Origin of the sequence: Vibrio tetraodonis, from assembly GCF_003350295.1 — a bacterium.
Lineage (GTDB): Bacteria > Pseudomonadota > Gammaproteobacteria > Enterobacterales > Vibrionaceae > Vibrio > Vibrio tetraodonis.
The window spans coordinates 57,672-173,014 of sequence record NZ_QLYY01000015.1 but is presented as its reverse complement, the minus strand read 5'-3'; the positions used below and the strand labels follow the sequence as shown (position 1 = coordinate 173,014).

The window sequence follows — 115,343 nt, the reverse complement described above, 5'->3', positions numbered from 1 at the left end:
GCGGCGCGAGTACGAACAGTTACTGCATCCGCAACAATAAATGCGGAATAAAAACCAACACCAAACTGGCCAATCAGTTGTGAGTCTTTAGATTGGTCTTCTGACAACTTCGAGAAAAACTCTGCTGTACCTGATTTCGCAATAGTACCTAGGTGTTCGATAACGTCATCGCGGCTCATGCCTATACCATTGTCAGAAATAGTCAGTGTATTGGAGTTTTCATCAAAAGAGAGTTTGACACCAAGATCTGCATCTCCTTGATATAAATCAGGATTAGACAAAGCTTGGAAACGTAGTTTATCCGAAGCATCCGAAGCATTAGAGATAAGCTCACGTAAAAAAATCTCTTTATTCGAATAAAGAGAATGAATCATCAAGTGAAGTAGCTGTTTTACTTCAGACTGAAAGCCACGAGTTTCTTTATTTTGTGTTGCCGTTTCGCTCATGTTCGCTCCATAACATCTATAATTATCAGGCCTTACATTTATAAATGAGGCCGACGCTGACATAATCTGCAAACTAACATGAGGGTGCCAAATGTAAATTCAAGGTCAAAATTCATAAAAACATTGTTTTTTTGATTTTATTTTGTCTATCCTTGCACCTCAAAAAATCAAAAACAATATTTACCGTCTCTCGAAACACGTTTTTTGGCGCATCTGATAAAACATAACTAACAAGATGGTTATACCGAATGAGTAACATAGGCACTAAGTTCAATCTTTCAAATAGATTTACTTTTGACCCCAATACAAACTCTCTGGTGGACAACTCAAACGATAATAACGAAGTTATACGTTTGGGAAGCAATGAAAGCAGAATTTTGCTTTTGCTATCAGAAAAGCCCAATGAAATTGTATCTCGAAACGAACTGCATGATTTTGTTTGGAGAGAACAAGGTTTTGAAGTTGATGACTCGAGCTTAACTCAAGCTATTTCAACACTTAGAAAACAGCTTCAAGACTCAACAAAATCACCACAATTTATCAAAACAGTACCAAAACGTGGTTACCAATTGATTTGTAGTGTTGAACGCACAACGCCTTTGATGAGTGGCACTCCGTCTTTAGAAGAGGAAGCATCAGAAGCCACCCAACTAGATAGTGAAACCACTACCAATATAGGCATAGACGACACAAAATACTCACCCATAGCTGAAACAAAGCCTCAAGCAGACCAAATAGCATCACCCTCGGTGGAATCACCACGATGGGGAATACGAGTCATGTTATTACTCGCCTTACTTATCCCTTTGAGTGTTATTTTATTTACTAACCCTGCTGAATCTACCTTTCGTCAAATTGCGATGTATGACGGTACGCCGGTGAAAACACCGATTAACCATCCAGATTTAACTCCTTGGTATCCATCAATCGAGCAGTGTGTGAAGCGATATAACACTGTCCATGCTTCTGTAGCACCAGTAGAAGTCATTGCTACTGGCGGTCAAAATAACCAGCTAGTACTCAACTACATACACTCGGTTGCTAGTTCAGGTGAAAACATCACTGTTCGTATATTTGCCGACCAAAAAGATCTCAACAAAGTTTGCCAATAGGAAAAGTAAAATGAACCATAAAATTGCAGCCAGTTTACTTGTTTTGTCAGCTTTGTTTAGTAGTTGGCTTTATTGGGGAAGTGATCTAAAAGTTGAGCAAGTGCTGATATCTAAAGAGTGGCAGTCCAGAATGGTAACACTTATAACGGACAGTTTAAGAGAAGAGTCGGTAGGATCTCTTCGCCGTGTCACCGTAGATTCAAATGTGAAATATTTGCCAAATGGTCAGTACAACCGCTTTGCTACCGTAAAACTATATGGCAATGATACAAAAAATGAGAGTGTTATTAACATTTCTGAAGAAGGTGAATGGGATATCAGTGATAACTACCTTCTAGTATCACCGGTCACATTTAAAGATGTATCATCAGCTCAAAGTAAAGATTTCACCGAAGAGCAGCTTAAACTCATTACTCAAATCTTTAAAATGGATGCTCAGCAAAGCCGACGAATAGATATCGTTAATGAAAATACATTGTTACTTACCAGTCTGAACCACGGTTCTACCGTTCTGTTTTCTAACTAACTCACAGTTTCAATTTTCTGCTTGAGGGATGAATATCTATTCATCCCTCGCCATGCCAATGAGAACAATATTGTTGTAGCTGACCATACCAAGGATTTGACCGTTTTCGATCACGGGTGCACGGCTGATACCAAAACGTTCAAATAACCTAGCGCAATATTTTACCTGCATATCAGGGCCTACTGCCAACGCAGGTTTGGTCATAATTTCATATATGTTTACCCGATCAGGCGAGCGATTCATTGCCAGTACTTTTTTGGCGATATCATTCATCAGTACCAGGCCATATTCATCGTCATCATTACGCTTATTAACCACTAAAGCTTTAACTTGATGCTTTCTCGCCAGCAGAATCCCTTCCCTAACCGTCGTTAGACCATCTATCATAACGTAGTTATCGGCCATAACATCACGGACACATACTTTTTGATCACCACTCATAACTCGTTCCCTACCACTTCCGACAACTTTGCGACTTGGTGAGCTACACCAACCGCATCTTCAACATCAATTTGCACAGCAATTCCCTGACCAGACTCTTGATCAAACTCACCCACCTCGCTGATTTTTTCCAGAATATGTCTCGAAAGATGCTCTTCAACAACAAACAGAAGTACATCTTTTTGTACTTCTAGGGTAAGGCCGAAAAAGGTGGACTTCTTATTTAGCCCTTCCCCTCTTGCGTGATTTATAACAGTCGCTCCTGTCGCTCCTGCCTCTCTCGCTGCATCAAGCACAGAATCGGTTCTGCTATCTTCAACAAATGCGAGTATCAATTTAAAGCGCATTATCTTTATCCTCCTGTGATGAGCTTTTGCCAAGCCAATGAGTTATTTGTGCATACCCCATAACAGAGATGATGGGAAACAAGCTCGCAAATGCGATAAGCCCGAAACCATCAATCATTGGGTTTCGTCCAGGTACTGTAGAGGCTAAGCCCAACCCCAAAGCCGCCACCAAAGGTACGGTTACGGTAGAAGTTGTTACACCTCCAGAGTCGTATGCGAGCGGTACTATAAGTTTCGGGGCATAAAATGTCTGAGCGACCACAACAATGTAACCTGTAATGATGTAGTAATGGATAGGATCCCCTACAACAATTCTGTAACTACCCAATGAAATACCAAAAGCAACCCCAAGTGCGACTGCGACACGAAGTCCATTGACACTGATTGCCCCAGCAGACACTTGGTTAGCCTTTATCGCCACCGCAATTAAAGAGGGTTCAGCAATTGTGGTGCTAAAACCAATACAAAATGCAAACAAATACACCCAATAATAATCCTGCCAGCCTATAGTTCCCTCTGAAGCCGTACCAAACTCTTGTAAAAAGGAAGGTTGGGTCAACTGCATCGCCATAGTTTCACCAAGAGGAAACAATGCAAGTTCAAGTCCGACTAGAAACAGAGAAAGGCCAAGAATGACATACCCAAAACCAACGATAACCTTAGGCCAATTCGTCACGGGATGGCGCAAAACCGCAAACTGAAAGCCAAAAATAATTGATGCTATCGGCAATACATCTGTGATTGTATTGCTAAACGTCCCTATAAATTCAGACCAAGCAATCACGCGACCACCATTCCGTAAACCATAACAAACATCATGGGCAACAAAGAAGCAAAAGCAATTAGACCAAATCCATCCAACATGGGGTTACGCCCCTTAATTGCTGATGCTAGCCCGACTCCTAATGCGGTAACGAGAGGCACTGTAATCGTCGATGTCGTAACCCCTCCAGAGTCGTAGGCAACCCCAATAATGCTTTCGGGTGCAAACATCGTCAATACCACAACACCTATGTAGCCTCCGATAATCATGCACTGAATCGACCAGCCTCGAAGGATACGCAATACGCCGAGCATAATGGCTACCCCTACTGATAGAGCAACGGTATACCTCAGACCATTTGCGTAGCTATCCATTGACGCCTCGTTAGCCGCGATCATCCCCCCTTCTGCCGCAACTTGAGCTGCCTCTGCGGAAACCGCAGTGAGAGCTGGCTCCGCCACTGTCGTTCCAAAACCTAAACAAAACGCAAATAGCATTAGCCAAGCAACGCTTCCTTTCCGAGCAAAAGCCTGGGCCATCGACTCTCCGATTGGAAAAAGCCCCATTTCTAGTCCGAAGATAAAAAAGGTTAGGCCCATAACGACCAAAACGAGACCAAACAATATTGATAACATGTTGGGTAAAGGCTCTTGTAATACAATAAGTTGAAAAAAAGCAATGACAGCCACTATTGGCAACAAATCTCTCAAACTTCCTAAAAATGCTTTTAGAAGTGCGGCCACAGCCTGCATATCAACCTCATGTCCAATTATTTGCCATTAGTTATGGCGAGAAAACGCTGATGTAAGTTTGACCCAAATAGAGCAATAGACAACCAAAAATAGAAAATATGCATTTTTGCTGTCTCTTGCTTTAATTTTCCGTTTATGATGATCCCAAATATAGCTAACTCGCTATAATTACTAGAATTGCTGTTTTAATCTATTCATTAAAACAGTATCTAGGAGGCGGATAGGAGATCTGGATGAAAGTACTGCTAACGGGTGGCACAGGCTTTATTGGTAGAGAGTTGTTAAAACATTTTACCACCTATGAGGTTGTGCTTCTTACACGTTCACCCAGTGACGCAAAAATCAAAGTTAGCCATGCTGATATGGGCAATATCACCTACATCTCCAAGCTCGATTGTTTAAATGATCTCAACGACTTTGACGCCGTGGTCAATCTAGCTGGCGAGCCTATTGCCGATAAACGTTGGAGTGAAAAACAGAAAAGCACAATATGCAACAGTCGTTGGCACATCACCGAAAAAATTGTTGACCTTATTCATGCAAGTACATCACCGCCTAGTGTTTTTATTAGCGGTTCAGCAGTAGGCTACTATGGAGATCAACAAGAACATCCATTCGACGAGGGCTTACACGTTCATAACCAAAGTTTTCCTCATCTTGTGTGTACTAAATGGGAAGAAATTGCTAATCGTGCTCGGTCTGAATCTACACGCGTTTGTATTTTACGCACCGGTGTTGTTCTTGGGCTTGGTGGCGGAGCATTAGGCAAAATGATTTTACCCTATAAACTTGGCTTGGGTGGTCCTATTGGCAAAGGTAACCAGTTTATTCCCTGGATACACCTCCTTGATATGGTCCGTGGCATCATCTATTTAATAGAAACAGAGCACGCTCATGGCGAGTTTAATCTGTGCGCGCCTCACCCGGTTACTAACAAACAATTCAGCCAAACTTTGGCAAAATCACTCAAAAGACCGCATCTATTGTTCACACCGAAATGGGTATTAAACATAGTCATGGGAGAGAGTGCCGTACTCTTATTCGACAGTCTAAGAGCCAAGCCTAAAAAGCTCACCGAACTGGGCTTTCGCTTTAGCTATTCTCGTATTGAACCAGCCATGAAAAACTTGTTACAACACCAAGATTAATATTGTATGCTATTGGTTTAAAAAACCAACAATACAAATACTTAATGGCTAAATCTATTCTCATTACCGGATGTTCCACTGGCATTGGATACACCTGCGCTCACGCGCTGCAAAAAGCAGGTTACCAAGTCATCGCATCATGCCGAAATGCCGATGACGTTAAACAGCTACAAAGTGAGGGACTCACTTGCATTCAGTTAGATCTAAATAGCAGCGACAGCATTGAAAGTGCTGTGAAAAAAGCGTTGGAACTAACTGGGGGAACACTTGATGCTCTGTTTAATAATGGGGCTTACGGGCAAGCAGGTGCCTTGGAAGACCTTCCCACACAAGCTTTAAGAGAGCAGTTTGAAACCAACTTCTTTGGCTGGCATCACCTAGTTAAACAAGTACTGCCAATTATGCGCATGCAGGGCTATGGTCGCATCGTTCAAAACAGCTCAGTACTTGGCTTTGCAGCTATGTCCTATCGTGGGGCTTACAATGCATCTAAATTTGCCATAGAAGGCTGGACCGATACGCTGCGCTTAGAACTCGCGAATACAAACATTAAAATCAGTTTAATAGAACCTGGACCCATTGAAACTCAGTTTAGAAAAAATGCCCATAAAGCCTTGATGAAATGGATCGATTTTGACCAAAGTGTTCATCATGAAGAATATGAAAAGCGCTTGAAAGCACTGGAGAACCAGACATCAACGAATGCATTTGTACTGCCACCAGAATCCTGCGTTGCGCCACTACTTCATGCATTAGAGGCCAAAAAACCCAGAATTCGCTATCGTATTACAACACCAACTAAGATATTTGCAGTATTAAAGCGCTTACTATCAAGTCGTACGTTAGATTGGGTGTTAAGGCGCGCCTCTTAAAAACAGGATGTCATCATACCGTAATAATAAAACGATATTGTGGCAGATGAAGCGACAAACTTCATTACTTTCAAGAGCGTTACATTCGGATAAAAACATGACATTAAACCAATTAAACTGGCTAAGTGTGGGTGTTGCGCTAACTTTGTTTATCGTCTTATAAACACCTCCGCTTGTATTTGACAACAGCAATACCGCCAGTATGGCGGCGATATTGCTGTGTTCACTTGTCTGAGAAAACTCACGGCTTGATATTTACCCTATACGCCCATATGTCTGGAGTATACTAATCGTCTCAAGGAATCTTCTAATGCAGTCTCCCTTTATAGTCGAACTCAATGAGCAAAACTTTCGTCAGGTACTTGAAGGCTCAATGCAAACCCCTGTCCTTATCCATTTTTGGGCACCAATGAGTCAGGAAAGTACGCAGGTTATCCCACAACTACAGGAACTCGCTCAGCAATACAATGGAGCCTTTACTTTAGCGCTTTTAAACTGCGAACAAGAACAGATGATCGCCAGTCAGTTTGGAGTGCAAGCACTGCCTACCGTCGCTTTATTTGTAAATGGTCAGCCCGTCGATGGGCTAGGTGGGCCACAAGAGTTACAAGCTATTCAGAGTATGTTGGCCAATCATTTGCCCAGCCAAGATGAACTCGATATAAAACAAGCATTGGAGTTGATTCAAACAAATCAACATGGGCAAGCTCTCTCATTACTTCAAGTGTTACCAGATGATTTAAAACAAAAAGGCGATGTAAAGTTAGCAATAGCAGAATGTCTGTTAGAAACACAAGACTTTGAGCAAGCGAAAGTCTTGCTAGGTAACATTCCTTTAGAATATCAAGATAACTACTACAAAGGATTAGTGGCTAAGCTTGAACTGCATGAGCAATCGGCAAACAGTCCTGAAATTCAATCGCTTGAGAAACAGTTTCAAGCTGAATCAAGTAACGTAAAGCTCGCCGCCGAGCTGGCGTTAAGCTACCACCAAGTTAATCGTGACCAAGAAGCGCTAGAGATTTTATGGCAGTTCCTAAGTCGTGATTTAAACGCTCTTGATGGAGAGATAAAAAAGCATTTTATGGATATTCTCGCTGCATTGGGTCAAACCAACCCGTTAGCATCCCAGTATAGACGCAAGCTGTATTCACTACTTTACTAAATGTTACATAAGAAAAAGCTGTTAGGTCTCAGCTTTTTCTTCACTAAATGCCTCTTTCGTCACTTTTGCAGTGTAAAAACATCATCTGTTCGCAAGTAATAGATAAATAAGAAAAACACTGAAATAAATTGATAAGTTATTCTTATTTATAAGTTTAATATCTTAAAGGTTACTTCGCCAATACGTCACTGCCACCATATCTATTCCACATCTTTACTCTTTTATTTGGCTATCCTAGTTTTGTCTCAGTACTGACAGAGTATGAAATATGTAATTATCTTGCATTTATATCATTGTATTCAACACCGATCTAAGCAACAATCAGCATAAAGAATAAAATGGGGGTTATCCATGACAATTGATTCTCTTATTACCATCGGCGTTCTACTCGTAGTTGTGATTGCATTCATAGTTGCTGGTGTAAAAACTGTCCCTCAAGGAAACCATTGGACCGTTGAGCGGTTTGGCCGCTATACACATACTCTCAAACCAGGCTTAAACATCATTATTCCTTTTATTGATGGCATCGGACAGAGGGTAAATATGATGGAGCGTGTTCTCGATATTCCCGCTCAAGAAGTTATTTCAAAGGACAACGCTAACGTAACGATCGATGCTGTTTGCTTTGTACAAGTGGTCGATGCCGCTCAAGCAGCATACGAAGTAAATGATCTAGAGCATGCCATTCGTAACCTAACTCTCACCAATATCAGGACAGTCCTGGGCTCAATGGAATTAGACGAGATGCTAAGCCAGAGAGATATGATCAACAGCAAGTTACTTGCCATTGTTGATGAGGCAACTAACCCTTGGGGAGTAAAAGTCACTCGTATTGAAATCAAAGATGTTCAACCACCAGCCGATCTGACTGCTGCCATGAATGCCCAAATGAAAGCTGAAAGAAATAAACGTGCTGAGATATTAGAAGCCGAAGGTGTACGCCAAGCAGAAATTCTCAGAGCTGAAGGTCATAAACAATCAGAAATACTTAAAGCCGAAGGTGAAAAGCAAGCTGCAATATTGCAAGCAGAAGCGCGTGAGCGTGCAGCTGAAGCAGAAGCACGCGCTACCACCATGGTATCAGAAGCTATAGCGAAAGGTGATATGCAGGCAGTCAATTACTTTATCGCTCAAGGCTATACAGATGCGCTGCGCAGTATTGGTCAGGCCGAAAATGGCAAAATCATTATGTTGCCACTTGAAGCATCTGGACTTATGGGCTCGGTTGCAGGTATTGCAGAAATGTTCAAACAACCTGAACAAAATAAATAGAGGTTCACTTGCTCGAATTACTTGATTCAATTAATCATTGGCATTGGCTAGCCTTTGGGCTAGCTTTGCTAGCCATGGAGCTTTTTGGTACGGCTGGATATTTCCTGTGGCTAGGGATTTCAGCCCTACTCATAGGTGGACTCTTATCATTATTGCCGATGAGTTGGCAATTTCAGTGGATAGCCTTTGCCGTATTTTCATTAGCCACATCTTGGCTTTGGTGGAGAAAGCAATTTAACCAAGATGTGTGCGATGATGAACACAGAGAGCTGAATCAAAAGCAGAAACAAATGATAGGGCAAACAGTGGTTCTTGAAGAGGATATCGCTCCAGGACGACACAGAATCAAAATTGGTGACAGCACCTGGTCTGCACAAACTGATCATCCTATAGCGGCAGGCACTTTAGTCGAAGTGACCCAAGTAAATGGGATTGTTTTGACGATTGAAGAGAAAAAGCTCAACTAAATCGGCTAAACCATTACTTGTCACAATAATTTCATTTTAGAACCAAAAAACAACCACAGAGAAGGCATTACAATGCCTGCTCTGCGGCTGAACCTCAGCGTAAATTGATAATTTTCTATCTAAAATCACCCTTTAGCTTGATATTAATCCTTTCACTTTCATACTTATCACTACATAACCCATGTAACACTCATTATCTAAGCTCTATATTTACATGGTTATCAAAATCAGCCGTTACGTTAAAACCTAATTCACCCGACACTCGACTATGGAGCGAGGAAAAGAATGAAAGCGAAGCTAACACTGTTATTGCCTGTTTTAACTATCATCTCATTTAACCTGCACGCCAGTGGAAACCAAGGAGGCAGAACACTATCTCCTGAGGTAAAATGTGAGCTTAAAAAAGGTCAAATCCAATCCTTGCCTCCCTTGTATTGCAAAATATTCAACGGCAAACCACTCTAATAAGATCGTACTAGAGGAGCTTGCTAGCTCCTCATTGATTACATAAAGCTATAAGGAATAAGTACTTGGAAACGCAAGTCAGTTTCATCTGCATCATTCGCTCCTGAATACTCATCACGCTCAAGTACAGTACCATGTAATCGAATCGTCGCACCTTTTAAAGCTCCACTCTGAAGCGAATAAGCAATCGTTGCGTTTACTGCATATTCGCTTTCATAATCCCAATCACCCGATGCACCACTAGCAGATGAATCAGATCCTGTGCCATAGCCAAGACCTAAGTAATAGCTCCAACCATTGCCTTGCTCGTAAGATACTCGGTTATACCAAGCTATTTCACCAGCTTTGTTCCAATCAGAGAGCGCATCCCAATACTGAGACCAGGTTCCATTGGTCATTCCATAAGTATGGATAGTACGTGGCACAAAATCGGCTCGATTATCTGTGTCTGTGTAGCGCAGCTCAGACATCCAGGAAAATTGCCCAAAGGATTGCTGTAAAGAGAGACCTGCGTGATAGCCTAAACCATCATATTTAACATCATCATTTACACCATAAAAATCAGCGGCAAGGATTGTATTCTCGCTATGTTGGTACTTTAGATAAGTTTTGTAGGATGTGTTGTCATTCTCTTCTGAAGGATTACTGGAATAAGTAACCCCAGTTGCTTGGCCTATACCTAACTGAAAATACAAAGCTTCCGTTATTTGTCTATTCACGCCAAGTGAATGAATATAACTCCAAGACGTATCAGACCAAGAAGGAGGAGCATAATCGTCCTCACTAAGTAGCCATGGTGCGGTAAATTGATCTGCACCAAAATAGCTGAGGTTAAACTCACCCACTTTACCGTTGAGTTCAAAACCTCGATAAGTCCCTGGCACAAAACTCCACACGTTACCAATAGTCCCATTACCTCCAGATTGCAACATACCAAATCGAGCGTTAAAATCTTCATCAGATTTAAATTTCAGTGCCGCTTTGTAAATCTTGAGTTGCTCACCTTCACCAGCCCCCCAATCAAGGTTGGAACACGTCGATATTTCATTACAGAGGTAGCCGTCATCCCCTTGCAAACTTTCATTATAAAGGTCACCGGAGTAATACCCGGCCAAATCGGCACCAAGCCATCCCTCATGATAGCCAGAAGAAAAATCCAATATCGCATTGTAGGCTGAATAATTTAATCGGCTCCAACGATCACCATTTGACCCTCCGGGCTTACCCGTTGTGCGCGTCCTCGAACGTGTATCGATAACAAATAATGCATTAAGCGCTGAGTCTTGCATAAATTCATCAACGGCTTCAACATACTGATCACCAGCAGAGCTTTCTGTTGATGCCAAGGCAGGGCTGGCACTAGCAAATATTGCTAATGCAATGGATGATAATTTGAACAATCTGTCCATGGATAACTCCTAAAAATGGATATAGCTGTTTTGTGCCCCCACCTTAAGTTGGCCGCCGAAGGGAGGACTATTTCATTATGTTTTAAAAGCAAAAAATAACTCATTTTTGACTTATCACTGATATATAAATTCAGTGTATCCACGATCAAGACTAACTTCGCAACGAAAAATATCAATTAGAAGTTGGCCTTTAAATAAAGAAATATGACCAGCTCCAAATTTTCATCCACAGAGTGACTTTACTCAAATATTTTATATAAAAATATCAGGTTTAATTTATAGACCTTAACAAACAAACACTTATAACCAAAAGTTAATTTAACGATTGGGATTAAGATCTCATAAGAACCATTATTATACCGACTTTATTAGTAATTAGATTTAGATCACTGCATTATTTTTCTTTTTAATAAAAATAAAAGCATCAATAATTTTCACCAAAAAAAAACCATCTCCTGTGAGATGGCTGTAAATAGAACTTGAGTATTATCTGAGATACCAATCCCAAATACTTAATATATTGGTATATAGATGAGGCATAGAACTCACGTATACAATGCCGACAAAGTACCGAGAAGGATACACAAACTCTATTTATATTAAATCAACAAGATCTTGCTCTGTTTTTATCTCAACGCCCAATTCCTGTGCTTTCACCAGCTTTGAGCCAGCGTTTTCTCCAGCAAAAAGAATGTCCGTTTTCTTACTCACACTTCCTGTCACTTTAGCACCCAGACTTTGTAAGGCCGACTTGGCATCATTTCGTGATAGCTGAGACAAGGATCCTGTTAACACAACCGTCTTGCCCATAAGGGGCTGAGGGGTATCATGTTTAGGCTCTTCAACATCAGGCCAAGTCACGCCTTGAGCGCACAAGTCATCTATTACCTGTTGATTCTTCTCTTGAGCAAAGAAAGCAATGATATGATTGGCAACAATGCCTCCAATGTCAGGCACCTCAATCAATTGCTCATAGGTTGCCGCTTTTATGTTATCGAGAGTTTTAAAGTGCTGCGCGAGGTTTGCTGCTGTTGCTTCCCCCACCTCACGAATTCCAAGAGAATATAGGAAACGAGCCAGCGTGGTTGATTTAGCTTTATTCAAAGCATCAACCACATTTTGTGCCGACTTGGGCCCCATTCTGTCTAAAACGGTGATCACACCAGCAGACAATTTAAATAGATCCGCAGGCGTCTCCACCATTTCTCGGTCGACAAGCTGCTCTATCACTTTTTCTCCCAACCCATCGACATCCAGAGCCTTACGTGACACAAAATGCTTTAGCGCTTCTTTTCTTTGTGCTTGACAGAACAAACCACCGGAACATCTTGCCACGGCTTCACCTTCAAGGCGCTCAATTTGAGAGTGACAAACGGGGCATTGACTAGGGAAGACGATTTCTTCTGCATTTGCTGGGCGGCGGTCTTGGATATAGGACACAATTTGCGGGATCACATCCCCCGCACGTCGCACAATAACGCTATCTCCAATTTTAACCTTTAGACGGGCAATTTCATCGGCGTTGTGTAAAGTTGCGTTACTAACGGTAACACCACCAACAAACACAGGTTCTAACTTAGCCACTGGGGTAATTGCGCCAGTTCGACCTACCTGAAACTCAACATCATTAAGAACCGTCACTTCTTCTTGAGCAGGGAATTTATAAGCAATAGCCCAGCGAGGTGCTCTGGCAACAAAGCCTAACTGCTCTTGCAAAGCAATATTATCAACCTTGATAACAACACCATCTATTTCATAGGCCAATTCATCTCTGCGCATCAGAATATCTTGATAATAATCTTTAACTTCTGAAAGAGTCGATACTCGACGAGTTTCTGGGCACATGGGCAGCCCCCAGCCTTTTAGTTGTACAAAACGTTGATAGTGGCTTTGTGATAATACACCACCTTCTACTACACCCACGCTGTATGCATAGAAGCTCAAAGGTCGTGTTGCTGTTATGCGGGAATCAAGCTGGCGCAAGCTGCCAGCAGCAGCATTGCGAGGATTAACAAATACTTTTTCCCCTTTTTTAAGGGCGTTTTGATTAAGTCGCTCAAAGCCAAGCTTTGGCATAAACACTTCGCCTCGAACTTCGATGCGAGGTGGCCAGCCGTCACCATTTAGTTTAAGTGGGATAGATTTTATGGTGCGGACATTCTCTGTAATATTTTCTCCGGTTGTGCCATCACCACGAGTCGCAGCTTGGACCAACACACCATTTTCGTACAAGAGACTCACGGCTAACCCGTCCAGTTTAGGTTCGCAACAGAACTGTGCCAACTCCGTGACAGAAAGACGATCTAGCATACGCTTATAAAAAGCATCAAGCTCATCATCGTCAAACGCATTGTCGAGAGACAGCATGGCTATCTCATGTCTTACAGATTCAAAACCATCAAGTGGCTTTCCTCCAACTCGTTGGCTGGGGGAATCAAGACTCATCAAATGAGGGTGCTTAGCCTCAAGCTCTAATAACTCACGCATCAGGCGATCATATTCTGAGTCTGGGATTTCAGGACTGTCTTCAACGTAGTATTTCACACCATGGTAGTGTAAGGTTTCACGCAATTGATTGAGCTGTTCTTGAATATCTAGAGGCATAATTCACTCTGTTTAAAAATTGATAGCTAGGCCATTCATGCCTGACGGATTAAAAATGGACTGAGTTTAGGCTGTTTTTAGGATCAAATTATTTAAAAACTCACCAAAACACGAAAAAGAAAGGCTCCGACATTCGGAGCCTTTGATGAAATATTCTATTCTTCAGGCAGTTTGTAAAGTCTTAAATTCCTGAATCTGAGCTCGATACGCATCCAAACGATTTGGCGTCATTAAATTACGACCATCATCGAGTACATTCGCTCCAAGATCATCGGCAATTTGCTGCGCAGTTTTAAGCATTAGCTTAAAGTTTTGCTCTGGATCGCCATAACAAGGTAAGGTCATAAAAAATGAAATGCCCTTAGTATTAAACTCAGCTGGGTCCGAGTGGGCAAGCGTACCCGGTTGCATCATGTTAGCAACACTAAACAACACTTTTCCTGTACCAGAAAGGTCAGAGTGACGATGGAAGATATCCATCTCACCATAAAGTAGACCGTTTTGCTGCATGCTATCAAATAACTTAGTGCCAACCAGCGGCTCAGACCCAGCGCAGTGAACATTGAGCACTATCACTTCCATATCCTGCTGTGTTGTTGGCCCCTCTACCTCTGAACTTACAACACTCTCAGCGTCGTTAATGCCAGCATTATTCTGAGAATTAGCATGAAAAGGCTCACTGCCCTGCAGCGAAGTGCCAGACATCAAAGGATCATCAACGTCAGACTCATTATCTTGAACATCAGAAACAAAAGACTGCTCAGAATTTGGCTCAGGATAACCGTCAATCAATGGATCGGCGATGATATTATCCGACACAAAGCCCGGCTCTTTTCGTACCTTGCGAATAATTTCAAAATCATCTTCCGGCGCAACGGCTTGTCCCGGTTCTGTACTTGGCTCAATCGCTTTGTTTTTATCTACATCTAACTTACGAAGTGGCTTGCTACCAAATTTAGCTTTAACTTCTTTTTTGCTTGTCCATAAGCCGTGAAACAACAGCGCGGCAATCGCTATCGCTCCGACGATTATGAGTACAAATCGCAATTCCTGCATGTTCCACTCTCAAATTAATCGATACGTTGAGTCCGTAAACAAACTTATCGAACCATGTTAAACCTTCTCTTACTACAACTTTACCAAAACTCTCACCTGTTTTAGAACAGCTTAATGTGAGAAGTTCATACAATGTTGTGATTTTGACCACGCTTTTTTCTTTGTTAAGATAAAAAGCGTTCAATTTTACCTCATTACTTAGTTAAGGCTTATGAATCCAACAACACGACATCGTTCCGGCTTCGGTTACTTTTTCTATGGCTTAAAGCTCGCCGTTACTCCGGGGATCCGCCAATTTGTCATTCTTCCCTTACTCGCAAATGTTCTACTGGTAGGGGGAGCCCTGTTTTACCTCTTCTCACATTTAGATACTTGGATAGAACACTTTATAGGACAACTACCAAGCTTTCTTTCTTGGCTAACCTATATACTGTGGCCACTATTAGTCTTGACCATTCTCGCCACTTTTTCTTATTTTTTTAGCACATTAGCTAATTTTGTTGCCGCTCCTTTTAACGGGTTACTGGCAGAAAAAGTAGAAGAACATCTGACAGGAAAGAGAGTCAATGACGACAACATACTTGCCGTAATCAAGGATACGCCAAGAATTTTGGCTAGGGAGTGGCGCAAGCTTATCTATGTATTGCCCAAAGCGATTGGTCTTTTCATTTTGTTACTTATTCCTGGTTTAGGACAGACAATTGGTCCTATTGTTTGGTTTGCCTTTTCCGCTTGGATGCTCGCGATTCAGTATTGCGATTACCCATTTGATAACCATAAAATCGGCTTTAACGATATGCGTAATGATTTGAAACAAAAGCAGGCCAAAGCATATAGCTTTGGAGGAATCATTTCCATCTTCACCACTATCCCAATTTTAAACCTCATTGTTATGCCTGTTGCCGTATGTGGTGCAACGGCTATCTGGGTCTCAGAGTTCAAACGATAAATTGATGAGTTACCTGCGTTTAATCTGCAGACAGATCGACGCAAGGTCATCTAAAACAAATGCGAAAGCCGTTAGTTGACCTTGCCTATCATACTTAGTTCTGGAGACCATCAACTCAATTTTAATAACATGCTCTTGTTCTCATTCTAATAACTTATAACTTTTTAATCCTTCTCTAGGTTTTATCACTGGCCTACTCTTCTACCCATGCAGGGTTTCTCAAGGCCCATACCTGTCGTCCACGGTCTCTACTCCAGACAGACCATAGGCGCTCAACAACCCAAGGATCATGATATGAGCAAAATCTACGAAGATAACTCTCTTACCATCGGGAACACACCTTTGGTCAGACTCAATAAGGTGAGTCAAGGTAAGGTTCTAGCAAAAATAGAAGCTCGAAACCCAAGCTTTAGCGTTAAATGCCGCATCGGCGCCAACATGATTTGGGAAGCTGAAAAAGAAGGTAAGCTAAAACCCGGTATAGAACTTGTCGAACCCACCAGTGGCAATACCGGCATCGCATTGGCATTCGTTGCTGCGGCTCGAGGGTACAAACTAACACTGACCATGCCAGAGTCCATGAGTCTTGAACGTCGTAAGTTGCTCAAAGCTTTAGGTGCTAACCTTGAGCTAACCGAGGCAGCTAAAGGCATGAAAGGTGCCATCGCAAAGGCAGAAGAAATTGTTGCTGCTAATCCAGAAAAGTATTTGCTACTCCAACAATTCAGTAACCCTGCTAACCCCGAAATACATGAAAAGACGACAGGACCAGAAATCTGGGACGCAACTGATGGCGAAATCGATGTCTTTATTGCAGGTGTTGGCACTGGCGGTACAATCACAGGAACTAGCCGATATATCAAAGGTGAGAAAGGTAAGAAGATTGTCTCAGTAGCAGTAGAGCCAGCCGAATCTCCGGTCATCGCTCAAGCACTTGCTGGTGAAGAAATTCAGCCAGCCCCACACAAAATTCAAGGTATCGGCGCTGGGTTTATTCCTGGCAACCTGGATTTAGAGCTTATTGACCGAGTCGAACCTGTTACATCCGACGATGCGATCGATATGGCTAGGCGTCTGATGGAAGAAGAAGGTATTTTGGCTGGTATTTCTTCAGGTGCCGCAGTCGTAGCAGCTAACAGAATAGCAGAGCTGCCTGAATTCAAAGGAAAAACCATTGTAACTGTGCTACCAAGCTCAGGTGAGCGCTACTTGAGCACTGCACTGTTCGCTGGTCTCTTCACGGAGAAAGAGAATCATCAATAATATGTGATGAAATCAATTTTTCTTCGAAAAAAGCCCCTCAAAGGGGCTTTTTTGTTGATCCCTGACTCACCTTTGGTAATATCGGGGCAGTTTTATTTTAAGCTTCAAAATAAAAAAGAAGCCAGAATTAGCATCGGTTATGAAATCCGGCCTAGATCGGAATCATATCTGAAAAATTTGCAATTAGGTTAATATATGCCACTAAATGGGTATCGTGTATTTGTCACAACATTCATTTAGAGGTTAAGCTGGACCTAATTAAGAATCTATCAAAATATAAATCAATTTGGGGTATATAACATGTACGAGAAGCAAGTAGAAATCACTGCAGAGAACGGCCTTCACACTCGCCCAGCTGCACAATTCGTTAAAGAAGCAAAAGGCTTTGATGCGGATATTACAGTGACTTCTAACGGTAAAAGTGCAAGTGCCAAGAGCCTATTTAAACTACAAACACTAGGTCTAGTTAAAGGAACTCAAGTAACTATCTCAGCAGAAGGCCCTCAAGCTCAAGAAGCGGTTGATCACCTTGTTGCTCTTATGGACCAACTGCACTAATCCGGTCTCGCATTTCTAAAGCCATTTTGTGAAAACGAAATGGCTTTGTTGGAAATAAACCCAAACATAAGCTAAAAATTATCGTTAGCACACCCGTTTTCTCCCGTTTTTAAGTTGACCAATTTAAGGTAAGGCTATGATTTCAGGCATCCTAGCATCTCCCGGTATTGCTATTGGTAAAGCATTACTCCTCCAAGAAGATGAAATTGTCCTAAACACCAACTCTATCACTGATGCGCAAGTCGACACTGAGGTCGCACGTTTCTTTGAAGCGCGTGACAAATCAACGGCTCAGCTTGAGACTGTTAAGCAGAAGGCGCTGGAAACATTTGGTGAAGAAAAAGAAGCGATCTTTGAAGGTCATATAATGCTTCTTGAAGATGAAGAGCTAGAAGAGGAAATCCTTACTCTCATCAAAAAAGATAAAATGCACGCCGATAACGCTATTCATACTGTGATCGAAGAACAAGCCACTGCACTTGAATCGCTCGATGATGAGTATCTAAAAGAGCGTGCAACCGACATTCGCGATATTGGCTCCCGTTTTGTAAAAAATGCACTAGGTATTAACATCGTATCTTTAAGCGATATAGACCAAGAAGTTATTTTGGTTGCTTACGATCTTACTCCTTCAGAAACGGCACAAATAAACTTAGATTATGTCCTGGGCTTCGCTTGTGATATTGGCGGGCGAACTTCACACACGTCTATCATGGCCCGTTCTCTTGAGTTACCGGCAATCGTTGGTACTAACGATATCACTAAGAAAGTTCAAAACGGCGATACTTTGATCCTTGATGCGATGAATAATAAAATCATTATCAATCCATCAGATAAAGAGCTTGAAGAAGCAAAAGCAGTAAAAGACGCTTTCATCGCTGAAAAAGAAGAGCTAGCAAAGCTTAAAGATCTGCATGCAGAAACCTTAGATGGTCACCGCGTTGAGGTTTGCGGCAACATAGGCACAGTCAAAGACTGTGACGGTGTTTTGCGTAACGGCGGAGAAGGGGTAGGCCTTTACCGTACTGAGTTCTTATTTATGGACCGTGATGCACTTCCAACCGAAGAAGAGCAATACCAAGCGTACAAAGAAGTTGCTGAAGCTATGAATGGTGAAGCGGTTATTATTCGTACGATGGACATAGGTGGTGATAAAGACCTCCCTTATATGGATCTGCCGCAGGAAATGAACCCATTCCTTGGCTGGCGAGCAGTGCGTATCAGCTTAGATCGCCGTGAAATTCTGCGTGATCAATTACGTGGTATTTTGCGTGCTTCCGCACACGGTAAACTGCGCATCATGTTCCCTATGATCATCTCCGTTGAGGAAATACGTGAACTTAAAAAGGCGATCGAAGAATACAAGGCTGAGCTTCGCACTGAAGGGCATGCTTTCGACGAAAACATTGAAATCGGCGTAATGGTTGAAACGCCAGCTGCCGCCGCTATTGCTCATCACTTAGCAAAAGAAGTGTCTTTCTTCTCTATCGGCACCAACGACTTAACCCAATACACACTGGCAGTCGATCGAGGTAACGAAATGATTTCTCACTTGTACAATCCATTATCCCCTGCAGTGTTAAACGTGATCAAACAAGTTATTGATGCGTCGCATGCAGAAGGAAAATGGACAGGTATGTGTGGTGAACTAGCTGGTGATGAACGCGCCACCTTATTACTTCTAGGTATGGGACTGGATGAATTTTCTATGAGTGGTATCTCTATCCCTAAAGTGAAGAAAGTAATACGCAACTCAAACTTTAGCGAAGTAAAAGAGATGGCTGAAAAAGCGCTTGCTCTACCAACTGCTGCCGAAATTGAAGCTGCTGTAGAAAAATTTATTGCAGATAAGTCGTAATAATTAACTGATACCAATACGATAGTCGACTAAAAATAGTCGTCTATCTTCCTAGATTGGTATACTATAATTCGACAGAATTGAACAAAAAACCTTAGGAGCATGACACAATGGGTCTGTTTGACAAACTTAAGAAGCTAGTATCTGACGACAGCGCTGACGCAGATGCAATTGAAATCATTGCGCCTCTATCTGGTGAAATTGTAAACATTGAAGACGTACCAGATGTTGTTTTCGCTGAAAAAATCGTCGGAGATGGTATTGCTATCAAACCTGCTGGCACGGAAATGGTAGCTCCTGTTAACGGTACTATAGGTAAAATTTTCGAAACTAATCACGCTTTCTCAATTGAATCAGACGAAGGTGTTGAGCTTTTCGTTCACTTCGGTATCGATACCGTTGAACTAAAAGGTGAAGGATTTAAACGCATCGCTGAAGAAGGCCAAACCGTTAAAGCTGGCGATACCATCATTGAGTTTGATTTGGCTCTTCTTGAAGAAAAAGCCAAATCAACATTAACGCCTGTAGTTATCTCCAACATGGATGAGATCAAAGAACTTAACAAACTGTCTGGTACAGTTTCAGTAGGTGAAACACCTGTTCTACGTGTTACTAAATAACTAAGCGTCTTCCATTATCTAAACGCAGCAAACTTGCTGCGTTTTTTTATGGTTAACTGGGTTTAATTTAGCCCTAAGGCATAGCGCAGAACTTGTTTTTTTATCGGCCCTGCATTGTCGGCTATTTTCAATGCCGCATTTCTCGCTAGTTTCACTAACCCTAAGTCATTACTAAATGTCTTGTAGAAAATATCCATACCTGACTGCATAACTAGGTTATCTGGGCGTCGTTTTCGCTCATAACGCTTTAAAGCCTGATGAGAGTATAAGTCCTGCCCAAAAGTGACCTCCAGCAAAGCGTCAACATCTTTAAAACCGATATTAACACCCTGCCCAGCTAACGGATTGATCGTGTGTGCGGAGTCGCCAACTAACACGCATCCAGACGCTGAATATGTCTGAGCGTGGTTCCTAGTTAGCGGAAACGAACCAAATTGTAATACTTTAATATCGCCTAACTCTGTTGGGAAATAAGCTAACACCTCTTGCCGTAACTGCTCATTGGTCATGGAACACAACTGCTTAATACGCTTGGGAGAGTCATACCATACCAAAGAGCCTTGGTTCCCACACAAAGGCAGGAAAGAGCGAGGGCCTGACGGAGTAAACTGCTGCCAAGTAATATCTTGTTGAGGCTTTTGGGTTTCAACATTGATAAGCATACAATGTTGACGATAGTCCCATGCTGTAACGCCAATGCCAACTAACGAACGTACCTGTGAATTGGCCCCATCAGCACCAACCACTAGATCAGCACTCAAGGTTTCTCCAGATTCTAAAGTGAGGGCACAAGGCTGACTGAAATCGATCTCAACTAGCTTATCAGGGCAATGGACTGTGATATTGGAATAATGCGAAAACTGCTCCCAAAGAGAGAGTTGAATAACTCGATTTTCAACAATATAGCCAAGCTGGTCGATTCCAAGTAAGTCTGAATGAAATCGGGTGCGGCATTGAGGGTTTTCCCAAGTTTCTAAACGGCGATAAGGGCAGACTCGTTTGTCTGCAATGCTTCTCCACGCACCAAGTTTATCAAGAATAGAGACTGAGTGCTGCGAGATAGCCGAAACCCTAATATCCATTGGCTGGTCTGATGTAAAGGGGTTGGGAACATACCCTTCGATGACCACTACATTTCTGCCTTGCTTGGCAAAACCAACAGCGACAGCAGCACCTACCATTCCACCACCAACAACGGCAACATCAAACTTGGTCATAATTTACACTTCTGTTGTTCGAGTCTTTCATTGTACTTTTTCATCATCCAAATGTAACCAAAAACCTTAACTCGGATATGGTCAAACCCCTTATAAAACATGACCATTAAACGATTTTATTCGTGCCTCTAGTCAGTAGGTTTCTAAACCAGTACAATACGCGGCTTAACGCCATAGCATAGGCTAAAATATAGCCAATTAAATACAATGGCGATACTGTTCAACACTGGGCGATTTGCTCCCTTAATTTAAACTAACGATCGAGCGAACAACATGAGTAAAAAACTGCTAATTAAAACCTGGGGCTGCCAGATGAATGAGTACGATTCATCAAAGATGGCCGATCTACTGAATGCAACCAATGGTTATGAGTTGACAGAAGAACCAGAAGAAGCAGATGTATTACTCCTCAATACCTGCTCTATCCGTGAAAAAGCGCAAGAAAAAGTTTTCCACCAATTGGGTCGCTGGAAAACACTCAAAGATAAAAAGCAAGGTGTTGTGATTGGTGTTGGCGGATGTGTCGCCACTCAGGAAGGTGATCATATTCGTGAGCGCGCCCCATTTGTGGATGTGATTTTCGGCCCTCAAACCTTGCATCGCCTACCTGAAATGATCAAACAGTCTCAAAATGATGATGCTCCTGTTATGGATATCTCATTCCCTGAAATTGAAAAGTTTGATCGCTTGCCAGAGCCTCGTGCTGAAGGAGCTACCGCATTCGTTTCCATTATGGAAGGGTGCTCTAAGTACTGTACATACTGTGTTGTTCCTTACACTCGGGGAGAGGAAGTCAGTCGTCCACTCGATGATGTGCTATTTGAAATTGCACAACTAGCCGACCAGGGTGTAAGAGAAGTTAACCTACTCGGCCAAAATGTGAACGCCTACCGTGGTTTAACACATGAAGGTGATGTGTGCTCTTTCGCAGAACTCCTTCGTCTTGTCGCATCGATTGATGGTATTGACCGTATTCGCTTTACTACAAGCCACCCTCTCGAGTTTACAGACGATATTATCGCTGTTTACGAAGATACACCTGAACTGGTTAGCTTCTTACACCTTCCGGTGCAAAGCGGCAGTGATCGCATCTTGACTATGATGAAGCGTCCACACACAGGTATTGAATACAAGTCCATTATACGTAAATTACGCAAAGCTCGACCTGATATTCAGATAAGTTCTGACTTTATTGTTGGTTTCCCTGGTGAGTCTGATATGGACCACCAAGCAACAATGAAGCTGATTAAAGATGTCGACTTTGACATGAGTTTTAGTTTCATATTCTCTCCTCGCCCGGGGACGCCTGCGGCTGATTATCCATGTGATCTATCAGAACAAACGAAAAAAGATCGCCTGTATGAGTTGCAGCAAACAATCAATGCCCAAGCAATGCGTTATTCTCGCTTAATGCTTGGCACAGAGCAGCGAGTTCTCGTTGAAGGGCCATCTAAAAAGAATCTAATGGAGCTTCGCGCACGTACAGAGAATAATCGTGTGGTGAATTTTGAGGGTAACGCAGAGCTTATAGGCCAATTTGTGGACGTTAAGATCACTGATGTGTTCGCTAACTCACTGCGTGGCGAAATTATTCGTACAGAGAAAGACATGGACCTAAGAACCGTCATTTCTCCCACCCAAATGATGGCGAGAACAAAGCGCGAAGATGAACTCGGAGTAACAACCTTTACTCCGTAACCTTGAAAATAGTCATCTGAGTGACCATCTTAGATAGAGGAATATAGCGCCATGAGAGTCCGGTCGAAATCGGACTCTGCTAATGGCAAACATTGAGAGGCAACTTTGAGCAATAAAATTGTAACTCTAGAAATCAATCTGGAACCTTCTGATAATCGCCGTCTTGCTAGCCTTTGCGGCCCCTTCGATGACAATATCAAACACTTAGAGCGCCGTTTAGGCATAGAGATCAGCTACCGAGGCAACTTTTTTACCATAGTGGGTAAGCCCCATACCTCTGCTGCAGCTCTAAACATCATAAAAACGCTCTACGTAGGCACAGCGCCAGTAAAAGGCAATATCCCAGACATAGAACCTGAACAAATCCACCTCGCCATCAAAGAAACCGGGGTTCTTGAACAAGACACTCAGTCCGATATCGAATATGGCAAGGAAGTCTTCATCAAAACCAAAAAAGGTGTCATAAAACCACGCACTCCAAATCAGGCACAATATCTAGTCAATATGGTGACTCATGACATTTCCTTTGGTATTGGGCCAGCGGGAACTGGGAAAACTTACCTAGCGGTTGCAGCTGCCGTGGATGCTTTGGAACGCCAAGAAATTAGACGTATTTTGCTAACCCGCCCTGCAGTCGAAGCGGGAGAAAAGCTTGGCTTTTTGCCTGGGGATTTAAGTCAAAAAGTGGACCCATACTTGCGCCCTCTTTATGACGCTCTATTTGAAATGCTTGGTTTTGAGAAGGTTGAAAAGCTCATCGAGCGTAACGTGATTGAAGTTGCTCCTCTGGCTTATATGCGAGGTCGCACACTCAATGATGCCTTCATCATTCTTGATGAAAGCCAAAACACCACAGTTGAACAGATGAAGATGTTCCTCACTCGTATTGGCTTTAATTCGCGAGCTGTCATCACAGGTGATGTAACACAAATCGACCTGCCCCGAGGAGCAAAATCAGGGCTACGTCATGCTATTGAGGTTCTCAATGAAGTCGACGAAATCAGCTTTAACTTCTTTCTATCAGATGACGTTGTTCGCCACCCAGTCGTTGCTCGTATTGTTAACGCCTATGAGAAGTGGGAAGCACAAGACCAAAAAGAACGCAAAGAGTACGAGAAACGACGTAGAGAAGAGCGCGAGGCTAAATTTCAGGAAGCTGGATCATCTCAGCAAACACCATCATCAGAGATAAAACCCTCATGAGCATAGAACTTGATCTTCAAATTGCAGTCAAAGAAGAAACAGGTTTACCCAGCTTTGAAGATATTCTCTTATGGTTAACATCCGCTGTCGACAAATTCCAATCGCAGGCGGAAGTAACGGTGAGAATTGTGGATGACAGTGAAAGCCATCAACTCAACCTTGAGTATCGTGGAAAAGACAAACCAACCAATGTTTTGTCTTTTCCCTTTGAAGCTCCAATGGGAATAGAAATGGATCTTCTTGGCGATCTTGTCATCTGTAAACAGGTGGTGGAACAAGAAGCTAAGGAACAGTCCAAGCCATTAATGGCTCACTGGGCTCATATGGTTGTACATGGCAGCCTGCATCTGCTAGGTTATGATCATATCGAGGATGAAGAAGCTGAAGAAATGGAATCCCTCGAGACAGAGATAATGCAATCTATGGGCTTTGATGACCCATATCTTGCAGAAAAAGAGTAGCAGCTAGATTGGTGTAACAAACATTCCGTTGGTTACATTTTAATATCAAGCTCTACTAATGTGTGCTATCACACATCTGATAGCGTGACTTAAATGAGAAAAAATGAACGAAGACAATTCGCCCTCTTCTCCAGAGGGTAAGAAAGAGAAATCTGAAGGTCCGAGTAGAAAGTCCTTCTTTGGACGCCTTGGCCAACTATTTCAAGGAGATCCGAAAGACCGCCAAGAACTGGTAGAAGTCTTTCGAGACTCAGAAGAAAATGATCTGATAGACCATGACACTAGAGACATGCTCGAAGGCGTTATGGAAATTGCCGAGATGCGCGTGCGCGACATCATGATCCCTCGCTCACAAATGGTAACCGTTGATCGCAGTGACGACCTTGACGCACTCGTTCACTTAATTACCGATGCTCAGCACTCCCGCTACCCTGTCATTAGTGAAGACAAAGATCATGTTGAAGGTATCCTCCTAGCGAAGGACTTACTTAAGTATTTAGGCTCAGGCTGCGCTCCTTTTGATATCGAACAAGTCATTCGCCCTGCAGTAGTGGTTCCAGAAAGTAAACGCGTTGATCGCCTACTGAAAGAGTTCCGAGAGGAACGATACCACATGTCAATTGTGGTAGATGAATTCGGTGGTGTTTCTGGCCTTGTAACCATTGAAGATATTCTGGAAGAAATTGTCGGCGATATTGAAGATGAATTTGACGATGAAGAAGAGTTAGATATTCGCAAGCTGAGCAAACACACCTATGCTGTCAAAGCATTAACTACTATTGAGGAATTCAATGAGACCTTCAATACCTCATTTAGTGATGAGGAAGTCGATACGGTCGGTGGCTTAGTGATGACGGCGTTCGGTCATCTACCTTCACGCGGTGAGGTGGTCGAAATTGAGAAATACAGCTTCAAAGTAACCTCAGCAGACAACCGACGCGTTTTACAGCTGCAGGTAACCATACCCGATGAAGAGCCTCTTCCTGAGCCAGCAGAAGAGTAACCCAAACTCGATTAGATAGTATAACGATGTTAAAAAGACTTTTTCATCGCCTCAAACGGCCGCTCGCGGCCGTTTTTGTTGGCGCTCTTACCACACTCGCTTTTGCTCCTTACCAACTATGGCCAATTGCGATTATCAGCCCTGCACTTTTACTGATGTTAATCCACAACCAATCCAGCCGCGCTGCACTTTGGACTGGATATGCATGGGGAATCGGCCAGTTTGCCACTGGAATAAGCTGGGTACATATTAGCATTGATAAGTTTGGCGGCATGCCTAAAATTGCCAGCGTATTTCTTATGTCTCTGCTCATAGGCTATCTTGCAGCCTATTCCGGTCTCTTCACTTGGGCATTAAACCGCTATTTCGGCCGTCATAACCGAATTCGTTTTCTTCTCGCTGCTCCTGCTATATGGTTATGCTGCGATTGGCTAAGAGGATGGGTGATGACTGGCTTTCCGTGGCTATGGCTAGGTTATAGCCAAATCGATAGCCCGTTGGGTAATTTCGCCCCCATCGGCGGCGTAGAACTTATTACTCTATTACTTATCATCTCTGCTGGTTCAATAGCCTACGCAATGGTCAGTAAAAAATGGATGAACATACTCATTCCAGCCACTATATTGTTTACTGGTTTCGGCCTAAATTCCGCTCACTGGGTAACACCTAACCCAGAAAGTTCCACTAAACTGGCTCTAATTCAAGGTAATGTAGATCAAGCGAAAAAATGGCTGCCCAAGCAGCGCTGGCCAACAATAATGAAGTACACTGACCTTACCAGAGAGAATTGGGATGCCGATGTTGTTATTTGGCCTGAGGCCGCGATTCCTGCTTTTGAGTTAGAGATACCGTCCTATTTAAGCAACCTAGATTCAGCTGGTAAGTTAAATAGTAGCGCCATAGTGACTGGTGTCCTTAACCAAGATGAAAATGGCAAATACTTCAATAGTATCCTGACATTAGGTCAAACCAATTATGGTGACTATAGCCTCAATATGCACCAGAGGTATCACAAACATCACCTATTGCCATTTGGCGAGTTTGTCCCCTTTGAGGATATCTTAAGGCCACTCGCTCCGCTATTTAACTTACCCATGTCATCCTTTAGTCGTGGCGATTTTATCCAACCCAACATAGTAGCAAATGGTCGCCATATGGCTCCTGCTCTTTGTTACGAAATCATATTTAATGAACAAGTCCGTCGAAACGTAACCGAGGACACGGATTTCATTCTGACGCTATCTAATGATGCATGGTTTGGCAAGTCGATTGGACCACTACAGCATATGGAGATTGCACGTATGCGCGCACTCGAGCTAGCTAAGCCAGTGATTCGCTCCACAAATAACGGCGTGACCGCAGTGACTGACTATCGAGGAAAAGTAATCGCTCAGATCCCTCAGTTTGAAACTCATGTCCTGCGAACCGAGGTCACATCCACAGAGGGTCAGACTCCTTTCCATAAATTTGGCACATGGCCACTCTATATTTGGGTATTACTCAGTCTAGTTGTAGGCTGGCGACTCAAAGACTAGAACAAACCCAAGGGCTAAGTAATCACTTAGCCCTTGGCAATAATTATAGAACTATGGTTTTAATGCCTGGCGGCTAAAGCCCGTACAGCCGCATTTTATACAGGGAATAACAACTGTTGGGTGATTATATTGAGTTTTATGCCCACACTCATCGCAGACTAGCACACCTAAACCTATCACTTCACCTACTTGGTATAAGCCTTGGTGCTCCAAATCATCGAACAATTCAACCCATTCAACTTTCGTTCTATCAGTAATATCCAGTAACCCTTGCCATATTGAATCTGCAATCATCAAATAAAATGGCCCAGCTTTTGATTCTTCAAAGCTTTCTGCAAATTCCTTTAAATCTGATTTCACATAGGCAGATACCAGAGCAAGCTCATCTTTGGTCATGTCGTTAGCTGCTTCAACAAGCTTTTCTGAGGTTTCTAATACCCGATTAATCTCATCAGGACTATGCTTGAGCACCTCGACCACATCCTCAAACATTTCCTCATAACCCGATTTGCTTTTAGACATAGTGGCCTCCTTCTAACAATTGAACAGAGTAAGCTATTGTTGTGCTCCTCTCCTTTAGGTATTCTATGACGATCTATTTATGTCTGTTCTAACTGAACTCACAATTTCCAAGATAACCGGATATCATCGATGCAAGAGCAATACAATCCACAAGACATTGAACAAAAAGTTCAAAAGCACTGGGATGACAACAAAACCTTTGTTGTAAGCGAAAACCCAAACAAAGAAAAATTCTACTGTCTCTCTATGTTCCCGTACCCAAGCGGTCGACTGCATATGGGCCACGTACGGAACTACACTATCGGTGATGTGGTCTCTCGCTTCCAACGCTTGCAAGGCAAAAACGTCATGCAGCCTGTAGGTTGGGATGCATTCGGTCTTCCTGCAGAAAATGCAGCAGTTAAAAATAATACTGCACCTGCACCTTGGACATATGAAAATATCGAGTACATGAAGAACCAGTTGAAATTGCTGGGCTTCGGCTATGACTGGAGTCGCGAGTTTGCTACTTGCACACCTGAGTACTATCGTTGGGAGCAAGAGTTTTTCACTAAGCTTTACGAAAAAGGTCTAGTTTATAAGAAAATGTCAACGGTTAACTGGGATCCAGTAGACCAGACGGTTCTTGCAAACGAACAAGTTGTGGACGGACGCGGCTGGCGTTCGGGCGCAGTCGTTGAGCAAAAAGAGATCCCTCAATGGTTCATCAAGATCACTGAGTACGCACAGGAACTGATCGATGATCTAGATAAGTTAGATGGCTGGCCAGAAATGGTTAAAACCATGCAGCGTAACTGGATTGGTCGTTCAGAAGGTGTAGAGCTTAAGTTTGAAGTTAAAGGTCAAGCAGATCTAGAAGTCTACACCACTCGCCCAGATACACTGATGGGTGTGACTTATGTCGGTATTGCTGCAGGCCATCCTCTGGCTGCAGAAGCCGCCAAAACAAACCCTGAGCTAGCCGATTTCATCGATGAGTGTAAGAACAACAAAGTAGCAGAAGCTGAAATGGCAACAATGGAGAAGAAAGGTATGGCGACTGGCCTTACTGCTATCCATCCATTGAACGGCCGAGAAGTTCCAGTTTACGTCGCTAACTTTGTACTAATGGACTATGGGACAGGCGCTGTAATGGCAGTTCCTGCACACGATCAACGTGACTATGAGTTCGCAACTAAATATGGCTTAGATATTATTCCTGTCATCAAACCTTCTGACGGAAGCGAACTAAATATCTCAGAAGAAGCATACATTGAGAAAGGCGTGCTGTTCGATTCAGATGAGTTCGATGGTCTTGAATTCAAAGCGGCATTTAATGCCATCGCCGCTAAACTAGAATCGGAAGGAAAAGGAACAAAGACAGTTAATTTCCGTCTACGTGACTGGGGCGTATCGCGTCAACGTTACTGGGGTGCACCGATTCCAATGGTCACCACAGAAAATGGTGAAGTCCATCCTGTACCAGCAGAGCAATTACCAGTTATTCTGCCTGAAGATGTGGTTATGGATGGTGTAACAAGCCCAATCAAAGCAGATAAAGAGTGGGCCAAAACCACTTTCAATGGTCAACCAGCGCTGAGAGAAACCGATACTTTCGATACCTTCATGGAGTCTTCTTGGTACTATGCACGATACTGCTCACCACAAGCGGATGATATTCTAGACCCAGACAAAGCAAACTACTGGTTGCCGGTCGACCAGTACATAGGTGGTATCGAGCACGCTTGTATGCACCTACTTTACTCTCGCTTCTTCCACAAACTGCTGCGTGATGCAGGCTACGTAACGTCTGACGAACCATTCAAACGACTGCTATGTCAGGGAATGGTGTTAGCTGATGCGTTCTCTTATGAGAACGAGAAAGGCGGCACTGAATGGGTTGCTCCAACAGATGTAAAAGTTGAGCGTGACGGTAAAGGCCGCATTATCTCTGCAAAAGACAACGAGGGTCGTGAGGTTGAACACTCAGGCATGATCAAAATGTCTAAGTCAAAGAACAACGGTATAGACCCACAAGAAATGGTCGATAAATACGGTGCAGATACAGTGCGCTTGTTTATGATGTTCGCATCTCCAGCAGATATGACATTAGAATGGCAAGAGTCTGGAGTAGAAGGTGCAAATCGCTTCTTAAAACGTATCTGGAAGCTGGTCAATGAGCATGCATCACAGGGACACTCTCAACCTCTTGATACTCAGGCTCTATCTGGTGACCAAAAATCTCTACGCCGTGATGTACATAAAACGATTGCTAAAGTCACAGATGATATCGCTCGCCGTCAAACCTTCAATACGGCAATTGCAGCCATCATGGAGTTAATGAATAAACTAGCGAAAGCACCTCAGGAATCTGAGCAAGATCGCGCCATTCTTGACGAGGCTCTTAAAGCGGTTGTTGTAATGCTTTACCCTATCACTCCACATATCTCATTCGAACTGTGGACCGCGTTAGGTGAATCTGACATCGATAACGCGGTCTGGCCAAAACATGATGATAAGGCATTAGTTGAAGACGAAAAACTTATTATTGTTCAGGTCAATGGTAAGCTACGCGCGAAACTCACGGTACCCGCAGACATAGCGAAAGATGATATCGAGAAGCTTGCTCTAGGCGATGAAAACGTTACCAAGTTCACACAAGGCAATACCATACGTAAAGTGATTTATGTTCCAGGTAAGCTATTGAACATAGTAGCAAACTAATCTTAAATCTAACTTTAAGCAGAGTAAATACCTTACTCTGCTTTACTTATCTTAATGTATTCACTGAGTAGATTAAGATAAGTATTCCACTAACTGAGAAAGTTTCACCAATGCGCCTAGCTCCAGTATCTTTTATAAAAATTGTCAGCGTTATCCTTAGCGCAAGTTTATTGTCGGCCTGTGGCTTTCACCTTAGGGGAGATTATTCAATCCCAGAGGAGCTCGGGACACTCTCACTCACCAGTTACGATCAGTACAGCACTTTCACTCGCATGATGAAATCACAATTACGCGTTAATGAAGTAAATGTCGTTCCGCCATCAGAAGGTGTTCCCAACCTGCATATCGTCGGTGAAGGCTTGGGAGAAAGGAACTTATCCCTTTACCAAAATACCACCGCGGCAGAAAAAGAGCTTACTTTTACTGCCACATACAGAGTAACTATCCCTGATTTAGGTGATAAAACCTTCTCGACTAGCGTAAGCCGCAGTTACTTAGAAAACCCATTAACCGCTTTGGCAAAATCGGTTGAAAGAGACATGATCGAAGACGAAATGCGTCAATTTGCTACTGGCCAGATTATTCGTCAAATGGCTCGTTTACGTACTGATATCAAAGCAGGACACATACTGACACAAGAAGAGCTTGACTCATTTGATGAGCAAGTTAATGACACCGCTCAAGAGACAGAAAGTACAGAGTAATCACATTATGCGTCTTTTCGCTGAGAGGCTTCCAGAACAACTGAGCAAACAACTTCAATCCGTTTATCTACTGTTTGGCAATGAGCCTCTGCTGTTACAAGAGTCACGTCAATCTATCCAAGAAGCGGCCTATCATCAAGGTTTTGAAGAGCGCCACCGGTTTGCTATTGATACAAATTTCGATTGGGAGTTACTCTATCAGTGCTGTCAAAGCATGAGCTTGTTCTCATCACGCCAATTAATTGAGTTAGAGTTACCTGAAAGTGGCGTAAATACAGGTATTTCTAATGGGTTATTAAACCTGATTGATATTCTACATAATGATATCGTTTTGGTCCTCATCGGCAGCAAGCTAACCAAGGCACAAGAAAATGCCAAATGGTTTAAAGCATTGTTAACTAAAGGGTGCTGGGTCAACTGCCTTTCTCCTGATATCAGCAGACTGCCGCAATTTGTGCAGGCACGCTGCAGAAAAATGAAACTGCAGCCTGACGCCGAAGCTATTCAGCTGCTAGCTCAGTGGCATGAAGGTAATCTGTTTGCATTAGTGCAGAGCTTAGAAAAGCTGGCTCTTATCTACCCTGATGGACAACTAAACTTAGTCAGATTAGAAGAGTCTCTTAGCCGAAGTAACCATTATAATGCTTTCCAATGGGCCGATGCTCTACTCATGGGCAAGGCGAAACGTAGCCAGCGGATACTTCTCCAATTACAAGCGGAAGATATTGAGCCAACGATACTTCTAAGAACCATTCAAAAAGAGATGACGTTGCTCTTGACTATGCAAGGTAAAATGTCACTTCAACCTATAGGTGCAATATTCGAATCTCATAAAATTTGGCAATCAAAACGACCTTTATATTCCAGCGCCTTAAATCGGCTATCAAAAAATAAAATAATGCGATTAATGCAGTTAATTGCCAAAGCAGAAATAATCTCTAAAACTCAATATGAGACATCCTGTTGGCCATTATTACACCAATTAAGTGCTGAGATATGCCTACCACAGGTTGAGCTATAAAAAGCGTGATATACTTCCCGCTTTGATTAAACAATACAAAGAGGACAACAACTTGCAACTTGAAAAACTGAATAATTTTCTAGTCGATAAAGCTGATGATATGAAAGCGCAACACATACAGACCTTAAATGTCAGAGGGAAGTCATCGATTACCGACTACATGATTATTTGTACTGGAACTTCAAAACGTCATGTAAACTCAATAGCGGAACACGTAGCGAAAGAATCAAAGAGTGCAGGTATTGAACCACTTGGCGTTAATGGCGATGTCGAAGGAGAATGGGTGGTGCTCGATATGGGCAGTACAATAGTGCATGTCATGCAAGAGGAAAAGCGTGAGCTTTATCAACTTGAGAAGCTTTGGGGCTAAAAATGAAGCTACAACTGATTGCAGTTGGCACTAAAATGCCCAAATGGGTTGAAGATGGCTTTTTAGAGTATAAACGTCGTTTTCCTCATGATATTCCGTTGGAGCTAGTTGAAATTCCTGCAGGAAAACGGGGAAAGAATGCTGATATTGCAAGAATTTTGCAAAAAGAGGGTGAAGCTATGCTAGCTTCAGTACCGAAAGGCAATCGCATTATTACGCTAGATATTCCCGGTAAAAAGTGGGACACATCACAATTAGCCCAACAACTTGAGAGTTGGAAACTCGATGGCCGAGACGTTTCTATCCTTATTGGCGGGCCTGAAGGGCTAGCTCCTGCCTGCAAAGCTGCCGCCGACCAAAGTTGGTCGCTGTCTGCACTAACTCTGCCACATCCGTTAGTAAGAATAATTATGGCAGAAAGCCTATACAGAGCCTGGAGCATAACCGCCAATCACCCATATCACCGAGAATAAGTAGCCAATGTTACGAAAGCGCACCCGGTTTAGAGACTACCAAGCAGAAGCAAAACTATTCAAAAGTCGTGCTATCATCGCTTTCATTGGAATCATCACTATGGTTGGTCTCTTAGTTGCCAACCTCTACAACATTCAAATTAATCAATATCAAGATTACAAAACTCGCTCCAACGACAATCGGATTAAAATTGTACCTATCGCCCCTAATCGGGGATTAATTTACGATCGTAATGGTAAATTACTAGCGGAAAATCGCCCTGTTTTCAGCTTGGAAATTATCCCAGAAAAAATTAAAGATATGTCTGGGACAATTGAAGGACTAAGAAAATATCTCGACATTACTCCCGAGCAAGTTGAAAGCTTTGAACGAGAGCGACGTCATGCGCGTCGGTTTAAGTCTGTGCCGATTCTGACACAATTGACCCAAGACCAAGTTGCCAAGTTTTCTGTCAATCAGCACAAATTTCCTGGGGTTACAGTAAATGCAAACCTCAAAAGGCATTACCCCTACGGTGAAGTACTCACCCATGTCATTGGTTATGTGTCTCGGATCAACGACAAAGACATGAATAAACTGACTAGGGAAGGTAAAGAGGGTAATTACCAAGCCACACGAGATATAGGCAAACTCGGAGTCGAGCGTTACTATGAAGACTTATTACATGGCACCGCTGGGTACCAAGAAGTAGAAGTCAACAGTCGTGGCCGTATTATTCGCACACTTAAATACATTCCGCCAGCACCAGGGAAAGATGTTGTACTCAATTTAGATATTGACCTTCAGCTTTATATCCACCAGTTACTCTCTGAACGCAGAGGTAGTGTGGTAGTACTTGACCCCAATGATAACGGCGTTTTAGCCATGGTTTCCAGCCCTAGTTATGACCCAAATGCCTTTGTACATGGAATCTCTACCAAAGCCTATAGCGCTTTACTTAACGACAAAAATCGTCCCTTAGTGAATAGAGCCACTTTAGGCATTTATCCGCCTGCATCCACTATCAAGCCTTTAATGGCCGTTGCAGCACTTGAAGAAGGCGTGATCACTCCTTATACCACACGTAACGATCCGGGCTATTGGAAAATCCCCAATTCTAAAACCAAACCTTTTAGAGACTGGTTACGCTGGGGGCATGGAAAAGTCAACATAGTCAAATCAATTGAAGAATCCGTCGACACTTTTTTTTATCAAATCGCCTACGATATGGGCATTGACCGCATCTCGAACTGGATGATGATGTTTGGCTTTGGAGATAAAACGGGTATTGATATCTATGAAGAAAGTAAAGCTAACATGCCAACCAAGGAGTGGAAATTAGCGCGACATCGCGTACCTTGGTACCAAGGAGACACCATACCTGTTGGCATAGGGCAAGGATATTGGACTGCGACGCCAATGCAAATCGCAAAAGCAACCTCAGTATTGATTAATCGAGGCAAGGTCATGCCTCCTCATTTGCTAAGAGGCACCGTTGATAACGGTCAACCATTCGAAGATCAAGTATTAACAGAAGTAGAAACCTACCCACCTATTACAGGAGTTAAAAACCGTTTTTGGGATTTAGCGATTGAAGGTATGCGTCTAGTTAATCACGGGAAAAAAGGCACTGCTCGTCGAGCATTTTATAACACAGCTTATGTCAGTGCTGGAAAGTCAGGGACTGCTCAAGTCTTTGGCCTTGGTGAAGATGAAGAATACAATGCTGACGAAATTGCTGAACACTTACGTGACCATGCTCTATTTACTGGTTTTGCACCGCTCAACTCACCAAAATTGGTTGTCACTGTTGTACTAGAAAATGCTGGAGGAGGCTCATCACAAGGTGGCCCTCTAGTACGAAAAGTCTTTGATAAAGTGTTAGTCAAAGAAAAAGAAGAGGCAAAATAATCATGGATTTTGATCCATCCACAGGCCAGAATCGAGCTCTATTTGAGCGCTTCCATCTCGATCTCCCCCTTTTACTCGGAATTTTAGTCCTCATGGGCTTCGGTCTTGTCGTCATGTACAGTGCAAGTGGTCAAAACCTTGGCATGATGGACCGTCAAGCTATGCGTATGGCTCTATCACTAGGCATTATGGTTTTGCTTGCTCAAATACCACCTCGTACCTATGAGACTCTGGCCCCACTCATGTTTACAGTCGGTGTTCTATTGCTACTTGGTGTACTGTTCTTTGGCGAAGCCTCTAAAGGTGCTCAGCGCTGGCTAAACCTTGGTTTCGTGCGATTCCAGCCCTCAGAGCTTTTAAAACTCGCCGTTCCTCTCATGGTGGCACGATTTATTGGTAAACGCTCGCTTCCACCAAGCTTTCAAACCTTAGTACTGTCGCTAGTAATGGTCTGTGTTCCGACCATTCTTATTGCTAAACAGCCAGATTTGGGGACTTCGATACTGATCGCTGCTTCTGGTATATTCGTTATCTTCCTAGCTGGCATCAGTTGGAAAATTATCTTCGCTGCGGTTTGTAGCCTTGGGGCCTTTTTGCCTGTCCTGTGGTTTTTTCTGATGAGGGAATATCAAAAAGTCAGGGTCCGAACACTCTTTAACCCTGAATCAGATCCTCTGGGAGCTGGATACCATATTATTCAGAGTAAGATCGCAATAGGCTCAGGAGGTATATCAGGCAAGGGTTGGCTACAAGGTACCCAATCTCAATTAGAATTTCTACCAGAAAGGCATACTGACTTTATTTTTGCTGTTATTGCAGAAGAATGGGGATTAATCGGGATTTTGACCTTGCTCAGCTTATATTTGTTTATCATTGGCCGAGGTCTGGTTTTAGCCAGTAAAGCGCAAACAGCTTTTGGCCGAATGATGGCTGGTAGTATAGTTTTAAGCTTTTTTGTTTATGTTTTTGTCAATATAGGAATGGTTAGTGGTATCCTACCTGTAGTCGGAGTACCCTTACCACTCATTAGCTACGGTGGAACCTCCATGGTTACCCTGATGGCAGGCTTTGGCATATTAATGTCTATACACACTCATAGGAAAGCTTTCTCTAAGGCAACATAAATGATTTTTCAAAATGTCCTGATCGGTATACTTTGCGCTATTACCGTTTTTTTGGCTGGCTGCTCTTCTTCTCCGTCACAGCGTTATTCAATAGAAGATGATCTAGCGCCAAACGCCCCCATTTCGGTTGATCATATTGAAGACGCACACCCTCAATACGAGCCATATAGTGTAGGCGGAAATCGTGACTATACCCTAAGAGGTCAACACTACTCCATCATTAAGGAGCCTCAAGGCTTTGCTCAAGAGGGTATTGCTTCATGGTATGGCAAAAAGTTTCACGGTCATCTTACGTCTAATGGCGAAGTCTATGACATGTACTCGATGTCAGCCGCTCATAAGACTTTACCCATTCCAAGTTATGTCAAAGTGACCAACAAAGACAATGGGAAGACAGCCATTGTTAGAGTCAACGATAGAGGGCCTTTCCACCCAGGGCGCGTTATCGACCTTAGCTATGCAGCTGCAACTAAGCTTGAAGTCATTCGCACAGGGACCGCTAATATAAAACTAGAAGTTATTTCAGTAGAAAAACCCACGGCTCAACACAAGCAAAAATCGATACCTAAATTTGTCGTGCAAGTCGCTTCATCAAAACACCAAGACAGAGTGCGAACTTTAGCTAAAGATTTGAGTCAAAACCTTTCAGTAAAGAGTTACGTCAATTCAGACAATAATATCCATCGTGTCTTTTTGGGTCCATTTGATGACTATATGCTGACGCAAAAAACGTTAGAACAAGTTAAACTCATGGGCTATTCAAGTGCCTTTATAAAATCCTTGTAGTCCTCAAACCAGTGTGAGGCATGTCTTACACTGGCTTGAGAGATTGTTTCTGTTAAGATATGGACAGTTAATTAAAACCTGTAGTCAATATGAAAAAAACAACGCTAATCAAATCCGTTTTTGCTTCTTCTATTGCGCTTTCTGCAACCTTCGCATCATCTTCTTTCGCCGCACCTATCGTCGTACCTGATGCGCCTCAAATTGCAGCTAAAGGCTATGTTCTGATGGATTACCATTCAGGTAAAATACTCGCAGAGCATGAGATGAATACCAAATTATCACCTGCAAGCTTAACCAAAATGATGACGAGTTATGTCATTGGTCAAGAATTAGAACGTGGAAACATCTCACCCGATGACGATGTCACTATAAGCAAAAATGCGTGGGCAAAAAACTTCCCTGATTCATCGAAAATGTTCATTGAAGTCGGCACCACAGTCAAAGTGAAAGACTTAAATCGCGGCATTATTGTTCAATCTGGAAATGATGCCTGCGTCGCCATGGCCGAGCACATTGCGGGATCAGAAGATGCGTTTGTTGATTTGATGAATGCGTGGGCAGACAGCCTAGGAATGAAGGATACCCATTTTGCTAACGTACATGGATTAGATAACCCGAATCTATACTCAACGCCTTACGATATGGCACTATTGGGCCAAGCTCTAATTAGAGATGTTCCGGATGAATACCGTATTTATTCGGAGAAAAAGTACACCTATAACGGCATTACCCAATATAACCGCAACGGTTTATTGTGGGATAAAAGCATGAATGTAGACGGTATTAAAACTGGCCATACAAGTAATGCCGGATACAGTTTGGTGAGCTCAGCAACCGAAGGACAAATGCGTTTGGTCGCTGTGGTCATGGGGACTAAAAATGCCAATGCACGTAAATCTGAGAGTAAAAAGCTACTAAGCTATGGTTTCCGCTTCTTTGAGACGGTTGCACCACACAAATCTGGTGAAACTTTTGTCGAAGAAAAAGTCTGGATGGGTGATAAAGACACTGTAGCGCTTGGCCTTGATCAAGACACCTATGTAACCCTTCCTCGAGGCCAGGCTAAAAATCTTCAGGCCAGTTTCGTTTTGGAAAAAGAGCTCGAAGCACCAATTAAGAAAGGCGATGTTGTCGGTAAGCTATACTATCAACTAGAAGGCGAAGATGTCGCTGAATACCCACTCCTTGCTCTCGAAGACGTAGAACAAGGAAGCTTATTCAGTCGTCTTTGGGATTATATCGTCATGTTATTCAAGAGCATGTTTTAATCTTCCCAGCTTCCATAACTTGAAAGCCGCACAAAGCGGCTTTCTTTGTTTTATGGCCTGTTGAGATTTAAGTTGAATAGCAGTACTATTTCGCGCTGGCTAAATGACATCCAATTTGGAGTTTCAAAATGTTGACTATTAACTCAGATGCAAAACTAAAAGATCTGCTTGAGTTCCCATGTTCCTTTACTTATAAAGTCATGGGCTATGCTAAGCCTGAGTTACCAGAGAAAGTACTTGAAGTCATACAACGACATGCTCCAGGTGACTATAGTCCGAGTGTCAAACCAAGCGCTAAAGGGAACTACCACTCTGTTTCTATTACAATTACAGCAACATCTATTGAACAAGTGGAAACTCTCTACAAAGAGCTCGGTGAGATTGATATCGTTCGTATGGTTTTGTAAATTTATTTGATTTAATCAAATAAATTTAAAAGCAGCCACAAGGCTGCTTTATTTATATATATCAGATAGATATAAATCTTCTACTTTTCAGAGGGTTAAAAATATCTTACTTACATATAGTTACATGAACCGAACCAGTTTATACTCCGTAAACCTGATTAACTGACGATAGGATTAGGAATGCACAACCAGCTTGTTGTTAAGCACTTGGGCCAACAGGACTATGAACCGATTTGGCGAGCCATGCATGAGTTTACAGATTCTCGAACAGAGGAAACCTGTGACGAAGTTTGGCTTGTTGAACACAACCCTGTTTTTACTCAAGGTCAAGCCGGCAAAGCAGAGCACTTAATCAATACTGGTGAAATCCCCGTCGTACAAAGCGATAGAGGTGGGCAAGTTACCTACCATGGGCCAGGTCAACTAGTGGCTTACTTCCTGATTAACCTTCGTCGTAAAAAACTCGGTGTACGAGATCTTGTCACGACAATTGAGACACTCGTGATAAAAACACTAAAATATTACAATATAGAGTCGGCAGCACGACCAGATGCACCAGGTGTCTATGTTGATGGTAAAAAGATCTGCTCTTTGGGCCTTAGAATTCGCAAAGGCTGTTCATTTCACGGTTTAGCTCTCAACGTGAATATGGATCTGTCACCCTTTTTGCGTATTAATCCATGCGGCTATGCGGGTATGGAAATGGTTCAAATGAGCCAACTTGGTGGACCAACAGATCTTGCCCAAGTTGAGACGACACTAGTCGAAGAACTTGTCACTTTGCTTGATTATGAGCAAGTTGAATTCAGCACAGAAGCCTCTCCTACGCGTTGAGAAGCAAAGAGAAGTAATAAAGCATGAGTAAACCAATCCAAATGGAAAAAGGCGTTAAGTATCGCGACGCTGATAAGATGGCTCTAATTCCAGTCAAGAATATGCCTACTGAGCAAAAAGAAATTCTGCGAAAGCCTGACTGGATGAAAATCAAGCTACCGGCTGACAGTCAACGCATTCAAGAGATCAAATCAGCAATGCGTAAGAACAATCTTCACTCTGTGTGTGAAGAAGCGTCTTGCCCTAACTTAGCTGAGTGCTTTAACCATGGAACCGCTACTTTCATGATCCTTGGTGCTATTTGTACTCGTCGCTGCCCATTCTGTGATGTCGCACATGGCCGCCCTGTTGCCCCTGAAGCTGATGAGCCTCAAAAACTGGCCCAGACCATATCAGACATGAAACTCAAATACGTAGTTATTACCTCTGTCGACCGCGATGATCTTCGTGATGGCGGTGCCAAACATTTCGCTGACTGTAACCGTGAGATCCGTTCAAAGAATCCAAATATCAAAATTGAAACTCTACTGCCTGACTTTAGAGGTCGAATGGATGTTGCTCTCGAATTGATGAAAGACAATCCACCAGATGTCTTCAACCATAACCTAGAGACGGCTCCTCGCCTGTACCGTAAAGCTCGCCCAGGAGCTAACTACAAATGGTCTCTACAGCTGCTACAGAAATTTAAACAGCAGCACCCTGATGTTCCGACTAAATCAGGACTTATGATGGGGCTTGGCGAAACAAAAGAAGAAATTATCGAAGTCTTGAAAGATCTTCGAGCTCACGGTGTAACTATGTTGACTCTAGGTCAGTATCTAGCGCCAAGCCGTCACCACCTTCCTGTTGAGCGATATGTACCGCCATCCGAGTTCGATGAGTTAAAAGAAATTGCACTGGACCTTGGATTCACCCACGCAGCTTGTGGGCCTTTTGTCCGCTCCTCTTACCATGCAGACCTACAAGCTCAAGGGATAGAAGTAGGTTAACTCACTGCGTTAAGCTACAACAATAAAAGCATCACTATAAAAGGGTTAATTGAATCAATTAGCCCTTTTTATTGTTCACTTCTTGAATGAGACAACACTCTTCTATAGGCTTAGCTCTAATAATACTAAAACTGTTTTTATTCCAAGGGATGATTATGAAAAGACTAGGTTTTATTGCTCTAGCGATCACTGCAGTGACAGCAGGTTGTGCATCAAATACTCAACAAGATAACTTTCGTGAAGCTTCTTTTGAATTATGTAATACTGAAGTTGAACTATATTCTGTAAGCGATGATGGCCGCGTTCGTATTGTTTGTGCAGATGGCTCTAAGTTTGCTCTGACCAGTGAAGACACTCTGGAAACCATGCGTGATATTAATATCGATTATTGCCACGGTGAAGGTCTGGGCAAGTTCAGCGAGAGTCGAAAGTACTACTCGTTCAAGTGCAAGTCTGGCACTCTGCTTAGTATTTCAAAATAAGTAAGTTAACCAGTCTGCCCAGCAACGGCGTTATTTGAATGCTCTAACTGATAATATCTTACCGTTGCTGCCTCCCATACTGGTCGTCGCTACTTCTAGCGAATTCATAGAAACAATACCGTCCTGCGAGCAAATGACAAAAACGTACGCACAAGAGTACCTATCTTCAAAAGGCATGGGAATTCTATTCCAGTAAAACTCACTTGCTTCATTATGTAAACGAAACTTTCGATAGTCTCCAGGCGCTGTAGAGCCGCTTTGTTTAGCTATGTGGGCTGCGAACACTTTACCTAGTGCATTGTCAACTCCCACCGCCATTTCACAGCCACTAAACGGCCCTGATGCAATCCAACCAACACCGCCTCCTCGATAACGTCCAACAACAGCCTTAGTTTCAGCATATGGTACCCAAGTTCCAGCATCAACGGATGAGTCGTCACGCGCCAAAACCACATTTCCGTCGGACAGAGTTAAAGTCACCCCAAACTGTTTTTCTAGATATCCGGAGTCGCTATGCTCAGGTTGACATGTCAAACGTATATCCATGTCAATATCCTTGCCAATCAAAGAATCTAAATTCGATTTCGTTGGTCGCATTCACTCCCCCTTATACTCGAACATCAAAATATCAATATGAACAAAGATGAGTATAGTTGCAAACTTCTAGGGTTGATTAACTTTACTAAGCACAAACAGAGAACAATAAGCCACTAACGGGATTGCTTGGACGAATTTCAATGCAAAAAGAAAGCCTCCATTAGGAGGCCATGTCTTAAAAAAACAGAGTAATAACTAGGTTACGCGTATACAGGTAAGCGCTGACAGATTTCAAGAACCTTTGCTTTGGTCGCTGAGATAACATCCTGATTATCAATATTATCTAGTACGTCACACATCCAGTTAGCCAGTTCTTTCGCATCTTCCTCTGTAAACCCACGACGTGTGATCGCTGGCGAGCCAACACGGATCCCCGATGTAACAAATGGGCTGCGAGGATCATTAGGTACCGAGTTCTTGTTCACCGTAATATTAGCTGAACCTAAAGCAGCATCCGCTTCTTTTCCGGTAATATCTTTATCAATCAAATCAACTAAGAAGAGATGGTTTTCAGTGCCATTTGAGACAATTTTATAACCACGTTCTTGGAACTGGGCAACCATAGCTTTAGCATTTTTAACCACACGCTCTTGGTATGCTTTAAACTCAGGCTCCATCGCCTCTTTAAACGCGACAGCCTTACCAGCAATAACATGCATCAATGGGCCGCCTTGCCCACCCGGAAATACTGCCGAATTCAGCTTCTTGTACATTTCTTCGCCGGCGTTAGAAAGAATTAAGCCACCGCGCGGTCCGGCAAGCGTTTTGTGGGTTGTCGTTGTAACCACATGTGCATGCGGAACTGGTGTTGGATAAACGCCAGCAGCGATTAGGCCTGCTACATGTGCCATATCAACAAATAAGTAGGCACCAACCTTATCAGCAATTTCACGCATGCGCGCCCAATCAACAATTTGTGAGTAGGCTGAGAAACCACCAATGATCATTTTCGGTTTATGCTCTAAAGCTAGCGACTCCATTTCGTCATAATTAATTTGACCGGCTTCATCAATACCATAAGGAATGATGTTGTAATGCTTACCAGAAAAGTTAACCGGTGAACCGTGAGTCAAGTGACCGCCGTGCGCCAAGCTCATTCCAAGCACAGTATCACCTGGGTTTAACAACGCCATATAAACAGCACTATTTGCTTGTGAACCAGAATGAGGCTGAACATTTGCATAAGCACAACCAAACAACTCACACGCACGATCAATAGCCAAAGCTTCCGCTTTATCCACATATTCGCAGCCGCCATAATAGCGTTTGCCAGGGTAACCTTCTGCATACTTGTTGGTAAGTTGAGAACCTTGAGCTTCCATCACTCGTGGGCTGGTATAATTCTCTGACGCTATAAGTTCAATGTGCTCTTCTTGGCGACGAGTTTCTTCTTGGATCGCTGCGAACAGTTCCGCATCATAATCTGCGATATTCATATCACGCTTTAGCATCTGTATCTCCTGACTCAGATTTAAACTGAAAAACTAAGAATGACCCTAATAATCTGCGCAACCGACTCGCGCAAACGTTTGCATCACGTTAATAGCGCGCATTCTACATAATTTGATCATAGCCATAAAGAGAAAGTTATACTTTTTCTTATGAAGACTTTTCATGCAGAACAACAAAGTGTCACCCGATGTTGCCAAAAAAACTGATGAATAACAAAAGTGTCAATTTTTCTCTATACAGCCCGTAAAACAATATCTACATAGGTTTACCTGAAATTTACTACCCAAGCTACCGAAATAGTATCTTTTTCACTATCATGCCGCCCTTAATTATTATTTTGTTTTTATATCATGGATAAACATTCACCAAAAGAAGACTGGATAGCAATCCTCACTGGAACATTTCTTGTCGCCCAGGGTATTTTTTTCCTCCAGTCAGGAGAGTTGTTGACTGGTGGTACCACGGGTTTAGCCCTTTTGCTCAATCAATTCATCCCGCTATCTTTTGGCACACTTTACTTTATGACTAACTGTCCTTTCTATTTGCTGGCATTGAGGCGGTTTGGCCCTAGATTTGCTATGAGTAGTATCATTTCTGGTGTCTTAGTATCGGTATTATCTGATCACTTGTATCTAGTGATCAGTCTTGAAACCATCAATGACGTATACTGCGCAGTTGCTGGAGGGCTGTTAATGGGATTAGGTATGCTCATTTTATTTCGCCACCGTTCAAGCCTGGGTGGATTCAATGTGCTGTGTTTATTTATTCAAGACAAATACGGTATTTCAGTAGGTAAGTGTCAACTTGCTATCGACTTCTGTATTCTTATCACTTCATGCTTTTTCGTTTCACCGACAACCATAGGTTTATCCGTTGTTGGAGCAGTTTTACTTAATATAGTGTTGGCGATGAACCACAAGCCTACTCGCTATTCGGTCAACTATAGCTAATCAAGTGCGAAAGCCCCTTTCGGTTAATAAAAGGGGCTAAGCTAGATTTAATGAGAGCTCCGCGTTTTTACATCATGACTGAGCTCCTTGTTTAGCTCCGCTTCAACATAACCTGGTGCTCGAGTCGATACCGAGATAAGTCGATACATAGCCGGGATCACAAACAAAGTCACCAAAGTGGCAAACCCCATACCAAAGAAGATAACGGTACCGACCGCTACTCGACTCTCATAACCAGCGCCATTAGAAAGGATAAGTGGCACCGCACCAGCCAAGGTGGTAAAGGCAGTCATCATAATAGGGCGTAAACGACGGGCAGAAGCATCAATAATGGCCTTCTCAAAGGCATAACCTCTATCGCGAAGTTGGTTAGCAAACTCAACGATGAGAATGCCATTCTTAGTCACCATACCAATCAGCATGATCATTCCTATTTGACTATAAATGTTGAGTCCTTGGCTCATCACAAGTAAACCCATAAAGCCACCAAACACCCCCATAGGTACGGTAAACATTACAACGAAGGGATTGATAAAACTTTCAAACTGAGCAGCCAAAACAAGATAAGCAACCAGTAAAGCCAAACCAAACACCAAAAGCACACTGGATTGATTTTCCTTGTAGTCTTTAGACTCTCCCGCATAACTTACCGAAATATCACCTGGCAACATCGTGATTGCTTGCTGGTCCAAATAATCCAGCGCATCACCCAGGGTATAGCCCTCAGATAAATTGGCCGTTATCGTAATAGATTTTTGTTTGTTGTAGTGGGATAAACGAATCGATGACGCAACTTCTTCAATCTGAGTCACTGCCTCTAAGGTCACTAATTCGCCGGAGCTGGTTCTTAAATAGATTTGGCTAAGATCGGTGGCATTATTGAAGCTGTTTTCATCACCTCGCAAATAGACATCATATTCTTCACCTCGCTCGACAAAGGTCGTCTCACTTTTACCTCCAAGCATGATTTCAAGCGTGTCAGAAACATCCGCAACACTAATGCCTAACTCGGCAGCGCGCTGTTTATCAACATTCACGACCAATTCTGGCGTTCTTTCCGAGTAATCAATGTCTGCGCCCTCCATCATGGGAGAAGCTTCAGCGATCTGTTCGAGCTTTTCAGCCCAAGTTTTAAGTTCTGCATAATCGGCGCCCCCCAAAACAAACTGGACTGGCTCACTCGAGCCACCACGAAAACCGGGCATAAAGGGGAAGATCCTCACATCAGCAATACCTGTAAGCGCTTTTTTCACCTCAGCCAAAGCCTGTGAGGCCGTGACATCCCGCTCGTTCCAATCATCAAGGATCATGATCACAAACCCAGTCTGATCACCAGCGTTTCCACCAAAAGCAGGCGACTGAATACTAAATGACTTAAGAAAACCCTCTCCCAATAAGGGCAGCAAGCGCTCTTCGACGCCTTCCATATTTGCGGCCATCCTGTTGTAACTGGTTGCGTCAGCTCCTCGTACAAAAGCAAACACCACACCACGGTCTTCAGATGGTGTCAACTGTGAAGGTATTTGCTGCATCAGCCCCCAGCTTCCTGCAACACAGCCAATAATGATAACGGGCGCAACCCATGTCCATTTCAAAGCTTTCAAAAGGGCTTTTCGATAACCCGTTTCAAAGCGCGAGAAAAGACATTCAACGTACAAGTTAAATCGGCTTGGTTTTACATTGGCTTTCAGCAGATGGCTACTGAGCACTGGCGTTAAAGTTAAAGCAATCAAAGATGAAAACACGACAGCCATTGCAAGTAACACCGAGAATTCAGTAAAAAGCAAACCTACCATACCATCCATAAAGGAGATAGGCAGAAAAACCATAACCAAAACCAAGGTAGTGGCGACAACAGCAAATCCAACCTCTCGAGTGCCCTTGTAGGCTGCCAGAAGCGGTTTTTCTCCTCGCTCAATATGATGAAAAATATTCTCCACCACCACAATAGCATCATCAACGACCAGGCCGATGGATAAAATCAAAGCCATCAAGGTGATGAGATTCACTGAGAAGCCAAAATAATACGCAGCAATAAAGGATGAAATGAGCGCAACTGGCACGGTAACAGCAGGGATAAAGGTTGCCCTGACTTGACCGATGAATATGTACAGAACCAGAATGACTAGACCACCAGTAATAAATAAGGTGTTGTAAACTTCTGTGATAGAGCGTTCAATAAAAACAGTCGAGTCATAGTCGATGGCAAGGTGCGTCCCTTTGGGTAAAAATTTCTGAACTTTCTCGACTTGTTCATGGACGCGATCTGCTACTTCAAGTGGATTAGCATCAGATTGAGGCACAATTCCCATGCTGACATTAACCACACCATCACTTTTAAACGTTGAGCTCTCATTTTCTGCGCCAATAAACACATCAGCGACATCCTTGAGATAAATGGGCGTATTGTCACTGGCTCGTTTAACCACCAAATATTCAAAGTCTTCTGCTTGGCTATAACTGCGAGCTGTTCGCACAGACATAACTATTTGGTTATTTCGCACTTCTCCACCAGGACTCTCAATATTTTCATTATTGAGCGCAGTGGTAATATCCGTTGTCGTTACTCCGCGCCCCGCCATCTCGGCAGGTTTGAGCCTGACATACATCACCTTATATAACCCGCCCGATACCTCAACCGAGCTGACACCGGATATCAAGCTAAACCTATCAAGCAGTACACGATCAACATAATCGGTCAACTGGGTACGATCCATCTCAGAGGAACTTAAATTGATATATAAAGAGGACTCTCCGGAGCCATTGTTCTTAAAAACGATAGGATCATCGGCTTCATCAGGTAACGAGCGCTGCGCCCTAGAGACCGCATCGCGAACATCACTGACACCAGTCGTCAGATCATAACCCAGCTCAAAAGTAATCATAATTCTCGACATACTATTTCGCGTAGTCGACTCTATTTGATCAATACCACTAATGCCAGATAACTGATCCTCAAGCACTGAAGTGATTTGGCTTTCAATGATGGTGGCAGATGCTCCTTCATATCGAGTGCTAATTGAAACAACCGGGCTTTCAATATCGGGCATTTCACGCACAGCGAGCTTGTTAAAAGAGACAATACCGAACACACATAAAAGCAAACTTAACACCACTGCAGCAACAGGACGTTTAACAGCAACATCGGATAACCACATTAGAGATCCCCTTTCTGTGTGGGTTTCTCTTTGGAGGCCACCTCTGCGAGCTCGCTAACCGTCACACCATCGCGCATATTGACAATGCCTTGAACAACGATTTTATCGCCAATCGATACCCCTTGTTCAATCACTACCTGATTACCAATTCGAGCCCCTAAAAAGACTTCGGTGCGATTGGCATTGCCCTTCTCATCGACTATGTAAACAAAACGCTTAGTGCCTGAGTATTCAAGAGACTGCACTGGGATAATTGGCGCTTTAATAGATGGGAACGCCATAGTGGCCGTTACTAACATTCCTGGCTTAAGTTGCCCATTGGTATTATCAAAGTGAACTCGTACCCTTAGATTGAGCGTCTCCTGATTAATTCTTGAATCAACGCCGACAACCTGGCCTTTAAACTCTTGTTTGCCCCACGCAGAGCTAGTCGCTAATACACTCATGCCTTTTGAAATCTGTGATAAATAGCGCTCAGGGACTTGCAGATCAAGTTGCATTACCGATAAGTCATCCAGTGATACTAATTCATCTCCTGCGGTGACAAACTTTCCAACACTAAAATCAATAAAGCCTACCGTTCCAGAAAAAGGCGCTCTGATGTGTAAATCACTCAAATCAGCCTTAGCAGCATCTAAACGAGCCTTTGCAATTGTCACACTTGCTTTTTGAGCATCTATCTCGGTTTGGGTAATCGCATTACTTTTAACCAGACGCTCAAATTCTTTAAGTTTACGTAATTCATCATCAAGATAAGCGCTAGCTTCGGCGATGCTGGCTTTGGCCTTATCATCGTCTAGTTCAATAAGCATCTGGCCTACTTCAACCTGCTGATTCGCTTTTATAGCAATTTTATTGACTCGACCAGTTACCTCAGGTGAGATGACGACTGATTGTTTCGCATCAACTTTCCCCACCAAGGTTAATGACTGAGATACCTCATGCGTTTGGACCTGCTCTGTAACAACAGTAATAGCCTGCATTTGGCCATTTCGAGCAAGCGCTGTTGACACAGTGCTAGAGAGAGATAGAAAAACGAGACTTAAAGTAATTATTTTTTTCATGATTAAGTTCTAATTCAAAAGGCTGCATATAGTCTAATCGCTAAACCACTATAAAAACGTCAAGCAATGTAAAGAAAGGGAAATAAACTGTAAGTTTCGTTTTTAACTTAATCAGTCTACTTTCCTTGATATCTAGACTAAAAAAACGACTATTTAACCAGTTTGGGCCGTTTTTTACCCTTCAATATCGTCAAAGTATGTTCAATTCGGGTGGTTGTGGTTACTCTTAGTCATGACCAAAGCCTAGATATAAGAATAAAAAAACCACTAAGAGAATGAAATTTAAGAGAAAATAAACGCATCTTTACTAGATTAATACTCATTCCTTGCCTCTTTGTCCAAAAAGCCAGCATTCAATTCAAAATTACCAGAAAAGGCTTTACAGAGTTAACGAGTTTGCTATGATTCGGTCCTCGCTTGTTTGATGTGTTGGGAAAACATCAAACAAGGATAAAAATACCCTGGAGGGGTTCCCGAGTGGCCAAAGGGATCAGACTGTAAATCTGCTGGCACTGCCTTCGATGGTTCGAATCCGTCCCCCTCCACCATATTCAATGCTTGATTGCTGTGCTGGGAATACATCAGTTAAGGATAAAAATACCCTGGAGGGGTTCCCGAGTGGCCAAAGGGATCAGACTGTAAATCTGCTGGCACTGCCTTCGATGGTTCGAATCCGTCCCCCTCCACCATATAACGCTTGATTGTTGTGTTGGGAAAACATCAGTTAAGGATAAAAATGCTCTGGAGGGGTTCCCGAGTGGCCAAAGGGATCAGACTGTAAATCTGCTGGCACTGCCTTCGATGGTTCGAATCCGTCCCCCTCCACCATATTAAGATAACCAGCTCATTGAGCTGGTTTTTTTGTATCTAGTAATCTTGAACGAAAAGAAAAGAGCCCTGAAAACAGGGCTAAAAAGACAACACAAAAATGGGGGTGAAGGCTATTGCCTTTATTTTTCTAGTAGGATGATTCGTGTTTCGTATGGACGCAAAACCTGCTCCATTGATACTTCCTCTGCTAAATCTGTGTAGTTACCTAACAAATATTTCGCTTTAGTGGCATCAAACGTCTCAGGAAGACTACAACTGGCCTCGACCGCATAAAAGTTATTCAAACAAATTAAACTTTGCTTTTCACTCTGGCGCTGATAACCAAAAATCTGTTCATGCTGGGGATAAAGATCTCGGTAATTACCACTAGTAATCACTTCTATTTGCTTACGTAAAGCAATCAGCTGTTGATAGAAATAAAACACTGAGCTGGGATCATCAACCGCCTGCGCCGCATTAATCTCAAGATAATTTTCCACTACTTCTAGCCAAGGTTTAGCCTTGGAAAAACCAGCGTATTTCCCATCATTCCATTGCATTGGAGTTCTTGAATTATCACGAGATTTTTGCGCCAAAATAGCCATCATATCGTCACTTTTCATGCCATTATGATTAACCATGATGTCATACATATTGGTACTCTCTACATCACGATATTGAGATATTGAACCATAGCCAGGGTTGATCATGCCAATCTCTTCACCTTGATATATGTAAGGAGTTCCCTGCATCATATGAATCGATGTGCCCAGCATCTTAGCTGATTCGACACGATATTTTTTATCATCACCGAAACGACTGACAACTCGTGGTTGGTCATGGTTACACCAAAACAGTGCCCCCCAACCTTGGCCATTAAGTCCTGTTTGCCAATGATTAAAAATCTCTTTGAGCTGAATGAAGTCAAACGGCGCTTTGGTCCACTTTTCTCCATTCGGATAATCCACTTTTAGATGGTGAAAATTAAACACCATAGAAAGCTCTTTGTTATCAAGCGAGGAGTACCGCTGGCAGTGCTCTAATGAGGTGGAAGACATCTCTCCTACCGTTACGCTACCATATTTACGAAATACCGCTTGACTGATTTCCCGCAAATATTCGTGTACACGAGGGCCATCGGTGTAGAAACGACGACCATCACCAAGATCGTCACTAGGAAAGTCTTGCTGCTTAGAAATAAGATTAATCACATCCAGACGGAACCCATCCACTCCTTTTTCTGCCCAAAAGCTAATTACCTCTTTAACCGCTTGTCGCACCTCTGGATTTTCCCAGTTGAGATCCGCTTGCTCTTTGGCAAAAAGGTGTAAATAGTATTGACCTGTTTCACTATCGAGTTCCCAAGCACTGCCGCCAAACTTAGACTGCCAGTTATTAGGAACTTCATCGTCAACAGGATCTTTCCAAATATAGTAATCACGGTAAGGACTATTTTTATCCCCTAAAGCAGATTGAAACCAAGCGTGCTTGGTTGAGGTATGGTTAACAACAATATCCATGATGATGCGAATATCACGTTGACGAGCTTCAGCCACTAACTGCTCAAAGTCTTGCATAGTCCCAAAATCAGGATTGATGGCGTAATAGTCAGAAATATCGTAACCATTATCGACCATAGGCGACTGGTACACGGGGGTAAGCCAAATAGCGTCAATACCGAGCAACTTGAGATAATCTAGCTTAGAGATAATTCCTTGGATATCTCCTGTACCTTTATCGCCGCTGTCACAAAAACTCTTAGGATAAATCTGATAGATGGATGCGGTTTTCCACCAATTAGGATCCGTGCTGAATGTCATCGTCTAATTCACTTACCAAAAATAAAAATTATAAAAAGGCCGAGTGATTGAAAATACTGACTCGGCCGAAACTATCATTACGCGTTCGCTGGCTCTAACTCGCCTTTCATTTGAGCACGCTTATAGAAAAATAACGTCAATGCAGTAGGCACAACGATAGCGACTAACATTGCTAATGCGTAAATACCCCAAAACTGTGGCTGAATGGAGAGAATGCCGGGCAAGCCGCCGACACCAATACCGTTTGCCATAACACCAGCACTGCCACAAATCGCCGCAGCAATCGCACTACCTATCATGGCGCTAAGCATAGGAAATTTATACTTGAGGTTAATGCCGTACATGGCAGGTTCTGTTACCCCAAGATAAGCAGATATGGCAGCAGGAACAGAGATATCACGTTCACCATGTTTTTTGCTGATGATGATAATGCCTACAACTGCTGACGCCTGAGCAATATTTGACAAAGCAATCAAAGGCCAGATTGGTGTCCCACCCAAGTCTTGCATTAACTGTAGGTCGACCGCATTGGTGGTATGGTGAATACCAGTAATAACCAAGGGCGCATATAAAAAGCCAAAGACAGTAGAACCAATAATTGCAAAATCACCTGTCATCGCAGCTTTAGCAGCAAAAGCCACACCATCACCTAAGGTGCGTCCAAATGGACCAATTAAAGAGTGCGCAAGTACGACAGAAACAATTATCGAAACAAAAGGCACCACAACTAAATAAAGGTATGAAGGTACGATACGCTTTAAGTTAGTCTCAATAAAGGCAAGAGCGACACCTGCTAGCATCGCAGGGATCACCTGAGCCTGATAGCCAACTTTTTCAATCGCAAACCATCCAAAATCCCATACTTCAGGCATTTGCTTGCCGATGAGATAGGCGTTCATCAGTTGTGGAGATACTAAGGTAACACCAAGAGTGATGCCCAAAATGGGTGTCCCGCCAAGCTTCTTAACCGTTGACCAACACACGCCAACAGGCAGAAAGAAGAAAATAGCTTCACCAATTAACCATAAAAAGCTGTGCACCGTTGCCCAGAACTGGCTAATTTGGGTCAAAGATTGACCATCAAACATCTTGATGTCGCCAATCACATTACGGAAACCTAAGATCAAACCACCGGTAATGATTGCTGGCAAAAGAGGAACAAAGATTTCAGCAAGATGTGAGATACCGCGTTCTAATAGATTCATGTTCTGACGAGCCGCTTGCTTAGCTTCATCTTTGGACGCTCCTGATTGACCAGAAAGCTTTATCAAAATCTTATACACTTCATCAACATCAGTGCCAACAACAACTTGAAACTGACCAGCGTTGGTGAAGCACCCCTTAACTAAAGACAGTGCTTCCAGTGCTTTAATATCTGCTTGGCTGGTATCATTTAAAACAAAACGAAGACGCGTCAAACAGTGACTTACACTCGCGATATTATCTCGCCCACCCACATTCTCTATTAGATCCTCGACCTCTTGCCGTGAAATCTTGCTCATAGTTTTATCCACCCTGAATTGGACTTTCACTTTACACGGAGTAGGTGACTCCGAGCCATGAATATAATTATTGGGAACATTCCCAAAGCGGGATTTATATTGTCAAATCTATCGGTAATTATAAATGGGAACGGTCCCATTAATTGAATAAGATCACAGTATAATTTAAAAGCATATAACAATAAGTAAGTTAGCTGAGAATTGGGCTTTGAGTGAGATGAACTAGGTCAGTCTCTCCATTAATATGACAAATCAAAAGATTAGCGGCTTTTTCCCCTGCTTTGGCGTAGCCAGGATCAATACTGAATACATTAGGAAAAAGGAAAGATAATAATTCACTGCCGCCAACTCCAGTGACCATGACATCCTCTCGACCAAGCTCCTGAAGACGTTTAATCACGCCAAGTGCTAGAGTATCACTTGCACAGCTTATAGCTTGAGTCTCTTGAGTAAGAACTTGATCAACCAAGTTATACGCACTTTCAAGGTTGAGTTGTCCCGTTTGATAGTGAGCAATGCGCCCGTTTTGCTGACACCAGCTAAGATACGACTCGAGACGTAGATAACCAGTGGTTTGGTCGCAAGGATCAACACCAATAAAGGCAATATCTCTGACGCCTTGACGAGCAAGATGTTCTAGGGCTAAACGGATTACACCATCATTGTCATAATTAATCGACGAGATCGCTTTCGTATCCATAGCGATAACGACAGATCTTCCCTGCCAATTGGCTAAGCGTTCTACATCAAAGTCACTGAAACCGAAAACAATAATGCCATCAACATTGCGTTTTCCAAGTACATCAAGGTGTTCATTGGCTAAACGGCGGTTAAGCTGGCTCTCCATAATAACAGCATCGTAGCCACTGCGATAAAGAACCTGAAGCATACTGCCAACCGCACGGTTTTCAGAAGGAGAATCCAAGCGGGAAATAATAACACCAACGACTTTTTGGCTGCCCCCTCTCATAGCCTGAGCGGATTTAGAAGGAACATAACCAGATTCTTCAATTACACGCTCTACTTTTGCCCGCGTTTCGGGCTTTACCCTGGGGTCATTGGTCAGAACACGAGATACAGTAGATTTTCCTACACCAGAAAGTTTGGCGATATCAAGGATAGTCAGTTTTTTACTCATAATGGCTTGTGAACAATTCCTTACGGAACATCAAATAGTTAAGGCAACTATATTCTACATCCCTTATAAACTTCAGATCCAACTTCCAAGTGTGCATGTTCACCTTTCGTGTGCAATACAAGAGGATTAACCTTGTTTTTTTCCTCACTAGTTGGAACATACTTTACCCCTGATCCGGCTGGAACTTGCATCAAAGTGTATTCTTGATTATCAACTCTTATAACAGCCGACTCATGATTTTTCGTATAAGCCACATCAAACTCTTTATCTGCTTGACAATGGTAAGTCACATACGAGGTACTACATGCTTGTAACATCACAACCAGACAAAGGCTGCCAAGTACTTTTACATTCATTATTTTTCAGCCCAATGAAAAGGCCATTACATATGGCCATTAATTCGTTGCGTTATTTATCTAAATAATTAGGAACATCTCTAAGGTTATCAAGCACAGTAGACGCCAAAGCTTGTCCCTTTTCGTTAATGGGTTTACCGGTGCGAACCAATATACGAGTGCCCACTCCAGCAGATTGCGCAGCCATCATATCTTCGGCTTTATCACCGACCATCACTGACTTTTCCATATCAATATCTAGATAATCGCGCGCCGAAATAAACATACCTGGTTTGGGTTTTCGACAATCACAATCCTGCTGGTACTTGCCTTGACCATGTTCTGCGTGATGAGGGCAATAATAGAAACCATCGAATTCGACGCCGTTGTCAACGAAATTCCAATCCATCCACTGAGTCAGCGATAAAAAACGATCTTCGCTAAACTTACCACGAGCGATGCCAGATTGATTAGTGACTAGCACTAACAAATAACCCATTTCTTTGAGTCTTTTGGTTGCTTCAAACACACCTTCAATAAACTCAAAATCATGTTCATCATGCACATACCCGTGATCAACATTAATCACACCATCACGATCTAGAAAGACAGCAGGTTTTGCCAAAATTAACTTCTCTTTTTTACTATTACTCACTTGTCTTTCACGCATACATTTTGCTTGAAAGGCCAACACATGCCTGAATTATTACACGCTTTATTTCATTCAGCACTATCTAATTCCGCTTGGTTTTGATGAAAAAGGGCATTTAGACGTCTAGACGTAAAAATATCTATTGACACATTTAGTATGAAACCATAGCATCTGTGATCTGTATGGCGTAGTACCAAACTATCTACTTTTGATTGGGGTTTGCTACCTTTCGAACATAAGCTATGTTCAAACGTCAGTTGACCTTAACCTGAGCGCGGATTTCTCGATGATTGAAATAAATCAAGTGAACAAAGTATTTCTGCAAGGAAACAAAGAAATACATGCCTTAAGGGATATTAATCTTAATATTCCTCAAGGCACCATATTTGGTGTAATTGGCTCATCAGGAGCAGGGAAAAGCACGCTGATTCGCTGCGTTAATATGTTGGAAGCACCCACTTCTGGTTCCATCGTTGTCGATGGCGTCGATTTAACACAATTATCTAAATCACAACTGAGTGAAACACGCCGCAATATCGGTATGATTTTCCAACATTTTAATCTGCTTTCATCAAGAACAGTTTTTGACAATGTTGCCTTACCACTTGAGCTGGCTGGCAAAGAAAAAGCACATATAAAGAACAAAGTCACTGAACTGCTTAAACTGGTAGGCTTAGCCGACAAGCATGAGAGTTACCCTGCAAATTTAAGTGGCGGTCAAAAACAACGTGTCGCCATTGCTCGAGCGCTGGCAAGCGATCCAAAGGTGTTGCTGTGTGATGAAGCCACCAGCGCACTTGATCCCGCCACCACTCAATCAATTTTAGGGCTGCTAAAAGAAATCAATCGCAAGCTCAATATTACCATGCTGCTGATTACCCATGAAATGGATGTAGTCAAAAGTATCTGCCATGAAGTTGCGATTATCGGAGGCGGAGAGCTGGTCGAAAGTGGTTCTGTAGGAGAGATCTTCGCTCACCCTAAAACCGAGCTTGCCCATGAATTTATCCGCTCTACACTTGATCTTTCAATACCGGAAGATTACCAAGCACGTCTTCAGTCAACTCGCGTTGCAGGCAGCTATCCACTGGTTCGCCTTGAGTTTACCGGTGCAACTGTTGATGCACCAGTGATGAGTCAAATCGCGCGTAAATTCAATATTGATGTCAGTATTCTTAGCTCTGATCTTGATTACGCTGGCGGGGTTAAATTTGGCATGATGGTCGCAGAACTGTTTGGCAATGAAAACGATGATAACGCTGCGATTGAATTTCTTCGCGCGCACAATGTAAAAGTCGAGGTGCTAGGTTATGTCCTTTGAAACTCTGTCACAGTGGCTAAACCTAAATAGCCAGCTTTTAATCAATGCAACGGGAGAGACTTTATACATGGTTGCCGTTGCTGGTATTGTCGGTTTTGCGCTCGGCATTCCGCTCGGCGTTATCCTGCATACCACCAAAAAAGGTGGATTACTGGAAAATACCAAACTGAACCGTCTACTGGGCGCTATCGTAAACATAGGTCGCTCAGTGCCCTTTCTTGTACTTATGGTTGCCATTATTCCAGTTACAAAAATTCTGGTTGGCACCTTTATCGGCACAACCGCTGCCATTGTCCCACTTACCATAGGGGCTATCCCATTTGTTGCTCGCCTGATTGAAAGTGCATTACTGGAAGTGCCAACAGGTTTGGTCGAAGCGGCTCAATCTATGGGGGCAACTCCCCTACAGATCATTGGCAAAGTACTGCTACCAGAAGCTCTTCCCACTATAGTTAACTCAGTCACGATAACCTTGGTCACTTTAGTGAGTTATTCAGCAATGGCCGGAACCGTCGGTGGCGGTGGGCTTGGTGATGTAGCAATTCGCTATGGATTTCATCGCTATGATGTGGTGATCATGGCGGTAACTGTCGTTATGTTGATTGTTTTAGTACAGATTATTCAATCGATCGGTGATGCGCTTGTACGCCGTGTCGATCATAGATAACCATATTTGAATTGAAGTTAAGGAGTAAAGTCATGAAATTTGGAATTAGAGGCCTACTAACAACAGCTGTCGCCGCCTCAGCGCTGGTATTGGCAGGATGTGGTGACAAGCAAGACAACGCAAATAAAATAAAAGTAGGTGTCATGGCTGGTGCCGAAGCTCAGGTTGCAGAAGTCGCGGCAAAAGTCGCGAAAGAAAAATATGGCCTTGAGGTGGAGCTGGTCACTTTTAGTGATTATGTTACTCCTAACGCTGCGCTGGACGATGGCTCAATTGATGTTAACGCGTTTCAGCACAAACCTTACTTAGATCAGCAAATCAAAGATCGCGGTTACAAACTATCAATTGCTGGCAATACCTTTGTTTACCCTATCGCTGGCTACTCTAAGAAAGTGAAATCGGTTGATGAAATTATTAAAGGCGATCGTATCGCAGTCCCTAACGATCCAACCAATCTAGGCCGCTCACTACTATTGCTTGAGCAACAAGGTATTATTAAGTTACGTGAAGGTGTTGGACTACTTGCAACCGTTCGCGATATTACCGAAAATCCAAAAAATGTGACTCTTGTTGAACTAGATGCAGCGCAGCTTCCGCGCTCTTTAGATGATGTGGCTTTGTCTGTGATCAATACAACGTATGCCAGCTCTATCAAGCTAACACCGCAAAAAGACGGCATATTTGTTGAAGATAAAGAATCGCCATACGTGAACCTAGTGGTAGCACGCGAAGACAATGTCAACGCTGAGAATGTGCAAAACTTCATCAAGTCTTACCAAACTGAAGAAGTCTACAGCGCAGCCTATAAGATTTTCCAAGGCGGCGTAGTCAAAGGCTGGTAATAGCGTAAATAGATTACAGTAACGATGTAAAAAGGGAGCCATGGCTCCCTTTTTGTTTAACTTATTTACATTTATTTAGTGCCGAAAATCTTATCGCCAGCATCACCTAAGCCTGGCACGATATAACCTTTATCGTTAAGTTTTTCATCGATAGCGGCAGTGTAAAGTTCAACATCTGGGTGAGCTTTTTCAAGTGCTTCAATACCTTCAGGTGCTGCAACCAATACTAATACTTTAATCTGGTTACATCCCTTCTCTTTGAGTAAATCAATAGTCGCTATCATAGAACCACCAGTGGCCAGCATAGGGTCTACTACCAAAGCGATTCGCTCATCAATATTAGAAGCCAGTTTGTTAAAGTAAGGTACTGGTTCAAGCGTTTCTTCATCACGGTAAATACCCACCACACTGATGCGCGCGCTTGGTACATGTTCAAGCACACCATCCATCATGCCCAAACCCGCGCGCAAAATAGGCACTACAGTGACTTTTTTACCCTTAATTTGGTCAACTTCTACCGGACCATCCCACCCCTCGATGGTGACTTTTTCCATTGCAAAGTCTGAAGTTGCTTCATAAGTCAGCAAACTGCCCACTTCCGTTGCAAGCTCACGAAAACGCTTTGTACTGATATCACCTTCTCTCATCAGGCCGATTTTATGCTTAACCAGAGGGTGTGTTACTTCAACAACTTTCATTTCCATCTCCGAGTAATTAGATAAAATTTAAACAAACCTGCGGATTATAAATGATTTCGCTGGGTAATTCTTGAGTTAGAACAAAAGAAAAACCCACGCAAACGTTTGCCATATAGTGTTGTCCACTGTTAGAATAGCGCCGATTTCATATCCAATATTAAAACTGAGGACTTGCTTGTGAGTGCTGATAACACTTCTCTTAGCTATAAAGACGCTGGCGTAGATATCGACGCGGGTAACGCTCTAGTTGACCGCATCAAAGGGGCGGTTAAACGTACTCGTCGCCCTGAAGTCATGGGAGGCATTGGCGGTTTTGGTGCGCTGTGTGAATTACCAACTAAATACAAGCAACCTGTACTTGTTTCCGGCACAGATGGCGTAGGAACCAAACTGCGTCTTGCATTGGATATGAACAAACATGACACCATTGGCGTCGATCTTGTCGCGATGTGCGTTAATGATCTGATTGTACAAGGCGCTGAGCCATTATTTTTCCTTGATTACTACGCAACAGGAAAATTGGATGTCGATACCGCGGCAGACGTTGTCTCTGGTATTGCTGAAGGCTGTGTCCAAGCAGGATGTTCTCTGATCGGTGGTGAAACCGCTGAAATGCCCGGCATGTATGAAGGCGAAGATTACGATGTGGCTGGATTCTGTGTTGGTGTGGTTGAAAAAGCCAACATTATCGATGGCACTATAGTGGCCGCTGGTGATGCCCTCATAGCGGTCGGTTCAAGTGGTCCACATTCAAACGGTTACTCTCTAATACGTAAGATCATTGAAGTGTCTGGTGCTGACACCAATCAAGAGCTAGAAGGCAAAACAATAGGTGAGCACCTTCTCGAACCTACGAAAATATACATTAAGTCTGCGCTTAAAATGATCGAAAAGCATGATATTCACGCAATTTCTCATATTACCGGTGGCGGTTTTTGGGAAAACATCCCACGCGTTTTACCAGAGGGCACCAAAGCAGTCATCGATGGTAACAGCTGGCAGTGGCCAAGTATTTTTGGCTGGCTACAAGAAAAAGGCAATGTTACGACTCATGAGATGTATCGTACTTTCAACTGTGGTGTTGGTCTAATCGTGGCTCTGCCAAAAGACCAAGCGCAAGCGGCGGTTGAACTTCTTCAAGCCGAGGGTGAAAATGCTTGGGTCATTGGCGAAATCGCGGATGCACAAGCCAACCAAGAACAAGTAGAGATCAGATAAGCGATGAAAAGTATTGTTGTTTTAGTTTCAGGAAACGGTTCGAACTTACAGGCGATCATTGATGCTTGTGAAGATAAGATCACAACCGGCCGAGTAAGTGCTGTTTTTTCTAATAAAGCAACAGCTTATGGCTTAGAACGTGCCAAAAATGCAGGCGCGGCAGCGCACTCTTTAGATCCAAACTCATTCGACACGCGTGATGCGTTTGACCGCGAACTAATGAAGCAGATCGATGAATACAAGCCAGATGTGATTGTTCTTGCTGGCTACATGCGTATTCTAAGCGGCGAATTTGTGCGCCACTATATGGGACGAATGATCAATATTCACCCTTCACTACTGCCTAAATACCCAGGACTTAACACTTATCAACGTGCGATTCACGCCGGTGATGAAGAGCATGGTACCAGCGTGCACTTTGTGACCGAGCAGCTCGATGGCGGGCCTGTCATACTTCAAGCTAAAGTGCCTATCTTTGAAGATGATACAGTGGAAACGCTCACCAAACGTGTCCAAGTTCAAGAGCACAACATCTATCCTTTGGTTGTCCAATGGCTGGTTGAAGAGCGCTTAATCATGAAAGATGGCAAAGAAGCCTACTTAGATGGCAAGCTCCTTGGTATTCATGGTCACGCACAAGACTGATTTTCAATAAAAAGTAAAACGGGCTTCAGCCCGTTTTTTTTGCTCCTAGATTTATATTAATCTTGTATTCATATACGTTAAGCTAGACTGCTTAAAACCTAGGAGGCATGAATGGATTTAAAAAGTTTACTTAACCAAGCAATAAACTCAGATCTCGCTCGTCAAGGCCAGCAAAAAGTTCAGCAGGCCTCAAGCTCTGGTTCATTAAAAACACTCGGCGCAGGCGCTGTAGGCGGTGGCCTGGTCGGCCTTTTAATGGGTTCAAAAAAGACCAAAAAACTTGGCAAAAAAGTGGGTAAAAATGCACTCAAGATAGGCGGAGCGGCTGCCCTTGGCGCTCTTGCTTACTCGGCATACAATACTTGGCAGTCTAAACAGTCTGATGCTGGAAACAGTGAAAGCTTTGACGGTGAGGATGCGATACACCAACAACTGATTTTAAAAGCCATGATTGCCGCCGCCAAAGCCGATGGTCATGTGGATGGTGATGAGATGCAACGCATTGAATCAACGCTTAAAGAAGCAGGTGCGGATAGTCAGCTGCAATCTCTGATGCACACTGAGCTTAACAAGCCACTCGACCCGAGTGAGATTGCAAAACTTGCGCAGTCACCGCAGCAAGCCAGTGAAATCTATCTTGCTTCATTGATTGTCATCGACGAGCAAAACTTTATGGAAAAGGCTTACCTTCAAGAGCTTGCTAAGCAGCTAAAGCTGGCGCCAGAGTTAACCGCTCAACTGGAACTGCAATTGCAAAGCTAACACTAATTTGGCCTAGCCAGATCCAAAAATGGGACCCACTTGGTCCCATTTTTTGTTTGACTAAGCCTTATTTACTCAGCCATACAAAAGCAGCCCTGTGCTGTGGCAGGACAACGTAATACCTCTCCCTCAGGGCAAGGATGTGCCGATTCGGATGCACTGACCATAGCCGATAGACAAAGCGTTAAAACCAGTAATATTTTTTTCATTTTTATTCTCCTTATTATGAATCTGGCACTATATGTTATTTATTTGTAAATTCACGCTTTTTACTAATATAAAGCCTGTTTTTGAGACCATCTGCCCAAATGGACACGACTTCGCCATACCACCTGTCTATTTGCGCAAGATCAAAACCAATCTGACGCTAAATCGTCACTATAGTTACCTTGAAAAATAACCATCTTGAAAAAGATCTGAGCCTAAAGAGTAATTAAGCCATGAAAGTGTATGAATGCTGTGATTTAGTAAAAGAGTTTTACGCCCAAATAGGCAGCGGCGACCAAGCTTACATCCCAAAAACGATTGGCTGCACCTTACGCGCACTCAATGATATTGCCTCCCAAGCAGACTTACCTCAAGAGGTGCGTGAAAAAGCCGCTTTTGCCGCCGCAAACCTGCTGATTTCAGACTTTGAAGATGCGTGACGAGCTTTATCACAAGGCTTTCTAATGGTATTTTTGTTCTTAGATTGAGCCAGTATCTTGATAAGGACTAAAACTTGAGCCAATTACCAAGAAAGTACGCCATAACGGGTAATGAAGAAGAGTTAGACATCATCATAAAAATGCTGGAGAAAAACCGCACCAACGAAATGAGTCAAATCCGAGCCAAAACTCACTCTCTAACAAGCCTCAAACAAATCCTCGGCCCTAAACTCACTGGCATAGTGCTGGTTAACTCTTCGTCCTATGATGGCAGCCAGCTTGGTCCGTTTCATGGAGTGCACTTAACCTCTAAAGATGCTCAAGATTACGCGCTCATCCAAGATATCAAAAAAGCAGGGGCACGTTATATTGCGGCCTCATGCCACAATCAAGCTGAACTAGAGATTGCCAACCGCATAAAATGTGACTTTGTCACCCTCTCTCCGGTTCATATTGCCAGTTGCCACCCAGAAGCAGCCACCATTGGTTGGCAAGGTTTCTCCAAGCTTGCCAAGTTTGCAACCATGCCTATCTTTGCTCTAGGCGGAGTAGGCGCTGATGATCTCACCGCGGCGAAGCAACACGGCGCTTATGGGGTATCTGGAGTGAGTGATTTTTGGCAATGATTTGATTTATATAAATAACGCCCCCAAAAAAATCAGTAAGTACTCACATTTCTAATCAGCCAATTGCGCCAATATTCTCGCGCACGCGTTACCATCACCATAAGGATTATGAGCAAGACTCATAGCTTGGTAAGCATCTTGATCGCAAAGCAATGTATTAAGCTGCTCCACAATGCTTTGCACTTTAGTACCAACCAATTTTACTGTGCCTGCTGCTACCGCTTCTGGGCGCTCAGTGGTTTCTCTCATCACTAGTACGGGTTTACCCAAGGCTGGCGCTTCTTCTTGAATACCTCCTGAATCGGTCAAAATAATATCGGCTTTATCCATTAAATAGACAAAAGGCAGATAGTCTAAAGGTTCAATCAACAAGATGTTATCAATACCCGCTAAAAGGCGATTGACCGGCTCTTGCACATTAGGGTTTAAGTGCACGGGATAAACAATTTGTGTTTTGGGGTGAGCCTTTGCCACAACCACTAGCGCTTGGCAGATATTTTCAAAACCGGCGCCAAAGCTTTCTCTTCTGTGACCTGTGACCAAAACAAGATTGTTATCTGGATTTATAAAATGGAACTGGCGTTTAAGGTTGGTGCTGAGCATAGCATCTGAAGTGATTTTATCTTTGATAAGATACAAAGCATCAATCACCGTATTACCCGTGACACAAATTCGCTTTTGTGGGACATTTTCTGCCACTAAGTTGGCTTTTGAGGTCTCGGTTGGCGCAAAATGATAATGCGCAAATACACCAGTGAGTCGCCTGTTGGCTTCTTCTGGCCACGGCGAATAGAGATCGCCCGTTCTAAGCCCTGCCTCAATATGACCAATAGCAATTTTTTCATAAAAAGCGGCCAAACTAGCAGCAAAGGTAGTGGCCGTATCACCATGGACCAAAACTACATCAGGCTTAAAGGCTTTTAATATCGGCTTTAATTCAACCACAATACGCGCCGTTACCTGATTAAGGTTTTGCCCCTGCTGCATAACATTTAAGTCGTAATCGGGCGTAATTGAGAACACCTCAAGTACTTGATCAAGCATTTCTCTGTGCTGCGCGGTCACGCAGCATTTTGCTTCAAAACGTTGATCTTTGGCTAACGCATCAACCAAAGGCGCCATTTTGATCGCCTCTGGCCGAGTACCAAAAACGGTAAGTATTTTTTTCTTTGCCATCACCTATTCACCATAACTCTAAAATACTGCGGAGTTTTCCCTCACAACCGTTAAGTTTGAGAGGAAAATTGATGACTTAGGCTATAACAAGTCCACTAGGCGCAGCTTGGACGTTTTTACTCACTTGAGAAGTTTTAATAAGCGGTTGGTCATAGGTGTGGGGAATTAGACTGTAGTTTCAAAAGGAGGCAAATCTTGCCTCCTAATTTAATTTTAACTTTTAACTATACCAATATAAGTTGGACCAGGAGCTGAGTCATAGTGAGGTAAAGTTTCACAAGTATACGATTTATAGTAAGTATTGATTGTTTTCCCTGTCGACTGGGCGGTTAATAAAGTACTGAGCATTCCTTTACAGGCCTGTGGACTCACCCCTTTCCAATCATTTTTTAGATTACATACATAGGTGTAAGCATTTCTATATGTCGCATGCAGATTGACAGAGCCATCTGCATAAACAAGAACATGGTTGACGGTACCCGTGCAATCGTAAGCTGCCGATACCGATGAGCTGGCGAATAATAACCCTAATGCGATTATTTTTTTCATTTTTATCTCTTTTCTTTCTATTAACTATTGGTTGTTGGGATTTTATTTTGGCCCTTGGAAAATATAATTTAACTGAAAGTGCACAGGATCAGTACAGTTACCCTTAGCGTAAATAGTTCGGTTTTGTGCCTGAGAGGAAAGCACAAGGCTTAACATGGCCTCCGAAGCAGGAACCTCATGCTTTCTAATAAAAATATATTTAGCATTAGGGCAACCTGGGGCACCCCAACCTTCATCCGAGCTAAAGTAATACGTCCCGTGCGCATCCATTTGTATGTTATCTACAATGCGTTTTTGAGTTATTTCATCTGCAAAAGAATAAGCACTAAATAAAAGCGTAAAGATTAAAGCTATTTTTTTCATAATTAACCTATTTAATTTTTAATATTGACGTTAACGCTCCCTTAGTATCAAGAGAGCTTGGTTTGATTTTTTAACTCGCGTTTCGAGCGCAAAGTTATAAAGCTACTTTTTGTTCACTGGCTCTATAAACAAAGTAAAGTCTTACTTATCTAGCTATATGGGCTGTGGTGCATGTTATCAGGATCTCAGATAATATAATGCACCAGAAAATTCAACCCTTAATGGTCCTAGTTGTTTTTCTTCCCTAAAAAAATTAACCAAATATCTAAGTTGCCTTACCTTCAATGGAAGTAGAGAGGAAAGTAAGGCCTGATTTTTTCACCACCTCTCTCTTTCGGCTTTTTTATCATTTAAGTAATTTGCTATAACATATGACAAGACCATTATTATAAAAAATAGCATACTAATACTTTCATTGGTCTCCCTACTTCCAGAAATTAATAAAATTTTAAATTCGCGACCGTATTCAAACACACCCCAATGGATAAAAATAAATAGTGGATAAATAATAAATCTAAACATGACATCATAAATAAAACTCCCTTTAAAAAATCTGGACGTAATATGGGGAGAAATTATAGAAAGCAAACTAACAATCACATAACACCCAGTACTTATTTCTAACATTTACTCATTCTCCATAGTGTATGTTTGATATGCTGTATTAAAATCATTAGGAACACCTAATGCAATACCCGATTTAGAATAAGTTCTGACTTTATCAGGGTAAAACAATGAAAACTTAGTTGGATCAGCTACCATCTTACTATATCCCGAAACAGATAAAGCTACATCCATAGCTGCATAAGCATATTGTCCATTAGTTGGACCGAGAACACCAACATATGCTCGCTTGACAGGGCCCATGTAGCCATTACCTTCTATGGCTTCAATAACATTGTTTACACCATGCGCTGCTAGTAAAGAACCAAGAGTCATTAAACCCGCTCCAGCAATACATCCGGCTCCTGAGGCGCAGCCAACAGCTCCAAAAGCTACCATAGCAGAACCTGCATATGTTTGGACTGCTCCAGATACACCTTGCAACACACGTATACCTACCTCAAGGTGATTTTTTGCCACTGTCATTAGTTCTTTTTGAAATGCTTTAGATTGGACTATATCCAACGCTGCAATATTGTATACCTTCCCTGCGCTTACAGAATTAGCCAAATTATTCCACGTTTTATTACTGAAGCTTACATCTGGATCGTCAAGTGCAGCCGAGATAGCTCTGAACTCTTTAGGACCACATCCCCTTCTGCATTTTGCTTTTGCGGTTAAAGCTCTCATTTTTTTCTGATCAGGTGGCGTATTTCCTTCTCCTCCAATGAGTGAACCGATAGCACGACCAATATAACCTAACGTGAAACCAATACCGTCACCTTTTAGGTCCTCTTGAGGTGCAGGATTAGAACCATTATTATCATTTTTATCACGATCAGGTTTTGTTTCACTGCCATCTGTATTACATGTTCCCGTAGCACCATTTCCGTTAGAGTCGCTCCACCAATAGCCTTTTGGATCAATATACTTAAGCGGGTTATTCATTACATAAGAATAACGGTTAAAGCTATTGGTGATATAAGGAGATTGCACCAATGGGTCGGCGCTAATAAAACGTCCTAGCTCTTGGTCATAGACTCGACCATTCATATGTACTAGACCCACTTCGGCGATCTCTTCATGGCCCGTATAACCGCGGTTGGTGATCACCGATTGCACCACATCTTGAGGGCCCTCTTCGCGCCAAGTCACTTTACGTTGCTTGCCCCAAGTATCATAGCTGCGGCGCTCAACCACATTACCGTAACCATCGGTGATCATATCCACCGAGTTAAGTGCATCGTGATGTAAGTAACGGATTTGCTTATCTTTTAGCTGGTTATTGGCATCCATGCTTTGGGTATTAAGCGCAATTAACTTGCCATCGGCGTAAACAAAGTGTTTGTGCTGAGTTACCCCTGTATTGCTATCAGTAATACGCTCGTAACTCTTACCAAAGTAGAAGGTTTCGATGCCATCGCTGTTTTTCTTCAGATAGCGGTTATGGTTAGCATCGTAGAAAAACTCCACCGTTTTACCGTTACGCACTATCTTGCTTGGCTTGTTAAAGGCCGTCCATTCCAGCTCACGCTCATTTTGCGCGCTGCCATCAATTCTGGCCCTTAGCATATTACCGTTAGCATCGTATTGGTAATGTAGGCCATTAGCCTTAGTCACCGCATGGGGCCCAGCATTGCGGCCACTGTAGTCGTAACGGCCAATATCGCTCTTGTATTTGATATTACCGAGTTTGTCGTATTGATACTCAAACGGCCCAGCAAAATCTGGGTTATTCACCCCATGTCTGTCTTTGCTCACCAGTGAAACTTTGTTGTGCACCACGCGGTCAAGCCCATCGTATTGCCAAGTATCGGTAATACCTAGGCTTTCATCGTAGCGGTAGGTGACATTATTATGATTGTCATAACGATACTGAATAAAGCGTACATTGCGCCCTTTAGCCGTGCTTTGGCGAATGCTTGGATCAAACAAGACGCTGGCTTTATGGGTAGTAATATAGTTAGGTCGACCCGTATTGGCATCATGGCTATAGGTATTAACTAAACCATTACCCAAAGTTTCAGCAAGGGTATGATCGTAGGCATCGGTTTCTCGCCTTTGCCAGTAATACACATAGGCTTTATTTTTGGTTGAATCGGCCAACTGAGACTGAGTCAAAATCAAGTTAAGGTGATCGGCCTGACTTGATTGTTGGCTGTTTTGGCAACTAGCGCGCTTAGCACTATCAATTTGATTGCCACCCAGCTGGTTAGCATACTGACAGTATTGACCGCTTAACCTCGCCACTTGCTCAGAAAGCTCAATCAACTCACGGGCCAAATCGGTGTAGAATTTATAACGCGAGCTCGCCACAACCGCCGCTTTTTCTAAATCATCAGCGCTAAACAGCAGCTCTTCACGGGTACTGGCATCAGCATCGGCAATATAGATATCTTGATTACTCATCAAGTCTTTGACGCCATTACCGTCGTAATCTGTTAGCAAATAATCGTGTGCAGAGCTTAGGTTTTGCCCATTAAACTCACTTTCTGGCACAGGGTGAACCGTGGCATTGTAGTAACGAATACCATTGCCAGTGCGATTAGCCAGCGCGGTGTTTAAACGATAGATGGCCCCTTCCAAGGTAACATCAATTGGAATGGTGACATCATCGTGTAGCATCACCCAAGTGCCTGGCCTTAAGTAACACTCACCTTGCTCATTACACCACTGCTTATAGCGATAACCGTCTTTAAGTAGCGCTAGCGAGCTGGCATCTAAAGTATGGATATTGACGGTTTTGGCGCTATGATTGCGCCGCTTTGTCGCTGAAAAACGAGGTTTGCTGAGAGTAGCGCTCCGCTTTAGCTAAATATTGCGCTGCTTGCTGCTTAGCTGCATCAAGTAGTTTGGCAATATCATCACGGAACTTACTGCTGGTAAAGACTTCATCGGCGTAGGTTTTCGGGCTGCGCACCGCAGATTGGTAACCATAAGGGTTATACACATACTCAACGGCTAATCTGTCTTTTTTATTGGCCGAACTAAGCTGTTTTGCCGCATCAGCCAAGGTGGTCGCCGCGCCATTCGGGCGCACTTCGCGCGTCACACGTTCAAAATCATCGTAGTAATAGAAGGTACTAAAGACTTCGCCTTTTACTTTAACCGAAACTTCTTCACTTAAACCCGACGCATTGTAGTAGTAATCAGTCTCACTGCCGTTACCAGCAAATCCTGACAAAGTACCCAGCGCGCCGCGCTCATCATAGCGCCAAGTCGACACTTTACCCGCTTCAACCTGTTTGGTTTTACGGCCTAAATTATCGTAGTCGGTTGTGGTAACTGTCCCTTTGGCATCACGCTTATAAATCAGCTCACCAGCGGCGTTATATACGTAATGCCACTTGCCCATATCTGGGTCATCAAGATAGCGACGATGGCCTACGTTGTCGTAGCGAATATGGGTTGTATTGCCAGCCGAATCCGTGCTGGATTTTAGCTTGCCATCTGGATAGTACAAATAGGTTTGATAAGCGCTATCTGGCTCTTCTTTGCGCAGAATATGGCCCATTACGTTGGTGATGGTGCTGTGTGTGTAACCGCGCGCGTCTTTGACGCTGGTTTTATAACCTTGATAACGCGTCGTAAAGCTAGCAATGCCGCCACCTGCAGCTGGCTCTTGCTTGCTAATTTCACGATTCAACGCATCGTAGCCAAAGGTGACTTTGGGCGCTGGCGTGTTTAAATGAGCATATTGCGGGCGAGTGACACTGAGTTTGCGCCCGTTTCGATCCCACTTGGTATCGACCACCACCAACTGGCCGCTAAAGCCAGTATGCAGCTTGCGAACCTCGCGGCCTGCGTAGTCAAATAGGGTAATCACCTTACCACCTGCGCCTAGCGTGGTGGTGACGCAGCTGACGGTTTGCGCTGTAGCGTATTGACCACATGCGCCGCCAATTTGATACTCACTCCGGTTAACATTGCCTTTGCCTGGTAAGGTCTCAGTTTTTAAGCGGCCAAACGCATCGTAGCTAAATTCGCTGGTGCGATTTTTAAGTGCGCTAATGGTTCGAACGGGAAAGCCCTGCGCATCATACTTAACTCGGCTGCGATGACCTTCGGCGTTCGTATCGGCAATGGCAAACAGCCCTTGGCTATCAAATGTTGTGCTTTGCTCACGGCGTTTTAAATCCGTGCCTTCAATGCTTTCACTGGTGACATTGCCCCAATTATCATAGCCATAACGCTGAGTAACAAATTTAGCCGACTGGGCAACTTCACCATTAGAATCATAGTCAGAGCTGGTCATACGATCAGAGGTCATAAAGCCTGAGGCATTGTACGCATAGTCATTGGCAACCGTTCGCTTTAGCCCAGTGCTATTATCAACAATGGTCGATATAGCTCGCTTTATTGCGCCAATTTTCCAGAAGTTCTCGCCTGTTTCACCGACAGACTCGACTCGGGTCCGGTTTGCAGTGGTAAACTCCATATTACCGTCGCCATCGTAGTCCTTGTATGAATAACTGCCACAAGCCTTAACATTAGCGGATTCAAGCTCACCGGCACTACTATTGACGAGTTGGCCTTGATAAATGCTTAGACCATCAAGATCGACGCTATAGGAAGTGGTTTGGTATTTGAAATAGTGGTTGTAGCGCTCTAATACTATGGGGATATCAACCTCACCGTGGATCAGCACAAAATGATCGTTGGGTGAGAAAAATACTTCGCCATTAGTGCCACAATAACGCGTCATACCCGCTTTAAAGTTTTTAAGGGTCTGATCAAGATTGTCGATATTACTGACACTGGTAATATCATAAATATAATGGTTTTGGTTCAGTCCTGTTGACACATATTCAAGCTGAGAATGACTGGTAAACTGACCAGCACCTTCCAACTCGCTGGACGTGACTGTGGTTTCTTCAAGTAAGTTACCAAAACGATCTCGGGTTCTGGTAATGGTTTCTTGTCTTTCAACGCTTTTATTGCCTAAACCATAACTCTTCTTCACCACCTGATCAGCATACACTTGATAATATTTGGCGTTATAACCTTGGCGTGTATGCTGCTTATAGCGATAGGATGTGTCAGAAACTAACTTTCCGCCCTTGGTCACTTGTTGCGCCAGTTTCCTACCCACTTGTGGCAAACTTGTTTGCTCATACGTGGTAGTAATGCGGGTAACAATTTCCGCCGTTTCAGTTTCTGTAATGGTGTGAAAACCTAAAAAACCGCCGCCTTGCAAATGACTTTTCGCTCCAGAATACTGGTAGTCATAAGTGGTTGCTGCATAACCTTTCGGTTTTTTGATGGTTTTTGCGACCAAGTAACGACTTGGGGTAACAATTTTATAAGGGTAAGCACTAGTGCCTGAAAGGGTATACACACTTTTATCTATTGCTGGTTTGTAGACCACATCGTAATCAACGCCAAGCTCAGAGATATGAGTAATTTTATCTTGCACAGCTGCCGATGAATAATAAATCGAAGCTTTATCAGCCCCGCCTTTACCGCGAGTGAGAATGTCTACCCAACCATCGCCATTAACATCTTGCGTCGCATAGATGTTTGCTGCCAACGTTAACGCTGGGCTTGTAGAAAAGCCATTGTTTTTATTATTGAGATAAAAATGTTTACCAAAGCCAATATCTGGATAGCCATCATTATTGATATCGGCAAAGTGAATACTATCGTCAAACGTTGGTTTTAAGTTTATTGAAATGGGCGAGTTAAATGACACGCCATTAAACAGATACACAGACAGGTTTTCACTTTTCGATGAGGAGCCCATGACCGCATCCAAATAACCGTCATTGTTGATATCGGTAAAGGTTTTTAAAACTCGCTCACCAGCCGAAGGTAATGCTTGCCAACCCGCGCCTGTAATCTTGTAACGATAACCACCCTTTGGCACATCAAATTTGTGCAAGTCGTCAATGCCATCACCATTAATATCAATCGTCAAATAGCCTTGTTGAGAAGTCTCTATGCCATTACCGTTAAAATCACCATAGTTAACCCCCTTTGACCCATATTTACATTGACTGCCCCTGCAGGAAGAAAACTGACAATAACTGGCAAGTTGACCATTGGCTGCGCGATAAGGATTAGCCGCATTCACTGAGCACTGGTTATAGCTAAGGCGTGGCGAGATAACGCTGCCAGTTAAACTGAACGATTTTACACCAGAACGTTGAGCACCTTTGAGGTCTTTTACTGTCGCGTTGCCGCGCGAATCATTACTGACTTCACCATATATCTCAGCAACGCCATCGCCATTGGTATCAAAATACCTTGGACTGCGAAAGCCAGTATTGGTCGCGCCGCCTAAGGCCACTTTATTTTTGCCTGTCCAAGCAAACTCTATGGCAGAGGAACATTTACCATCGGCGCAATAATCAAGCTTGGTTAACTGGCTTCGCGATGTATTAGGAGAAAGGGTATAGCCCAAGTTATAACGACCAATGGCCGCGTCTTGACTATCAAAAGTTTCGACCGCGCTTAAACGCTCATGCCTTCGCAGCAAGCCGCCATTTAGATATTGATAGGTGGTGTCTGGGCGAGCTTGGTAAACAAATTTTACCTTACCGCCTACATAATTAATTTCTGATAGCTTATGTTTACCCGCAGCATTGTCTTCACTGTAAACAAAATTAATATGATTTTGCTTGCTGCTGTCGGTAATTTTATTCAGCGCCCATTTGTATGCGTTCGCCTGACCAGGTAGCTCAACACGGGCATCTTGAGTCACACCGTATTCGTATACAGAGCCATCTTTGTACCAGATTTTAAAGCTGGCAGGGCCATTACCCGCACGGCCAAAAGAAATAATTTTCGAATAGCCATTATTTTCCAGTCGATACTCGGTTAAATCTTCTCCATCACGACCAGAAACGGCAACTAAGCGCTTGCCATCAAGACAATATCTATCATCGCCGTTAAAACGCACCCCGCCCCAACGGCCATCTTTATTAAGGTTTTGGCCACAGCGAGAAATGGCAGATACACCGCCAATGCTCCAGCCCATCCCTAACATGCCATTGGGCGAGTCACTGCGATATTCAAGGCTTAAAGAAGGCTGATGCCCAGCTCGACCGGGCGAGACTGACAAGGGAAGGGAATAAGTTGCCTCACCACCAGAGGCGGCAAACTCACCAGATAATTCGATGCTTTTTCCCGCACCGGAGGTCAGCGCGAATGCTGAGGAAGCCATGCCTCCCAGGCATAAGCCGGTAAGAGACAAACGCAAAGCGCGCGTCAAACGGATTGATTTCATAGATGCCACTGCTAATTATTCTAAATAGGTTGTAGCTAAGTCTTTGCTCAGCCTTGGTTTAATCGTTACTTGGTGTAATGGTTATGGCTTCGAAGATGGCAGCTTGTTTAGCCGCTGCTTTAAGTCTTCTAACTCTTGGGGTGAGGCATAATCCTCAGTGATGTTAGTTTGTGAAAATTGGTTTAACTCGCCACTGAGTAACGGCAGCTTAGTCTTTTCCACCTCCACCATGCCATGAGCAAGGGTTTGCTGAAGCGCAATAACCGGAGAAGGGAAATTGGCTTCACTGCTCAATGTTATCGCAGGCAAAGCAGATAAGATGCCCTTTGCCAATGCTTCTTGTTCAAGACGTTCTGACTCTGGGTTAGGTGCAAAAATAAAAAATACCACCGCACCAGAAAGCACCAGTGCAACCATTGCGAGAAGGTAGATCTTTTTCGCCATTTTCTGCTCCATCGAAGATGGCCTCTACAGCCGTGAACTAGCAGTTCGCCAATAGATAAATTGACACAATAATTACCAAGCCGCGATTGTAATTTACATTTATATACATTCAATAAATCAATTTTATGATTAGAGATTGCTCACAATAAATTTATTGCTTTTATTTATTGCTTCAAGCGCTTACATTGTAGAGATCTTAAATAAAAGAATTTTTTAGCAACCACTTCACCCTTAGTAGCCAAAAATCACAATTTTCTCCCCACTCCATTTTGGCCGAATAGGTAAACTTGTTGTCTTAATATCGAAATCTTGCCAGTGATGGTTTCGGTAACCTGTATCCCATCCATAACGATGAGGAGAAAAACGATGGACAACCAAACAATCGCTTTAAATGCGCTGCAAGTGCTACTGACCAACCCAGAATTTGATCAAGCTGAAATTGAGCAATACTTTGCTCCTAACTACCGACAAACCGTTAATGGTTTAGAATTAGGCTACGCTGAGTTTGTCGCGCATGTGGCCAAGCTGAAAGAAGATACGAAAAATAGGCGCGTGGCTATACTTGCCTGCGCAGCACAGGGAGAGCATGTATTTACTCACCACCTAGTGTCGGCCGATAAGGCGAATGGGGACAGTGTGAAGTTTGAGATAATTGCCAATTTCACTCTCGCAGAGGGAAGAATTGTGCGCTGTCAGGAACTCACCCGAATGATACAAGGGCAAGCGCAAGATGAAGATTTGGGCAGCCGTCACTAAGGGGCGGCCAAAAGCTTAACGAAACTGCTTGGCTTCGGCTAAATATTCGAAGCCAGCTTTCGCGAGTTTTTCCACCAGCTTGGCTTTATCAATATCATAGAATGTAACCAAGCTATCTAAGTCGCCAAATTCATCGCGAAGTTTCATGTTCACCATACTTAGTAGGATAAAGGTATCCATGCTCTCAAAATTTTCTAGGCTCATTGGTTTTCCTTAGCGCATTAACTCGCTTACTATATCAAAAACAAGTTGTTTTCCGAATAGCCAAGATTTCCAGAGACCAAAAAAAGCGCAGGCCAATGACCTGCGCTTAGTGTTCTAGTGCTTAAACCTTAATTAGTTAACCAAGGTTTTTACGCGCATTTTGGAACATACGCATCCAAGCACCGTTTTCACCCCAATTTTGCGGCGCCCATGAGTTCGCCACAGTGCGGAATACACGCTCTGGGTGAGGCATCATAATGGTGACACGGCCATCTTGAGTGGTTAAGCCTGTAATGGCATTTGGCGAGCCATTCGGGTTATTCGGATATTGCTGCGTCGGTTTACCCAAGTTGTCCACGTAACGAATCGCTACTGTGCCTGACTGCTCTATCGCCGCAAGGTGATCGCTTCCTGCTACTTCGACTAGCCCTTCACCGTGTGAAACCGCAATTGGCATCCGAGAACCTGCCATGCCGTCAAAGAAGACAGAGTCAGACTTTTGCACTTCAACTAAGCTAAAGCGCGCTTCAAAACGCTCCGATTCATTGCGGACAAACCTTGGCCACAGCTCTGCGCCCGGGATCAAACTCTTAAGGTTCGACAACATCTGACAGCCGTTACATACACCAAGTGAGAAGGTATTTTCACGGGTAAAGAAGGCTTCAAATTGCTCGCGAGCCGCATCGTTAAACAAGATAGACTTCGCCCAGCCTTCACCTGCGCCTAATACGTCACCGTATGAGAAGCCACCACACGCCACAAGGCCGTGGTATTCATCCAGCGCAGCTTGACCTGTCAAGATGTCGCTCATATGAATATCGGTAGCGTCAAAGCCAGCTCTATCAAAGGCTGCGGCCATTTCAACATGAGAGTTCACCCCTTGCTCGCGCAAGATGGCCATTTTAGGCCGAGCGCCTGTGGCAATGTAAGGAGCGGCGACGTCTTGGTTAACATCAAAGCTTAAAGACACATTCAAGCCAGGATCATTGTCATCTTGCTTGGCTGCAAACTCTTGGTCAGCACACGTTGGGTTATCACGCAGCGCTTGCATCTTGTGCGTTGTTTCCGCCCAAATAGTCCGAAGTTCAGTGCGAGATCGATCAAGTACTACCTCATCACCTGATGTAATCACGAACTTATCTGATACCTCTACGCTACCAATAACATGAGTGCAGTTTTCAAGGCCGTGAGCGGCTAAAGTAGACAGTACCGAGTCAAGCTCATCGCTGCTTACTTGCAATACGGCGCCAAGTTCTTCGTTAAACAAGGTCGCCAAGACGTCTTGCTCTGATGTGTTGGCAATATTGGCAAGATCAACCCGCACGCCGCAATGACCAGCAAAGGCCATTTCAGCCAGAGTGACAACAAGTCCACCATCGCCTTTGTCATGGTAAGCCAGCAGTTTGTCTTTGCGAACCAAAGTCTGCATGGCATCAAAGAAACCTTTAAGCTGCTCAGCATTATCCACATCCGCAGGCTTATCACCCAATTGCTTATAAACTTGCGCAAGTGCGGTCGCGCCAAGGCGGTTTTGGCCGTTACCCAAATCGATAAGCACGAGGGATGTGTCACCTAGCCCTTCTGAGGTCGCTGGTGTAAGCAGCTGCGGCGTCACGGTTTTACGTACATCTTCTACTCGGCCAAAGGCGGTAATCACCAAGGATAGCGGAGAGGTCACTTGCTTATCTTCACCCTTATCCTGCCACTGGGTTTTCATCGACATAGAGTCTTTACCAACAGGAATGGTCAAACCAAGCGCAGGACAAAGCTCTTCACCCACGGCTTTTACCGCTTCATATAAGCCGGCATCTTCACCTGGGTGGCCTGCTGGCGACATCCAGTTAGCAGAGAGTTTAATATGCTTAATATCGCCAATATCAGTGGCAGCGATATTGGTCAGTGACTCTCCCACGGCTAAGCGAGCAGAAGCAGCAAAATCAAGTAGAGCGACGGGGGTGCGCTCGCCCATTGACATCGCTTCGCCGTGGTAAGTGTCATAACTTGCCGCAGTCACAGCGCAGTTTGCTACAGGCACCTGCCAAGGACCTACCATTTGGTCACGAGCAACTAGGCCTGTGACCGTGCGGTCACCTATAGTAATGAGGAAGGTTTTCTCAGCAACCGCAGGAAGACGTAATACGCGATCAACGGCTTGGCTAAGATCGATACCTTCTCGCTCAATAGCAGGGCTATCGACTTTAAGCGTGGTCGCATCACGATGCATCTTAGGTGGCTTGCCAAGTAAGATGTCCATTGGCATGTCGATAGGCGTATTATCAAAGTGAGCATCTTCTAGAGTAAGGTGGCGCTCTTGTGTCGCCTCACCAACCACAGCGTATGGCGCACGCTCTCGCTGACAAATGGCTTCAAAAACAGGCATGTCTTCTTTGGCCACTGCCAATACGTAACGCTCTTGAGATTCATTACACCAGATTTCAAGCGGGCTCATTCCCGGCTCATCATTTGGCACATCACGCAGTTGGAACTTACCGCCGCGCTCACCATCATCAACAAGCTCGGGCAAAGCATTAGAAATACCGCCAGCACCGACATCGTGAATAAAAGCAATAGGGTTTTTATCACCTAGCTGCCAACAGCGGTCAATAACTTCCTGACAGCGACGTTCCATTTCTGGGTTTTCACGTTGCACTGAAGCAAAGTCTAAATCTTCTGCTGACTGACCAGATGCCATTGACGATGCCGCGCCGCCTCCAAGACCAATATTCATGGCTGGGCCGCCGAGTACAATCAGACTCGCACCAACTGGGATGTCTTTTTTCTGTACGTGCTCATCACGGATATTGCCCATACCGCCAGCGATCATGATAGGCTTGTGGTAACCACGCACCTCTTCACCAGCGTGTGAGGTCACTTTCTCCTCATAGGTACGGAAGTAGCCTAGAAGGTTAGGACGGCCGAACTCATTGTTAAACGCAGCGCCGCCAAGTGGGCCTTCAAGCATAATATCTAGCGCGTTAACAATGCGGTCAGGCTTACCGAAATCGGTTTCCCAAGGCTGCTCAAAACCTGGAATACGTAAGTTAGAAGTAGTGAAACCCACCAAACCTGCTTTGGGTTTGCCACCAATTCCAGTCGCGCCTTCATCACGAATTTCACCGCCAGAACCTGTCGATGCACCTGGCCATGGCGAAATAGCGGTTGGGTGGTTGTGAGTTTCAACCTTCATCAAGATGTGCGCATCTTCATGATGATAAGTATATTGACGCGAGTTTGGATCAGGGAAGAAGCGGCCAACTTTTGAGCCTGTCATTACCGCTGCGTTATCTTTATAGGCGGATAGTACGTGCTCTGGTGTTGTCTCATAGGTGTTTTTAATCATCTTAAACAGAGATTTAGGCTGCTCAACACCGTCAATCGTCCAATCTGCATTAAAGATTTTGTGACGGCAGTGCTCTGAGTTTGCCTGAGCAAACATCATAAGCTCGATATCATTTGGGTTGCGGCCAAGCTTGGTAAAGTTTTCAACCAAATAATCAATTTCATCTTCTGCTAGTGCCAAACCAAGCGACACGTTGGCTTTTTCAAGCGCCGCGCGTCCGCCCGAGAGAATATCCACATCCGCAACAGGTGCAGGCTCTGCAACTGTAAATAGTGCCGAAGCTAATTCAAGTTCATTAAACACGACTTCCATCATTCGATCATGAATAATGGCTTTGACTTGGATTAGCTGAGCTTCAGATAGCTGGCTCGACGTTTCCAAATAGTAAGCCGTACCACGCTCTAGACGTTTGATTTTTTCTAGGCCACAGTTATTAGCAATATCGGTTGATTTGGAAGACCAAGGTGAGATGGTGCCGGGGCGCGGAGTCACCAAAAGTAACAGACCTTGAGGCGCATGTTCTTCTATCGTTGGCCCATAAGTCAAAAGCTTTTCAAGTTTCTCAAGCTCAGACGAGTTTAGGTCTTCAGTTAGATCAGCAAAATGCATAAACTCAGCGTAAACTCCTATAACAGGCAAGTCTTGTTCACGGCAAAGTTCGAGTAGTTTGTTAACACGAAACTCAGAAAGAGCTGGGGAGCCACGCAAAATTCTCATGTGCTTAGGTCTCTTATATTAAGGTAATATGGGAATAAATTCAGAAGGTTATGTTAATATCTTGCAAACTTATGCCGATGCTACCTCTGTCCGACGAGCGCATTATAAAGGATTTATTTTTGTGATGTAACACTAAAAGCAACCGTTTGCGTCATTTTTTCAGCAAATTTGAATTACCGCAACAATCGTAATTTCAAATCTTTCGTCGCAACAGGGCCTGATTGGCTTGCCTTGTCACGACACTTTGATATAAATGCTCATAATGGAAGTATGAGAATGTGGTCAATGAAGAAGCATTACTTAAACCCTATGACATATCTGGGCGCACTACTGTTTGCTACCTTAATACTGTCTGGCTGCCAAATCGAATCTGAGCCTAAAAGCGATTTAGACCAGATCCGTGAACGCGGCGTCTTGCGCGTCGGAACATTAAACAACCAGATTTCTTACTATATTGGTCCAGATGGCCCTGCTGGTTTGGATTACGAATTAGCGCGAGAGTTCGCCAATGAACTCGGCGTTCAACTTGAGATGAAACCCGCGTATCGCATTTCATCACTCTATCCTGCCCTTGAGAAAAGAGAGATTGACATCATAGCAGCAGGGTTGATTTCATCCCCTGAGCGCACGGAACGTTTTCGGCCGGGTCCTGCCTATTACTATGTCAGTCAGCAAGTTGTTTATAAAAAAGGCAACTGGCGACCAAGAACGCTGGAGCAATTGGTCAGCAGACATGATGCTGATGGTGAACAAGAAGCTAAGCTTAAAATTGTCAGTGACTCACACGTTAAGAAAACACTCAATGCACTAAGAGAAAAGGATCACCCAGATTTTGTGTTCGAGATTGATCCCGAAGCTGAAGTCAGTGATTTACTCAAACAAGTCGCCCAAGGTGAGTTGATGTTTACCGTCGCCGATTCGGTAGAATTATCACTGTCACAACGTGTTTATCCAGAGATTGCCGTGGCGTTCGAGCTCACTGAAGATCAACCCATTTCATGGTTTGTGCGTCGCTCGGAAGACGAAAGCCTTTACGCTCTGCTGATTGAGTATTTTGGCTACACCAAACAATCTGGCCACCTTGCGTCTCTTGAAGAAAAATACATTGGCCACATAGGTAGCTTTGATTACGTTGATACCCGCGCATTTATCCGCGCTCTAAACTCTAAATTGCCGCAATGGGCACCGCTATTTAAGCAATATTCGGATGAATTTGACTGGCGATTAGTGGCAGCATTGGCTTATCAAGAATCTCACTGGAACCCGAAAGCAAAATCGCCGACCGGAGTGCGAGGTATGATGATGCTGACCTTGCCTACAGCCAAAAGTGTCGGCGTCACTAACCGCCTCGATCCACAGCAGTCAGTGCGCGGCGGCGTTGAATATCTGCGCCGCATGGTGTCTCGCATACCCGACTCAATTGCGACACATGAAAAAATCTGGTTTGCTCTTGCAGCCTACAACGTAGGCTACGGGCATATGATGGATGCAAGAAGACTGACCAAAAAACAAGGCGCCAATCCAGACTCTTGGGTAGATGTAAAGGACAGATTGCTTTTGCTGCGACAAAAGAAATATTTCAGTCAGACCAAATACGGTTACGCAAGAGGTGATGAAGCGCGAAATTATGTCGAAAATATTCGCCGTTATTACCAAAGCATCATAGGCCACATTGATCAAAAGCCTATCGACAATAGTGATAATAACGTTGACGATATTGCAGTGATTGAAATTCCAGACGCAGAACTCTCTGATGCGCATGAAACCTTACCACAGCCTTTGACAGAGCAAACACAAGAGTAATTAAAGTTTCATAATTCAAGTGCTCCTTAGCACTTGAATTATTGCTCTGCGCCCATACATAGTAACTTGTGTTTATTTCAACCCAAATAGGAGGGTGTTTTCATGCGTAGACGCAAAGTTCAGTCAAGACGCCTAAGTAAAACTGTTGCAGCTAATCGTCGTAAAAGAATGCTAAGCAACAATAAGAAAAAAGTTATCGCACGCCACAGAGCCTTTATGCAGTTAATCTGCGCCTAGTACCAATAAATCAGTACCCCTAGCTAGAGTCTGTTGCATGTAAACGCTATCTAGTAGCAATAAAAGAAACAGACTCTCATACCCACAGTGTTTATTCTTTGGCTTGTTTAAGTGCTTTTTTCTCTTTGCGGCGGCGCTTGAAAAAAGCTTGCAGTTGCAACCGACACTCCTGCTCTAATAGCCCTTGCTCGACCTCGGCATAATGATAGGCTGCTTGATGCTCAAATAGGTTTAGCACTGTACCCGCTGCGCCTGATTTTAGATCTGGTGCACCAAAAACTATCCGCTTCACTCTGCTGTGCAGCAAAGCTCCTGCGCACATAGGGCAAGGCTCAAGTGTGACATAGAGTGTGGTATCAAGCAGTCGATAATTTTTGATTACCTGCCCTGCTTTGCGCAGTACTTGCATTTCTGCATGAGCCGTAGCGTCATGATGAGAAATAGATTGATTCCAACCTTCGGCAATGATCTCGCCTTCTCTGACCAATACTGCGCCAACAGGGACTTCTCCCTCTTGCTCAGCCTGTGCTGCCAGCTCGATAGCTCTGCGCATAAAACGATGGTCTTGTTCACTAAATTGAGGCTGTGACAAAAGCGCTCCTAACTATTTCTCTAACGACTGAGTAATTTTACAATTAACACAAGATAAGTAAAAGCTCGCCGATTGATACAAACTATCCTTAAAACCAAGTTATTTAAGGCTGCGGAGCAAACAAGGTATCGAGTTTTACCGATTGTATGCGTCTCGTTCGCTCTTGCCAGCAAACTTCAACTTGAACTTTTTTAACTTGCGTGCCTTCAAGGATGACAGGCTCTGCTGTGCAATGAATCTGAAAATAACCATCTTCAGGCGCTACACATTTAGATGCTAGGTGGCAATCTCTGGGCCAAATTCTATTGGCTGCAAACCTTTCTAGGTGAGACTCTGCCAAATTGAGCGCCATGAGTTTTTGGTTAGCGGTTTCGCTTTTAACTTCAACATCAACTTGGAGCTTAACCAATCCAATCGCACCGACTGACACGATTGAAAGCGCTATCAAAACCTCAATAAGGCTCATTCCTGTTTGATTAAAGATCATACCAACTACCCTGCACCCAAGTGAGCGAGTGAAAGTGTCGGGCCACTGGTTCGGTCACACGCTGACTGTATTTTGTACTCAGCCCACCGTTAACCACAGCATAGTGATTCGGTGCATCAAGGACCAAACCTCCAAGCGGATAAAAGCGGCCATGCTGAAAATAACTGATTTGCTGTTTGCTAAGCTGAGCTGCCGGTAATTGCGCTATGGTTTGGCTTAAACGTGAAGGTGGCTTATCGTTTGCTGTTTTGGACCAATCACTAAATTGTATATTTTCTGAGGTTACCAAGTGGTAGATAAGCCCATTGAGAGGCTGCAGCGAAGAGATAGAGACAATACCGTTATGTAACACCAGCAGTAAACCCGAATCTAAATACCGTTCAATGGCAAGGTTAATAGAAGCGATATCCTGCTCCAAAATCTCACACCCGCCATACACCCAAATCAAATCATGAAACGATCTGATCAAAGTGAGTATTTGACTGACGCATGTATGGTTAAACCTAGGTTTTGGAAGAAGATCAGCTCTAGTTGGCAGCGCATTGGTCAGGGTTACTGGAACGTGAGCAATTCTCGATGTATCAGACATTATCCTAAACCACTGACTCCGGTCAAGATTAAACACTTCTTTGAAAGGGTCTACTTCTGGCTCAAAACGAAAGTCTTTTTGCGTATCTTCAGAGCGCCACGCCAAGCGAGTAAAGTGTGAATCTGCACATTGAGGGCGAACCTGTGTATAGATACGAGAAGTATTTTGCTCACTCACTTGCTGCGACGTGGGGTATTTAGTTGCAAAGCTTAGTGCATACAGCTCTCCAGCATAGCGAATCGAATAACATTCCCATTCGGCGCTATTTATTCTATCTCCCACATGAGGACTGACTTTTAAATTGCCATTCACCAACAAAGTTGAACGAGTGGTGATTGGGCTTTTTATTTGTAGCCTCGGCAAATAAAAAGCTTTCGATAAAGTCACATAACCACTGCGTGAATAAATCAGGTTTGGGCGACCTTGCTCAACGCTTAACTCATCTAAATCAAGTAATTCGATACAGCTTCCAAAGTTATGTGTGAGCTTTCGACTGGCTAGCATCTTGGCGTATGCACATTCAAGTCCTCCTTCTGCTCGCCAGTAGGAGCGACGGCTATCTATTTGATTATTGCTGTCCTTAAGTTGATAAAATATCCCCTTAGCACCTGTCATCACAAAAACAAGGATGAGGCTCATCATTAAGCTAGTCATAATAATGCTTGTTGCGCCAGACTGAGTCTTCATCTCATGAGTTTCTCGGCTTAAGGACAAATGAGACAGATAAACTTTGCTCTGGCGAATCGGTAAGAGCGGTTGTTATTGATACCGTGAGCAAAGTAGATGAAGGTAAGCTAGATGGAATGGTTTCGCTCTTTAATTCAAACGCTGTCACCATTATTTGCTTGCTGTCAAACAAGGTATTACACCGATTACCAAAGTAGGCATTAAAGTTGGCAGCTTCCGTGACAGATATCACCCTAGGCAACTTTGCTTCGCAAACTCTAAGCTGATTTGGGTAGTGATTGTTACGTTGATAAACCACATTCACGTAAGCTTCCTTTGAGCCTAGTTCACCAGAGAGGTATGCATAACCGACTAGGGAAGTCGCCGAGTTTTGCAGCCAATAATAAACATTGTCGGCGCCTGAGATTTTAATCACTTGGCCTAGTTCACCGCCATAACCCGCGCGATATAAATCATGCTTTATGATTTGGCTAACACTGTGAGTGCTCTGTTGCAGCAGCCTTTGCTTAATACCCGCATTTGTTATCTGAGCATTATGCAGCAGCAAACTCACTAGTGTCGCCATCAATACCAGACTAATTGCCACTGACACAAGGCATTCAACAAGGCTCATTCCCTGATAATACTTTTTGGGCTTTAACATTCGTCATAGCCTAAATGAGGGGTGTTCGGCGCACATACACGAACCATTGCTGAACGAAAATGGGTTCTCAATTCAAGACTAAGCTCAGGGTTAAGTGAAGGGTAAAAAAACAATCTCCCGCTTTTTGGCCTACCGTGGCTAGCATCAAAACTGATTCGATTAGCACTGTGATTTGAGAAAAGAGAAATGCCTTTAAATGACAAGCCAGAGAGCTTTGTGATTAGCATTCCTTGTGTTCTATCCTGATCATCTGTAAGTCTTAACTCCCAATTTTTGCCTGACTCAACAATATGAATCCATAAAGGCTGCCCTCGTAATCTCGCTTGCGATTTAGCCTGGACTATAAATCCATATAATTCACTGGCAAGGCGAGTCATGTTGGCCGTTTCTGACACTGAGCGAAAACTGGGGATTGCCCATAAAAGAGTCATGCTTATCAATCCGATGACAATCGCCAGCTCAAATAAGGTAAATCCACGAGTCATTTCTCAACTTCTCCTGCAAGCAGTCAGGAGCTCAAAACCATACTTGGTTTGATGCTAACACTGCTCAACAATAACTCGTGTTGGCTAATAGATAGGATTCGAGACAATGCTGGTAAATTACTGCAAATTGAGTAAGAAAAGTGTAAAGGCAATGACGTTAATCGAACTCTTGTTTGTTGTCGCCATGGTGAGTCTACTTGCACTGTTTGCTTACCCCAATTATCAGCAACAAATAAGGACAGCGCACAGAACGGCAGCCATTAGCGATCTGACTAAGCTACAACTAGAAATAGAGCATAATTATGACGAGGGTTACCATTGGGAAAGTTTAATCTCTAACGGAAAATGTCTCATTTGTCGCTCTGAGCCAGAACGCTTCATATTTGAAATACAGGCAAGCACTGATTCGCCCTATGTCATAAAAGCGATTGCTCAAGAACAGAGCCAGCAAACTCTTGATGACTGCCTTGCCAGTAATAACACTGACCATCTTAGTCTTGACGCAAATAACAGGACGTTTCCCCAAGATTGCTGGCAATAAAAAAGCCTGCAATCTATGCAGGCTTTATAATCAAGCTAATGCTTAGCTAGTCAGATCATCAAAAAACTTTTTGACGCCATTGAAAAAGCCCTCTGATTTAGGCTTGTGCTTCGTTGCTGCTTCACCGCCACAAGACTCTTCAAACTCTTTCAGCAAATCCTTTTGGCGATTGCTTAGATTCACTGGCGTTTCGACTACCAACTTCACAATCAAGTCGCCTACCCCTCCGCCACGAACGCCTTTAACACCTTTACCGCGCATACGGAACATACGGCCAGTTTGAGTTTCAGTTGGTACTTTAAGGTTGACACGACCATCAAGAGTCGGCACTTCCACTTCACCGCCTAAAGCTGCCATTGCAAAGCTCACTGGTACTTCACAGTAAAGGTTGTTGCCATCGCGTTCAAAAATATGGTGTTCTTTGACATGTACTTGAACATACAAGTCACCCGCTGGCGCACCCATTTCTCCTGCTTCGCCTTCACCAGATAAGCGAATGCGATCGCCAGTATCTACACCTGCTGGGATCTTAACATTGAGTGTTTTGGTCTTCTGTTTACGGCCCTGACCGTGACATGCATTACATGGGTCTTTCACTACCTTGCCTTTACCATGACAAGTAGGACAGGTTTGCTGAACGGCAAAGAAACCTTGGCGCATCTGCACCTGGCCATGTCCATGGCAAGTACCACAAGTTTCTGGTGCTGAGCCTTTTTTCGCTCCGCTACCGTCACAAACATCACAGTTAACTAGGGTAGGAACTTCAATTTCTTTAGAGATGCCACGCACAGCATCTTCCAGCGACAATTCCATGTTATAGCGTAAATCGGCACCGCGCTGCGCACGTTGCTGACCACCACCTCGACGACCACCGCCAAAGATATCGCCAAACACATCACCAAAAATATCGCCAAAGTCAGCACCAGCTCCGCCACCACCGAAACCACCGCCACCCATGCCACCTTGCTCAAATGCAGCATGGCCATACTGGTCGTAAGCTGCTTTTTTCTGAGGATCAAGCAGGATTTCGTACGCTTCTTTTACTTCTTTAAATTTTTCTGCAGCAGACTCATCACCCTGATTACGATCGGGGTGGAATTTCATTGCAAGGCGCTTATAAGCCTTTTTAATATCGCGCTCTGATGCATCACGGCCTACGCCTAATACTTCGTAAAAATCACGTTTTGACATTTTCTTCGTCACCAATTTATTACTGCAAACGACCTATTGTCGCTTGGTGTTTATATCATTCTAGATAAAAATTCGAGATCACAGTTTCGGGAACCATTATCTAGACTGACAAGTCAATTACAAACAGACGGGCGCATGAGTTACCCCAAACGCCCGCAATTATGCATTAAGCTAAGTCCGAGTTAAAACTTATTTTTTCTCGTCTTTCACTTCTTCAAATTCAGCATCAACAACATCGTCTTCTTGCTTAGGCTGTTCACCAGCTTCAGCACCTGCTGCTTGTTGTGCTTGAGCTTGTTGCTGAGCGATTTCCATTAGCTTTTGAGAAGCTGTCATTAGCGCTTGAACTTTCGCATCTATCGCTTCTTTGTCGTCGCCGCCTTTCACTTCTTCAAGCTCAGAGATAGCCGCTTCGATTTTCTCTTTGTCTTCCGCTGGCAAAGCTTCGCCTGCTTCTTCAACTTGCTTGCGAGTACCGTGGATCATTTGGTCAGCTTGGTTACGTGCAGTTGCTAACTCTTCGAACTTCTTGTCCGCTTCTTTGTTTGCTTCTGCTTCTTGAACCATTTTCTCGATTTCGTCATCGCTTAGACCGCCAGATGCTTGGATAGTGATCTTCTGCTCTTTACCTGTCTGCTTATCTTTAGCAGAAACGTGCAAGATACCGTCCGCGTCAAGATCGAAAGTTACTTCGATTTGAGGCATACCACGAGGCGCTGGCTGAATACCTTCTAGGTTGAATTGACCTAGAGACTTGTTGTACATAGCCTGCTTACGCTCACCTTGAAGAACATGGATAGTTACCGCATTCTGGTTGTCTTCTGCTGTAGAGAAAACTTGGTTCGCTTTGGTTGGGATAGTCGTGTTCTTTTCAACTAGTTTAGTCATCACGCCACCCATAGTCTCGATACCTAGAGACAGAGGCGTTACGTCTAGTAGAAGAACGTCTTTAACATCACCCGCTAGAACACCACCTTGAACCGCAGCACCCATGGCTACTGCTTCATCAGGGTTCACATCTTTACGTGCTTCTTTACCGAAAAATTCAGCTACTTTAGCTTGAACCATTGGCATACGAGTCTGGCCACCTACTAGGATAACATCAGTGATGTCACCAACAGAAAGGTCCGAGTCAGCCAAAGCAACTTTTAGAGGCTCAAGAGAACGTTGTACTAGGTCTTCAACTAGAGATTCTAGTTTTGCACGAGTCACTTTAACGTTCATGTGCTTAGGACCAGTCGCGTCAGCCGTTACGTAAGGTAGGTTTACGTCAGTTTGTGAAGTAGAAGAAAGCTCAATCTTCGCTTTTTCTGCTGCTTCTTTAACACGCTGCATTGCTAGAGGATCGTTCTTAAGATCGATACCTTGCTCTTTCTTGAACTCGTCAACCAAGTAGTTGATCATTCGGTTGTCAAAGTCTTCACCACCTAGGTGAGTGTCACCATTAGTTGCTAGTACTTCGAATGTTTTCTCGCCTTCAACTTCATCAATCTCAATGATAGAAATATCGAATGTACCACCACCAAGGTCGTAAACAGCGATAGTGCGATCGCCACCTTGCTTGTCTAGGCCGTATGCTAGTGCAGCAGCCGTTGGCTCGTTGATAATACGTTTTACTTCTAGACCAGCAATGCGACCTGCATCTTTTGTAGCTTGACGCTGCGCATCATTGAAGTAAGCTGGAACTGTGATAACAGCGCCAGTCACTTCCTCACCAAGGAAGTCTTCAGCTGTTTTCTTCATTTTTTTCAGTACTTCAGCTGATACTTGAGGAGCTGCCATTTTTTGGCCTTGAGCTTCAACCCAAGCGTCACCGTTATCTGCCTTAACGATTTTGTAAGGCATGATTTCGATATCACGCTGAACTTCTTCATCTTCGAAGCGACGACCGATTAGACGCTTGATAGCGAATAATGTGTTTTCAGGGTTGGTTACCGCTTGACGTTTTGCTGGCTGGCCTACTAGAGTCTCGCCATCAGTGTATGCAATAACCGATGCCGTTGTACGCTCGCCTTCTGCGTTCTCAATAACGCGAGGCTTGTCACCGTCAAGAACAGCAACACAAGAGTTAGTAGTACCTAAGTCAATACCAATGATTTTACCCATCAGGTTATCTCCGAATAAATTCTATTTTCGTTTTGCTATATCCCCTATGTGGGGATGGAGAATAGGGATTCAACCCTTATCCACAAACTAAAATAATTTTGTTTGTTTCACTTATGCCAAATAAATAGGGTCGCTAAATGTCTTTTCAAGGGGATAGTGAAAAAAAAGTGAAAAAAAATCGAATATAAAAAAACGAGACCATTGGCCTCGTTTTTCAATACAGGTATAAACAGATCAAGCTTTAAACATTCGCTTGCGCGGTTTTTACTTCCTGCTCTTGTTTACCGATTTCACCTTCTGTTTTAGCAACAATGGTATTCACCGCTGTGTCGCCAACAACATTTGAAGAAGTACAGAACATGTCATTAATACGGTCTACCGCCGCAATAATGGCTAAACCTTCTGGTGGTAACCCCAATTGGTGCAGCAAAACACCAACCATAACCACGCCACCACCAGGAACGCCACCAGCACCGATAGACAAAAGAAGAATAGTCAAACCAAGGGTAAAGACATCTGCGGTATTAATTGGTTGACCAAAAGCGTTAGCAACGAAAATAGTCGCGAGCGCAATGTAAATCGACACGCCAGACATATTCATGGTAGCGCCAAGTGGCACACCAAAACCTGCAACCGATTCCGATACTTTTAGTTTCTCGGTCAAGGTTCTCATTGTGACAGGGATAGTCGCATTCGAGCTTGCTGTTGATAGTGAAAACAGAATTTGCTCACGAGTTGCACGAAGGAAAGTCTTAGGAGACGTGCCTGTTGCAATGCCTACCGCCACTGGATAGAACACAAAGATCCAGAATACCAGCATGGCAATCACTAACGCCACATAACTCGCTACCGATGCTAGAGTATGTGCATCCAGCGTTGCACCTAGTTGGATCATAAGCGCAAAAACACCATACGGCGCAAGGCTCATCACCAAGCCAACCAATTTCATCATGATCTCATTGGCTAGCTTAAAAGTGCGAATGGCTGGGCCACCTCGTGAATCCAAAGCTTGGATTGCAAGACCAGTCAGAATCGCCATAAAAATGATTTGCAGCATGTCACCGTTGGCAAATGCTTGAACAGGGTTGCTAGGAACAATATTAACAACGAGAGAGAAAATATCTGGCGTCTCAGTTGTTGTCAGTTTAACCGACTCTGAGATTGTACCCGCTAAATTAGCATCCGCACCAGGCTGGACAAGTAGACCTACCGTCAATGCTGCCGCAATCGCGATAATGGTGTTGATAATATAGAGTGCAAAAGTTTTACCACCTAGACGGCCAAAGGCAGTAATGTCTTTTAAATCAACGATACCACATACGATAGATACGTATACGAGAGGAACGACAAGAAGTTTGATCAATGATACAAACATCCCCCCTGCACCTTCCGCTGCGCCGAGTAGATATGTATCAAAAATAGCGACTCCGTTAAACAGGTACTGGATTGCAGTACCTATCAGTAGGCCTGCAAATAAGCCTACAAAAATTTTGCTCGATAGAGATTTGTCCATCATGCATCTCCGAGATGTTGTGTATGTATTTTATGGTTTTATAATTTAATCCGACCATTAAAGTGACGGAAGTCGCACATAATACACACAAAGGTAACAAAATAAAGTCGTTGTTTACGCTAATGTTACATATATCCAATAGGAAATTTATTCTCTTACCATTAGCTACCGAGAAATAATTCAATAAATCAATACATTCGATGCTTACCTTGCCAATAATCTAACGCGATAAAAAAAGAGAGGCATAAGCCTCTCTTTAAACTAACAAATATAAACATTGGTTGTTATTTAGACACCATCACCATGGCCGGACGAATGACTCGACCATTCAGCTCGTAGCCTTTTTGCATCACAAACATAACCGTGTTTGACTCATGGTCTGGGCTTTCTTGAATCGACATGGCTTGGTGCATTTCAGGGTTGAATGTCTCACCTTCAGGGTTGATTTCCTTCAAGCCAAATTTGCCCACAGCATCAACAAAGGTTTTATGAGTTAGCTCAACACCTTCGATAATTGGTTTAACCGCTTCATTTTCAGCATCTGCTGATTGAATAGCACGCTCTAGGTTATCGATAACAGGAAGTAATTCTTCAGCAAACTTGTTTAACGCATATTTGCGGGCTTTGTCAATTTCCGTTTCAGTACGACGACGCATATTTTCAACTTCAGCTTTAGCACGCAGTACAGAATCTTGCTGCTCCTTTAGCTTAGCTTCACTAGAGAGCAGAGCCGCTTCAAGTTGCGCAACCTTTGAATCTTGCTCAAGGTTTTCTGTCTCTTCGTTCCATTCGATATCAGCTTCACTACCTACAACTTCGGCTTCAATATCTTGCACCGTATCTTGCTGCTGTAGTTCATCTTGGTTAATTTTGTTTTCTTCGTTGCTCATGATATCTCCAGAATCTAGTTCCATCTGTATCTAAAGCATCACGTTTATCACTCTTTAGACACATAAAAATTCGCATAAATAGCTAACTTGCCATTATTATGGGGATGAAGATTGTCGAATCAAGCCTATTTAGTGCGGAAAACCTATGAAAAAGCCTTTTGAAGTGATCGCCATCATTGGTAAACCCAGAAATCAGCAAGCAATTCAAACTCATAGAGACTTATATAACTGGCTCAAATCCGAAGGATATAAGGTTTTTATTGACGACCGACTCGCCGATATTCTCAGCGATATACCACGAGAAGACTTTTCAAGTCTGATTGAGCTGGGTAAAGCGGCTGATCTGGCGATTGTCGTTGGTGGTGACGGCAATATGTTGGGGGCGGCAAGAGTGCTATCTCGATTTAAAATTTCAGTTATTGGGGTTAATCGTGGCAGCCTAGGTTTTTTAACCGACCTCAACCCTGAAGATTTCCAAGACACATTGAAAAATGTCTTAGACGGTGAGTTTATTGTTGAAGAACGCTTTTTACTTGAAGCGGAAGTACATCGCCACGGCCAAGTAAAAAGTCACAATGCAGCATTAAATGAAGCCGTACTTCACCCTGGGCAAGTCGCCCATATGATTGAATTTGAAGTGTATATAGATAAGAGCTTTGCTTTCTCTTTACGTGCGGATGGATTGATAGTGTCGACTCCAACAGGTTCGACCGCTTATTCTCTATCTGGTGGAGGACCGATTCTTTCTCCAAGCCTCAATGCTATTTCTCTGGTGCCAATGTTTCCACATACGCTTTCCAGTCGGCCTTTGGTTGTTGATAGTAAACGCCGAATCAGACTTGTGGTGTCACCGGAAAACAGAGGAACTCAAGAAGTAAGCTGCGACGGGCAAGTCTCTCTACCTGTATCACCGGGCGATGAAATTCATATTTATCAAAGTCCCAATACGTTAAATTTAATCCATCCGAAAGATTACAGCTATTATCATGTACTGAGAAACAAACTAGGTTGGTCAAGCCGATTGTTTTAGAGGGCTCATCGGATAAACGACCAAGGTTAGTATATTCACTAACCTTGGTTGCAAATAATCGTTATTTAATCACACCACACACAATTCTGGCGCCACCACCACCAAGAGGTGCTGGATGATCAGAATGGTTATCGCCGCCCGCGTGAATCATAAGCGCACGATTTTTTACATCAGTCAGTTGTACTCGTGGAGCTAACACTGGCTGAGTTGCCATACCTTTACTGTCAACATAGAGCGCTGGCAAATCGCCAAGGTGATTATCGTCAGTCCAAGGCGTGCCATGCTTACCGGTTTGTTTAGGATCGTAGTGACCACCAGCTGCGCCGCCTAACACTGTCTTGCCATCTTTACTAATGCTGTCACATGAAGCGTTAGCGTGAATATGAAATCCATGTAAGCCTGCTGGCAAGTTGCTCAAATTGGGCGTAAAAACCGTTCCGTAAGCTGTTTGTTCAAGTGAAACACTACCGACGGATTTGCCTGAATTGAGATCGATCATTTCTACGTCAGTGGTATTGGCCAAAGCAGTAGCCGAAAACATCATCATCAGCGCAGCAAGTTGTGTTTTATACATGAGGTATTCTCCCATTTTCTTATTTGTGTAAGGCAAAGCGACTTTGCTCATAGGCTATTGATATAAACTTCACCGACTATAACGCCTGCGCCATCAGCTCGTGAAATCAAAACCACCTATTAATAACATAGGCAACAACAATGGTCCTGATAATGACAAAACGAAAATAATTTGATTTACTCCTCTTTACTGTATAAAGAAACAGTATATACTGTTTCTTTATACAGTATTGGTAATTCAAACAGGTGTGAAAGATGCTGGCTCATTTAAGTGTTAATAACTTTGCCATTGTTAAGTCGTTACAGCTTGAACTTTCTAAAGGCATGACAACCATCACTGGCGAAACCGGTGCAGGTAAATCGATTGCTATTGATGCGCTTGGCTTATGTTTAGGCGGTAGAGCAGATGCCAGTATGGTGAGACAAGGAGAAGAAAAAACCGAAGTCAGCGCAGCCTTTACCCTAGAAGATAATATTAATGCAACGCGCTGGCTTGAAGATAATGACTTACTTGATGGTAACGACTGTATCTTGCGCAGAGTCATCAGTAAAGAGGGCCGCTCAAGGGCTTTTATTAATGGCAGCCCTGTTCCTTTGTCACAACTTAAAAGTCTCGGGCAATTACTCATCAACATTCATGGCCAACATGCTCATCATCAATTAATGAAAGCTGATCATCAGATGGCAATGCTAGACCAATATGCTGGGCACGGAAATCTATTAAAAAATACTCGTAATGCTTACCAAATTTGGCGCCAAGCAGATAATCATTTAAAACGGCTCAAAGAAAATAGCGCAGCTAACTTAGCGCAAAAACAACTCCTTGAGTATCAAATCAAAGAGCTTAATGAGCTCTCTCTTGACGAGGGTGAATATGAACAACTCGAACAAGAACACAAGCGATTATCCAACAGCGGAGAGTTGGCCAACATTTGCCAACAGGCCATCGAACTTATATACGAAGGTGAAGAAGTTAATGCGCTTGGTATTCTCCAATCAGCCAACCACTCCTTAGTTCAGCTGGCCGAGCTAGATAATACGCTTACTCAACTTCCTGATATGCTCTCAGAAGCTATTATTCAGATTGAAGAAGCGAACCGAGAGCTGCGTAGCTACATGGATAACATTGATGTGGATACAGCGCGAATGAATTACGTCGAGGAGCGTTTTTCAAAAGTCATGTCAATGGCACGTAAGCACCATGTTCTACCGAGTGAGCTCTATCAGCATCATCAAGATTTACTAAACCAAATCGCTGACCTTGATTGCTCTGATGAAAAGCTGGATGAATTGCACCAAGATGTTGAAGAAGCTTATCAAGGCTTTGTTAAAAGCGCAGAAAAGCTCAGTAAGTCTCGCTGCCGCTACGCCAAAGAGCTCAACAAGCTAATTACCACAAGCATGCATGAGCTAAGCATGGAAAAAGCGCAGTTTTGTATCCAAGTTGATAAACAAAATACACATCCCTCGCCGCTTGGCATCAATACTGTATGTTTCATGGTATCAACCAACCCTGGTCAATCCCTTGAGCCGATTGCCAAAGTCGCATCAGGCGGAGAGTTATCACGCATATCACTTGCCATACAAGTCATTACCGCGCAAAAAGTCGATACTCCAAGCCTGATTTTTGACGAAGTGGATGTAGGGATCAGCGGCCCAACAGCGGCCGTGGTTGGCAAAATGCTGCGCAAGTTAGGAGAATCAACTCAAGTTCTCTGTGTAACTCATTTACCGCAAGTAGCAGGCTGTGGCCACCAGCAACTCTTTGTTGCTAAGCAGACCAAAGCAGGTAAAACGGAGACACAAATGCGCGCACTGGATAACGAGCAAAGAGTCTCAGAGCTCGCCCGATTACTCGGTGGTAGTGAGATAACCGAATCAACCATTGCCAATGCGAAAGAGCTTCTGATAGCAGCTTAAGATCCCCACTCAAGGTAACGGTGCTATGGAAATTTGGAACGAGTTTGCAACTTAATTCAAAAATCACGGTCTGAAACAGTTCAAAACGAGATGAGCTTTTTACTTTAGCGCTCAGCTTGTTTATTATCAGCCCAATTAAAGAAATTTCCGTTACAAGAATTGATACATATGCAAATAAAAAAGTGGCTTGTTATTGCGCTTCCACTCTCAATGACACTGTTAACAGGCTGTTCTTTACTAGAGAAGCTTGTATACCGGATTGATATCAATCAAGGTAACTATGTAGAGCAAAAAGCCGTTGATAAATTGAAATTTGGCATGACCAAAGAGCAAGTTCGCTTTGTGTTAGGCTCGCCTATGCTCATTGAAAATGGTTATCCAAATACTTGGTACTACATTGATCATCAGACCGAAGGCCACCAAGATTCGGTGCAAAAGAATCTTATCGCTCGCTTTAACGATGAAGGTAAACTGGTCAATATTGACGGTGACTTTCCGCCAAGCTCAGACTTCTTTGAGCAAATACATTAAGCTCATCATTTAAATGACTCTGAAAATAAAAGGGTTGAAGTATAAACTTCAACCCTTTTACCTTAAATAAGATTAATTGGCTAATTTCGCTAAGCACAAAATAGTTATGATTCAGGTGCGCTTTCTTTTCTCAGTGGGTTTTGTTTTCCACCCGTGACGGGATCGGCATTACCTGCTTGTTTGGCTTGCTCTGCTCTCTTACGGCGAATATCTTTCGGGTCCGCAAGAAGAGGACGATAAATCTCTATTCGATCTTTGTCTCTTACCGTCGCGTCAAGCTTAACATTACGACTAAACACACCAACTTTATTCACCGACAAATCCACTTCAGGATATTGCTCTAATACCCCAGACTGGCGAATAATCTCTTCAACCGTCATCGCGCGGTTAACTACCAAGGTGTAGACACGCTGCTCGTGTGGCAAGGCATAAACCACTTCCACATGGATCATTTCAGACTCAATACTCATAGAACGAATACACCTGTTTTGCGCGCTGGGTAAATGCATTCACCATATTATTGGTCAACTCACTAAAGACTTTACCAAACGCTAATTCAACCATCTTACTTGAAAATTCAAACTCCAGTTTGAGTTCGACTTTACATGCTTTTTCATCCAAAGCGGTGAAAAACCAGCCCCCTTTAAGGGTTTTAAATGGCCCATCAACAAGGCTCATTAAAATCGCTTCGCCCGGAACCAACTGATTTGAAGTGGTAAAGGTTTTACTTATTCCCGCTTTTGAAACATTAACAGAAGCTACCATTGTAGATAAACTCGACTCGATGACCTTAGACCCAGAACATCCTGGCAGAAATTCTGGGTAACTGGCCACATCATTGACTAGGTCAAACATCTGCTGTGCGCTAAATGACACCAAAGCCGAACGACTGACTTGCTTCATATAGATTCCTCGTCATACATGCCAAAACAGCTGGCATATATCAATTTTACTTTTATTTTTGCCCTTAGCGCAAATAAAGGGATTTCTTATCTTAGCGCCTGACCGTATAATGGCTCCATTATGGCAAAGAAAAAATCAAAACAAAAAGCGGGTAGCAATACCATCGCGCTCAACAAAAAAGCTCGTCACGAGTATTTCATTGAAGATGAAATCGAAGCTGGCATGGAGCTACAAGGGTGGGAAGTGAAAGCCCTTCGCCAAGGTAAAGCCAATATTTCTGAAAGTTACGTATTTATGCGTGACGGTGAAGCCTTTGTGAGTGGCATGACAATCACTCCTCTTAATCAGGCATCGACGCATGTTGTCGCCAATCCGACACGTGTGCGAAAACTTCTTATGAGTCGTCGCGAACTGGATAATTTACTAGGACGCATCAATCGCGAAGGCATGACATTAACAGCGCTCTCGCTCTACTGGTCACGCTCTTGGGTGAAGATCAAAATCGGTGTGGCTAAGGGTAAAAAGCTTCACGACAAACGAGACGATCTGAAAGACAAAGATTGGCAGCGCCAGAAAGCTCGAGTGATGAAGAGCTCACTGCGCTAATCTTAACCACTTAAACGCATAGCGCTAGACAGTACGCCTGTTTCTGGTACTATGCGAAGAACACTCTGGGGCTGATTTAGGATTCGACAGGAATTTTGCAGTCTAAGGTGCATGCCGTGGGGCGGTTGGCCACGTAAAAAGCCGCAAAAAAATAGTCGCAAACGACGACTTTAACGGTTCAGTACGCCTAGCGGCGTAATTCTAGTCTAAACCACTAGCTGACCTCTCTCGCCCTAGCTTCCGCACGTAAGACGGGGAATAACGAGGGATCAAACCCAAACGCGCTAGCCCGGATTCTCCCGCCTGAGAGATGAACGGCGAAATTTAATTCAGGCTAGTCATTCATTCGCGTGTCGGTTCGCAGGTGGGTGGCGAAATTAAAGATCGACTAAGCATGTAGTACCGAAGATGAATGGTTTTTGGACGCGGGTTCAACTCCCGCCAGCTCCACCAAACGTTTGGAAACAGCGTATTATCAATTAGTTAACGCTTTTTTGGTAATGCGCTGTTTTTGTATAGATGCACACTAAAGTACCACATCTTTTATCCGCTCTTTAGTTATCTGAATCCCATCAAAAAGCAATTCCATAAACCAATCAATATTAGAGAAGTATGTAGTTCTCACTAACCCTGACTGAAGGAGTGCAGCTATAGCAAGGATTAAAGTCAAAATAGCCATCCATCTTGCATTGCTATCCGCCCTGTCTTGTCTAGCTTTTTCTTCCTTTAGGTGTTCAAGAGTAACCAGTAGTTTACCTTTCGCTGTAAAAGTAAAGCTATTTTTAGCTCTTAATTCTCCAGATTCTACAAGCGACTCAAGTATACGCTGGATTCTATCCACCCTGACTTTAGACTTATTATTAAAAATGGACATATTTCCGTACAAGTCATTGCTAACAGCTCTGGCTGATAACTCTTTGTGTGGATTGTCTTCTGTCATTCTATCAACTGTTTCAAGTACTTTAATTCTATTTGGTCTCTTCAGTGGCTTCTTGCTATGGAAGAACTTATGGACACAGTACTTAGCTAGCACATAGAGCGATACTAACTTGTAATAGCCTGTGCATTCATACCACAAAAACTCTCGTTTAGTGCAGTAAATATGGTCAACCAAACCATGGAAATGCCTAACCTCAAACTCAAAGGTACTTAACCCACCAAGACTTGGCTCTACTGGTTCATTAAATTCTTGGTCTCCTTCTACCCACGCTAGTGCATACAGAGAATTACCTTCAACCCTCTCCCCAATATAATTAACATCGCCCTGCTTGATACGAACAGAGTAACAATCTACCTCAGCTCCCTCACTGCCACTTCTTGGTACTGATTGGAGCTTTGGTACTTCAAGTACACTCTTGAGCTTTTCAACAAACCACTTGTCTAGCATTGAACTATCCCTAGTGTTTAATACTAAGGGTATTATACCAACATTACACATCAAGTAACCTATACAACATAACCCCAGCTATTCCTAACTCCTTGGCTGCTACTATCCCTCATCACCATTCCACTAACACTAAATGGCTTTACTTAAGCACTTTGTTTACATCTTATTTGTCACACAAAGAGCGGTGACTTATTACCCTTTTAAAAGCTTAAAATAGCTGCTTAATTGTTGCCAATGCTTCTTAAGTGCTGATTTATGCTCAGCTTCCATCGGAAGTTGTTGCAATAAGTCAGGCCAGCTTTTTCGAGCTATTTCCATCCATTCTGTTCATCAACAAATTTGGCTTACAGCCTATGAGTAATTATTTACGCACAAAGTATCTCCCAAACCAAAAATGAGTAAATAATTACTCATTACTTGAAAAAAAAGCAATTTACGAGTAAAATTTTACTCATTGATAAGTAGAGGTGTTGTCGATGGAAGAACTAACCGTACAAGCTTTTATCAAAGGTGAATGGATAGATATTGGTATCATCTCATTTCCTAAAAGTCGCCAACATAATTTCCGAGTGACTGAACTCAACTACCTCAGCGACTATGCACTAGAACATCATGATAAAGATGACTTCCACGCTGTTTCACTAAACTATCCTATCTCGTTCTTTTTTGATGATATGGGTAAACCCGGATGGTTAACGTTTCTAGACGATATTATGCCTAGCGGCGCTAGCAGACGGTACTGGGTCAAGCACCTAGATATTGAGGACCTTAGTTCAGATGAGCAAGACTATGTTTTACTCAAGTTTGGCACAATGTCGCCTATTGGTAACTTAAGAATAAAAGACTCTCTTCCTGAGCGCTACGAAGTAGCAGACAACCTCTATTTCTCTGTTGATGATGTTAAAAATCGAGCAGGTGATTTTCTCGACTACGCACAACAAAGAGGAGCAGCCGCAGGTGGTGCAACTGGGGCTGGAGGTGAAGCGCCAAAACTAATCCTCCGATGTGGTTTCGATCATAGCTCTAGCAGCGAAAAAATATGGATTGATCCGTACCAAGATGACAATAACAACCACGACTTACATTACTTAGTAAAGTACCCTAGAGGCTCAAGAAGCACCATCGACTGTAATATTCTAAGAGCTGAGTTCTACTTCTACCACGAGCTAACTGAAATGGGCGTTGAAACGATATCCACCGACGGTATGCGCTTGGAGGAAGGAGTAAACTACCCTTCTTTATGGCTTCCTCGATTTGATGTTCAAGTTATTGATCAACAAATAGAGAGAATTGGTATGGAATCTGTGTATTCCATTTTGAGCAAAGGCGCAGGGGTCACTCTTGATCACGAAACAACAATCCAAACTCTTATAGAAAAAATTACTGAAAGCAATATGGTTAAACACCAAGGGTATATCTTTGATACCCAAGCTTTCGTCATTGAATGGGTGAAGAGAGATCTACTCAACATCTTGTTTGGTAATAGTGATAACCACGGCAGAAACACTTCATTCTTAAAAGGTGATGGAGTCATAAAGCTTGCTCCCGTTTACGATTTCGCACCAATGAAAGCTGATCCTGAAGGCATTCCAAGAACAACAAAATGGAAAGCCCCACTAGAGGTTGGCGGAACTTATGACTTCGTCAAAATTGCGGACACCTTATCTGATCTCGTACCAAAAGAAGTGTTATTACAAGAGCTACAGGTAACGGCAAGTAAATGCATCGACTTAAAGCAGAGACTAGCATTACGAGGAGTTCCAGAACAAATCTTGGAGATGCCAGCCGTTGGACTTAATCGTATATCAGAAAAGCTCACTAAATGGGGACTGCTATGAACAAGCCAAGCAATAAGGAGTCAGTACAAGATACGGTGGCTCGTCTAAGAGCAAACCGAAATCAACATCAGCCCAAGACTGGGACGAATGCAACTCATTCGACTAACGAACGATCACAACTTTATACTCTGACTAGATCGAAAGCCTCAAAAAACGCCAAAGCAGTAAGTGCAGCAGAACGCAAAACCGAGGCAAACAAAATCATCAAACACTTATTGCTTGGAGAGCTAACACAGGGTCAAGCGCTGAAAAGTTTACGCATTAATATACTGGGGCTCAAACAGGATGTGTTCGCAAGGCTTGTCGATGTCTCAAGAAAAACACTCTCAGATATAGAGAATGATCGGGGCAGCTATAATACAGAGATTCTCAACAAGGTATTCAAACTATTTGGCTTAAAAGTCGGACTACTCCCTTCTTCTTCCGATGCGTTAAAATCGCTATTAATGGATGGTGAGGATGGGTAAATGAGCAATATATTACTCACAAAATCCTTACTCACAATTTAATGAGTATTTATTTACTAATGGGGTTTAGGACAAATATCCCCTAGTAGGGATAAAATGGAAAATATCCCCATTCGGGGATAATTATGTAACTCAATACGCATATGAAGAGATTTACAATAAAACCAGCCCAAACCTACTGCGAATACAGCTGCCGAGTCGGTTCTGGCTCGACATAATCGATCAAATCATTGGCTTCAAGCTGTTTAAGTTTATCTTCAGGCCCTGCTACCACTAATACTTGGAGATCCTCGATGGAATCGAGCACTTCTAACTGTTTGGTTTGCAAAAGCTCTCGAACTGGCTGCTGCTTTCCTTGGTGATATTTGACGTAAAACCTAGACGGCTCGCTTTCCATCTTTGCCAATTGGCTGTCTTTCATCATTGGATCTTGGCCTGCTGCCAGTGTCACCACTGGCAGACAAAGCGAGATGAGAACACAACCTATGGTGCGTATTGTGACCATCCTATTTCTCATATTCTCTCCTTATTCTGAAGGAAAAGTATCAAAAGATATGGCCCAGCGGTTAATCTTCCCAGTATGCCAAGAAGAATTATCGACCGCTTTTAGCTTCCAGATCCCTTGTGAATCTGAGCCAGTAAAGTCTTTTTGATACGTCTCTTTAATTGCTTCAAGCGCGCCTCCAGTTTTACTGTGTAACACAACCTCTTGACCAGAGGGAGATTCTAACGTGAGCTGCAAATCACCAATATAACCATGGCTGATATCAACCTCGATAGACACTAAACCCGCATCGCCCGCACGCTCGACATCAATCTCACTGCTGACGCCCGATTCACTTTGATCTGGAATATCGATGGCGTCTTCATTGCTATAGTATGTGGGCGTCGTGTCGGTCGAGTCTTGCCCATTATGAGTGGCGAGCAAAGTCACCCCTTGATACGCCTTGTAGCCGTATATAAGTACTTGGTATGTGCCAGCTTCTCTCACATCCAAAGAGCAAGCCTCGCTATTACCTTCTTCAATTGATTTACAATCATTACTGCTTTTTGTGGGTATACCGCTGCGACGCACATACATATCCACATCGCCCGTGCCACCACTAAGCTCAAAAGTTACCTCTGTTGCATTCTCTGGAACGTCAAAGGTGTATATTTCGCTGGATTTACTCTCTCCAAATAATTCCTGCTTAGCGACGCCATTAACCAGCACTTTATCTCCAGCATCAGGGCCGCTACAACCTATATCCAAATACTCCTTTGCGGCTTGTGCATTCACTAATCCATAGCCGGTTAGGTTATCTCTACCTTGGGCTTCAAGATCGGTCGCTGTGGCCGTAAGCGCTCGTCGCACTTGCTGAGCCGAACATTGCGGGTGATAACTCCATACCAAGCCTGCGATACCTGAAACATGAGGCGCTGCCATAGAGGTGCCATTGTAGTACTGGTAATCCTCACCTCTAGTGACTTTGAGCGTCACATTCTCACCCACTTTTTCTGCCAGCTCTAACCCAAGTTGGCGATCGACAGTCACTGACACCAAACGATACTCATCATCATCGTCGAGTAAAAAGGGATTTTGCAGCCCAGAAAGCGCTTTGTTACTGAACACAATCGCCGCTTTGGCGCCAGCCTGATAACAAGCTTTAACTGGCTCAATCTCAGGCCTTACGTCAGGGCTTTGGTTAACAATGCGCTCGGTAAGACATATTTTGTCAGACATATCACCACAATCGTAGCTGCCAGAGGACACATCACACAGTGCAAGAGGCGCGGTGACACTGCCTTCAATAGGATCGGGTCTGTATGGGTCAAGCAGATTGGCTGGAACTCTATGTACCTTACGGTTATGAGGCACAACGCCTCGCTCAAAATAGTGACCATCACTCGAATGAATGTCGGCAAGCACGCCCTCACCCATGGTAACTGTCGATAAGATAGCAACGCCTGGCGCCGATATATCAACTTGATCGGTAGCTTGTGAAAATGCGGCATGATGATTTTGATTGTCCACTGCCGCAATCGACATCACCGAATCGTAAGATGCTGGGTAGCTGTGAGCGATATTGCCGCCATTGCCAGACGCTGCAATCAAAAGCACGCCATCATCATACAGAGATTGCAGAACATCACGCTCTGTTCGGCTGGCAATACTGCCTCCTAAACTCATGTTCACCACGTTCGCGCCATTGTCAGCGCAGGTTTGAACCGCTTTCATAAAGCTTGATGAATAGCCCCAACCAGACTCATTAAAGACTTTAACAATATGAAGATTCACATTTTGGTTGGGAAGTATGCCTTTCACTCCCTCACCATTGGCCATTGCGGCAATGATGCCAGCTACGTGAGTTCCATGCGCATTACCTGTCCCCGGGTATTTCCAAGATCCTGTACCACTATCATCGGTGCCGCTGACTCGGTTGCCACTAAGATCGTGATGCGTCATATCGTAGCCAGAATCGATAATGCATATGGTTCGATTGCCTGCATTCTCATCGCTCAACACCTGAGCATTTACCGCAGTATATCCCCAAGGTATGGTTTCACTGAACAAATAACGAGGTGGGTCGACCTCAACATAATCAACTTGCTTATGCTTTTCTAACTTAGCGACTTGCTGTTGATCCATTTCCACACTAAACATCGAAGGGCCACTCAATGTTTCGATTTCTCGTGCGCTAGCTTGCTCAAGTACCACTTGATTAGACTGAGCAGCAGCGCGGGGAGAAACCGCCATTCGCATCGGTGAAGGGGGATTATCTTTAAACTTGACGATGTATTTTGTTGGAAGATTAGCCTGATTAAGCTCCGACACTTCTGCTGCTGCATTAAATGTAAAGCCTGCCATTGCCACTGTCATTGATGAAAGGAAACACATTCCTTTGTTTTTATTTATCATGTTGTGCATATGCTCTGATCCTTTTGAGCTATATTTATTGTTTTACTCTCTTGAATAGTCCGTTTATGAACATATCAGGAGATTCCTAGCTATATAGGACGCTCACAAAACAACCAACACTTTATAAAATATGAGAGCCATAAAACTCTAAGCAATCTATAAAACAACTGAATTAGTTAACATCAAAACATTCAATATCAAAAAAAGTGAGACATAAATCAACAAAAAGTGGATAATGACAACAATAAGTCGAGCTTTTATTCCATAAATGAGTCACTAAGTTTCTCAAAAACAAACCAAATCACAGCTCTACTTTTGCCTTACAAAGGCCATGTTTAAAACAAACTCGCTTAGAAATACCCTAATGTGGTTAAATAGAGACTAAGCGATAGCTGCCCGATAGAGACTGTCAGTGTGCGGCGTTTATATTCGATGAGGAAAGTCATTTGCTTGCTATTATTCGCCTGATTCTGGCTGCTGTATTTATTGTCTTTACGACACTATTTGCCTTGGTCTATTGCTTGTTTAGCCCAAGAAATCCAAAGCATGTATATTTTTTCTGTCGCTGGTTTAATCAGCTACAAAGAATTGTTGGCGTAAAGCTCATTCATAGAGGGCTTGAGAATGCACCAACGCCAGAGAAAAGCGTGTATATCTCCAATCACCAAAGCATCTATGATTTTGTCACAGACCCTGGAATGTTAAGGCCAAGAACCGTTTCTCTTGGTAAAAAAGATCTGCTTTGGTTGCCTTTCTTTGGCCAGCTGTATTGGATAACTGGAAATATCCTTATCAACAGAGAGAACAAGTCTCAAGCGAGAGATACCATCAAACAAGTCGCTGAAGCCATACATCGAAGAGATTTATCGGTTTGGGTCTACCCAGAAGGAACTCGTAGTAAAGGCCGGGGGTTATTGCCGTTTAAAACAGGCGCGTTCAGAATGGCCATTGAAGCGGGCGTGCCTATTACGCCAATGTGTGTCAGCACAACGCACAATAAGATTAACCTTAACCGAAGAAACAACGGCATTGTGATTGCCGAGATGCTAGAACCTATTGATGTGTCCAATTACAAATTGGAAGATGCTCGCAAGCTCGCACTGCATTGCCACCAGTTAATGTCAACCAAAATAAACGAGCTGGACAGAGAAGTTGCCCAGCTCGAAGCAGAAAAGTCGCATAGCAACAAAGCCGTTACTTTAAAATAAACTGATCCATCAGGGCCACCATACGGCCAATTTCAGGTTTGGTTAGGGTGTCATTGGCACCCAAAGCCAAGGCTTTTTCTCGGTTATCATCACTCATTAATGACGAGAACATGACAATCGGCATTTCTTTGTAAACATCCGATTCACGTAATCTCTTCACTAAGTGCATACCATCCATACGCGGCATCTCAACATCACTGACTACCGCATCAACAAGTTCACTGACAGGAACATCTTCTTTTTTTGCAGTTTCAGCAAGTTCTGTTAACTTGTCGTGCGCTTCACCACCATCTTTACAAGCAATGGTGTTGTAACCTGCTGAGCTCAATGTGTCTAGAATGAGATTTCGAATGAAAGCAGAATCGTCCACAACCATAATGGTTTTCGCATTACGCTTGGTGACCATTTTTTGGTTGAGATCAACACTCTTATCCATGGTAACATCGTATTTTTCCATACTCAGTTCAGGGTTGATATCTGCGATGATCTTTTCAAAGTCGAGGATCATGATAAGGTTCTTATCTTTGCGCACTACCGCGACAACGCAATCCTGCTCACCGGCTTCTAAGAACTGACTGGGGGATTCAACATCGTTCCAAGAAATCCTGTGGATGCGACTGATGCTGTCGATCAGGAATCCATTGGTCATACGGTTGAAGTCAGTGACAATCACAAACTTCTTGTCAATTTCTTTACTGGTTGGCACACCGAGCCAGCCTGCCAAATCGACCAGAGGAGTGAGTATATCTCGGGATGAAAATACCCCTATCATGTGCGGCTGAGCATTTGGATAATCCGATGTCTCAGGAACTTGAATAACTTCGCGCACTTTGGCCACGTTAATGCCGTAATAACAGGTTTTTTTCGAGCCATCTGGCATCTGTTTTTCCAAATGAAACTCAATGATCTCGAGTTCATTTGTGCCACTTTCTGTAAGAATTGTACTGCTTGAAGTGCTCATAATGGGTTTTACTCATTCTCGGTATCAATTACATGTACGTTGGGTCATCTCAAGCCCACGTAACTACCTTCATTGTGCTACTCCACCATTTACCCCGCAAATAAGTGAAGTAGAAGTAAACTATCTCATCTATCACTATAAATACTAGAATATTCCATCAATATCGTCGCAAGCTCCTGCCTCGCTCACACTATGAAGAGATATTCATTTCTTCTCAAAGTATAAGCCTCGCTTGAAAAACTTTCACCAGTGACATAAATCTGCTTTTTAATTAGCAAGTTAAAAACGCAGACCTGTGTATGTGCTGCCAAACATCCTTGTTAAAACGAAAACTAGCGAGTCATTTTTTTAACAAACACCACCACAAATAACGCCATAGTAAAGCTGCCAAGAAAGGCTTCAAATGCCGCAATAAACCTTGCAAAGCCTACCGGTGAAATATCTCCATAGCCAAGTGTTGTGAAAGTCACTACACTAAAATATATCGAATTAAGAAACTCAAACAAATAAAACTGCCAGCCGCTAAGCTCTTCGTATATTGGATGTGCACTTGTTGTATCGAGGAAAAAATAGGCTAAAGCACAAACTAAAATCAAAAAGATAGAAAACCCGACCACCCTCATCGGGTCTTCCCCATAACCACAAAACAAGTCAACGGTCTTGGATACAACTCGCCTAGCACTTAACCTTGGCATTTGGTAGCGTCTAAATCGCATTTCGCGCTTAAAAAAGTCACCTGCAATCTCAAATAGCCCCTGCGTTTCACATTGTTTACGTATGTTACGACACACTTCTTCCGCTTCTTGATACAAAGGCCCAACTTTATCGTATCGGCGAGCTTTGCGTGCCTCTCTCACTTGCTCTTCTTGCTTTATGGAGCGACCCCAATTGACATTTTCTAGCTTAGCTCTATCAAGATCAGCACCCAACAAGTTGCAATTATCTAACCTAGCGCAATGAAGGTTTGCTCCGACCATCTTAGTTTTCATCAAAGATGATCCCCGTAAATCGAGACCAAAAAAGTGAGCGTCGGTTAAATCGGCACGATAGAAATCTACGTCACGGCACGAATAACCATCTTTATTGCCTCTGTTAACTAGATTAACGTCTACTAGGTTTGTTCTTGCCAACTGAAATCCGTCTAAAGGTTTACCTTCTGCAGCCCACTTTTCAACCTTGTCTTTTACATCGTCTTTGCTTTTATCGACTTTGGGATCATGCCAGTAACATAGACCGGACTCCCCACACGGTTGATCGCAGCACCAGCCATCAGGATTTTGATAGCTGCATTGGCCTTGAGTCGATTCCATATAAACTGCCCTGTAAGCACCTCAGTAAATGCATCCTTATTGATAATACTAATTGTAGTGGTGAGTTAGACTCTGGCAAATGATATTTGTCCACTATTCCATAACCACTTGTTGTTTCAACCAACTTTTAAAAAGTTGCGTCTCTGGTGCTTCACAGTGAGTAATAATGAAATACCCAGCATTAGCATTAATGGCAGGTAAGGGAGCAACCAATTTTTGCTGCTTTATTTCATCATTTAACAGGGCTTTGCGAGCAAGAGCGACTCCCACACCAGCCTCTGCAGCCGCCATGGCCATATCGGTTCTATTAAAGAAATGTCCTTGACCCACATCCAGCTCAAGTTGATGCTTTTCGGCCCAATATAACCACTCTTGCTCTTTCAAAGCGCTTTGCCAAGGCATGGCATCGTGGAGCAAGGTGACATTTTCCCACACCAATTGAGTACTAGTGTTCAGCGTATTACATACTTTTCTGAAATAATCTGGACTCATCACAGGAATAAGGCATTCTTCCATCAATAGCTCAGCACCATCAAATTTATAAGGTATTGGTCCATAATCTATCGCGATATCAAAATCACGGCTGCTACTATTGACCAACGCTCCTTCGGCAAATATTTGCACCTGTATATTTGGGTGGGATTGCTGAAAGTCATCCAAACGTGGCACGAGCCACTTATAAGCAAGAGAAGGTGTCAGTTTAAGCCTGATGGGTTTACGACTTACCGCTTTAATTGCTTGCTCAATCGCTTCTTCAATAGCAGTTAAATGTGGATTAATTGAATCTAAAAGCTTACGCCCAAGGTCAGTCAAACGAATACCTCGGGCATGACGTTCAAACACCTGAAAGCCAAGCCGCTCTTCAACCAATTGCAGCTGCTGACTCACAGCACCAGTCGTGATGTTTAACTTGCTTGCTGCACTCGATAAGCTTTGATGCTGAGCGAGAATACTCACAAGATGAACACCACTCAATAAAGATGATTTCATACTTAGGTTTTAGTTTTTTTAAAAGGTAGTGTTAATTCTTCTCGATTGTTAACCAAATGTAAATCGTTCAGAGTAAGATAAAGTTGATAAAAAGGAGAAGATCACGGTGAAAGTCATTGTTCTAGGTAGTGGTGTAATAGGCCTAACCAGCGCGTGGTATTTGCAGCAATCAGGATGTGATGTGACTGTAATAGATAGGCAATCTCGCTCGGCGCAGGAAACCAGTTTTGCCAATGCAGGGCAAATTTCTTACGGCTACTCCTCTCCTTGGGCCGCACCTGGTATACCACTCAAAGCATTAAAATGGCTGATGGAAAAACACGCGCCTTTAAAAATAAAACCCAGCCTTGACCCAGATTTATTCAACTGGTCAACCAAGATGCTCCACCAATGCAAGATAGAACGATATCGCATTAATAAATCGCGCATGCTCAAAATCTCACTACACAGCAAAGAGTGTTTAAAAGAGTTAAACAACAAGTATCAAATAAACTACCAAGGGAGAAGTAAAGGTACCTTACAACTATTTCGCTCTCAAAAGCAGCTCAAGGCAGTGGAAAAGGACATCTCGCTGCTGGACGAGAGTGGTACACGTTATCAATTATTAGACAGTGCAGAATGCCTGAAACAAGAGCCTGGACTGACTAACATGCAAGGAAAACTGGCTGGAGGTTTATACCTTCCTGACGATCAAACAGGTGACTGTCATTTATTCTGCCAACAGCTTCAGGCACTGGCTCAAAAAGCGGGTGTGAGTTTTGTATTTGATACAGAAATCCATCAGCTAAATCTGAAGGGGCAACAAATCGATAATATCGAAACCTCCAAAGGCCGATTCACCGCAGACAAATTTGTCGTTGCGCTAGGCAGTTACTCAAAGCATTTTTTAAAACAAGTTGGTATAGTTCTTCCCATCTACCCCGTAAAGGGCTATTCACTCACCTTGCCCATCATAAATGAAGCTCATGCACCTAACTCAACCATTATGGATGAAAGCTACAAAGTGGCGGTCACTCGGTTTAATAACCGCATACGTGTCGCGGGTACGGCTGAACTTGCTGGCTTTGACTCCTCCCTCTCCAGTAAACGACTCTCAACGTTAAACCATGTGGTCTCTAACTTATTTCCTCATGGTACGGATCTCTCAAAAGCTGAATATTGGACAGGGCTTCGACCTATGACACCAGACGGCACACCTATCATAGGAGAAACCCCAGTTAAAAATCTTTACACGAATACAGGTCATGGCACCTTGGGCTGGACAATGGCTTGCGGCTCTGCCGACATACTTACCCAGATCATTACTCAGCCATCGATAAAACAGTACGCACAGCTAAGCATGCATCGATATACAACTGATATAAATGAATATGCCCATATTTAACCAACACCTAGGTGTTAATTAAATGTTTCAAAAAACATAAAAACATTATTACCAATGATTTAAAGCTATTTAACCACGAAGAGCTTTACTGGTTTTAAGATTAAATTTTGTTTAAAAAATGACATTAAATCAATAATTAGTCAGTAATAGGCATCAATAAAAGCCATGCAGATCTTGTAAAGTGCATCCTCCGTACGCCCAATACTCTAACACCGCACGGTTTAACGTTTGCGTCATATTTTGTGCCTGAGCTCACGCAAACCAACTTTAGAACATAAAAAATTTAACAATGGAGTTACAAAAAGGTTAATATCCAGAGCGCAAACCACCAATCATAATAAAACAGGGAAAATACTTATGCAGTCATTAGTTGATTTTCTGAATGGAATTATCTGGAGCCCCGCATTAATTTATCTGTGCTTGGGAGCAGGATTGTTCTACTCAATCATGACGCGATTTGTCCAAATTCGCCATTTTAGCGAGATGTGGCGACTACTTCTTTCAGGAAAAAGTTCATCTAAAGGAATTTCATCTTTCCAAGCGCTTGCAGTTTCATTATCGGGAAGAGTCGGTACAGGGAATATCGCAGGTGTTGCGGCAGCTATTGGCTTTGGCGGACCTGGTGCTGTTTTTTGGATGTGGGTTGTTGCGTTTTTTGGCGCTGCTACGGCTTATGCAGAATCAACCCTAGCTCAAATCTATAAAGAAGAAGATAACGGCGAGTTTCGTGGTGGTCCTGCTTATTACATAGAAAAAGCTACGGGTCAAAAATGGTATGCTTGGGTTTTCGCAATCGCTACTATATTCGCTTGTGGCTTTCTACTACCAGGCGTACAGTCAAACAGTATCGGTAATGCCGTTGAAGGAGCGTTTGGCTCAGGAAGCATGGTAGAAACAGCAATAGGCACCTTTAGTTTTGCGAAGATTTTCACTGGTACCGTCATCTCCGTCATTCTTGCATTCATCATTTTCGGCGGCGTGAAGCGAATTGCTAACTTTACCCAGATCGTTGTTCCTTTCATGGCACTCGCGTACATCATCACAGCGTTTGTGATCATCTTACTCAACATTGAACAAGTCCCTACAGTCTTTGCAATGATCATTGGTGATGCCTTTACTCCAATGGCTGGTGTAGGTGCTGCCATCGGTTGGGGTGTAAAACGAGGGGTATATTCTAATGAAGCCGGCCAAGGAACAGGGCCTCATGCAGCTGCTGCAGCAAGTGTTGATCACCCTGCTCAGCAAGGCTTAGTGCAATCATTCTCTATCTATATCGACACCCTGCTTGTGTGCTCTGCAACTGCATTTATGATCATCATAACCGGTGCGTATAATGTACATGGCGCTGAAGGCTTCTTGGTGCAAAACGTGGCAGCCGACATCGCCGCCAATGGCCCAATGTTCACACAAATGGCAATTGAAAGTGCGCTTCCAGGTATAGGAAAGCCGTTTATTGCTGTTGCTCTGTTCTTCTTCGCCTTCACAACTATTCTTGCTTATTACTACATCGCAGAAACAAATGTGGCCTATATCCGTCGCCACATCAAAGTTAATGGATTGATGTTCATACTAAAAGTGGCGATGATAGCCGTTGTGTTCTACGGTACAGTAAAGACAGCCAACTTAGCATGGGCAATGGGTGATGTAGGTGTTGGCCTAATGGCATGGCTGAACATCGTCGGTATCTTGATTATTTTCTTTATGGCCAAACCAGCGTTGAAAGCGTTGCATGATTATGAAGAACAACAAAAGCAAGGTGTCACCGAATACACATTCAACCCAGTCAAGCTTGGCATTAAAGGTGCTGATTATTGGGAAGATAAATACCGTCGTAAGACAGGTAAGGAACCTACAGTAGAGGTCGAGTCTAAGCCAGTAGAACAACCCTCGACCTAACAATATTTAATAAGATAAAAAGCAGTGGTTAAAAAAAGGGGTTAGCAATACGCTAACCCCTTTATATTTTCTGCCTTAAAATTTAAGGGCATTGAATTTCATCCCAATACCAATTTGAGCTAAGAGGGGTGTCCCAAACTCCAGGTCCATTTTTGGCAATAAAACATTTTCCCTGATGAGTCACCTTATCACCATTGTTCACTTGGGTAACGCCTTCTTGCCAAAGTATGAATTCATCGGGATTAGGGATTGTGGGACCATCTGATAGCTTTTGCCAAGGCCCACCTAAATCTGGCCTATCTCCTTTTGTCCACCATTTTGCTTTATAGGTAATTTGCTGGTAGGTGACTTCCTCACCTACCATATATTCCTTATTGGCGTTCCATTCATTTCTTTTATTTGAATCGGGGTCGTCAAGCTGGTCAACAATACGAACTTCTGGCCACTGAGCATGAGACTGATAGAAGTTAGTCACACACTTTTCATAATCCCCATCGACAAGTGCCGAATACGCAGTTTGAAATCCCACCAAGTCACATTCAAATGAATAACCTTCAGGGCGATCAGGGTAGTATTTCCAATTACCATCCCAATTGGTGTAAAGCACATCCTCTGCTCCATCAAGATTAAGGCTGCCGTAGGGGGTTTGCTGCCAGCATGTATCTTTTTCATCTGGGCTAAGAGGGATCTGATAGTGAGACGATAGGCCTCTCCAGTACTTTATTCGATTAACTGGCTGACCTTTATCTTTATTCTGCGCACCGCACTCTATTCCTCCATTAATAATATTGATTGTGGTGCCAAAACCATAACCTATACCCGCATCCAGCTCTCGCAGAGATGGCTGCCAAGTACCATCAATGACATGCAACATGGCAGGTTTGGGCGCTTGGGGGGTGAGGAAAAACCAGATAGCGGAAGCCAAGTTAAGCCATGAATCTGCGACTAAGCCGGGGTTGTTAAGTAACACTGTCGCATCACCATCAAACATCACCTCAGAAAAGGCCCCATAGTTAAAGTGATAAGATAGTTGTTTGGCTCCTCGCCCAAAATACCCTTGCCCCACACCACACGGCCATTTTTTATTCTGCCAATTATTCTCGCCGCACCCTGTGGTGTAGCCAATATCACCCTCAGACCACCCCATCTCTCGCACATGAACCAAAGCTTGCTGCCATTCTTCTAATCCAAGTGGGTTATCCGAGGTATTATCTTTGGCAATATGCCCGCCAGTTTCCTGAGCAAAATGAGCAAATGCCGTGATGATAGAGCGCTTACAAATCGCATCTGAGTCCCGATCATCCGTATATTGACCGCAAAATGCAGGAAACTTCCCTATTGCTCGCAAAAAGCGGGTATAGCTGTATTCAGGTGCTGCCATATGAGTGAGAAAATCCCACTCCTGTTTTGGAAAGACTCGTTCTGCACGCTTAACGTTGCTCGGATTACTATTTAATCCTGGACTGATAGCTTCAACAATCGAATTAGACGCAGTCCTGAGCGCTTGGGACCAAACTTGGTACATAGGACTGGACGCTTTGGCTTGTTCGACTTTTTCAATATCAGAACGTTTAATAACGTATCCCGTTGGATTAAGGGGATCAGGCTGGATATTCATTACAGCCCAGCTTGCAGAGGTGGCGAAGGTACATAAGGTTGCAACTAAATAACTTGCGTTTCTCATCACACTTTTCCTTGTCATTGAGGGCAAGAAAAGATTAGAGAAGGCCAAACAAATATTCATTGCACTAGCATTAAGCAAACCTTAAGTTGCGAGTGACTTTGGAGTTATAAAGAGCAAAAAAGAGCTGAGGCCATAAAAAATGCAATATGGCTTCAAAAATACTCTAGAGCTAATGAGACGAGTAAAATTAGCTCAAAGACAAGAAAGCCAGCTTAATGCTGGCTTTGAAAAACAAATTATCTGGCGTTATTCCCATTCAATCGTCGCTGGTGGTTTGCCAGAGATATCGTAAACCACGCGAGAAATACCATCAATTTCGTTGATAATACGATTAGAGACTTTACCCAAGAAATCGTATGGTAGGTGGGCCCAATGTGCGGTCATAAAGTCGATAGTTTCTACCGCTCGCAGTGAAACAACCCAGTCGTACTTACGACCATCGCCCATCACACCGACAGAGCGAACAGGTAGAAATACGGTAAAGGCTTGAGATACCTTATGATACAAATCTGCTGCGTGAAGCTCTTCAATGAAAATAGCATCTGCTCGACGAAGCAAATCGCAGTATTCTTTTTTCACTTCACCCAGTACTCGAACGCCAAGGCCGGGACCTGGGAAAGGATGACGATAAAGCATGTCATATGGAAGGCCAAGTTCTAAACCTATCTTACGCACTTCATCTTTAAATAGCTCGCGAAGTGGCTCGACAAGTCCCATTTCCATATCATCGGGTAAACCACCCACGTTGTGGTGGGATTTAATTACATGCGCTTTACCTGTCTTAGACGCAGCAGATTCAATCACATCCGGATAGATGGTACCTTGTGCTAACCATTTCGCATTCTTAAGCTTCTTCGATTCCTCATCAAAGACATCAACAAACACATGACCTATGGTCTTGCGCTTATCTTCAGGATCAGCTTTACCCTCAAGTGCGGACAAAAAGCGCTCCTCTGCATCCACTTTTATGATGTTAAGGCCAAACTTATCGCCAAACATGTCCATGACTTGTTGGCCTTCATTCAATCTCAGTAGGCCATTATCAACAAATACACAGGTTAACTTATCGCCGATGGCACGGTGCACTAGCATAGCGACAACAGACGAATCAACGCCACCAGACAGACCAAGAATAACCTCGTCACTGCCTACTTGCTCTTTAATGCGTGCAACGGCATCTTCAATGATCGATTCTGAAGTCCAAAGACGCTCACAACCACAAACGCCAAGCACAAAGTTTTCCAGCATTTGTAGCCCATTTTTGGTGTGGGTTACTTCTGGGTGAAATTGAACACCAAAGTATTTTTTCTCTTCATTGGCCATCGCAGCGTAAGGACAGGTTTCAGTCTCACCTACCTTAACGAAACCCTCTGGGATTTCGACCACTTTATCGCCATGGCTCATCCAAACATCTTGAGTTGCTTCAAGATCTTTAAAGATTGAGGACTCTCCAGAGACTTCTACAGCAGCATAACCAAATTCACGTTCATCAGATGTAGAAACCTTACCGCCCAACTGCTCGGCCATGGTTTGCATGCCATAACAAACGCCAAGCACAGGTACACCAGAATCAAACACATATTGAGGAGCACGGGGTGAGTTGTCTTCGGTCACGCTCTCTGGGCCACCAGAAAGAATAATACCATCTGGGTTAAATTCACGAATATCGGCTTCATCAACATCCCAGCTCCACAGCTCACAATAAACGCCTATTTCACGAACGCGGCGAGCAACAAGTTGGGTGTACTGGGAACCGAAGTCCAAGATCAGAATTCGTTGGTCATGGATATTTTTAGTCATTTTGAACAGTCTTATAAGCTTTATATTAAAACTGAGGCGAGCATACTCGCCTCTTAATTGATTCGTTAAGCTGGGGCTAACATTTTAGGTTGTGTTACTTGTGTTTTGGCAACTTGAAGATTTGAAAAGCAATCGTGGTTACTATCGCCACTACAACTTTCTGATCATTTTTCAAACGGCCAATCAGCAACTATTATCCTAAACGGTAGTTTGGTGCTTCTTTAGTAATTTGCACATCGTGCACGTGGGACTCTTTCATTCCCGCACCTGAGATACGCACGAACTCAGCTTTAGTGCGCATATCTTCAACCGTCGCGCTGCCTGTTAAGCCCATGCTTGAACGTAATCCACCCATTTGTTGGTGAACAATTTCTTTCAAACGACCTTTATAAGCGATTCTGCCTTCGATACCTTCAGGCACAAGCTTATCGGCTGCATTATCCGACTGGAAGTAACGATCCGAAGACCCTTGAGACATAGCACCCAAAGAGCCCATTCCACGATATGCCTTGTAGGAGCGACCATTGTAGAGAATAACCTCGCCAGGTGCTTCTTCTGTGCCCGCAAACATAGAACCGACCATGACACATGACGCGCCAGCCACAATCGCTTTACAGATATCACCAGAAAAACGAATACCGCCATCGGCAATCACAGGAATTCCGTATTCATTTGCTACTTCTGCAGCATCCGCAATCGCTGTAACTTGAGGAACACCTACACCAGTTACAATACGCGTTGTACAAATAGAGCCTGGACCAATGCCTACTTTAACAGCACTTACCCCTGCTTCGATAAGCGCCAGTGCGCCAGCGCCAGTAGCAACGTTACCACCAATAATATCGAGGTCAGGATAAGCCGTTCGAGTTTCTCGAATACGATTAAGTACACCTTCAGAGTGGCCGTGAGACGAGTCAATTAATAAAACATCGACCCCAGCTTCAACCAATGCAGCAACACGCTCTTCATTACCTGGACCTGCGCCCACAGCGGCACCAACACGCAAACGACCTTGGTCATCTTTACATGCGTTTGGTTTACGTTCTGCTTTGTGGAAATCTTTAGCAGTGATCATCCCAGTAAGTTGGAAATCACGGTTAACAACTAGTACTTTTTCAACGCGCGCTTCGTGCATTTTCTCTTGCACTTCTTCGCGAGTGGCACCTTCTCTTACTGAAGCAAGGCGCTCTTTTGGCGTCATAACCGCTTCAACTTTTTTAGATAAATCAGTTACAAACCTAACATCTCGACCAGTAATGATACCAACCAATTCATTAGTGTCTGTTACCACTGGGAAGCCAGCAAAGCCGTGTTTTTCTGTCAGTGCGATAACATCAGCAATGGTTGCGTCTGGGTTAACGGTTACCGGGTGAGACACCACGCCCGCTTCAAAGATCTTCACTTGATGAACCATCTGAGCTTGCTGCTCTATGGACATGTTTTTATGAATAAATCCAATACCGCCCTCTTGAGCAAGCGCAATAGCTAAACGCGCCTCAGTGACCGTATCCATGGAGGCCGAGATCATTGGGATATTCAGAGTAATATTTTTGGTCAGCCGAGTGCGAAGATCAGCTGTGTTTGGGAGAACGGTGGAGTGTGCTGGCACTAGCAATACATCGTCGAATGTCAGCGCTTCTTTGGCAATTCTTAGCATTTGCAATATCTCACAATAAAAGGAGTAAAAGGACAATCCAACCTCATCGTTTCGCGTAATGAGTGCAGTGTAGTGATAAAACTTTACTACATTTGGATTAGATATTGCGGACGGATTATACGGCTAACGCAATCGATTTACTACAAATTTTTTTATTTTTTTCTTGCATTATCCCCCTTGATATGTATTATATTGCCGCTAATCTCCATACTCACGTCTATGAGACTTCCAGTGTCCTCTCTGACTAACCAAAATATATTCACCGTCTCACGCTTAAATGCTGAAGTTCGACTTTTGCTCGAAAATGAAATGGGCATAGTCTGGCTAGTGGGCGAAATATCAAACTTCTCTGCCCCAGTTTCCGGCCATTGGTACCTCACTCTTAAAGACTCTCGCGCACAAGTTAAATGTGCAATGTTTCGCGGTAACAATCGGCGCGTGACTTTTAAACCTCAAAATGGTCAGCAGGTACTTGTTAAAGCGCGCTTATCACTTTATGAACCTCGCGGCGATTATCAATTAATCATTGAAAGTATGCAGCCTGAAGGCGATGGGCGTCTGCAACAAGAGTTTGAAAAACTGAAACTCTTGTTAGCCGCTGAAGGGCTTTTTGCTCAAAGCAGTAAACTAACGCTACCAGAGCATCCTAAACGTGTCGGCATCATTACCTCAAAGACAGGGGCAGCACTGTATGACATTCTTGATGTACTGAAACGCCGTGATCCATCCTTAGAAGTGGTGATTTACCCAACTATGGTTCAAGGTGAAGAGGCATCGATTCAAATAGCTCAAGCTATCGGATGCGCTAACAGCCGCAATGAATGTGACGTATTAATCTTAGGTCGTGGAGGCGGGTCTCTTGAAGACTTGTGGTGCTTTAACAATGAAATTGTCGCCCGCACCATAGCAGCAAGTCAAATTCCAATCATAAGTGCGGTTGGTCACGAAGTAGATGTCACCATCAGTGATTTTGTTGCCGATTTACGCGCACCGACCCCTTCAGCTGCAGCCGAATTGGTTAGCCGTGATAATAGTCATAAGTCACAAACACTCAATAACTTGATCAATAAGTTACAAGCAAGGTTTGGTCATTACTTAACTAGGAATAAGCAAGTTATCACTGGGCTGCAGCACAGATTAGAAAGACAGCATCCAACCTATCAGCTTCAGCAGCAAAGCCAGCGACTTGATGAACTCTCGATGCGCTTAACTAGAGCAATGCAGAGTAATTTAGCGGCGCAGAGCCAACATATTGAACGTCAGCAGTATAAACTGCAACTACATACGCCAAGTCACTATATTCAAGAGCAAAGATCAGCATTGGAAAGGCTCGAACACAAGCTTATCGCCTCAATGGATAAAAATCTTCTCAAAGCTCGTCATCAACTCTCACTAGCGGGCGAAAAGCTCGATACGGTTAGTCCTTTAGCAACACTAAAACGCGGTTACTCTATCAGCCAAACAGAA

103 protein-coding genes, 3 tRNA genes and 1 other RNA gene (2 of these 107 cut by a window edge) are annotated in these 115,343 nt (G+C 43.4%); 57 read left to right on the top strand and 50 right to left on the bottom strand.

Features of this window, described 5'->3' with window-relative positions:
* Window positions 1–446, bottom strand: partial view of a molecular chaperone HtpG gene (gene htpG / locus DPF90_RS12035; protein WP_114786583.1) — the 5' portion only. It extends 1,456 nt beyond the left edge of the window; the window shows 446 of its 1,902 coding nt (coding positions 1–446); the start codon lies at window positions 444–446; the stop codon falls past the left edge of the window.
* A 248-nt stretch (window positions 447–694) separates the two neighbouring features.
* On the opposite strand from htpG, the gene DPF90_RS12030 reads away from it, so the two are divergent.
* Together DPF90_RS12030 and DPF90_RS12025 are read left to right on the top strand one after the other, a co-directional pair.
* On the top strand, window positions 695–1,558 hold the full coding sequence (locus tag DPF90_RS12030) for a winged helix-turn-helix domain-containing protein (RefSeq protein WP_114786582.1): 864 nt from the start codon (window positions 695–697) through the stop codon (window positions 1,556–1,558).
* 10 nt (window positions 1,559–1,568) lie between these two features.
* Window positions 1,569–2,084, top strand: coding sequence for a regulatory protein ToxS (locus DPF90_RS12025; RefSeq protein ID WP_114786581.1), 516 nt, complete (start codon window positions 1,569–1,571; stop codon window positions 2,082–2,084).
* A 36-nt stretch (window positions 2,085–2,120) separates the two neighbouring features.
* Here the strand turns inward: DPF90_RS12025 and DPF90_RS12020 are convergent, their stop codons facing one another.
* From DPF90_RS12020 to DPF90_RS12005, 4 genes are read right to left on the bottom strand one after another with little or no spacing between them, the layout of a single operon-like run.
* Window positions 2,121–2,525 carry a CBS domain-containing protein gene (locus DPF90_RS12020; protein WP_114786580.1) on the bottom strand — a complete coding sequence of 135 codons (405 nt, stop codon included), beginning with the start codon at window positions 2,523–2,525 and terminating at the stop codon, window positions 2,121–2,123.
* Window positions 2,522–2,872, bottom strand: coding sequence for a P-II family nitrogen regulator (locus DPF90_RS12015; RefSeq protein WP_114786579.1), 351 nt, complete (start codon window positions 2,870–2,872; stop codon window positions 2,522–2,524). The genes DPF90_RS12020 and DPF90_RS12015 overlap by 4 nt, the downstream gene beginning before the upstream one ends.
* Window positions 2,862–3,656 (bottom strand): DUF1538 domain-containing protein, encoded by a 795-nt coding sequence (locus tag DPF90_RS12010; RefSeq protein WP_114786578.1) that lies wholly within the window; start codon window positions 3,654–3,656, stop codon window positions 2,862–2,864. The genes DPF90_RS12015 and DPF90_RS12010 overlap by 11 nt, the downstream gene beginning before the upstream one ends.
* A complete protein-coding gene (locus DPF90_RS12005) occupies window positions 3,653–4,387 on the bottom strand; it encodes a DUF1538 domain-containing protein (RefSeq protein ID WP_114786577.1) in 735 nt (244 codons plus the stop codon). Before DPF90_RS12005 ends, DPF90_RS12010 begins: the two co-directional genes overlap by 4 nt.
* A gap of 233 nt (window positions 4,388–4,620) precedes the next feature.
* Here DPF90_RS12005 and DPF90_RS12000 point away from each other — a divergent pair, with 233 nt between their 5' ends.
* The 5 genes from DPF90_RS12000 (at window position 4,621) to DPF90_RS11975 (ending at window position 9,311) form a co-directional block, all read left to right on the top strand.
* Window positions 4,621–5,535 carry a TIGR01777 family oxidoreductase gene (locus DPF90_RS12000; RefSeq protein ID WP_114786576.1) on the top strand — a complete coding sequence of 305 codons (915 nt, stop codon included), beginning with the start codon at window positions 4,621–4,623 and terminating at the stop codon, window positions 5,533–5,535.
* Window positions 5,536–5,579: 44 nt separating this feature from the next.
* Window positions 5,580–6,407: an SDR family oxidoreductase gene (locus tag DPF90_RS11995; RefSeq protein WP_114786595.1), complete on the top strand. Its 828-nt coding sequence runs from the start codon at window positions 5,580–5,582 to the stop codon at window positions 6,405–6,407.
* A 310-nt stretch (window positions 6,408–6,717) separates the two neighbouring features.
* The gene (locus DPF90_RS11985; protein ID WP_114786575.1) at window positions 6,718–7,572 is read left to right on the top strand and encodes a co-chaperone YbbN; all 855 of its coding nucleotides are present in this window, start codon (window positions 6,718–6,720) and stop codon (window positions 7,570–7,572) included.
* A gap of 351 nt (window positions 7,573–7,923) precedes the next feature.
* The gene (locus tag DPF90_RS11980) at window positions 7,924–8,844 is read left to right on the top strand and encodes an SPFH domain-containing protein (RefSeq protein ID WP_114786574.1); all 921 of its coding nucleotides are present in this window, start codon (window positions 7,924–7,926) and stop codon (window positions 8,842–8,844) included.
* Window positions 8,845–8,852: 8 nt separating this feature from the next.
* Window positions 8,853–9,311 (top strand): NfeD family protein, encoded by a 459-nt coding sequence (locus DPF90_RS11975; protein WP_114786573.1) that lies wholly within the window; start codon window positions 8,853–8,855, stop codon window positions 9,309–9,311.
* A gap of 503 nt (window positions 9,312–9,814) precedes the next feature.
* On the opposite strand, the gene DPF90_RS11965 is transcribed toward DPF90_RS11975, so the two are convergent.
* The 3 genes from DPF90_RS11965 to zipA all read right to left on the bottom strand — a co-directional run bounded on the left by DPF90_RS11965 (window position 9,815) and on the right by zipA (window position 14,845).
* Window positions 9,815–11,185: a porin gene (locus DPF90_RS11965; RefSeq protein WP_114786571.1), complete on the bottom strand. Its 1,371-nt coding sequence runs from the start codon at window positions 11,183–11,185 to the stop codon at window positions 9,815–9,817.
* 594 nt (window positions 11,186–11,779) lie between these two features.
* Window positions 11,780–13,789, bottom strand: coding sequence for an NAD-dependent DNA ligase LigA (ligA, locus tag DPF90_RS11960; protein ID WP_114786570.1), 2,010 nt, complete (start codon window positions 13,787–13,789; stop codon window positions 11,780–11,782).
* Between the two features lie 162 nt (window positions 13,790–13,951).
* Entirely contained in the window at window positions 13,952–14,845 is an 894-nt protein-coding gene (gene zipA / locus DPF90_RS11955) for a cell division protein ZipA (protein WP_114786569.1), read from the bottom strand.
* Between the two features lie 211 nt (window positions 14,846–15,056).
* Here zipA and cysZ point away from each other — a divergent pair, with 211 nt between their 5' ends.
* From cysZ to crr, 5 genes are all read left to right on the top strand, one after another.
* On the top strand, window positions 15,057–15,794 hold the full coding sequence (cysZ, locus tag DPF90_RS11950; protein ID WP_114786568.1) for a sulfate transporter CysZ: 738 nt from the start codon (window positions 15,057–15,059) through the stop codon (window positions 15,792–15,794).
* Between the two features lie 294 nt (window positions 15,795–16,088).
* Complete coding sequence (gene cysK, locus DPF90_RS11945; RefSeq protein ID WP_114786567.1) at window positions 16,089–17,057, top strand: cysteine synthase A; 969 nt, start codon at window positions 16,089–16,091, stop codon at window positions 17,055–17,057.
* 300 nt (window positions 17,058–17,357) lie between these two features.
* The gene (locus DPF90_RS11935; RefSeq protein WP_114786565.1) at window positions 17,358–17,615 is read left to right on the top strand and encodes an HPr family phosphocarrier protein; all 258 of its coding nucleotides are present in this window, start codon (window positions 17,358–17,360) and stop codon (window positions 17,613–17,615) included.
* Between the two features lie 136 nt (window positions 17,616–17,751).
* A complete protein-coding gene (gene ptsI, locus DPF90_RS11930) occupies window positions 17,752–19,473 on the top strand; it encodes a phosphoenolpyruvate-protein phosphotransferase PtsI (protein WP_114786564.1) in 1,722 nt (573 codons plus the stop codon).
* Window positions 19,474–19,583: 110 nt separating this feature from the next.
* The gene (gene crr / locus DPF90_RS11925; protein ID WP_114786563.1) at window positions 19,584–20,093 is read left to right on the top strand and encodes a PTS glucose transporter subunit IIA; all 510 of its coding nucleotides are present in this window, start codon (window positions 19,584–19,586) and stop codon (window positions 20,091–20,093) included.
* Between the two features lie 62 nt (window positions 20,094–20,155).
* On the opposite strand, the gene DPF90_RS11920 is transcribed toward crr, so the two are convergent.
* The gene (locus tag DPF90_RS11920) at window positions 20,156–21,310 is read right to left on the bottom strand and encodes a 2-octaprenyl-3-methyl-6-methoxy-1,4-benzoquinol hydroxylase (protein WP_114786562.1); all 1,155 of its coding nucleotides are present in this window, start codon (window positions 21,308–21,310) and stop codon (window positions 20,156–20,158) included.
* Between the two features lie 273 nt (window positions 21,311–21,583).
* Between DPF90_RS11920 and miaB the strand changes: the two genes are divergently transcribed.
* The 5 genes from miaB to lnt all read left to right on the top strand — a co-directional run bounded on the left by miaB (window position 21,584) and on the right by lnt (window position 27,210).
* Window positions 21,584–23,008, top strand: a complete 1,425-nt coding sequence (gene miaB, locus DPF90_RS11915) for a tRNA (N6-isopentenyl adenosine(37)-C2)-methylthiotransferase MiaB (protein WP_114786561.1) — start codon at window positions 21,584–21,586, stop codon at window positions 23,006–23,008.
* A gap of 105 nt (window positions 23,009–23,113) precedes the next feature.
* Window positions 23,114–24,211, top strand: coding sequence for a PhoH family protein (locus DPF90_RS11910; RefSeq protein ID WP_114786560.1), 1,098 nt, complete (start codon window positions 23,114–23,116; stop codon window positions 24,209–24,211).
* Complete coding sequence (gene ybeY / locus DPF90_RS11905) at window positions 24,208–24,672, top strand: rRNA maturation RNase YbeY (protein WP_114786559.1); 465 nt, start codon at window positions 24,208–24,210, stop codon at window positions 24,670–24,672. Before DPF90_RS11910 ends, ybeY begins: the two co-directional genes overlap by 4 nt.
* A gap of 103 nt (window positions 24,673–24,775) precedes the next feature.
* Complete coding sequence (gene corC, locus DPF90_RS11900) at window positions 24,776–25,675, top strand: CNNM family magnesium/cobalt transport protein CorC (protein WP_114786558.1); 900 nt, start codon at window positions 24,776–24,778, stop codon at window positions 25,673–25,675.
* A gap of 26 nt (window positions 25,676–25,701) precedes the next feature.
* Entirely contained in the window at window positions 25,702–27,210 is a 1,509-nt protein-coding gene (gene lnt, locus DPF90_RS11895; RefSeq protein ID WP_114786557.1) for an apolipoprotein N-acyltransferase, read from the top strand.
* 51 nt (window positions 27,211–27,261) lie between these two features.
* Here the strand turns inward: lnt and DPF90_RS11890 are convergent, their stop codons facing one another.
* Entirely contained in the window at window positions 27,262–27,732 is a 471-nt protein-coding gene (locus tag DPF90_RS11890; RefSeq protein WP_114786556.1) for a zinc ribbon-containing protein, read from the bottom strand.
* A gap of 129 nt (window positions 27,733–27,861) precedes the next feature.
* Between DPF90_RS11890 and leuS the strand changes: the two genes are divergently transcribed.
* From leuS to DPF90_RS11825, 13 genes are all read left to right on the top strand, one after another.
* Window positions 27,862–30,435 carry a leucine--tRNA ligase gene (gene leuS / locus DPF90_RS11885; protein ID WP_114786555.1) on the top strand — a complete coding sequence of 858 codons (2,574 nt, stop codon included), beginning with the start codon at window positions 27,862–27,864 and terminating at the stop codon, window positions 30,433–30,435.
* Between the two features lie 110 nt (window positions 30,436–30,545).
* Complete coding sequence (locus tag DPF90_RS11880) at window positions 30,546–31,139, top strand: LPS-assembly lipoprotein LptE (protein ID WP_114786554.1); 594 nt, start codon at window positions 30,546–30,548, stop codon at window positions 31,137–31,139.
* Window positions 31,140–31,146: 7 nt separating this feature from the next.
* A complete protein-coding gene (gene holA, locus DPF90_RS11875; RefSeq protein WP_114786553.1) occupies window positions 31,147–32,160 on the top strand; it encodes a DNA polymerase III subunit delta in 1,014 nt (337 codons plus the stop codon).
* Between the two features lie 52 nt (window positions 32,161–32,212).
* Entirely contained in the window at window positions 32,213–32,530 is a 318-nt protein-coding gene (rsfS, locus tag DPF90_RS11870) for a ribosome silencing factor (protein ID WP_114786594.1), read from the top strand.
* Between the two features lie 2 nt (window positions 32,531–32,532).
* Entirely contained in the window at window positions 32,533–33,003 is a 471-nt protein-coding gene (rlmH, locus tag DPF90_RS11865) for a 23S rRNA (pseudouridine(1915)-N(3))-methyltransferase RlmH (protein WP_114786552.1), read from the top strand.
* Window positions 33,004–33,010: 7 nt separating this feature from the next.
* Window positions 33,011–34,894, top strand: a complete 1,884-nt coding sequence (gene mrdA / locus DPF90_RS11860; protein WP_114786551.1) for a penicillin-binding protein 2 — start codon at window positions 33,011–33,013, stop codon at window positions 34,892–34,894.
* A gap of 2 nt (window positions 34,895–34,896) precedes the next feature.
* Window positions 34,897–36,018, top strand: coding sequence for a rod shape-determining protein RodA (rodA, locus tag DPF90_RS11855; protein ID WP_114786550.1), 1,122 nt, complete (start codon window positions 34,897–34,899; stop codon window positions 36,016–36,018).
* Window positions 36,019–36,804 (top strand): septal ring lytic transglycosylase RlpA family protein, encoded by a 786-nt coding sequence (locus DPF90_RS11850; protein ID WP_114786549.1) that lies wholly within the window; start codon window positions 36,019–36,021, stop codon window positions 36,802–36,804.
* A gap of 89 nt (window positions 36,805–36,893) precedes the next feature.
* Window positions 36,894–38,072 (top strand): serine hydrolase, encoded by a 1,179-nt coding sequence (locus DPF90_RS11845; RefSeq protein WP_114786548.1) that lies wholly within the window; start codon window positions 36,894–36,896, stop codon window positions 38,070–38,072.
* 128 nt (window positions 38,073–38,200) lie between these two features.
* On the top strand, window positions 38,201–38,479 hold the full coding sequence (gene ybeD / locus DPF90_RS11840) for a DUF493 family protein YbeD (protein WP_114786547.1): 279 nt from the start codon (window positions 38,201–38,203) through the stop codon (window positions 38,477–38,479).
* A 180-nt stretch (window positions 38,480–38,659) separates the two neighbouring features.
* Window positions 38,660–39,313, top strand: a complete 654-nt coding sequence (gene lipB / locus DPF90_RS11835; protein ID WP_114786546.1) for a lipoyl(octanoyl) transferase LipB — start codon at window positions 38,660–38,662, stop codon at window positions 39,311–39,313.
* Between the two features lie 23 nt (window positions 39,314–39,336).
* Window positions 39,337–40,302 carry a lipoyl synthase gene (gene lipA / locus DPF90_RS11830; RefSeq protein ID WP_114786545.1) on the top strand — a complete coding sequence of 322 codons (966 nt, stop codon included), beginning with the start codon at window positions 39,337–39,339 and terminating at the stop codon, window positions 40,300–40,302.
* 155 nt (window positions 40,303–40,457) lie between these two features.
* Complete coding sequence (locus DPF90_RS11825; RefSeq protein ID WP_114786544.1) at window positions 40,458–40,784, top strand: hypothetical protein; 327 nt, start codon at window positions 40,458–40,460, stop codon at window positions 40,782–40,784.
* A gap of 30 nt (window positions 40,785–40,814) precedes the next feature.
* Here the strand turns inward: DPF90_RS11825 and DPF90_RS11820 are convergent, their stop codons facing one another.
* On the bottom strand, window positions 40,815–41,381 hold the full coding sequence (locus DPF90_RS11820) for a hypothetical protein (protein WP_114786543.1): 567 nt from the start codon (window positions 41,379–41,381) through the stop codon (window positions 40,815–40,817).
* 200 nt (window positions 41,382–41,581) lie between these two features.
* Window positions 41,582–42,832 carry a serine hydroxymethyltransferase gene (gene glyA, locus DPF90_RS11815; protein WP_114786542.1) on the bottom strand — a complete coding sequence of 417 codons (1,251 nt, stop codon included), beginning with the start codon at window positions 42,830–42,832 and terminating at the stop codon, window positions 41,582–41,584.
* A 351-nt stretch (window positions 42,833–43,183) separates the two neighbouring features.
* On the opposite strand from glyA, the gene DPF90_RS11810 reads away from it, so the two are divergent.
* A complete protein-coding gene (locus DPF90_RS11810) occupies window positions 43,184–43,783 on the top strand; it encodes a YitT family protein (RefSeq protein WP_114786541.1) in 600 nt (199 codons plus the stop codon).
* 47 nt (window positions 43,784–43,830) lie between these two features.
* Here the strand turns inward: DPF90_RS11810 and vexH are convergent, their stop codons facing one another.
* Window positions 43,831–46,941: a vibriobactin export RND transporter permease subunit VexH gene (gene vexH, locus DPF90_RS11805; protein WP_114786540.1), complete on the bottom strand. Its 3,111-nt coding sequence runs from the start codon at window positions 46,939–46,941 to the stop codon at window positions 43,831–43,833.
* Entirely contained in the window at window positions 46,941–48,005 is a 1,065-nt protein-coding gene (locus DPF90_RS11800; RefSeq protein ID WP_114786539.1) for an efflux RND transporter periplasmic adaptor subunit, read from the bottom strand. The genes vexH and DPF90_RS11800 overlap by 1 nt, the downstream gene beginning before the upstream one ends.
* Before the next feature lie 463 nt (window positions 48,006–48,468).
* Between DPF90_RS11800 and DPF90_RS11795 the strand changes: the two genes are divergently transcribed.
* From DPF90_RS11795 to DPF90_RS11785, 3 genes are all read left to right on the top strand, one after another.
* Window positions 48,469–48,553: transfer RNA gene (locus tag DPF90_RS11795), tRNA-Tyr, on the top strand.
* 56 nt (window positions 48,554–48,609) lie between these two features.
* Window positions 48,610–48,694, top strand: a tRNA-Tyr gene (locus tag DPF90_RS11790).
* A gap of 54 nt (window positions 48,695–48,748) precedes the next feature.
* Window positions 48,749–48,833: transfer RNA gene (locus DPF90_RS11785), tRNA-Tyr, on the top strand.
* A 122-nt stretch (window positions 48,834–48,955) separates the two neighbouring features.
* Here DPF90_RS11785 and treC read toward each other — a convergent pair.
* From treC to gmhB, 5 genes are all read right to left on the bottom strand, one after another.
* Window positions 48,956–50,635, bottom strand: a complete 1,680-nt coding sequence (gene treC / locus DPF90_RS11780) for an alpha,alpha-phosphotrehalase (protein ID WP_114786538.1) — start codon at window positions 50,633–50,635, stop codon at window positions 48,956–48,958.
* A gap of 77 nt (window positions 50,636–50,712) precedes the next feature.
* The gene (treB, locus tag DPF90_RS11775) at window positions 50,713–52,137 is read right to left on the bottom strand and encodes a PTS trehalose transporter subunit IIBC (protein WP_114786537.1); all 1,425 of its coding nucleotides are present in this window, start codon (window positions 52,135–52,137) and stop codon (window positions 50,713–50,715) included.
* 190 nt (window positions 52,138–52,327) lie between these two features.
* Complete coding sequence (gene treR, locus DPF90_RS11770) at window positions 52,328–53,275, bottom strand: trehalose operon repressor TreR (protein WP_114786536.1); 948 nt, start codon at window positions 53,273–53,275, stop codon at window positions 52,328–52,330.
* Window positions 53,276–53,322: 47 nt separating this feature from the next.
* Complete coding sequence (locus DPF90_RS11765) at window positions 53,323–53,631, bottom strand: MliC family protein (RefSeq protein WP_114786535.1); 309 nt, start codon at window positions 53,629–53,631, stop codon at window positions 53,323–53,325.
* A 52-nt stretch (window positions 53,632–53,683) separates the two neighbouring features.
* Complete coding sequence (gmhB, locus tag DPF90_RS11760) at window positions 53,684–54,235, bottom strand: D-glycero-beta-D-manno-heptose 1,7-bisphosphate 7-phosphatase (protein WP_114786593.1); 552 nt, start codon at window positions 54,233–54,235, stop codon at window positions 53,684–53,686.
* 313 nt (window positions 54,236–54,548) lie between these two features.
* Here gmhB and metN point away from each other — a divergent pair, with 313 nt between their 5' ends.
* From metN to DPF90_RS11745, 3 genes are read left to right on the top strand one after another with little or no spacing between them, the layout of a single operon-like run.
* Complete coding sequence (gene metN / locus DPF90_RS11755) at window positions 54,549–55,583, top strand: methionine ABC transporter ATP-binding protein MetN (protein ID WP_114786534.1); 1,035 nt, start codon at window positions 54,549–54,551, stop codon at window positions 55,581–55,583.
* Complete coding sequence (locus DPF90_RS11750; protein ID WP_114786533.1) at window positions 55,573–56,250, top strand: methionine ABC transporter permease; 678 nt, start codon at window positions 55,573–55,575, stop codon at window positions 56,248–56,250. Before metN ends, DPF90_RS11750 begins: the two co-directional genes overlap by 11 nt.
* A 32-nt stretch (window positions 56,251–56,282) precedes the next feature.
* Window positions 56,283–57,092 (top strand): MetQ/NlpA family lipoprotein, encoded by an 810-nt coding sequence (locus tag DPF90_RS11745; RefSeq protein WP_114786532.1) that lies wholly within the window; start codon window positions 56,283–56,285, stop codon window positions 57,090–57,092.
* Between the two features lie 71 nt (window positions 57,093–57,163).
* Here DPF90_RS11745 and upp read toward each other — a convergent pair whose 3' ends face one another.
* Entirely contained in the window at window positions 57,164–57,790 is a 627-nt protein-coding gene (gene upp / locus DPF90_RS11740; protein WP_114786531.1) for a uracil phosphoribosyltransferase, read from the bottom strand.
* Window positions 57,791–57,967: 177 nt separating this feature from the next.
* Between upp and purM the strand changes: the two genes are divergently transcribed.
* The 3 genes from purM to DPF90_RS11725 all read left to right on the top strand — a co-directional run bounded on the left by purM (window position 57,968) and on the right by DPF90_RS11725 (window position 60,415).
* Window positions 57,968–59,008, top strand: a complete 1,041-nt coding sequence (gene purM, locus DPF90_RS11735; protein ID WP_114786530.1) for a phosphoribosylformylglycinamidine cyclo-ligase — start codon at window positions 57,968–57,970, stop codon at window positions 59,006–59,008.
* Window positions 59,009–59,011: 3 nt separating this feature from the next.
* A complete protein-coding gene (gene purN / locus DPF90_RS11730; protein WP_114786529.1) occupies window positions 59,012–59,653 on the top strand; it encodes a phosphoribosylglycinamide formyltransferase in 642 nt (213 codons plus the stop codon).
* Window positions 59,654–59,764: 111 nt separating this feature from the next.
* Window positions 59,765–60,415 (top strand): tellurite resistance TerB family protein, encoded by a 651-nt coding sequence (locus tag DPF90_RS11725; protein ID WP_114786528.1) that lies wholly within the window; start codon window positions 59,765–59,767, stop codon window positions 60,413–60,415.
* A 71-nt stretch (window positions 60,416–60,486) separates the two neighbouring features.
* On the opposite strand, the gene DPF90_RS20270 is transcribed toward DPF90_RS11725, so the two are convergent.
* Window positions 60,487–60,624, bottom strand: a complete 138-nt coding sequence (locus tag DPF90_RS20270) for a hypothetical protein (RefSeq protein ID WP_162814025.1) — start codon at window positions 60,622–60,624, stop codon at window positions 60,487–60,489.
* Window positions 60,625–60,855: 231 nt separating this feature from the next.
* Here DPF90_RS20270 and DPF90_RS11720 point away from each other — a divergent pair, with 231 nt between their 5' ends.
* Together DPF90_RS11720 and DPF90_RS11715 are read left to right on the top strand one after the other, a co-directional pair.
* Window positions 60,856–61,062 carry a YaeP family protein gene (locus tag DPF90_RS11720; RefSeq protein WP_114786527.1) on the top strand — a complete coding sequence of 69 codons (207 nt, stop codon included), beginning with the start codon at window positions 60,856–60,858 and terminating at the stop codon, window positions 61,060–61,062.
* Window positions 61,063–61,136: 74 nt separating this feature from the next.
* On the top strand, window positions 61,137–61,688 hold the full coding sequence (locus DPF90_RS11715; protein ID WP_240314508.1) for a thiamine phosphate synthase: 552 nt from the start codon (window positions 61,137–61,139) through the stop codon (window positions 61,686–61,688).
* Between the two features lie 51 nt (window positions 61,689–61,739).
* Here the strand turns inward: DPF90_RS11715 and wecB are convergent, their stop codons facing one another.
* From wecB to DPF90_RS11685, 6 genes are all read right to left on the bottom strand, one after another.
* Complete coding sequence (gene wecB, locus DPF90_RS11710; protein ID WP_114786526.1) at window positions 61,740–62,864, bottom strand: non-hydrolyzing UDP-N-acetylglucosamine 2-epimerase; 1,125 nt, start codon at window positions 62,862–62,864, stop codon at window positions 61,740–61,742.
* A gap of 213 nt (window positions 62,865–63,077) precedes the next feature.
* Entirely contained in the window at window positions 63,078–63,413 is a 336-nt protein-coding gene (locus DPF90_RS11705) for a hypothetical protein (RefSeq protein WP_114786525.1), read from the bottom strand.
* A 42-nt stretch (window positions 63,414–63,455) separates the two neighbouring features.
* Window positions 63,456–63,776 carry a hypothetical protein gene (locus DPF90_RS11700; RefSeq protein WP_114786524.1) on the bottom strand — a complete coding sequence of 107 codons (321 nt, stop codon included), beginning with the start codon at window positions 63,774–63,776 and terminating at the stop codon, window positions 63,456–63,458.
* Between the two features lie 627 nt (window positions 63,777–64,403).
* Window positions 64,404–67,004 (bottom strand): RHS repeat-associated core domain-containing protein, encoded by a 2,601-nt coding sequence (locus DPF90_RS20455; protein ID WP_240314510.1) that lies wholly within the window; start codon window positions 67,002–67,004, stop codon window positions 64,404–64,406.
* A gap of 124 nt (window positions 67,005–67,128) precedes the next feature.
* Complete coding sequence (locus tag DPF90_RS11690) at window positions 67,129–71,607, bottom strand: FG-GAP-like repeat-containing protein (RefSeq protein ID WP_240314507.1); 4,479 nt, start codon at window positions 71,605–71,607, stop codon at window positions 67,129–67,131.
* A gap of 81 nt (window positions 71,608–71,688) precedes the next feature.
* A complete protein-coding gene (locus DPF90_RS11685) occupies window positions 71,689–72,051 on the bottom strand; it encodes a hypothetical protein (protein WP_114786522.1) in 363 nt (120 codons plus the stop codon).
* Between the two features lie 366 nt (window positions 72,052–72,417).
* On the opposite strand from DPF90_RS11685, the gene DPF90_RS11680 reads away from it, so the two are divergent.
* Window positions 72,418–72,807 carry a nuclear transport factor 2 family protein gene (locus DPF90_RS11680; protein ID WP_205395191.1) on the top strand — a complete coding sequence of 130 codons (390 nt, stop codon included), beginning with the start codon at window positions 72,418–72,420 and terminating at the stop codon, window positions 72,805–72,807.
* A 15-nt stretch (window positions 72,808–72,822) separates the two neighbouring features.
* On the opposite strand, the gene DPF90_RS11675 is transcribed toward DPF90_RS11680, so the two are convergent.
* Both DPF90_RS11675 and purL read right to left on the bottom strand, forming a co-directional pair.
* Entirely contained in the window at window positions 72,823–73,011 is a 189-nt protein-coding gene (locus DPF90_RS11675) for a DUF4250 domain-containing protein (RefSeq protein ID WP_114786520.1), read from the bottom strand.
* A 136-nt stretch (window positions 73,012–73,147) separates the two neighbouring features.
* Window positions 73,148–77,068 carry a phosphoribosylformylglycinamidine synthase gene (gene purL, locus DPF90_RS11670; RefSeq protein WP_114786519.1) on the bottom strand — a complete coding sequence of 1,307 codons (3,921 nt, stop codon included), beginning with the start codon at window positions 77,066–77,068 and terminating at the stop codon, window positions 73,148–73,150.
* A 285-nt stretch (window positions 77,069–77,353) separates the two neighbouring features.
* Here purL and mltF point away from each other — a divergent pair, with 285 nt between their 5' ends.
* Complete coding sequence (gene mltF / locus DPF90_RS11665) at window positions 77,354–78,871, top strand: membrane-bound lytic murein transglycosylase MltF (protein ID WP_114786591.1); 1,518 nt, start codon at window positions 77,354–77,356, stop codon at window positions 78,869–78,871.
* A 102-nt stretch (window positions 78,872–78,973) separates the two neighbouring features.
* Window positions 78,974–79,108, top strand: coding sequence for a hypothetical protein (locus DPF90_RS20525; protein ID WP_275895331.1), 135 nt, complete (start codon window positions 78,974–78,976; stop codon window positions 79,106–79,108).
* Window positions 79,109–79,199: 91 nt separating this feature from the next.
* Here DPF90_RS20525 and tadA read toward each other — a convergent pair whose 3' ends face one another.
* The 5 genes from tadA to DPF90_RS11640 all read right to left on the bottom strand — a co-directional run bounded on the left by tadA (window position 79,200) and on the right by DPF90_RS11640 (window position 82,591).
* A complete protein-coding gene (gene tadA / locus DPF90_RS11660) occupies window positions 79,200–79,700 on the bottom strand; it encodes a tRNA adenosine(34) deaminase TadA (protein WP_114786518.1) in 501 nt (166 codons plus the stop codon).
* A gap of 103 nt (window positions 79,701–79,803) precedes the next feature.
* Window positions 79,804–80,187, bottom strand: coding sequence for a type IV pilus modification PilV family protein (locus DPF90_RS11655; RefSeq protein WP_114786517.1), 384 nt, complete (start codon window positions 80,185–80,187; stop codon window positions 79,804–79,806).
* Window positions 80,177–81,463: a hypothetical protein gene (locus DPF90_RS11650; RefSeq protein ID WP_114786516.1), complete on the bottom strand. Its 1,287-nt coding sequence runs from the start codon at window positions 81,461–81,463 to the stop codon at window positions 80,177–80,179. The genes DPF90_RS11655 and DPF90_RS11650 overlap by 11 nt, the downstream gene beginning before the upstream one ends.
* 1 nt (window position 81,464) lies before the next feature.
* On the bottom strand, window positions 81,465–82,106 hold the full coding sequence (locus DPF90_RS11645; RefSeq protein WP_114786515.1) for a PilW family protein: 642 nt from the start codon (window positions 82,104–82,106) through the stop codon (window positions 81,465–81,467).
* Entirely contained in the window at window positions 82,100–82,591 is a 492-nt protein-coding gene (locus DPF90_RS11640; protein WP_114786514.1) for a GspH/FimT family pseudopilin, read from the bottom strand. Before DPF90_RS11640 ends, DPF90_RS11645 begins: the two co-directional genes overlap by 7 nt.
* 151 nt (window positions 82,592–82,742) lie before the next feature.
* Between DPF90_RS11640 and DPF90_RS11635 the strand changes: the two genes are divergently transcribed.
* Window positions 82,743–83,132, top strand: coding sequence for a type IV pilin protein (locus tag DPF90_RS11635; RefSeq protein WP_240314506.1), 390 nt, complete (start codon window positions 82,743–82,745; stop codon window positions 83,130–83,132).
* Window positions 83,133–83,174: 42 nt separating this feature from the next.
* On the opposite strand, the gene dnaJ is transcribed toward DPF90_RS11635, so the two are convergent.
* The 4 genes from dnaJ to grpE form a co-directional block, all read right to left on the bottom strand.
* A complete protein-coding gene (gene dnaJ / locus DPF90_RS11630; RefSeq protein WP_114786512.1) occupies window positions 83,175–84,323 on the bottom strand; it encodes a molecular chaperone DnaJ in 1,149 nt (382 codons plus the stop codon).
* A 189-nt stretch (window positions 84,324–84,512) separates the two neighbouring features.
* Window positions 84,513–86,429 (bottom strand): molecular chaperone DnaK, encoded by a 1,917-nt coding sequence (gene dnaK, locus DPF90_RS11625; RefSeq protein ID WP_114786511.1) that lies wholly within the window; start codon window positions 86,427–86,429, stop codon window positions 84,513–84,515.
* A gap of 241 nt (window positions 86,430–86,670) precedes the next feature.
* Window positions 86,671–87,942: a dicarboxylate/amino acid:cation symporter gene (locus DPF90_RS11620; protein ID WP_114786510.1), complete on the bottom strand. Its 1,272-nt coding sequence runs from the start codon at window positions 87,940–87,942 to the stop codon at window positions 86,671–86,673.
* Between the two features lie 284 nt (window positions 87,943–88,226).
* Window positions 88,227–88,832, bottom strand: a complete 606-nt coding sequence (grpE, locus tag DPF90_RS11615) for a nucleotide exchange factor GrpE (protein ID WP_114786590.1) — start codon at window positions 88,830–88,832, stop codon at window positions 88,227–88,229.
* Window positions 88,833–88,977: 145 nt separating this feature from the next.
* Between grpE and nadK the strand changes: the two genes are divergently transcribed.
* Window positions 88,978–89,862 carry an NAD(+) kinase gene (nadK, locus tag DPF90_RS11610; RefSeq protein ID WP_114786509.1) on the top strand — a complete coding sequence of 295 codons (885 nt, stop codon included), beginning with the start codon at window positions 88,978–88,980 and terminating at the stop codon, window positions 89,860–89,862.
* Between the two features lie 61 nt (window positions 89,863–89,923).
* Here the strand turns inward: nadK and sodC are convergent, their stop codons facing one another.
* Window positions 89,924–90,436, bottom strand: a complete 513-nt coding sequence (sodC, locus tag DPF90_RS11605; protein WP_114786589.1) for a superoxide dismutase family protein — start codon at window positions 90,434–90,436, stop codon at window positions 89,924–89,926.
* Between the two features lie 254 nt (window positions 90,437–90,690).
* Here sodC and recN point away from each other — a divergent pair, with 254 nt between their 5' ends.
* Entirely contained in the window at window positions 90,691–92,355 is a 1,665-nt protein-coding gene (gene recN, locus DPF90_RS11600) for a DNA repair protein RecN (protein WP_114786508.1), read from the top strand.
* A 168-nt stretch (window positions 92,356–92,523) separates the two neighbouring features.
* The gene (bamE, locus tag DPF90_RS11595) at window positions 92,524–92,886 is read left to right on the top strand and encodes an outer membrane protein assembly factor BamE (RefSeq protein ID WP_114786507.1); all 363 of its coding nucleotides are present in this window, start codon (window positions 92,524–92,526) and stop codon (window positions 92,884–92,886) included.
* 104 nt (window positions 92,887–92,990) lie between these two features.
* Here the strand turns inward: bamE and DPF90_RS11590 are convergent, their stop codons facing one another.
* Both DPF90_RS11590 and DPF90_RS11585 read right to left on the bottom strand, forming a co-directional pair.
* A complete protein-coding gene (locus tag DPF90_RS11590; protein ID WP_114786506.1) occupies window positions 92,991–93,356 on the bottom strand; it encodes an RnfH family protein in 366 nt (121 codons plus the stop codon).
* Entirely contained in the window at window positions 93,346–93,789 is a 444-nt protein-coding gene (locus DPF90_RS11585) for an SRPBCC family protein (protein WP_114786505.1), read from the bottom strand. The genes DPF90_RS11590 and DPF90_RS11585 overlap by 11 nt, the downstream gene beginning before the upstream one ends.
* A 120-nt stretch (window positions 93,790–93,909) precedes the next feature.
* On the opposite strand from DPF90_RS11585, the gene smpB reads away from it, so the two are divergent.
* Together smpB and ssrA are read left to right on the top strand one after the other, a co-directional pair.
* Window positions 93,910–94,395: an SsrA-binding protein SmpB gene (gene smpB / locus DPF90_RS11580; protein WP_114786504.1), complete on the top strand. Its 486-nt coding sequence runs from the start codon at window positions 93,910–93,912 to the stop codon at window positions 94,393–94,395.
* Between the two features lie 67 nt (window positions 94,396–94,462).
* Window positions 94,463–94,848: a transfer-messenger RNA gene (ssrA, locus tag DPF90_RS11575) on the top strand.
* Between the two features lie 73 nt (window positions 94,849–94,921).
* On the opposite strand, the gene DPF90_RS11570 is transcribed toward ssrA, so the two are convergent.
* Entirely contained in the window at window positions 94,922–95,782 is an 861-nt protein-coding gene (locus DPF90_RS11570; RefSeq protein ID WP_114786503.1) for a hypothetical protein, read from the bottom strand.
* 476 nt (window positions 95,783–96,258) lie between these two features.
* On the opposite strand from DPF90_RS11570, the gene DPF90_RS11565 reads away from it, so the two are divergent.
* Window positions 96,259–97,620, top strand: coding sequence for a type II toxin-antitoxin system HipA family toxin (locus tag DPF90_RS11565; RefSeq protein WP_162814024.1), 1,362 nt, complete (start codon window positions 96,259–96,261; stop codon window positions 97,618–97,620).
* Window positions 97,605–98,087 carry a helix-turn-helix transcriptional regulator gene (locus DPF90_RS11560; RefSeq protein WP_114786501.1) on the top strand — a complete coding sequence of 161 codons (483 nt, stop codon included), beginning with the start codon at window positions 97,605–97,607 and terminating at the stop codon, window positions 98,085–98,087. The genes DPF90_RS11565 and DPF90_RS11560 overlap by 16 nt, the downstream gene beginning before the upstream one ends.
* A 175-nt stretch (window positions 98,088–98,262) precedes the next feature.
* Here the strand turns inward: DPF90_RS11560 and DPF90_RS11555 are convergent, their stop codons facing one another.
* Both DPF90_RS11555 and DPF90_RS11550 read right to left on the bottom strand, forming a co-directional pair.
* Complete coding sequence (locus tag DPF90_RS11555) at window positions 98,263–98,604, bottom strand: ATPase (RefSeq protein ID WP_114786500.1); 342 nt, start codon at window positions 98,602–98,604, stop codon at window positions 98,263–98,265.
* 9 nt (window positions 98,605–98,613) lie between these two features.
* Window positions 98,614–100,995 carry a S8 family serine peptidase gene (locus DPF90_RS11550; protein ID WP_114786499.1) on the bottom strand — a complete coding sequence of 794 codons (2,382 nt, stop codon included), beginning with the start codon at window positions 100,993–100,995 and terminating at the stop codon, window positions 98,614–98,616.
* A 437-nt stretch (window positions 100,996–101,432) separates the two neighbouring features.
* Between DPF90_RS11550 and DPF90_RS11545 the strand changes: the two genes are divergently transcribed.
* A complete protein-coding gene (locus DPF90_RS11545) occupies window positions 101,433–102,194 on the top strand; it encodes a 1-acylglycerol-3-phosphate O-acyltransferase (protein WP_114786498.1) in 762 nt (253 codons plus the stop codon).
* Here DPF90_RS11545 and DPF90_RS11540 read toward each other — a convergent pair.
* From DPF90_RS11540 to DPF90_RS11530, 3 genes are all read right to left on the bottom strand, one after another.
* The gene (locus tag DPF90_RS11540) at window positions 102,181–103,155 is read right to left on the bottom strand and encodes a chemotaxis protein CheV (RefSeq protein WP_114786497.1); all 975 of its coding nucleotides are present in this window, start codon (window positions 103,153–103,155) and stop codon (window positions 102,181–102,183) included. The two genes, DPF90_RS11545 and DPF90_RS11540, sit on opposite strands and share 14 nt — an antisense overlap.
* Before the next feature lie 332 nt (window positions 103,156–103,487).
* Window positions 103,488–104,465, bottom strand: coding sequence for an ion channel (locus DPF90_RS11535; protein ID WP_114786496.1), 978 nt, complete (start codon window positions 104,463–104,465; stop codon window positions 103,488–103,490).
* 93 nt (window positions 104,466–104,558) lie between these two features.
* Window positions 104,559–105,455, bottom strand: coding sequence for a LysR substrate-binding domain-containing protein (locus tag DPF90_RS11530; RefSeq protein ID WP_114786495.1), 897 nt, complete (start codon window positions 105,453–105,455; stop codon window positions 104,559–104,561).
* Window positions 105,456–105,561: 106 nt separating this feature from the next.
* On the opposite strand from DPF90_RS11530, the gene DPF90_RS11525 reads away from it, so the two are divergent.
* A complete protein-coding gene (locus DPF90_RS11525; protein WP_114786494.1) occupies window positions 105,562–106,839 on the top strand; it encodes a D-amino acid dehydrogenase in 1,278 nt (425 codons plus the stop codon).
* 357 nt (window positions 106,840–107,196) lie between these two features.
* Window positions 107,197–108,735: an alanine/glycine:cation symporter family protein gene (locus tag DPF90_RS11520; protein ID WP_114786493.1), complete on the top strand. Its 1,539-nt coding sequence runs from the start codon at window positions 107,197–107,199 to the stop codon at window positions 108,733–108,735.
* 82 nt (window positions 108,736–108,817) lie between these two features.
* On the opposite strand, the gene DPF90_RS11515 is transcribed toward DPF90_RS11520, so the two are convergent.
* The 3 genes from DPF90_RS11515 to guaB all read right to left on the bottom strand — a co-directional run bounded on the left by DPF90_RS11515 (window position 108,818) and on the right by guaB (window position 113,876).
* Window positions 108,818–110,419, bottom strand: a complete 1,602-nt coding sequence (locus tag DPF90_RS11515) for a chitinase (protein WP_114786492.1) — start codon at window positions 110,417–110,419, stop codon at window positions 108,818–108,820.
* 246 nt (window positions 110,420–110,665) lie between these two features.
* Window positions 110,666–112,219 carry a glutamine-hydrolyzing GMP synthase gene (gene guaA, locus DPF90_RS11510; protein WP_114786491.1) on the bottom strand — a complete coding sequence of 518 codons (1,554 nt, stop codon included), beginning with the start codon at window positions 112,217–112,219 and terminating at the stop codon, window positions 110,666–110,668.
* Window positions 112,220–112,412: 193 nt separating this feature from the next.
* On the bottom strand, window positions 112,413–113,876 hold the full coding sequence (guaB, locus tag DPF90_RS11505; protein WP_114786490.1) for an IMP dehydrogenase: 1,464 nt from the start codon (window positions 113,874–113,876) through the stop codon (window positions 112,413–112,415).
* A gap of 219 nt (window positions 113,877–114,095) precedes the next feature.
* Here guaB and xseA point away from each other — a divergent pair, with 219 nt between their 5' ends.
* A protein-coding gene (gene xseA, locus DPF90_RS11500; RefSeq protein WP_420855754.1) for an exodeoxyribonuclease VII large subunit crosses the window boundary here: on the top strand, window positions 114,096–115,343 show its 5' portion. Its footprint extends 96 nt past the window's final position; the window shows 1,248 of its 1,344 coding nt (coding positions 1–1,248); the start codon lies at window positions 114,096–114,098; the stop codon falls past the right edge of the window.

Bases quoted from the DNA above. Each gene is read 5' to 3' on its own strand.
- DPF90_RS12030 (WP_114786582.1), top strand. From the start codon at position 695: ATGAGTAACATAGGCACTAAGTTCAATCTTTCAAATAGATTTACTTTT.
- DPF90_RS12025 (WP_114786581.1), top strand. From the start codon at position 1,569: ATGAACCATAAAATTGCAGCCAGTTTACTTGTTTTGTCAGCTTTGTTT.
- DPF90_RS12020 (WP_114786580.1), bottom strand. From the start codon at position 2,525: ATGAGTGGTGATCAAAAAGTATGTGTCCGTGATGTTATGGCCGATAAC.
- DPF90_RS12015 (WP_114786579.1), bottom strand. From the start codon at position 2,872: ATGCGCTTTAAATTGATACTCGCATTTGTTGAAGATAGCAGAACCGAT.
- DPF90_RS12005 (WP_114786577.1), bottom strand. From the start codon at position 4,387: ATGCAGGCTGTGGCCGCACTTCTAAAAGCATTTTTAGGAAGTTTGAGA.
- DPF90_RS12000 (WP_114786576.1), top strand. From the start codon at position 4,621: ATGAAAGTACTGCTAACGGGTGGCACAGGCTTTATTGGTAGAGAGTTG.
- DPF90_RS11995 (WP_114786595.1), top strand. From the start codon at position 5,580: ATGGCTAAATCTATTCTCATTACCGGATGTTCCACTGGCATTGGATAC.
- DPF90_RS11985 (WP_114786575.1), top strand. From the start codon at position 6,718: ATGCAGTCTCCCTTTATAGTCGAACTCAATGAGCAAAACTTTCGTCAG.
- DPF90_RS11980 (WP_114786574.1), top strand. From the start codon at position 7,924: ATGACAATTGATTCTCTTATTACCATCGGCGTTCTACTCGTAGTTGTG.
- DPF90_RS11965 (WP_114786571.1), bottom strand. From the start codon at position 11,185: ATGGACAGATTGTTCAAATTATCATCCATTGCATTAGCAATATTTGCT.
- ligA (WP_114786570.1), bottom strand. From the start codon at position 13,789: ATGCCTCTAGATATTCAAGAACAGCTCAATCAATTGCGTGAAACCTTA.
- zipA (WP_114786569.1), bottom strand. From the start codon at position 14,845: ATGCAGGAATTGCGATTTGTACTCATAATCGTCGGAGCGATAGCGATT.
- cysZ (WP_114786568.1), top strand. From the start codon at position 15,057: ATGAATCCAACAACACGACATCGTTCCGGCTTCGGTTACTTTTTCTAT.
- cysK (WP_114786567.1), top strand. From the start codon at position 16,089: ATGAGCAAAATCTACGAAGATAACTCTCTTACCATCGGGAACACACCT.
- DPF90_RS11935 (WP_114786565.1), top strand. From the start codon at position 17,358: ATGTACGAGAAGCAAGTAGAAATCACTGCAGAGAACGGCCTTCACACT.
- ptsI (WP_114786564.1), top strand. From the start codon at position 17,752: ATGATTTCAGGCATCCTAGCATCTCCCGGTATTGCTATTGGTAAAGCA.
- crr (WP_114786563.1), top strand. From the start codon at position 19,584: ATGGGTCTGTTTGACAAACTTAAGAAGCTAGTATCTGACGACAGCGCT.
- DPF90_RS11920 (WP_114786562.1), bottom strand. From the start codon at position 21,310: ATGACCAAGTTTGATGTTGCCGTTGTTGGTGGTGGAATGGTAGGTGCT.
- miaB (WP_114786561.1), top strand. From the start codon at position 21,584: ATGAGTAAAAAACTGCTAATTAAAACCTGGGGCTGCCAGATGAATGAG.
- ybeY (WP_114786559.1), top strand. From the start codon at position 24,208: ATGAGCATAGAACTTGATCTTCAAATTGCAGTCAAAGAAGAAACAGGT.
- corC (WP_114786558.1), top strand. From the start codon at position 24,776: ATGAACGAAGACAATTCGCCCTCTTCTCCAGAGGGTAAGAAAGAGAAA.
- lnt (WP_114786557.1), top strand. From the start codon at position 25,702: ATGTTAAAAAGACTTTTTCATCGCCTCAAACGGCCGCTCGCGGCCGTT.
- DPF90_RS11890 (WP_114786556.1), bottom strand. From the start codon at position 27,732: ATGTCTAAAAGCAAATCGGGTTATGAGGAAATGTTTGAGGATGTGGTC.
- leuS (WP_114786555.1), top strand. From the start codon at position 27,862: ATGCAAGAGCAATACAATCCACAAGACATTGAACAAAAAGTTCAAAAG.
- DPF90_RS11880 (WP_114786554.1), top strand. From the start codon at position 30,546: ATGCGCCTAGCTCCAGTATCTTTTATAAAAATTGTCAGCGTTATCCTT.
- holA (WP_114786553.1), top strand. From the start codon at position 31,147: ATGCGTCTTTTCGCTGAGAGGCTTCCAGAACAACTGAGCAAACAACTT.
- rlmH (WP_114786552.1), top strand. From the start codon at position 32,533: ATGAAGCTACAACTGATTGCAGTTGGCACTAAAATGCCCAAATGGGTT.
- mrdA (WP_114786551.1), top strand. From the start codon at position 33,011: ATGTTACGAAAGCGCACCCGGTTTAGAGACTACCAAGCAGAAGCAAAA.
- rodA (WP_114786550.1), top strand. From the start codon at position 34,897: ATGGATTTTGATCCATCCACAGGCCAGAATCGAGCTCTATTTGAGCGC.
- DPF90_RS11850 (WP_114786549.1), top strand. From the start codon at position 36,019: ATGATTTTTCAAAATGTCCTGATCGGTATACTTTGCGCTATTACCGTT.
- DPF90_RS11845 (WP_114786548.1), top strand. From the start codon at position 36,894: ATGAAAAAAACAACGCTAATCAAATCCGTTTTTGCTTCTTCTATTGCG.
- ybeD (WP_114786547.1), top strand. From the start codon at position 38,201: ATGTTGACTATTAACTCAGATGCAAAACTAAAAGATCTGCTTGAGTTC.
- lipB (WP_114786546.1), top strand. From the start codon at position 38,660: ATGCACAACCAGCTTGTTGTTAAGCACTTGGGCCAACAGGACTATGAA.
- lipA (WP_114786545.1), top strand. From the start codon at position 39,337: ATGAGTAAACCAATCCAAATGGAAAAAGGCGTTAAGTATCGCGACGCT.
- DPF90_RS11825 (WP_114786544.1), top strand. From the start codon at position 40,458: ATGAAAAGACTAGGTTTTATTGCTCTAGCGATCACTGCAGTGACAGCA.
- DPF90_RS11820 (WP_114786543.1), bottom strand. From the start codon at position 41,381: ATGCGACCAACGAAATCGAATTTAGATTCTTTGATTGGCAAGGATATT.
- glyA (WP_114786542.1), bottom strand. From the start codon at position 42,832: ATGCTAAAGCGTGATATGAATATCGCAGATTATGATGCGGAACTGTTC.
- DPF90_RS11810 (WP_114786541.1), top strand. From the start codon at position 43,184: ATGGATAAACATTCACCAAAAGAAGACTGGATAGCAATCCTCACTGGA.
- vexH (WP_114786540.1), bottom strand. From the start codon at position 46,941: ATGTGGTTATCCGATGTTGCTGTTAAACGTCCTGTTGCTGCAGTGGTG.
- DPF90_RS11800 (WP_114786539.1), bottom strand. From the start codon at position 48,005: ATGAAAAAAATAATTACTTTAAGTCTCGTTTTTCTATCTCTCTCTAGC.
- treC (WP_114786538.1), bottom strand. From the start codon at position 50,635: ATGACATTCAGCACGGATCCTAATTGGTGGAAAACCGCATCCATCTAT.
- treB (WP_114786537.1), bottom strand. From the start codon at position 52,137: ATGAGCAAGATTTCACGGCAAGAGGTCGAGGATCTAATAGAGAATGTG.
- treR (WP_114786536.1), bottom strand. From the start codon at position 53,275: ATGAGTAAAAAACTGACTATCCTTGATATCGCCAAACTTTCTGGTGTA.
- DPF90_RS11765 (WP_114786535.1), bottom strand. From the start codon at position 53,631: ATGAATGTAAAAGTACTTGGCAGCCTTTGTCTGGTTGTGATGTTACAA.
- metN (WP_114786534.1), top strand. From the start codon at position 54,549: ATGATTGAAATAAATCAAGTGAACAAAGTATTTCTGCAAGGAAACAAA.
- DPF90_RS11750 (WP_114786533.1), top strand. From the start codon at position 55,573: ATGTCCTTTGAAACTCTGTCACAGTGGCTAAACCTAAATAGCCAGCTT.
- DPF90_RS11745 (WP_114786532.1), top strand. From the start codon at position 56,283: ATGAAATTTGGAATTAGAGGCCTACTAACAACAGCTGTCGCCGCCTCA.
- upp (WP_114786531.1), bottom strand. From the start codon at position 57,790: ATGAAAGTTGTTGAAGTAACACACCCTCTGGTTAAGCATAAAATCGGC.
- purN (WP_114786529.1), top strand. From the start codon at position 59,012: ATGAAAAGTATTGTTGTTTTAGTTTCAGGAAACGGTTCGAACTTACAG.
- DPF90_RS11725 (WP_114786528.1), top strand. From the start codon at position 59,765: ATGGATTTAAAAAGTTTACTTAACCAAGCAATAAACTCAGATCTCGCT.
- DPF90_RS20270 (WP_162814025.1), bottom strand. From the start codon at position 60,624: ATGAAAAAAATATTACTGGTTTTAACGCTTTGTCTATCGGCTATGGTC.
- DPF90_RS11720 (WP_114786527.1), top strand. From the start codon at position 60,856: ATGAAAGTGTATGAATGCTGTGATTTAGTAAAAGAGTTTTACGCCCAA.
- wecB (WP_114786526.1), bottom strand. From the start codon at position 62,864: ATGGCAAAGAAAAAAATACTTACCGTTTTTGGTACTCGGCCAGAGGCG.
- DPF90_RS11705 (WP_114786525.1), bottom strand. From the start codon at position 63,413: ATGAAAAAAATAATCGCATTAGGGTTATTATTCGCCAGCTCATCGGTA.
- DPF90_RS11700 (WP_114786524.1), bottom strand. From the start codon at position 63,776: ATGAAAAAAATAGCTTTAATCTTTACGCTTTTATTTAGTGCTTATTCT.
- DPF90_RS20455 (WP_240314510.1), bottom strand. From the start codon at position 67,004: ATGCTACACGATGATGTCACCATTCCAATTGATGTTACCTTGGAAGGG.
- DPF90_RS11690 (WP_240314507.1), bottom strand. From the start codon at position 71,607: ATGAAATCAATCCGTTTGACGCGCGCTTTGCGTTTGTCTCTTACCGGC.
- DPF90_RS11685 (WP_114786522.1), bottom strand. From the start codon at position 72,051: ATGGCGAAAAAGATCTACCTTCTCGCAATGGTTGCACTGGTGCTTTCT.
- DPF90_RS11680 (WP_205395191.1), top strand. From the start codon at position 72,418: ATGGACAACCAAACAATCGCTTTAAATGCGCTGCAAGTGCTACTGACC.
- DPF90_RS11675 (WP_114786520.1), bottom strand. From the start codon at position 73,011: ATGAGCCTAGAAAATTTTGAGAGCATGGATACCTTTATCCTACTAAGT.
- purL (WP_114786519.1), bottom strand. From the start codon at position 77,068: ATGAGAATTTTGCGTGGCTCCCCAGCTCTTTCTGAGTTTCGTGTTAAC.
- mltF (WP_114786591.1), top strand. From the start codon at position 77,354: ATGAAGAAGCATTACTTAAACCCTATGACATATCTGGGCGCACTACTG.
- DPF90_RS20525 (WP_275895331.1), top strand. From the start codon at position 78,974: ATGCGTAGACGCAAAGTTCAGTCAAGACGCCTAAGTAAAACTGTTGCA.
- DPF90_RS11655 (WP_114786517.1), bottom strand. From the start codon at position 80,187: ATGATCTTTAATCAAACAGGAATGAGCCTTATTGAGGTTTTGATAGCG.
- DPF90_RS11650 (WP_114786516.1), bottom strand. From the start codon at position 81,463: ATGAAGACTCAGTCTGGCGCAACAAGCATTATTATGACTAGCTTAATG.
- DPF90_RS11645 (WP_114786515.1), bottom strand. From the start codon at position 82,106: ATGTTAAAGCCCAAAAAGTATTATCAGGGAATGAGCCTTGTTGAATGC.
- DPF90_RS11640 (WP_114786514.1), bottom strand. From the start codon at position 82,591: ATGACTCGTGGATTTACCTTATTTGAGCTGGCGATTGTCATCGGATTG.
- DPF90_RS11635 (WP_240314506.1), top strand. From the start codon at position 82,743: ATGACGTTAATCGAACTCTTGTTTGTTGTCGCCATGGTGAGTCTACTT.
- dnaJ (WP_114786512.1), bottom strand. From the start codon at position 84,323: ATGTCAAAACGTGATTTTTACGAAGTATTAGGCGTAGGCCGTGATGCA.
- dnaK (WP_114786511.1), bottom strand. From the start codon at position 86,429: ATGGGTAAAATCATTGGTATTGACTTAGGTACTACTAACTCTTGTGTT.
- DPF90_RS11620 (WP_114786510.1), bottom strand. From the start codon at position 87,942: ATGGACAAATCTCTATCGAGCAAAATTTTTGTAGGCTTATTTGCAGGC.
- grpE (WP_114786590.1), bottom strand. From the start codon at position 88,832: ATGAGCAACGAAGAAAACAAAATTAACCAAGATGAACTACAGCAGCAA.
- nadK (WP_114786509.1), top strand. From the start codon at position 88,978: ATGAAAAAGCCTTTTGAAGTGATCGCCATCATTGGTAAACCCAGAAAT.
- sodC (WP_114786589.1), bottom strand. From the start codon at position 90,436: ATGTATAAAACACAACTTGCTGCGCTGATGATGATGTTTTCGGCTACT.
- recN (WP_114786508.1), top strand. From the start codon at position 90,691: ATGCTGGCTCATTTAAGTGTTAATAACTTTGCCATTGTTAAGTCGTTA.
- bamE (WP_114786507.1), top strand. From the start codon at position 92,524: ATGCAAATAAAAAAGTGGCTTGTTATTGCGCTTCCACTCTCAATGACA.
- DPF90_RS11590 (WP_114786506.1), bottom strand. From the start codon at position 93,356: ATGAGTATTGAGTCTGAAATGATCCATGTGGAAGTGGTTTATGCCTTG.
- DPF90_RS11585 (WP_114786505.1), bottom strand. From the start codon at position 93,789: ATGAAGCAAGTCAGTCGTTCGGCTTTGGTGTCATTTAGCGCACAGCAG.
- smpB (WP_114786504.1), top strand. From the start codon at position 93,910: ATGGCAAAGAAAAAATCAAAACAAAAAGCGGGTAGCAATACCATCGCG.
- DPF90_RS11570 (WP_114786503.1), bottom strand. From the start codon at position 95,782: ATGCTAGACAAGTGGTTTGTTGAAAAGCTCAAGAGTGTACTTGAAGTA.
- DPF90_RS11565 (WP_162814024.1), top strand. From the start codon at position 96,259: ATGGAAGAACTAACCGTACAAGCTTTTATCAAAGGTGAATGGATAGAT.
- DPF90_RS11560 (WP_114786501.1), top strand. From the start codon at position 97,605: ATGGGGACTGCTATGAACAAGCCAAGCAATAAGGAGTCAGTACAAGAT.
- DPF90_RS11555 (WP_114786500.1), bottom strand. From the start codon at position 98,604: ATGAGAAATAGGATGGTCACAATACGCACCATAGGTTGTGTTCTCATC.
- DPF90_RS11550 (WP_114786499.1), bottom strand. From the start codon at position 100,995: ATGCACAACATGATAAATAAAAACAAAGGAATGTGTTTCCTTTCATCA.
- DPF90_RS11540 (WP_114786497.1), bottom strand. From the start codon at position 103,155: ATGAGCACTTCAAGCAGTACAATTCTTACAGAAAGTGGCACAAATGAA.
- DPF90_RS11535 (WP_114786496.1), bottom strand. From the start codon at position 104,465: ATGGAATCGACTCAAGGCCAATGCAGCTATCAAAATCCTGATGGCTGG.
- DPF90_RS11530 (WP_114786495.1), bottom strand. From the start codon at position 105,455: ATGAAATCATCTTTATTGAGTGGTGTTCATCTTGTGAGTATTCTCGCT.
- DPF90_RS11520 (WP_114786493.1), top strand. From the start codon at position 107,197: ATGCAGTCATTAGTTGATTTTCTGAATGGAATTATCTGGAGCCCCGCA.
- DPF90_RS11515 (WP_114786492.1), bottom strand. From the start codon at position 110,419: ATGAGAAACGCAAGTTATTTAGTTGCAACCTTATGTACCTTCGCCACC.
- guaA (WP_114786491.1), bottom strand. From the start codon at position 112,219: ATGACTAAAAATATCCATGACCAACGAATTCTGATCTTGGACTTCGGT.
- guaB (WP_114786490.1), bottom strand. From the start codon at position 113,876: ATGCTAAGAATTGCCAAAGAAGCGCTGACATTCGACGATGTATTGCTA.